This window comes from Bradyrhizobium sp. 23AC (genome assembly GCF_054863025.1).
The window spans coordinates 1-110076 of sequence record NZ_JAVAYN010000024.1; the positions used below are offsets into that span (position 1 = coordinate 1).

Annotated in this window: 112 protein-coding genes; 52 read left to right on the forward strand and 60 right to left on the reverse strand. The window is 65.0% G+C overall.

Features of this window, described 5'->3' with window-relative positions; all coding sequences use genetic code 11:
- Positions 1-643 precede the first annotated feature (643 nt).
- On the forward strand, positions 644-1873 hold the full coding sequence (locus RAD10_RS35755) for a hypothetical protein (protein WP_461621114.1): 1230 nt from the start codon (positions 644-646) through the stop codon (positions 1871-1873).
- Here RAD10_RS35755 and gmk read toward each other — a convergent pair.
- From gmk to RAD10_RS35800, 9 genes are all read right to left on the reverse strand, one after another.
- The gene (gene gmk, locus RAD10_RS35760) at positions 1806-2465 is read right to left on the reverse strand and encodes a guanylate kinase (protein WP_091954920.1); all 660 of its coding nucleotides are present in this window, start codon (positions 2463-2465) and stop codon (positions 1806-1808) included. The genes RAD10_RS35755 and gmk overlap by 68 nt on opposite strands.
- 3 nt (positions 2466-2468) lie before the next feature.
- On the reverse strand, positions 2469-3356 hold the full coding sequence (locus RAD10_RS35765) for a YicC/YloC family endoribonuclease (protein ID WP_461621115.1): 888 nt from the start codon (positions 3354-3356) through the stop codon (positions 2469-2471).
- A 114-nt stretch (positions 3357-3470) separates the two neighbouring features.
- A complete protein-coding gene (gene mltG / locus RAD10_RS35770) occupies positions 3471-4745 on the reverse strand; it encodes an endolytic transglycosylase MltG (protein WP_461621116.1) in 1275 nt (424 codons plus the stop codon).
- Between the two features lie 125 nt (positions 4746-4870).
- Complete coding sequence (fabF, locus tag RAD10_RS35775) at positions 4871-6136, reverse strand: beta-ketoacyl-ACP synthase II (RefSeq protein WP_461621117.1); 1266 nt, start codon at positions 6134-6136, stop codon at positions 4871-4873.
- 108 nt (positions 6137-6244) lie between these two features.
- Positions 6245-6484, reverse strand: coding sequence for an acyl carrier protein (locus RAD10_RS35780; protein WP_008130699.1), 240 nt, complete (start codon positions 6482-6484; stop codon positions 6245-6247).
- 313 nt (positions 6485-6797) lie between these two features.
- Positions 6798-7535 (reverse strand): 3-oxoacyl-[acyl-carrier-protein] reductase, encoded by a 738-nt coding sequence (gene fabG, locus RAD10_RS35785; RefSeq protein WP_461621118.1) that lies wholly within the window; start codon positions 7533-7535, stop codon positions 6798-6800.
- Between the two features lie 101 nt (positions 7536-7636).
- Positions 7637-8596, reverse strand: a complete 960-nt coding sequence (gene fabD / locus RAD10_RS35790) for an ACP S-malonyltransferase (protein ID WP_461621119.1) — start codon at positions 8594-8596, stop codon at positions 7637-7639.
- Between the two features lie 173 nt (positions 8597-8769).
- Entirely contained in the window at positions 8770-9795 is a 1026-nt protein-coding gene (locus tag RAD10_RS35795; RefSeq protein ID WP_461621120.1) for a fatty acid desaturase family protein, read from the reverse strand.
- 3 nt (positions 9796-9798) lie between these two features.
- Positions 9799-10503 carry a TetR/AcrR family transcriptional regulator C-terminal domain-containing protein gene (locus RAD10_RS35800; RefSeq protein WP_461621121.1) on the reverse strand — a complete coding sequence of 235 codons (705 nt, stop codon included), beginning with the start codon at positions 10501-10503 and terminating at the stop codon, positions 9799-9801.
- A 337-nt stretch (positions 10504-10840) separates the two neighbouring features.
- Here RAD10_RS35800 and rpsF point away from each other — a divergent pair, with 337 nt between their 5' ends.
- From rpsF to rplI, 4 genes are all read left to right on the forward strand, one after another.
- Positions 10841-11350 (forward strand): 30S ribosomal protein S6, encoded by a 510-nt coding sequence (gene rpsF, locus RAD10_RS35805; RefSeq protein ID WP_461621122.1) that lies wholly within the window; start codon positions 10841-10843, stop codon positions 11348-11350.
- Positions 11351-11355: 5 nt separating this feature from the next.
- Positions 11356-11595 carry a 30S ribosomal protein S18 gene (gene rpsR / locus RAD10_RS35810; RefSeq protein WP_007592020.1) on the forward strand — a complete coding sequence of 80 codons (240 nt, stop codon included), beginning with the start codon at positions 11356-11358 and terminating at the stop codon, positions 11593-11595.
- 127 nt (positions 11596-11722) lie between these two features.
- A complete protein-coding gene (locus RAD10_RS35815) occupies positions 11723-12709 on the forward strand; it encodes a hypothetical protein (protein ID WP_461621123.1) in 987 nt (328 codons plus the stop codon).
- Positions 12710-12759: 50 nt separating this feature from the next.
- Positions 12760-13359 carry a 50S ribosomal protein L9 gene (gene rplI, locus RAD10_RS35820; RefSeq protein WP_461621124.1) on the forward strand — a complete coding sequence of 200 codons (600 nt, stop codon included), beginning with the start codon at positions 12760-12762 and terminating at the stop codon, positions 13357-13359.
- Between the two features lie 36 nt (positions 13360-13395).
- Here rplI and RAD10_RS35825 read toward each other — a convergent pair whose 3' ends face one another.
- From RAD10_RS35825 to RAD10_RS35835, 3 genes are all read right to left on the reverse strand, one after another.
- Positions 13396-13863: a PaaI family thioesterase gene (locus tag RAD10_RS35825; RefSeq protein WP_461621125.1), complete on the reverse strand. Its 468-nt coding sequence runs from the start codon at positions 13861-13863 to the stop codon at positions 13396-13398.
- Positions 13864-13873: 10 nt separating this feature from the next.
- Entirely contained in the window at positions 13874-14470 is a 597-nt protein-coding gene (locus tag RAD10_RS35830; protein WP_461621126.1) for a TetR/AcrR family transcriptional regulator, read from the reverse strand.
- A 108-nt stretch (positions 14471-14578) separates the two neighbouring features.
- Entirely contained in the window at positions 14579-15550 is a 972-nt protein-coding gene (locus RAD10_RS35835; protein ID WP_461621127.1) for a hypothetical protein, read from the reverse strand.
- A 279-nt stretch (positions 15551-15829) separates the two neighbouring features.
- On the opposite strand from RAD10_RS35835, the gene RAD10_RS35840 reads away from it, so the two are divergent.
- The 3 genes from RAD10_RS35840 (at position 15830) to alr (ending at position 20709) form a co-directional block, all read left to right on the forward strand.
- Positions 15830-17080, forward strand: coding sequence for a class I SAM-dependent methyltransferase (locus RAD10_RS35840; RefSeq protein ID WP_461621128.1), 1251 nt, complete (start codon positions 15830-15832; stop codon positions 17078-17080).
- Between the two features lie 796 nt (positions 17081-17876).
- On the forward strand, positions 17877-19385 hold the full coding sequence (locus RAD10_RS35845) for a replicative DNA helicase (RefSeq protein WP_091954885.1): 1509 nt from the start codon (positions 17877-17879) through the stop codon (positions 19383-19385).
- Between the two features lie 46 nt (positions 19386-19431).
- Positions 19432-20709: an alanine racemase gene (gene alr, locus RAD10_RS35850; protein ID WP_461621202.1), complete on the forward strand. Its 1278-nt coding sequence runs from the start codon at positions 19432-19434 to the stop codon at positions 20707-20709.
- Between the two features lie 139 nt (positions 20710-20848).
- Here alr and RAD10_RS35855 read toward each other — a convergent pair whose 3' ends face one another.
- On the reverse strand, positions 20849-21070 hold the full coding sequence (locus tag RAD10_RS35855) for a cysteine rich repeat-containing protein (RefSeq protein ID WP_461621129.1): 222 nt from the start codon (positions 21068-21070) through the stop codon (positions 20849-20851).
- 40 nt (positions 21071-21110) lie between these two features.
- Here RAD10_RS35855 and RAD10_RS35860 point away from each other — a divergent pair, with 40 nt between their 5' ends.
- A complete protein-coding gene (locus RAD10_RS35860; RefSeq protein WP_461621130.1) occupies positions 21111-21887 on the forward strand; it encodes an exodeoxyribonuclease III in 777 nt (258 codons plus the stop codon).
- 120 nt (positions 21888-22007) lie between these two features.
- On the opposite strand, the gene RAD10_RS35865 is transcribed toward RAD10_RS35860, so the two are convergent.
- The 3 genes from RAD10_RS35865 to RAD10_RS35875 all read right to left on the reverse strand — a co-directional run bounded on the left by RAD10_RS35865 (position 22008) and on the right by RAD10_RS35875 (position 24301).
- Positions 22008-22823: a DUF4886 domain-containing protein gene (locus tag RAD10_RS35865; protein WP_461621131.1), complete on the reverse strand. Its 816-nt coding sequence runs from the start codon at positions 22821-22823 to the stop codon at positions 22008-22010.
- A 97-nt stretch (positions 22824-22920) separates the two neighbouring features.
- Positions 22921-23289, reverse strand: a complete 369-nt coding sequence (locus tag RAD10_RS35870; protein WP_461621132.1) for a GFA family protein — start codon at positions 23287-23289, stop codon at positions 22921-22923.
- A gap of 235 nt (positions 23290-23524) precedes the next feature.
- Positions 23525-24301 (reverse strand): potassium channel family protein, encoded by a 777-nt coding sequence (locus RAD10_RS35875; RefSeq protein WP_461621133.1) that lies wholly within the window; start codon positions 24299-24301, stop codon positions 23525-23527.
- Positions 24302-24982: 681 nt separating this feature from the next.
- On the opposite strand from RAD10_RS35875, the gene RAD10_RS35880 reads away from it, so the two are divergent.
- From RAD10_RS35880 to RAD10_RS35950, 15 genes are all read left to right on the forward strand, one after another.
- Positions 24983-25723, forward strand: a complete 741-nt coding sequence (locus RAD10_RS35880; RefSeq protein ID WP_018317590.1) for a FadR/GntR family transcriptional regulator — start codon at positions 24983-24985, stop codon at positions 25721-25723.
- Positions 25724-25774: 51 nt separating this feature from the next.
- Positions 25775-26674 (forward strand): NAD(P)-dependent oxidoreductase, encoded by a 900-nt coding sequence (locus RAD10_RS35885; protein WP_461621134.1) that lies wholly within the window; start codon positions 25775-25777, stop codon positions 26672-26674.
- A gap of 10 nt (positions 26675-26684) precedes the next feature.
- A complete protein-coding gene (locus RAD10_RS35890; RefSeq protein WP_461621135.1) occupies positions 26685-27368 on the forward strand; it encodes an amino acid ABC transporter permease in 684 nt (227 codons plus the stop codon).
- 7 nt (positions 27369-27375) lie between these two features.
- Positions 27376-28044 (forward strand): amino acid ABC transporter permease, encoded by a 669-nt coding sequence (locus RAD10_RS35895; RefSeq protein WP_026201880.1) that lies wholly within the window; start codon positions 27376-27378, stop codon positions 28042-28044.
- 1 nt (position 28045) lies between these two features.
- Entirely contained in the window at positions 28046-28801 is a 756-nt protein-coding gene (locus RAD10_RS35900; RefSeq protein WP_461621203.1) for an amino acid ABC transporter ATP-binding protein, read from the forward strand.
- Between the two features lie 20 nt (positions 28802-28821).
- Positions 28822-29616, forward strand: coding sequence for a transporter substrate-binding domain-containing protein (locus RAD10_RS35905; RefSeq protein ID WP_461621136.1), 795 nt, complete (start codon positions 28822-28824; stop codon positions 29614-29616).
- A 68-nt stretch (positions 29617-29684) separates the two neighbouring features.
- Complete coding sequence (rpiB, locus tag RAD10_RS35910; protein ID WP_018317596.1) at positions 29685-30131, forward strand: ribose 5-phosphate isomerase B; 447 nt, start codon at positions 29685-29687, stop codon at positions 30129-30131.
- Positions 30132-30144: 13 nt separating this feature from the next.
- Positions 30145-31062 (forward strand): ribokinase, encoded by a 918-nt coding sequence (locus RAD10_RS35915; RefSeq protein ID WP_461621137.1) that lies wholly within the window; start codon positions 30145-30147, stop codon positions 31060-31062.
- A 58-nt stretch (positions 31063-31120) separates the two neighbouring features.
- Positions 31121-31849 carry a sulfite exporter TauE/SafE family protein gene (locus RAD10_RS35920; RefSeq protein WP_461621138.1) on the forward strand — a complete coding sequence of 243 codons (729 nt, stop codon included), beginning with the start codon at positions 31121-31123 and terminating at the stop codon, positions 31847-31849.
- Between the two features lie 16 nt (positions 31850-31865).
- The gene (gene radA, locus RAD10_RS35925) at positions 31866-33314 is read left to right on the forward strand and encodes a DNA repair protein RadA (RefSeq protein ID WP_461621139.1); all 1449 of its coding nucleotides are present in this window, start codon (positions 31866-31868) and stop codon (positions 33312-33314) included.
- 166 nt (positions 33315-33480) lie between these two features.
- The gene (locus RAD10_RS35930; protein WP_254148836.1) at positions 33481-34110 is read left to right on the forward strand and encodes a CvpA family protein; all 630 of its coding nucleotides are present in this window, start codon (positions 33481-33483) and stop codon (positions 34108-34110) included.
- 27 nt (positions 34111-34137) lie between these two features.
- Positions 34138-35661, forward strand: a complete 1524-nt coding sequence (gene purF / locus RAD10_RS35935; protein ID WP_461621140.1) for an amidophosphoribosyltransferase — start codon at positions 34138-34140, stop codon at positions 35659-35661.
- Between the two features lie 175 nt (positions 35662-35836).
- The gene (locus RAD10_RS35940; RefSeq protein WP_461621141.1) at positions 35837-36577 is read left to right on the forward strand and encodes an SDR family NAD(P)-dependent oxidoreductase; all 741 of its coding nucleotides are present in this window, start codon (positions 35837-35839) and stop codon (positions 36575-36577) included.
- Positions 36578-36655: 78 nt separating this feature from the next.
- A complete protein-coding gene (locus tag RAD10_RS35945; RefSeq protein ID WP_461621142.1) occupies positions 36656-37798 on the forward strand; it encodes an NHL repeat-containing protein in 1143 nt (380 codons plus the stop codon).
- A gap of 169 nt (positions 37799-37967) precedes the next feature.
- Positions 37968-39194: an ABC transporter substrate-binding protein gene (locus tag RAD10_RS35950; RefSeq protein ID WP_028145053.1), complete on the forward strand. Its 1227-nt coding sequence runs from the start codon at positions 37968-37970 to the stop codon at positions 39192-39194.
- A gap of 245 nt (positions 39195-39439) precedes the next feature.
- Here RAD10_RS35950 and RAD10_RS35955 read toward each other — a convergent pair whose 3' ends face one another.
- The 8 genes from RAD10_RS35955 to RAD10_RS35990 all read right to left on the reverse strand — a co-directional run bounded on the left by RAD10_RS35955 (position 39440) and on the right by RAD10_RS35990 (position 48327).
- Positions 39440-40696: a TCR/Tet family MFS transporter gene (locus RAD10_RS35955; RefSeq protein ID WP_461621143.1), complete on the reverse strand. Its 1257-nt coding sequence runs from the start codon at positions 40694-40696 to the stop codon at positions 39440-39442.
- A complete protein-coding gene (gene der, locus RAD10_RS35960; RefSeq protein ID WP_091954843.1) occupies positions 40693-42075 on the reverse strand; it encodes a ribosome biogenesis GTPase Der in 1383 nt (460 codons plus the stop codon). The genes RAD10_RS35955 and der overlap by 4 nt, the downstream gene beginning before the upstream one ends.
- A 49-nt stretch (positions 42076-42124) precedes the next feature.
- Positions 42125-42673, reverse strand: a complete 549-nt coding sequence (locus tag RAD10_RS35965; RefSeq protein WP_091954840.1) for a hypothetical protein — start codon at positions 42671-42673, stop codon at positions 42125-42127.
- Positions 42674-42732: 59 nt separating this feature from the next.
- On the reverse strand, positions 42733-43386 hold the full coding sequence (locus tag RAD10_RS35970) for a tetratricopeptide repeat protein (protein WP_461621144.1): 654 nt from the start codon (positions 43384-43386) through the stop codon (positions 42733-42735).
- Between the two features lie 168 nt (positions 43387-43554).
- Positions 43555-45147 carry a class I adenylate-forming enzyme family protein gene (locus tag RAD10_RS35975; RefSeq protein ID WP_461621145.1) on the reverse strand — a complete coding sequence of 531 codons (1593 nt, stop codon included), beginning with the start codon at positions 45145-45147 and terminating at the stop codon, positions 43555-43557.
- Between the two features lie 73 nt (positions 45148-45220).
- Positions 45221-45805 carry an NnrU family protein gene (locus tag RAD10_RS35980; protein ID WP_461621146.1) on the reverse strand — a complete coding sequence of 195 codons (585 nt, stop codon included), beginning with the start codon at positions 45803-45805 and terminating at the stop codon, positions 45221-45223.
- Positions 45806-45874: 69 nt separating this feature from the next.
- A complete protein-coding gene (locus tag RAD10_RS35985) occupies positions 45875-46453 on the reverse strand; it encodes a hypothetical protein (RefSeq protein ID WP_461621147.1) in 579 nt (192 codons plus the stop codon).
- A 251-nt stretch (positions 46454-46704) separates the two neighbouring features.
- A complete protein-coding gene (locus RAD10_RS35990) occupies positions 46705-48327 on the reverse strand; it encodes a peptide chain release factor 3 (RefSeq protein ID WP_461621148.1) in 1623 nt (540 codons plus the stop codon).
- A gap of 175 nt (positions 48328-48502) precedes the next feature.
- Here RAD10_RS35990 and sugE point away from each other — a divergent pair, with 175 nt between their 5' ends.
- Entirely contained in the window at positions 48503-48817 is a 315-nt protein-coding gene (sugE, locus tag RAD10_RS35995) for a quaternary ammonium compound efflux SMR transporter SugE (RefSeq protein WP_104466007.1), read from the forward strand.
- Here sugE and RAD10_RS36000 read toward each other — a convergent pair.
- From RAD10_RS36000 to RAD10_RS36030, 7 genes are all read right to left on the reverse strand, one after another.
- A complete protein-coding gene (locus RAD10_RS36000) occupies positions 48810-49817 on the reverse strand; it encodes an inorganic phosphate transporter (RefSeq protein WP_028145063.1) in 1008 nt (335 codons plus the stop codon). The two genes, sugE and RAD10_RS36000, sit on opposite strands and share 8 nt — an antisense overlap.
- A gap of 11 nt (positions 49818-49828) precedes the next feature.
- Positions 49829-50473 carry a DUF47 domain-containing protein gene (locus RAD10_RS36005; RefSeq protein WP_018317614.1) on the reverse strand — a complete coding sequence of 215 codons (645 nt, stop codon included), beginning with the start codon at positions 50471-50473 and terminating at the stop codon, positions 49829-49831.
- Positions 50474-50629: 156 nt separating this feature from the next.
- Complete coding sequence (locus RAD10_RS36010) at positions 50630-51598, reverse strand: branched-chain amino acid ABC transporter permease (protein ID WP_091954810.1); 969 nt, start codon at positions 51596-51598, stop codon at positions 50630-50632.
- Position 51599: 1 nt separating this feature from the next.
- Positions 51600-52463 carry a branched-chain amino acid ABC transporter permease gene (locus tag RAD10_RS36015; RefSeq protein WP_018317616.1) on the reverse strand — a complete coding sequence of 288 codons (864 nt, stop codon included), beginning with the start codon at positions 52461-52463 and terminating at the stop codon, positions 51600-51602.
- Positions 52464-52530: 67 nt separating this feature from the next.
- Positions 52531-53748, reverse strand: a complete 1218-nt coding sequence (locus RAD10_RS36020; protein WP_461621149.1) for an ABC transporter substrate-binding protein — start codon at positions 53746-53748, stop codon at positions 52531-52533.
- A 39-nt stretch (positions 53749-53787) separates the two neighbouring features.
- Positions 53788-54534, reverse strand: a complete 747-nt coding sequence (locus RAD10_RS36025) for an ABC transporter ATP-binding protein (protein ID WP_104466008.1) — start codon at positions 54532-54534, stop codon at positions 53788-53790.
- Positions 54527-55282: an ABC transporter ATP-binding protein gene (locus RAD10_RS36030; RefSeq protein ID WP_018317619.1), complete on the reverse strand. Its 756-nt coding sequence runs from the start codon at positions 55280-55282 to the stop codon at positions 54527-54529. Before RAD10_RS36030 ends, RAD10_RS36025 begins: the two co-directional genes overlap by 8 nt.
- 355 nt (positions 55283-55637) lie before the next feature.
- Here RAD10_RS36030 and RAD10_RS36035 point away from each other — a divergent pair, with 355 nt between their 5' ends.
- Positions 55638-56285: a hypothetical protein gene (locus tag RAD10_RS36035; RefSeq protein ID WP_461621150.1), complete on the forward strand. Its 648-nt coding sequence runs from the start codon at positions 55638-55640 to the stop codon at positions 56283-56285.
- A gap of 93 nt (positions 56286-56378) precedes the next feature.
- On the opposite strand, the gene RAD10_RS36040 is transcribed toward RAD10_RS36035, so the two are convergent.
- Positions 56379-56738, reverse strand: a complete 360-nt coding sequence (locus RAD10_RS36040) for an ArsC family reductase (RefSeq protein ID WP_461621151.1) — start codon at positions 56736-56738, stop codon at positions 56379-56381.
- A gap of 104 nt (positions 56739-56842) precedes the next feature.
- Between RAD10_RS36040 and RAD10_RS36045 the strand changes: the two genes are divergently transcribed.
- The 3 genes from RAD10_RS36045 to RAD10_RS36055 all read left to right on the forward strand — a co-directional run bounded on the left by RAD10_RS36045 (position 56843) and on the right by RAD10_RS36055 (position 58850).
- Entirely contained in the window at positions 56843-57214 is a 372-nt protein-coding gene (locus tag RAD10_RS36045) for a tRNA-binding protein (protein WP_461621152.1), read from the forward strand.
- A gap of 217 nt (positions 57215-57431) precedes the next feature.
- Positions 57432-58064: a TetR/AcrR family transcriptional regulator gene (locus RAD10_RS36050; RefSeq protein ID WP_461621153.1), complete on the forward strand. Its 633-nt coding sequence runs from the start codon at positions 57432-57434 to the stop codon at positions 58062-58064.
- Positions 58065-58067: 3 nt separating this feature from the next.
- Complete coding sequence (locus RAD10_RS36055; RefSeq protein ID WP_461621154.1) at positions 58068-58850, forward strand: sulfite exporter TauE/SafE family protein; 783 nt, start codon at positions 58068-58070, stop codon at positions 58848-58850.
- Between the two features lie 2 nt (positions 58851-58852).
- Here RAD10_RS36055 and RAD10_RS36060 read toward each other — a convergent pair whose 3' ends face one another.
- From RAD10_RS36060 to RAD10_RS36105, 10 genes are all read right to left on the reverse strand, one after another.
- On the reverse strand, positions 58853-59557 hold the full coding sequence (locus RAD10_RS36060) for a glutathione S-transferase family protein (protein WP_461621155.1): 705 nt from the start codon (positions 59555-59557) through the stop codon (positions 58853-58855).
- 102 nt (positions 59558-59659) lie between these two features.
- Positions 59660-59803: a hypothetical protein gene (locus RAD10_RS36065; RefSeq protein ID WP_461621156.1), complete on the reverse strand. Its 144-nt coding sequence runs from the start codon at positions 59801-59803 to the stop codon at positions 59660-59662.
- Positions 59804-59917: 114 nt separating this feature from the next.
- A complete protein-coding gene (locus RAD10_RS36070) occupies positions 59918-60583 on the reverse strand; it encodes a DUF429 domain-containing protein (RefSeq protein WP_461621204.1) in 666 nt (221 codons plus the stop codon).
- A gap of 76 nt (positions 60584-60659) precedes the next feature.
- The gene (locus RAD10_RS36075; RefSeq protein WP_461621157.1) at positions 60660-61181 is read right to left on the reverse strand and encodes an RNA polymerase sigma factor; all 522 of its coding nucleotides are present in this window, start codon (positions 61179-61181) and stop codon (positions 60660-60662) included.
- On the reverse strand, positions 61178-61387 hold the full coding sequence (locus tag RAD10_RS36080; protein WP_461621158.1) for a YgaP family membrane protein: 210 nt from the start codon (positions 61385-61387) through the stop codon (positions 61178-61180). Before RAD10_RS36080 ends, RAD10_RS36075 begins: the two co-directional genes overlap by 4 nt.
- A 95-nt stretch (positions 61388-61482) precedes the next feature.
- Complete coding sequence (locus RAD10_RS36085; protein ID WP_461621159.1) at positions 61483-62667, reverse strand: serine hydrolase domain-containing protein; 1185 nt, start codon at positions 62665-62667, stop codon at positions 61483-61485.
- A 66-nt stretch (positions 62668-62733) separates the two neighbouring features.
- A complete protein-coding gene (locus tag RAD10_RS36090; protein ID WP_461621160.1) occupies positions 62734-63426 on the reverse strand; it encodes a GNAT family N-acetyltransferase in 693 nt (230 codons plus the stop codon).
- A 4-nt stretch (positions 63427-63430) separates the two neighbouring features.
- Positions 63431-63778, reverse strand: coding sequence for a Lin0512 family protein (locus RAD10_RS36095; RefSeq protein ID WP_026201886.1), 348 nt, complete (start codon positions 63776-63778; stop codon positions 63431-63433).
- Positions 63779-63826: 48 nt separating this feature from the next.
- A complete protein-coding gene (locus tag RAD10_RS36100; RefSeq protein WP_461621161.1) occupies positions 63827-65629 on the reverse strand; it encodes a chloride channel protein in 1803 nt (600 codons plus the stop codon).
- Between the two features lie 118 nt (positions 65630-65747).
- Positions 65748-67403, reverse strand: coding sequence for an acetolactate synthase large subunit (locus tag RAD10_RS36105; protein ID WP_461621162.1), 1656 nt, complete (start codon positions 67401-67403; stop codon positions 65748-65750).
- A 204-nt stretch (positions 67404-67607) separates the two neighbouring features.
- Here RAD10_RS36105 and RAD10_RS36110 point away from each other — a divergent pair, with 204 nt between their 5' ends.
- The 7 genes from RAD10_RS36110 to RAD10_RS36140 all read left to right on the forward strand — a co-directional run bounded on the left by RAD10_RS36110 (position 67608) and on the right by RAD10_RS36140 (position 76305).
- The gene (locus tag RAD10_RS36110) at positions 67608-67976 is read left to right on the forward strand and encodes an MmcQ/YjbR family DNA-binding protein (protein ID WP_461621163.1); all 369 of its coding nucleotides are present in this window, start codon (positions 67608-67610) and stop codon (positions 67974-67976) included.
- Positions 67977-68074: 98 nt separating this feature from the next.
- Positions 68075-69463 carry an SWIM zinc finger family protein gene (locus RAD10_RS36115; RefSeq protein WP_461621164.1) on the forward strand — a complete coding sequence of 463 codons (1389 nt, stop codon included), beginning with the start codon at positions 68075-68077 and terminating at the stop codon, positions 69461-69463.
- Between the two features lie 130 nt (positions 69464-69593).
- The gene (locus tag RAD10_RS36120) at positions 69594-70886 is read left to right on the forward strand and encodes a DUF5691 domain-containing protein (protein WP_461621165.1); all 1293 of its coding nucleotides are present in this window, start codon (positions 69594-69596) and stop codon (positions 70884-70886) included.
- Entirely contained in the window at positions 70883-71959 is a 1077-nt protein-coding gene (locus tag RAD10_RS36125; protein WP_461621166.1) for an ATP-binding protein, read from the forward strand. The genes RAD10_RS36120 and RAD10_RS36125 overlap by 4 nt, the downstream gene beginning before the upstream one ends.
- A 16-nt stretch (positions 71960-71975) precedes the next feature.
- Positions 71976-74201: a DUF5682 family protein gene (locus RAD10_RS36130; RefSeq protein ID WP_461621167.1), complete on the forward strand. Its 2226-nt coding sequence runs from the start codon at positions 71976-71978 to the stop codon at positions 74199-74201.
- Positions 74198-75379, forward strand: a complete 1182-nt coding sequence (locus RAD10_RS36135) for a VWA domain-containing protein (RefSeq protein WP_461621168.1) — start codon at positions 74198-74200, stop codon at positions 75377-75379. The genes RAD10_RS36130 and RAD10_RS36135 overlap by 4 nt, the downstream gene beginning before the upstream one ends.
- Positions 75380-75432: 53 nt before the next feature.
- Positions 75433-76305 carry a GNAT family N-acetyltransferase gene (locus RAD10_RS36140; protein ID WP_461621169.1) on the forward strand — a complete coding sequence of 291 codons (873 nt, stop codon included), beginning with the start codon at positions 75433-75435 and terminating at the stop codon, positions 76303-76305.
- Positions 76306-76320: 15 nt separating this feature from the next.
- Here the strand turns inward: RAD10_RS36140 and RAD10_RS36145 are convergent, their stop codons facing one another.
- Positions 76321-77046 (reverse strand): SDR family oxidoreductase, encoded by a 726-nt coding sequence (locus RAD10_RS36145; RefSeq protein ID WP_461621170.1) that lies wholly within the window; start codon positions 77044-77046, stop codon positions 76321-76323.
- Between the two features lie 105 nt (positions 77047-77151).
- Between RAD10_RS36145 and RAD10_RS36150 the strand changes: the two genes are divergently transcribed.
- Complete coding sequence (locus RAD10_RS36150; protein ID WP_461621171.1) at positions 77152-78042, forward strand: LysR family transcriptional regulator; 891 nt, start codon at positions 77152-77154, stop codon at positions 78040-78042.
- A 16-nt stretch (positions 78043-78058) separates the two neighbouring features.
- Positions 78059-78445, forward strand: a complete 387-nt coding sequence (locus RAD10_RS36155) for an ester cyclase (RefSeq protein ID WP_461621172.1) — start codon at positions 78059-78061, stop codon at positions 78443-78445.
- A 21-nt stretch (positions 78446-78466) separates the two neighbouring features.
- On the opposite strand, the gene RAD10_RS36160 is transcribed toward RAD10_RS36155, so the two are convergent.
- Positions 78467-79687 (reverse strand): MFS transporter, encoded by a 1221-nt coding sequence (locus tag RAD10_RS36160; protein WP_461621173.1) that lies wholly within the window; start codon positions 79685-79687, stop codon positions 78467-78469.
- A gap of 380 nt (positions 79688-80067) precedes the next feature.
- On the opposite strand from RAD10_RS36160, the gene RAD10_RS36165 reads away from it, so the two are divergent.
- Positions 80068-80526 carry a cupin domain-containing protein gene (locus RAD10_RS36165; RefSeq protein WP_461621174.1) on the forward strand — a complete coding sequence of 153 codons (459 nt, stop codon included), beginning with the start codon at positions 80068-80070 and terminating at the stop codon, positions 80524-80526.
- Positions 80527-80530: 4 nt separating this feature from the next.
- Here the strand turns inward: RAD10_RS36165 and RAD10_RS36170 are convergent, their stop codons facing one another.
- Positions 80531-81109, reverse strand: a complete 579-nt coding sequence (locus tag RAD10_RS36170; protein ID WP_461621175.1) for a DUF308 domain-containing protein — start codon at positions 81107-81109, stop codon at positions 80531-80533.
- Between the two features lie 86 nt (positions 81110-81195).
- Positions 81196-81780: a TetR/AcrR family transcriptional regulator gene (locus tag RAD10_RS36175; RefSeq protein WP_461621176.1), complete on the reverse strand. Its 585-nt coding sequence runs from the start codon at positions 81778-81780 to the stop codon at positions 81196-81198.
- 78 nt (positions 81781-81858) lie between these two features.
- Between RAD10_RS36175 and RAD10_RS36180 the strand changes: the two genes are divergently transcribed.
- Entirely contained in the window at positions 81859-82359 is a 501-nt protein-coding gene (locus RAD10_RS36180) for a peptide deformylase (protein WP_461621177.1), read from the forward strand.
- 129 nt (positions 82360-82488) lie between these two features.
- Here the strand turns inward: RAD10_RS36180 and RAD10_RS36185 are convergent, their stop codons facing one another.
- The gene (locus RAD10_RS36185; protein WP_018317650.1) at positions 82489-83142 is read right to left on the reverse strand and encodes a hydrolase; all 654 of its coding nucleotides are present in this window, start codon (positions 83140-83142) and stop codon (positions 82489-82491) included.
- 151 nt (positions 83143-83293) lie between these two features.
- On the opposite strand from RAD10_RS36185, the gene RAD10_RS36190 reads away from it, so the two are divergent.
- Positions 83294-84175, forward strand: coding sequence for a LysR family transcriptional regulator (locus RAD10_RS36190; protein WP_461621178.1), 882 nt, complete (start codon positions 83294-83296; stop codon positions 84173-84175).
- A 103-nt stretch (positions 84176-84278) separates the two neighbouring features.
- On the opposite strand, the gene RAD10_RS36195 is transcribed toward RAD10_RS36190, so the two are convergent.
- From RAD10_RS36195 to RAD10_RS36205, 3 genes are all read right to left on the reverse strand, one after another.
- Positions 84279-85157: an AraC family transcriptional regulator gene (locus RAD10_RS36195; protein WP_461621179.1), complete on the reverse strand. Its 879-nt coding sequence runs from the start codon at positions 85155-85157 to the stop codon at positions 84279-84281.
- A 200-nt stretch (positions 85158-85357) separates the two neighbouring features.
- Positions 85358-86617 carry a serine hydrolase domain-containing protein gene (locus tag RAD10_RS36200; protein ID WP_461621180.1) on the reverse strand — a complete coding sequence of 420 codons (1260 nt, stop codon included), beginning with the start codon at positions 86615-86617 and terminating at the stop codon, positions 85358-85360.
- Positions 86618-86735: 118 nt separating this feature from the next.
- Entirely contained in the window at positions 86736-88739 is a 2004-nt protein-coding gene (locus tag RAD10_RS36205; RefSeq protein ID WP_461621181.1) for a TonB-dependent siderophore receptor, read from the reverse strand.
- Positions 88740-89263: 524 nt separating this feature from the next.
- Between RAD10_RS36205 and RAD10_RS36210 the strand changes: the two genes are divergently transcribed.
- Positions 89264-89614 carry an AraC family ligand binding domain-containing protein gene (locus RAD10_RS36210; protein WP_461621182.1) on the forward strand — a complete coding sequence of 117 codons (351 nt, stop codon included), beginning with the start codon at positions 89264-89266 and terminating at the stop codon, positions 89612-89614.
- Positions 89615-89637: 23 nt separating this feature from the next.
- On the opposite strand, the gene RAD10_RS36215 is transcribed toward RAD10_RS36210, so the two are convergent.
- The gene (locus tag RAD10_RS36215) at positions 89638-90000 is read right to left on the reverse strand and encodes an ArsR/SmtB family transcription factor (protein ID WP_461621183.1); all 363 of its coding nucleotides are present in this window, start codon (positions 89998-90000) and stop codon (positions 89638-89640) included.
- Positions 90000-90662 (reverse strand): SRPBCC family protein, encoded by a 663-nt coding sequence (locus RAD10_RS36220; RefSeq protein ID WP_461621184.1) that lies wholly within the window; start codon positions 90660-90662, stop codon positions 90000-90002. The genes RAD10_RS36215 and RAD10_RS36220 overlap by 1 nt, the downstream gene beginning before the upstream one ends.
- 303 nt (positions 90663-90965) lie before the next feature.
- Here RAD10_RS36220 and RAD10_RS36225 point away from each other — a divergent pair, with 303 nt between their 5' ends.
- The 3 genes from RAD10_RS36225 to RAD10_RS36235 all read left to right on the forward strand — a co-directional run bounded on the left by RAD10_RS36225 (position 90966) and on the right by RAD10_RS36235 (position 92842).
- Positions 90966-91313, forward strand: a complete 348-nt coding sequence (locus RAD10_RS36225) for a hypothetical protein (protein WP_461621185.1) — start codon at positions 90966-90968, stop codon at positions 91311-91313.
- A 333-nt stretch (positions 91314-91646) separates the two neighbouring features.
- Positions 91647-92240, forward strand: a complete 594-nt coding sequence (locus RAD10_RS36230) for a hypothetical protein (RefSeq protein ID WP_461621186.1) — start codon at positions 91647-91649, stop codon at positions 92238-92240.
- A 71-nt stretch (positions 92241-92311) separates the two neighbouring features.
- A complete protein-coding gene (locus RAD10_RS36235) occupies positions 92312-92842 on the forward strand; it encodes a DUF4303 domain-containing protein (protein ID WP_461621187.1) in 531 nt (176 codons plus the stop codon).
- A gap of 257 nt (positions 92843-93099) precedes the next feature.
- Here RAD10_RS36235 and guaA read toward each other — a convergent pair whose 3' ends face one another.
- Entirely contained in the window at positions 93100-94698 is a 1599-nt protein-coding gene (guaA, locus tag RAD10_RS36240; RefSeq protein ID WP_461621188.1) for a glutamine-hydrolyzing GMP synthase, read from the reverse strand.
- A 150-nt stretch (positions 94699-94848) separates the two neighbouring features.
- On the opposite strand from guaA, the gene RAD10_RS36245 reads away from it, so the two are divergent.
- The 3 genes from RAD10_RS36245 (at position 94849) to RAD10_RS36255 (ending at position 96379) form a co-directional block, all read left to right on the forward strand.
- Positions 94849-95220, forward strand: a complete 372-nt coding sequence (locus RAD10_RS36245) for a nuclear transport factor 2 family protein (RefSeq protein ID WP_461621189.1) — start codon at positions 94849-94851, stop codon at positions 95218-95220.
- Positions 95221-95571: 351 nt separating this feature from the next.
- Positions 95572-95904 carry a DHCW motif cupin fold protein gene (locus RAD10_RS36250; RefSeq protein ID WP_461621190.1) on the forward strand — a complete coding sequence of 111 codons (333 nt, stop codon included), beginning with the start codon at positions 95572-95574 and terminating at the stop codon, positions 95902-95904.
- Positions 95905-96169: 265 nt separating this feature from the next.
- Positions 96170-96379, forward strand: a complete 210-nt coding sequence (locus RAD10_RS36255) for a cold-shock protein (protein ID WP_008141931.1) — start codon at positions 96170-96172, stop codon at positions 96377-96379.
- A 211-nt stretch (positions 96380-96590) separates the two neighbouring features.
- Here the strand turns inward: RAD10_RS36255 and RAD10_RS36260 are convergent, their stop codons facing one another.
- Positions 96591-97892 (reverse strand): RsmB/NOP family class I SAM-dependent RNA methyltransferase, encoded by a 1302-nt coding sequence (locus tag RAD10_RS36260; protein WP_461621191.1) that lies wholly within the window; start codon positions 97890-97892, stop codon positions 96591-96593.
- A gap of 34 nt (positions 97893-97926) precedes the next feature.
- Complete coding sequence (locus RAD10_RS36265) at positions 97927-98349, reverse strand: MAPEG family protein (protein ID WP_461621192.1); 423 nt, start codon at positions 98347-98349, stop codon at positions 97927-97929.
- A gap of 171 nt (positions 98350-98520) precedes the next feature.
- Between RAD10_RS36265 and RAD10_RS36270 the strand changes: the two genes are divergently transcribed.
- Together RAD10_RS36270 and RAD10_RS36275 are read left to right on the forward strand one after the other, a co-directional pair.
- Positions 98521-99135, forward strand: a complete 615-nt coding sequence (locus RAD10_RS36270; protein ID WP_461621193.1) for an acriflavin resistance protein — start codon at positions 98521-98523, stop codon at positions 99133-99135.
- A 69-nt stretch (positions 99136-99204) separates the two neighbouring features.
- Positions 99205-100047, forward strand: coding sequence for a metallophosphoesterase family protein (locus RAD10_RS36275; protein WP_461621194.1), 843 nt, complete (start codon positions 99205-99207; stop codon positions 100045-100047).
- Positions 100048-100062: 15 nt separating this feature from the next.
- On the opposite strand, the gene RAD10_RS36280 is transcribed toward RAD10_RS36275, so the two are convergent.
- From RAD10_RS36280 to guaB, 3 genes are all read right to left on the reverse strand, one after another.
- Positions 100063-100362 carry a hypothetical protein gene (locus RAD10_RS36280; protein WP_461621195.1) on the reverse strand — a complete coding sequence of 100 codons (300 nt, stop codon included), beginning with the start codon at positions 100360-100362 and terminating at the stop codon, positions 100063-100065.
- Positions 100363-100624: 262 nt separating this feature from the next.
- On the reverse strand, positions 100625-101647 hold the full coding sequence (locus tag RAD10_RS36285; RefSeq protein WP_461621196.1) for an NADP-dependent oxidoreductase: 1023 nt from the start codon (positions 101645-101647) through the stop codon (positions 100625-100627).
- A 248-nt stretch (positions 101648-101895) separates the two neighbouring features.
- Positions 101896-103389: an IMP dehydrogenase gene (guaB, locus tag RAD10_RS36290; RefSeq protein ID WP_461621197.1), complete on the reverse strand. Its 1494-nt coding sequence runs from the start codon at positions 103387-103389 to the stop codon at positions 101896-101898.
- A gap of 476 nt (positions 103390-103865) precedes the next feature.
- Between guaB and RAD10_RS36295 the strand changes: the two genes are divergently transcribed.
- Positions 103866-105356, forward strand: coding sequence for an MDR family MFS transporter (locus RAD10_RS36295; protein WP_461621198.1), 1491 nt, complete (start codon positions 103866-103868; stop codon positions 105354-105356).
- 185 nt (positions 105357-105541) lie between these two features.
- Here the strand turns inward: RAD10_RS36295 and RAD10_RS36300 are convergent, their stop codons facing one another.
- Positions 105542-106225 (reverse strand): RlmE family RNA methyltransferase, encoded by a 684-nt coding sequence (locus tag RAD10_RS36300; RefSeq protein ID WP_461621199.1) that lies wholly within the window; start codon positions 106223-106225, stop codon positions 105542-105544.
- A gap of 1 nt (position 106226) precedes the next feature.
- The gene (locus RAD10_RS36305; RefSeq protein ID WP_461621200.1) at positions 106227-107300 is read right to left on the reverse strand and encodes a Ppx/GppA phosphatase family protein; all 1074 of its coding nucleotides are present in this window, start codon (positions 107298-107300) and stop codon (positions 106227-106229) included.
- A gap of 209 nt (positions 107301-107509) precedes the next feature.
- On the opposite strand from RAD10_RS36305, the gene RAD10_RS36310 reads away from it, so the two are divergent.
- Positions 107510-109882 (forward strand): xanthine dehydrogenase family protein molybdopterin-binding subunit, encoded by a 2373-nt coding sequence (locus RAD10_RS36310; protein WP_461621201.1) that lies wholly within the window; start codon positions 107510-107512, stop codon positions 109880-109882.
- The last annotated feature ends 194 nt before the right edge of the window (positions 109883-110076 follow it).

Below are 110076 nucleotides of genomic sequence, written 5' to 3' on the forward strand. Positions count from 1 at the left end.
CTTGCTCCGTCATTGCGAGGAGCTCTTGCGACGAAGCAATCCAGAATCCCGTCGCGGAAAGACTCTGGATTGCTTCCGCCTTCGCCAAGGCTTCGGCGGACAAGTCGCTACGCTCGCAATGACGAGTTTGATGCAGCTGTGCGCCAGATTCCCGCTCTCGTGCCCCGGACGCAGCGCAGCGCTTCTTCAGCGGTGCGCTGCAGAGCCGGGGCCCATGTTGCAGCGGTGCGCGGGGCGGCGCTGGGGCCCGGCTCTGCGCAGCAGCGTAAGAACGCTGCAGCGCGTCCGGGACACGAGTGCCCCCTCCACCGCCCGGTCTGCACCGCCCCCTCTCTCACGCACTTTTCGCCCCGTCACTGGCACCGTCAGCCCGAGCGGCTCGGTCAGCACAGTCGGTCAAGGCGACGGCGTGACCTTCACCGGCTCCGGCCGTCTCGGCGCCCGCAGCGGTTCCGGAACCTGGCGGCGCTCCGATGGTTGCGGCGGAACCTGGAGCTCAGCGAAGCAGTAACGCCCAAGGAAATGCCTGATCTCGCGGCGGAACGAACGCGCCGCAAGCCCAATTCAAGCCACATCCTCTCCGGATTTGCGGCTCATTGCCACCCAAGTCTTTGATGACAAAGGGCTGGTTAAGAGTTGCGTCATGCGTAACCGGGAGACCAGGATGGGCAACCGCACCGCAAAATTCGTATCCGCGCTAGTCGGCAGCATCATTGCCGGCGCGCCACTGGCCGCCGTGTCGCAGAACGCGCCGGCGCCATCGAGCACAGCCAACGCGGCCGCCGACTGCCTCGCCTCGCCGAAGGGCGCCGCGCCGCAGGGGCAGCACTGGTACTATCGTCTCGACCGCACGACCAAGCGGCAATGCTGGTATCTGCGCGCCGCAGGCGGCAAATCCTCCCAGACCGCGCAGGCGACGACCGACGCGCCCGAGGCGGATTCGGCCGCGCCGCAAGCGATGCAGAACGCGCGCGCCGAATACACCGCTCCGCAGACGAGTGCCGCACCAGGCATGCCGAACATGAGCGCGCCCGCGCCCGCCGCAGCTAATGCGCCGCCGGTCGCCCAGCAGCCGCCAAGCGGCGCGCCTGCGACCAACGCGCAGCAGCCGGCTGTGACCGCGCGCTGGCCCGAAGCCTCCCCTGCCTCCGCCGCGCCCGCACCGCCGCCGGCCCCCGTTGCGGCCACCGCGCCGGCGGGCGCGAAGCCGGCAAAGCCTCCCGCGCCGATGGCCCTGGCCGGGGCAGACGGCACCGCCGACAAGCCGGCCGGCTCGGTGCAGATGCTGCTGCTCGTGATCGGCGGCGCGCTGGCGCTCGCCGGCATCCTCGCCAGCGTCATCTACCGCTTCGCCGGCGGACGCCTCCGCGTCCAGGCCGCCGACCGCCGCGGACATTGGGACGATTGGGCGCCGCAGGACCATGACGTAAGCCGCGCGCCCTGGCTCGGTGCGGAGCCGGCCGTCACGCCGCGCGCACAGCAGGGCCCCGTCGACTTCGATGAAGTTCGGCCGCCGCAGACCGCGCAAATCGCCGCCTTCACCAAGGAGATCGGCAGGATCGCGGCGCAATCCGCGTCCATTCGCAACAAGGCCGCCGAGCTCGACAAGGCCGACATCTTCAACGGAAAGTTCGAGATCGAGGCATCGGCGCCCCGGCTCGCGATCAAAGATACGGCCGACGAAGAGCCCGTCGATCGCCATGAAGATGCGCAGGTGGATGCGCAGGCCGGGGATGCCGTCGACGTCGACGTGATCACCGCGATGCTGGAACGGCTGGCGAAGCAGGGGCCGCGGCTGCCGCAGCCTAGCCCTGAAGCTGAGCTTGCAGAGCTCGTACGAAACCAACGAGGCCAATCCGCCGCTCGCGCTTGAGGCGCTCGGCCTTCAGGATCGACTGCACCTCGGCAAAGGCCTCGTCGACGTCGTGATTGATCACGATGTAGTCGTACTCGGCCCAGTGGCTCATCTCGTGGCTGGCCCGGCTCATGCGCTTGCGGATGACCTCGTCAGAATCCTGCGCGCGCGAATGCAGGCGTTTTTCGAGATCGCCGGCCGAGGGCGGCAGGATGAAGACGCTGACGACGTCTTCACGGGCCTTGTGCTTCAATTGCTGCGTGCCCTGCCAGTCGATGTCGAACAACACGTCCTGCCCGGCTGACAGCGCCGCCTCGACGGGGCCACGCGGCGTGCCGTAGCTGTTGTCGAACACCGTCGCCCATTCCAGCAGCTCGTCGGCCTTCACCATCGCCTCGAACGTGGCCTTGTCGACGAACGTATAGTCCTTGCCGTTGACCTCGCCCGGCCGCATCGGCCGCGTGGTCGCGGACACCGACATTTTCAAGCCGGACATGCGGTCGATCAAAAGACGCGACAGCGTCGTCTTGCCCGCGCCCGAGGGCGAGGACAGCACGAACATCAATCCGCGCCGCTCGACACCGTCAGTTCCGTGACCGCCGCTCGTCATCGATCACTCCAGATTCTGGACCTGCTCGCGGAACTGCTCGACCACGTTCTTCATGGCGAGGCCCGTATTGGTCAGCTCGATGTCGTTCGACTTCGAGCAGCAGGTGTTGACCTCGCGGTGAAACTCCTGCGCCAGGAAGTCGAGCTTGCGGCCGATCGGGCCACCCTTGCCGATCAGCTCACGCGCCTGCGCGATGTGGGAAGCGATGCGGTCGAGCTCCTCGCGAATGTCGGCCCGGGTGGCGATCAGGATCGCCTCCTGCATCAGGCGGTCGGAATCGAAGCGGTCGGAGGTGTCGAGCAGGCTCGCGATCTGCTCGGCGAGCCTCGCCTTGATCGCCTCCGGCTTGCGGCCGGGCGCGGCTTCCGCCCTCTTCGCCAGTTGCTCGACCTCGTCGACCCGCTGGGTCAGGATCTGCCCGAGCGAAGTGCCCTCGCGCTTGCGCATCTCGACGAGATCGGCGAGCGCCTTGTCGAAGGCCTCGGCGGCGGCGATACGCGCGGCCTTATCCTCTTCCTCGTCGCCCTCGGGCTCGGCGACCTCGACGACGCCCTTGATGGCGAGCAGGCCGTCGATGCTCGGGGCCACCGCATCGACCTTGCCGGCGATGACGGCGGCGGCCTTGAGCACGGCGTTGAGCACGTCCTCGTTGACGCGAACGGTGGCCGCGGCGTTGGCGCGCTTGACGGTGAGATTGGCGTAGACGGTGCCGCGCGACAAAAGCTCGCCGGCGCGTTTCTTGGCGTGGGCCTCGAGCTCGTCGAACCCTTGCGGCAGCCGCACCCTGAGGTCAAAGCCCTTGGCGTTGACCGACTTCAATTCCCATTCGAATGTGTACGGCCCGCTTGCGCCGTGGCATCTCGCAAAGCCGGTCATCGACGACAGCGCCATCAGGTCAATTTCTCCGGAAACACGGGATTCGCGAGGCATCAAGCCACGCGAATCTTAAGACTATTTTGCAGGAAAGTGGAATCCGCAAAGCCGGCAAGCAGGTCTGCAACGCGCCTAGCGCTGGACCACCGGCGGCGAGGGCTGCACCGCGCCCTGCCGCGCCGGTGCCGGAGCGGCGGGGCGCGCCGCAGGCGGCTTTTTCTGTTGGTTGGGCCGGGCCGGCGTCGTCGCCGTCGGCGTATCGGCAGCCCCGGGCGCGACGGCGGCGGGCGGCGCCGCATCCTCGGCCGGCTCCACCGTGTCGTTCTGGATTTGCTTTTCCATCGCGCGGAGCTTGGCGACGTTCTTCTGATGGGCGTCGTAAGTCTCGGTAAAGGCGTGCCCGCCGGTGCCGTCGGCGACGAAGAAGAGGTCGCGGGTGCGAGCCGGATTGGCGGCGGCCTCCAGCGAGGCGCGGCCGGGGTTGGCGATCGGACCCGGCGGCAGGCCCTCGATCACATAGGTGTTGTAGGGCGAAGGCTGCGTGATCTCGCTGCGCTTGATCGGGCGGCCCAGCGTGCCCTTGCCGCCGACGAGGCCATAGATGATGGTCGGATCGGACTGCAGCTTGATCCGCTGCTTCAGCCGGTTGGTGAACACCGCGGCGACGCGGCTGCGCTCGTCCGGCTTGCCGGTTTCTTTTTCGACGATCGAGGCGAGCGTCACCAGCTGCTCCGGCGACTTGACCGGAATGTCCTGATTGCGGCGCTCCCAGATCTCGGCGAGCACGCGCTTGTGCGCCTGCTGCATGCGCTGGACCACCTGCTCGCGCGGGGTGCCGCGCGGGAATTTGTAGGTCTCCGGCAGCAGCGTGCCCTCGCGCGGCAACTCGCGCACGCTGCCGGTGAAGATGTCGTTGTCGGACAGGCGCGCCACGATCTGCTCGGAGGTCAGGCCCTCCGGAATCGTCACGGCGTGCTGCACCACCTTGCCCTCGACGATGGTGGCGATGACGTCGCGGAGCGATGCGTTCTTCTGGAACGAATATTCACCCGGCTTGAGGTCCGAGCTCGCCTTCAACGCGGCAACGCTGGCGATGAACACCCACGGGTTGATGTCGGTCACGCCTTCCCGGTTCAGCGTCTCGGCAATGTCGCGCTTGCCCGCACGCTGGGGGATGTTGACGATCTTGTCATCCTTGAGCGGCCCGGGCGCCTCGAGCACTTGCCGGCCGTAATAATAGACGCCGCCGGCGCCGAGCATGGCGATCAGCAGAAGGGTGATGATGGCGTTGCCGACGACCACGAAAGGATTGCGCGCACGGTCCGATCGCTTCGGCGGCGGCGGGACCTGCTCGGGCTCGAGCGCTGCCCGCGGACTCCGGGGCGAAATGGGCGGCCTTTCACTCATCGAAACAACCTGAATCCTGCCGGTTCAATCGCGGCCCGACAATCGCTTGCCCTGCCAAATGCACGCGCCCACTTCCATGACTATCGCCGAATACGGCAAAACGGTGGATTCGTCTCAAACTTAAACTAACTGGCCAGGCGCCGGACGATCACCGACGCATTGGTACCGCCAAAACCAAACGAGTTCGACAAGGCGACGTTGACCTCTCGCTTCTTCGCCTTATGCGGCACGAGATCGATCACAGTCTCCACCGACGGATTGTCGAGGTTGATCGTCGGCGGCACGACATTATCGCGAATCGCGAGAATGGCGAAGATCGCCTCGATCGCACCGGCCGCACCGAGGAGATGACCCGTCGACGACTTGGTCGAGGACATCGCAACCTTGGAGGCGGCATTGCCGAGCAGACGCTCGACGGCGCCGAGCTCGATCTCGTCGCCGAGCGGCGTCGAGGTGCCGTGCGCGTTGATGTAATCGAGATCGGAGGCGGTCAGGCCGGCGCGCTTGAGCGCGGCCGACATGCTGCGGAAGCCGCCATCGCCGTCGGGCGACGGCGAGGTAATGTGATAGGCATCACCCGAAAGACCGTAGCCGATCACCTCGGCATAGATCTTGGCGCCACGGCGCCTGGCGTGCTCGAGCTCTTCCAGCACCAGGACGCCGGCGCCCTCGCCCATCACAAAACCGTCGCGGTCCTTGTCATAGGGACGCGAGGCTTTCTCGGGTGTGTCGTTGAAACCGGTCGAGAGCGCGCGCGCGGCGTTGAAACCGGCAATGCCGATCCGGCTGATCGGCGATTCCGCGCCGCCAGCGACCATCACGTCGGCATCGCCCAGCGCGATCAGGCGGGCGGCATCGCCGACGGCGTGTGCGCCGGTCGAGCAGGCCGTGACCACCGAATGGTTCGGTCCCTTCAGTCCGTGCGCGATCGAGACGTAGCCGGAAGCCAGATTGATCAGACGGCCCGGAATGAAGAACGGCGACACCCGGCGCGGTCCGCGCTCCTTGAGCAGGATCGCGGTCTCGGCAATGCCGTTGAGGCCGCCGATGCCCGATCCGATCATGGTGCCGGTCGCGCATTTGTCCTCTTCGGTCTCGGGATGCCAGTTGGCGTCGTCGAGCGCCTGGCCGGCGGCGGCCATGCCGAAGATGATGAAGTCGTCGACCTTGCGCTGGTCCTTCGGCTCCATCCACTTGTCGGGATTGAAGGTGTCGTTGGCGCCGTCGCCGCGCACGACCGTGCAGGCGTATTTGGTCTGAAGATCGGAGACATCGAAGCTCTCGATCTTGCGCGCACCGCTCTCGCCGTTGAGGATGCGCTTCCAGGTCGGCTCGACGCCGCAGCCGAGAGGCGACACCATGCCGAGACCAGTGACGACAACCCGCCTCATATCCGAAAACTCCGCATCGAAAGATTCACGGCCAATAACAAGAAACCGGCTGACCGCTGGGAAGCGGCCCGTCCGGTTTCAATGTTGTCCCCGCGAAAATGAAGAGCCTTAGCTCTTCGCGTTCTTCTCGAGAAACTTCGTGGCGTCGCCGACAGTGAGAATCGTTTCCGCAGCGTCGTCCGGAATCTCGCAACCGAATTCTTCTTCGAACGCCATCACCAGCTCGACGGTGTCCAGACTGTCGGCGCCGAGGTCGTCGATGAAGCTCGCGGCGTCGACAACCTTCTCGGGTTCAACACCAAGGTGTTCGACCACGATCTTCTTAACCCGTTCGCCAATGTCACTCATTGCATAACCTCGTGTTGTTCCCTGTAGACCCGACCCCCCGGGACGATACGAGCCGTCGTGGTCGTGTTACTTGCCTTCGCTTACGAACTTTGATTTGGCCCCATCCTAACCGATACAGGGCCCGGCGAACGACGGCCAAGGCTCCGCATCGCCAATATACAGGGTTTCAAAAACCTGCAATGGCGTTCTTTGCCCATCCGTTGAGCGTCCGGTTATCATACTTCAACTGCCTTGACTATAAGCCTCATTTCCCTCCGGAAACGGCCGTTTGCCGCATCCGCACAGCCCATGTGGGCAGTGCGGAACGAGCGCTTCAGATCATGGCCATGCCGCCGTTGACGTGAATGGTCTGGCCGGTGACGTAGGCTGCTTCGTTCGAACTCAGGTAGACGGCGGCCGCCGCGATATCCTCGGGCGTCCCCAGGCGGGCGGCCGGAACCTTGGTCAGAATCGTTTCGCGCTGCTTGTCGTTGAGCGCATCGGTCATCGGCGTCTTGATGAAGCCCGGTGCGATGCAGTTGGCGGTGACGCCGCGCTTGGCGTATTCGGCCCCCAGCGTCTTGATCATGCCGATCAGGCCCGCTTTCGAGGCCGTGTAATTGCCCTGCCCGGGATTGCCGGTGACGCCGACCACCGACGTGATGGCGATGATGCGGCCGAAGCGCTTGCGCATCATCAGCTTGGTGGCGGCGCGTGCCAGGCGGAAGGTCGCGGTCAGATTGACGTTAATGACCTCCTCCCAATCCTCGTCACGGAGCTGCACGAAGAGATTGTCGCGGGTGATGCCGGCATTGGCGATGAGGATGTCGAGCTGGCCCATTGCCGCTTCCGCAGCGGGCACCAGCGCCTCGACCTCGTCGGCCTTGGAGAGATTGCAGGGCAGCACATGGGTGCGCTCGCCGAGCTTGCCGGCAAGCTCGTCCAGCACCTCCTTGCGCGTTCCTGATATCGCAACGGTCGCGCCCTGCGCGTGCAGCGCCTGCGCGATCGCGCCGCCGATACCGCCGGTCGCGCCGGTGACGAGCGCCTTTTTGCCAGTCAGATCGAACATCGAAAACTCCTCCAAAGCACGATCCGGAAAAGTGCGCAGCGGTTTTCCGAAAGATCGTGCGTAAACTGAAAAACTCAAGCGCGACGAGAAATCATCGCGCTTTAGCCCTGCTTGGCAGCGGCCAATGCATCCTTGGCGGCGGCAATGTCGTTCGGGCCACCGACTGAAACGCCGACGGCGCCGTCCGCGATGCGCTTGACGAGACCGGACAGCACCTTGCCGGCGCCGATCTCGAAGAACCGCGTGACGCCCTGCCCTGCCATATAGGCAACCGACTCGCGCCAGCGCACGGTGCCGGTGACCTGCTCGACCAGGCGGCGACGAATCTCGTCGGGATCGGTGATGGCGCTCGCCAGCACGTTCGACACCAGCGGCGAAGCGGGGGCCTTGATCGTGACCTTCGACAGCGCTTCGGCCATGGCGTCGGCAGCGGGCTGCATCAGCTTGCAATGGAACGGGGCGGACACCGGCAGCAGCATCGCGCGCTTGGCGCCCTTGGTCTTGGCGATCTCGACGGCGCGATCGACCGCGGCCTTGTCGCCCGAGACGACAACCTGCCCGCCGCCATTGTCGTTGGCGGCCTGGCAGACCTGCCCCTGCGCCGCCTCCTTGGCGACCTCCATGGCGGTCTCATAGTCGAGGCCGAGCAGCGCGGCCATCGCGCCGGCGCCGACCGGAACGGCTTTTTGCATTGCGAGACCGCGGGTGCGAAGCAGGCGGGCCGTATCCGAGACCGTCAGGCTGCTGGCCGCAGCCAGCGCCGAATATTCACCGAGCGAGTGGCCGGCGACGAAGGCCGCATCTCGTCCCACGGAAAATCCCGCCTCCGCCTCCAGCACGCGCAGGGTGGCGACAGACACCGCCATCAGCGCCGGCTGGGCGTTTTCGGTGAGCTGGAGGGTTTCGGCCGGACCGTCCCAGATGATCGCCGTCAGCTTCTCCCCCAGCGCGGCGTCGACCTCGTCGAACACGGCGCGCGCCACCGGAAAGGCATCGGCCAGGGCCTTGCCCATGCCGACCGCCTGGGAACCCTGCCCAGGAAATGTGAATGCAGCCGTCATCGGCGCTCCCTGCTTGTCGGACACGATCCCCGCGAGAACCGGCAGCCGATTACGCACGGCGTTAGGCCATGGTTCCGGATCGTGCTCCAAAGGGGGCCGTAGACACTGTCCGGGGCCGGACTGTCAAGCCGAGATGGGAACTTCGAGCAGCACTCAACTGGGGATGCGCCCCCTCAAAACCCACCGGCGGTCTGGTTGGCATCGACCTCCGCTCCGGCCTGCGCACGGCGCGCGCTGCTCGCCAACTGCCCCGGCCGATCCTCCCTGTCAGGCTTTGCTGTCGCAAGCCGCAACACCGCCGCGTAGTTCGGCTGCACCTCCATGCGGCCGGCGTGCCGGCTCTCGCTCAGCAGGCGATGGACCTTCGGCAGATTGTAACAGGGCACGTAGAACAGCAGATGATGCTCGAGGTGATAATTGACGTAGTACGGCGCGATGAACAGGCGCTCGAGAACATTGGCATGCGTGGTGCGGGTGTTGCGCAGGGGATCGCTGCTGTCGGGGACGACGGCATGCTCTGCAATGTTACGGATGCGGGTGATGACCATCATCCAGGTCAGAAGCGGCACCAGCCAGAGCAGCGGATAGGCCCACCATACGCCGGCCGCCGCGAGCGCTGCGAACATCGCGGCGTTGAGGAGGCATTGCGGGCCGAGCTTGTCCCAGAAATGCGCCAGACGCTGCCGCCACGGCCAGTCCTTCGGCCCTAGCGCATTGAGCAGCTGCGCCTTGCGCTGCTGGTAGCCGGTCTGTCCGGTGATGTCGCGAATGAACTTGCGACGATAGCTCAGCTTTGTAATCGGAAACGGCGCCGACAGCACGAGATCGGGATCATCCTCCTGCTGCGTGCGCGCATGGTGCTGCAGGTGGTAACGCCGGTAGCTGCGCGTCTCCGCAAACAGCGGATAGGCACAGAGCCACTGGCTCAGGGCCAGATTGGTTTTCTCGTCGGCGGACAGGCAGCCATGCGCGCCATCATGCATCAGGATCGCGAGGCCCAGCTGGCGCGAGCCGATGATTGCGACGGCGAGGACATAAGTGACCGGATTGGGCCACCAGGCGACCAATGCGATCGCGCCAATGATCAGCGCCCAGGCGTGCGCGATCAGCGCAACACCTTTCCAGGTCACACGCTCTCGGACATCGGCGAGCTGGTCATCGGTCAGGAAATCGCGGGCACGCATGCGAAGCGCGGTCATGGCCTAGCCTTCCTCGTTCGAATTGCTTGATGCCTCGCGCCCCTCGACGAGACGCAGGCGCGCCGTGTCATCGGATTTCGCCTGCTCGCCGAGCACGCGCAGCATCTCGGCGCAGAGCGCCTCGGACGAACGGCCCATGGCGTAGCCTTCGAGAATGACGCCGATGGCGACGGCCCAGAACCGCCGCGAGCTTTCGTCCGGCGCGCGCAGCGAGCGCCAGCCGTGCCGCGCCACCTGGCTCGCATAGGCGCGCGCGCCTTCGCCGTGCAGGCGCTCGATCGTGCGCTCGACGAGCGGCGCAAGATCCTGGCGGCGCCGCGTCAATGTCAGCGCCTCGGCGAAGAAAGCCACTGAATCGCTCGCCGTCACGGTCTCCGCCAGCGCATGCGTGTAGTCCCGTGGCGTGCGCGCCTTCAGCGCCGCCTGCTCGGTCGCACGCGCCAGATACAGCAGCTCGCGGCAGGCGCATTCGACGAACAGCGCCTCCTTGGTGCGGAAGTAGTAGGTGATCTGGCTCGGGAATGCGTCCGCTGCGGCGGCGATGTCGGTGATCGCTGTGCCCGACAGCCCCCGCTCCCGGAACAGCGGGCTTGCCGCATCCAGCAGCAGCGAGCGCATCTTGCGCCCCGCCGACCGTGTGGCCCGCGCGGCATGCTTCGGATCGCCCGCGGACGCCTCAAATGGAGCCTGGACCGATTCACCCGTCATCAGCACCTCCCGACCTCATTATTTGTATGATATACAAACAAATAGGTCAAGCTGGTACGGGAGGGTGGTTTGAAGGCCCCCTGTCAGCTCCGTCTGGCCGAAAACGAGGTCTTCAACCTTGCCAAGTCAGCCAAAATCCGTATAAGGCGCGCATCCGCAGACCCCGGCCGGGAGCTGAACGGACGGTCTCAGCAAGTCATTCGTGATTTTGGTGTGGCAGGGCCAGTCGGCCCGTCGTCCCGTGCTTCCGCCTTCTGAGCTTAATCCCAGAGTCCTTTCCGAAGGCCTCTTAAGGGCTTGACGCCGGGCGATGCGCCAACATGAGGAAAGGACCACCATGGCTCTTTATGAGCATGTTTTTCTTGCGCGTCAGGACGCGAGCACGCAGCAGGTCGAAGAACTGACTGCGCAGATGACCGGCATCGTCGAGGGTCTCGGCGGCAAGGTCACCAAGACCGAGAATTGGGGCATACGCTCCCTCACCTACCGCATGAACAAGAACCGCAAGGCGCACTTCGTGCTGCTCAACATCGACGCGCCGTCCGCGGCGATCGCCGAGATCGAGCGCCAGGAGCGCATCAGCGAAGACGTGATCCGCTATCTCAGCGTCCGCGTCGAGGAGCTCGAGGAAGGCCCGTCCGCGATGATGCGCAAGGCCGACCGTGACCGCGAGCGCGACGACCGTGGCGGCGGCTTCCGTGGCGACCGCGAAGGCGGTGGCTTCCGTGGCGACCGCGAGGGTGGTTTCCGTGGTGGCGATCGTGACGGTGGCGGCTTCCGCGGTGACCGCGGCCCACGCCGTCCGCGCGAAGAAGCTGAAACCACCACCACGACGGACGGGGAGTAAGAACAATGGCTGAAGCTGGTGCACGCCGCCCATTTTTCCGTCGTCGCAAGAGCTGCCCGTTCACGGGCGCCAATGCTCCCAAGATCGACTACAAGGACTCCAAGCTGCTGATGCGTTACGTCTCCGAGCGCGGCAAGATCGTGCCGAGCCGCATCACCGCGGTGTCCGCGAAGAAGCAGCGTGAGCTCGCCCGCGCCATCAAGCGCGCGCGGTTCCTGGGCCTGTTGCCCTACGTCATTCGCTGATACGAATTTAGCCGGCGGCGACATCGCCGCCGGCTAAACTCTTTAATTTCATAAGGCTTCCGGGTCGTCCGGTCGCCGATGGTTGGGGCGAGATGCCTCTAACCGCTCGAAGGGAGCGGGACAGCTGATGATGGCCTTTGTGCTGATAGCCTTGATCGCCGGCGCTGCGTCGGCCCTGATGTTCGCTTCGATCATTTCGGGCGCGCTGATCTCGCTCGTCCTGTTCTATCTCGCACCGCTGCCGCTGATGGTCGCCGCGATCGGCTGGGGACCGCTTTGCGCAAGCCTCGGCGGCATCGCTGCTGCGATCGGCCTCGGTGCCCTGTTCGGCCTGCCCTATTGCATCGCATTCGCCGTCACCGTCGCGCTGCCGGCGTGGTGGCTCGGCCATCTCGTCCTGCTCAGCCGTCCTGTGGGAAAGGTTGCCGTGGGACATGTCGCGCCTGACGCCGCCGCGCCCGCCGAACCTGAGCTCGAATGGTATCCGGTCGGCCGCATCCTGCTGTGGCTCGCGGGCTTCGCCACGTTGACCACGATCGCCGCCCTGCTCACGCTCGGGACCGACGCCGAGACCATCATCGGCACGCTGCGGCGCGGCCTGATGCGCCTGCTCCGGGCCACCGACCCGCAAAGCTCCGGCGAAGCCGGTCAGTTCGTCGACGCGATGGTGCGGATCGCACCGGCCGGGGCCACCATCATCGCGATGATGACGCTGACCCTCAACCTTTGGCTCAGCGCCAAGATCACGGCGACGTCGGGCCGGCTGCGCCGCCCGTGGCCGGACATGAAGACGGCGGAGCTCCCGCCGATGACGCTGGTGGCGCTCTGCATCGCGCTCGCCTTCTGCTTCACCGGCGGGCTGCTCGCGATCGCCGCACAGATCGCCGCGGCCGCGCTGATGATGGGCTATGCGGTAACCGGCTTTGCCGTGCTGCATACGCTCACGCTGGCGCTGAAGAGCCGCACGTTCTGGCTCGGCTCGACCTACGCCGTCGTGGTCGTGTTCGGATGGCCTGTGATCGCGATGGTGATCCTCGGCCTTGCGGATGCCGTGTTCGGCTTCCGCGAACGCTTCCTGCGCAGCCGGCAACCGCCGCCGCTGCCGACCCCTTGAGTTCAACCCGAAACCGAAACCTTACAGAGCACTTCAAAAGGAGAACGAATATGGAAGTCATTTTGCTGGAACGCGTCAACAAGCTCGGTCAGATGGGCGAAGTCGTGAAGGTTCGCGACGGCTATGCCCGCAATTTCCTGCTCAAGCGCGGCAAGGCGTTGCGCGCCACGGCCGACAACCGTGCCAAGTATGACGGCATGAAGGCCGAGCTCGAGGCCCGCAACCTCGCCTCGAAGGGCGAAGCTTCCAAGGTCGCCGAGAAGATCGAAGGCAAGAACATCATCGTGATCCGCCAGGCCTCCGAAGCCGGCCAGCTGTTCGGCTCGGTCAACGTGCGTGACATCGTTATCGCGTTCGAAGCCGATGGCGTTTCCCTCGCCCGCCCGCAGATCCAGCTCGACGCGCCGATCAAGACCATCGGCAAGCACGCGATCACCGTCGCCGTCCACCCCGAGGTCGAGGTCGAGATCACCGTGACGGTCGCGCGCAGCCAGGACGAGGCCGAGCGCATCAACCGCGGCGAGGACATCTCGACCCGCAATGAGGACCGCGACGCGGCCGCCGAGGCGATCGCCGCCGCCGGCGAGTTCTTCGATCCGGAAGCCGAGCACGACGAAGCCGAGCCGGCACCGGCCGCGGAAGAGAAGTAAGCCTCGCATTCATACGCGAAGCGAAGCCCGGTCGCCTCAGGCGGCCGGGCTTTTCGTTTTGGCGGCGACGTCCTCGCTCAACATCGCGATCGAGGCCAGCGCCGTCGCCGTGTGCTTCTCGACACCGTCGCTGACGCAGAACACGTCGGCCGCGACCACCGACACCTGGCGGCCCGGCTTGATCACGCGGGCACGGCAGATCAGCTTCTCGCCGACCGCGGGCGACAACAGATTGAGCTTGTATTCCGCCGTCAGGGCCGGCTGGCCGCGCGAGGTCGCGGCTGCGATCGTCGTGGCGTTGTCGACCAGGAAGGCGGTAACCCCGCCGTGGAAGAAGCCGTGCTGCTGCAGCAGCTCCGGCCGGCGATCCACAGCGATCGTGCAAGTGCCGCGCGACAATTCCGAAAGCTCGGCGCCGACCAGGTTCATGAAGCCTTGCCGGCCGACATTGGCGTGGATGCGTTCGGCTACAGTGGCGAATTCGGGATCTGCTGCGGCGCTCATGAGGCCTCTCCTATGTCTTGTTGATGCGTTCGGGCGGCCGCAGCGCACGGCCGGCACAGGCGATCAGCGTGTCGGCCTCGACGCGCGGATCGGCGCGGTCGCGTCCCGACAGGAAAGCGCGGCAGAAGATCTGCGCCGGGCCGATGAGCTGGCTCACGAACATCACCGGCGTCATCGCCAAGAGCTCGCCATTTGCGACCAGCGGCGCGCGCCAGCGCTCGATGCCGTCGGCGAGCCGCGCATTCTGCGCGCGCTGGGCGTCGCGAACCTCCTCACCCCACTCGCTTCGCGATATCTCGAACAGGTAGCGCGCCTCGCGCCGGCTGGTCACGACCCAGTCGAGATGGGCCCGGATCAGCCGGTCGATGCCCTGCTCCGCATCGGGCACGGGGTCGAGCGCCGCCAGCACCGCGGCGTGATAGTGCCGCAAGACCTCCAGGAACAGCGCACCGGCGAGCTCCTTCTTCGAGCCGAAGGCGTGAAAGAAGCTGCCATTGGAGGCGCGGGCCCGGGTGCGGATCGCGGCCACCGTCGCGGCTTCGAAGCCGACGCGGTCGAACACGATCAGCCCGGCTGCCAACAGGTCGTTCCGCACGCTCGCCGTCATGGACGCCTCCTAGAGTATTACTCTAGAGCAATACTCTAGGCGCGGTCAATGCAATGCAGAGGCCGCGATGAACGCGACCTCCGCATGTCGATCAAAAACGTCGCTGGCTTAGCGCGAGATGGGCGGCGTTGGCGGACCGGAGGACTCGGCCGGCGCAGCAGGCGGCGCTGCAGCGGTCGCGGGCGGTGCCGGCTGCGGCCTGGCCGCCGGTTCGGAGCTGGCCGCAGGCGCGGCCGGCTTGGGAGCAGCCTCTTCCGCCGGCTTGGGCGCGGCTGGCTCGGCAGGCTTCGCGGCAGCCGGAGCAGCCGGCGTTACCGCCGGGACCGGATCGGGCCGCAGCGCCGGAGCTTCACTGCCGCGGGGCTCGGCCTTGGCACTGTCAGGCTTGGTCTCAACAGGCTTCTCGGACGCCTTGCCGCTGTCGGGCTTGGCCTCGTCGCGACCGGGCTCGACCTTGGCCGTGTCGGGCTTGGACTCAGGCTTGGCTTCGGGCTTGGACTCGCTCTTCTTCTCGTCAGTGGCTGGCGCCGCGGCATCGACCTTCGGCACCTCCTCGGTGCCGGGCTTGGCGCGGCGCTTGCTCTTGCGTCCCTCGGGCGCAGCCTGTCCCTCGGGCTTCATGCCCTCTTCGGCCGGCCGTGCGGCACGCTTCTGGCGTGCACCTTCCGCTGCGGGAGCAGCAGCCTCGCCGTCCGGCCTGACCGCGTCCTGGGGGCGCGGACGGCGGCCCTGATGTTCGGGATTGGTGCTCGCGTCCTTTTCCTTGGCGCCGTCCTTCTTGCCGTCCTTGGCCTGGTAGCGGGTATCGGTGGCGCCGTTGGAGACGAGATAGGAGGCGAGGATGCCCGCCATGTCCGAGCTCGTGGTGTAGTGCTGGCGCAGGAAGCCCGGCAGCGAGCCCGGCGCGACGGATTTCAGAAGTCCGCGCGGGCTCTTGTGGCATGCATTGCAGGTCTGCGCGAAAAGCTGGGACGGGGTTTTGCCGGCCTCGAGGTTGGTCACCTGCGCAAAAGCGGTATCGGCCGCGCCGAAGCCGATCAGAAGCAATACCGTCGCGAGGCTGAGCGCTCGGCTCGACATTCCCATCATCTCCATTGAATTCCGAGAGTTGCAGCCGGCGTCCGGCGCGGCAGCGGTCACCTTTTATCCGATTGAGCCACGAATGGAAGCAGGCACCACGCGCAAGGATGTGATTAAGCGGTTTGCGAATATCGGCTGTGAACTCAGCGCATTAGCGCAGCCGATCCTGCCTCCCTAAATTTGGATGCAAGCGCATAGGAACCGCCGCGTCACCTGGGCGTCAGAAGTGAAGGCCGGGTTAGTCGCATCCCTTCGGGTTCGCTCGAGAGGAAGGTGTCGATGGACCTCTTGTTGCGTAGATTTCTGTCTCAATTCATCCGCCGCGGCACGATGACGGTGACCGGCTCGAGCGGATCGAAGTTCACCGTTGGCGACGGCACTGGCGAACCGGTCGCGGTGCGCTTCGTCACCGCGGAGGCGGAGCGGAAGATCCTCGTCAATCCCGAGCTCGGGCTTGGCGAGGCCTATATGGACCGCGAGTTCGTCGTCGAGCGCGGCACCATAGCTGATGCCCTCGCGATCCTGCTCGATCAACCCGACCTATTGCCGCAGTGGGCAAAACCCTGGTGGCGCCTGCGCTATCTGACGCGGCATCTGAAGCAGTTCAATCCGCGCTCGCGCTCCCGCCACAACGTCGCGCATCACTATGATCTCGATGCCCGGCTCTATTCGCTCTTCCTGGACGCCGACAAGCAATATAGCTGCGCCTATTTCGAGACGCAGGACGCGACGCTCGACGACGCGCAACTCGCCAAGAAACGGCACATCGCCGCAAAGCTGTTGGTCAGGCCCGGCCAGCGCGTCCTCGACATCGGCTCGGGCTGGGGCGGGCTCGGGCTCTACCTCGCCGATATCGCCGGCGCCGACGTCACCGGCGTGACGCTGTCGAGCGAGCAGCTGCAGCTCGCCAATGCGCGCGCGGCCGAGAAGCGCCTGACCGGCTCGGCCAGATTCCTGCTCCAGGACTATCGCGACATCGAAGGCCCGTTCGACCGCGTCGTCTCGGTCGGCATGCTCGAGCATGTCGGCGCCCGCTTCTACGACACCTACTTCCAACGCTGCGCCGAGCTGTTGAGCGAAAACGGCATCATGCTGCTGCACGCGATCGGCCGTTCGCAGGGCCCGGACTCGACCAATCCCTGGATCGCCAAATACATCTTCCCCGGCGGCTACATCCCGGCGCTGTCGGAGGTGCTGCCGGCGATCGAGCGCGCCGGCCTCCTGGTCTGCGATATCGAGATCCTGCGCCTGCATTACGCGGAAACTCTGAAGGCCTGGCGGGAACGTTTCATGGCGCGGCGCGAGGAGGCCGTGCAGCTCTACGACGAGCGCTTCGCGCTGATGTGGGAATTCTATCTGGCGGCCTGCGAGATGACGTTCCGCAAGCAGGCCATGATGAACTTCCAGATCCAGCTCACCCGGCGCCAGGGCGTGGTGCCGATCACCCGCGACTACATGCCGCGTGAAGAAGCCCGGCTGCGAGCTCGCGAACGCGCGAGCAAGCCCAGGCTGAAATTGGCTGGTGAATAGGTCCTAGTCTGGTGAATAGATCCTAGTGCCGCAGGGTCGAAATCTGGGAGGAGCGGAAACTGGCCGTTAACGCCAGTTGCGCCCTCAGCGCGACCAGGATTTCCGGGGCAACAGGCTGGCGACGTATTTCCGGCCGTTCCGCGTGCTCCATGGCCGCAATCAGCCCCGAGAGCCAAAGCCGGCTACCTGCCTCGCTCCGCCAAATCTGGTGCTGCCGTTCTGGCCGCATCGCCTGCCTCGTTCCCTGTTGACGGATCGCGGGAGACAATTCCCTCCCCGCCTGCCTGTTCCCGTCTTACCCCCGAAAGATTCCGGGGAGATGTGATCCAATTCACATAAGTCTGGTCGGGCCTGGCCTAGACCGTCGCCATGAGCAAAGAGACCCAAACCTCATTCGACGTGCAGGACGACCTCCGCACCGATTACGCCCTGATCGTTACCGGCGTCGGGGCGGCTCTGGTTGCGCTGGTCTACCTCCTGCTGGTCTGAAGGCGAGCCCAAAGCCGCCAGCGCGCGTCTTTTCGCGCGCATCTGGATTCGTCTGCGCGCCAATCCATAAGGTTCACGCATAAGGCTCATCGTTTCAGGATTTTTCCATGGTGCGGGCGCGGCCGCTTTCCAGGCCGGGGCGAGTTCCGCAAAAATCCGTCAAGCGCGACGCATGCTGCGAGCGCTAATCATCCACCATTTTAACTGAGCGGTTGATAGCGGTCAGCTTTCGCTTCCGCTTTGCACCGAGGCGGCGCTTTATCCCGGCCCCGCATCCGCCCAAGAAAATTGCTAAGCACGTCCGACCATGGCCCTGACTGATTCGAACGTCCTCAAACTCGCACCCGAGCCCGGAACTCCCGCCTATCGGAGCGCGCCGCATAATATCGAAGCGGAACAGAGCCTTCTGGGCGCGATCCTGGTCAACAACGATGCGTTCTACCGTGTCTCCGACTTCCTCGAGCCGAAGCATTATTTCGAGCCGCTGCACCAGACCATCTACGAGACCGCCGCCAGCCTGATCCGGATGGGCAAGATCGCCACGCCCGTGACGCTGAAGACGTTCCTGCCCGCCGACACCGATGTCGGCGGTATGACCATCGGGCAGTATCTGGCGCGCCTCGCGGCCGAAGCGACCACCATCATCAATGCCCAGGACTATGGCCGCACCATCTATGACCTGGCGCTGCGTCGCGACCTCATCGGCATCGGTGAGGACATGGTCAATGTCGCCTATGACGCCCCGGTCGATTTCGCGCCGCGGGCGCAGATCGAAGATGCCGAGCGCCGCCTCTACGAACTCGCCGAGTCCGGCCGCTATGACGGCGGATTTCAGAAATTCTCGCAGGCGCTCGCGGTCGCGGTCGATCTCGCTGCAAAGGCGTTCCAGCGCGACGGCAAGCTGTCCGGCATCTCGACGGGCATGCGCGACCTCGACACCAAGATGGGCGGCCTGCAGCACTCCGACCTCATCATCGTCGCGGGCCGTCCCGGCATGGGCAAGACATCGTTGGCGACCAACATCGCCTACAATGTCGCGCAAGCCTATGTGCCGGAACTCCAGGCCGACGGCACCACGAAGGCCGCCAATGGCGGCGTGATCGGCTTCTTCTCCTGCGAAATGTCGGCCGACCAGCTCGCAACCCGTATCGTGGCCGAGCGCACCGGCGTTCCCTCCTCCCACATCCGCCGCGGCGGCATCTCGGAAGCCGATTTCGAAAAGATCCGGGAGGTCTCGATCGAGCTGCAATCGCTGCCCTTCTACGTGGACGCCACCGGCGGCTTGTCGATCGCGCAGCTGATGGCGCGCGCGCGCCGGCTGAAGCGGCAGAAGGGCCTCGACCTGCTCGTGATCGACTACATTCAGCTGCTCTCGGGCTCGGGCAAGCGCAGCGATAATCGCGTGCAGGAAATCACGGAGATCACGACCAGCCTGAAGGCGCTGGCGAAGGAACTCAATGTTCCCGTGATCGCGCTGTCGCAGCTCTCGCGTCAGGTCGAATCGCGTGACGACAAGCGGCCGCAGCTCTCGGACCTTCGTGAATCCGGCTCGATCGAGCAGGACGCCGACGTCGTGCTGTTCGTGTATCGCGAGGAATATTACCTCGCGATGAAGGAGCCGCGCCCGGGCACGCCTGAACACGAGAAGTGGCAGCTTGACATGAGTCTTGCGCACGGAAAGGCCGAGGTCATCATCGGCAAGCAGCGTCACGGCCCGACAGGCACGGTCGACCTGGCCTTCGAAGCCTCGGTCACGCGGTTTGGCGACCTCGCCCCTGACAGTCAGCTCCCGGTTCGCAGCGGCAACGACTACTGAGTTCCTTGAACAGGACCTGCCTCTTGCGTAAAACGACGCCATGACAATGGCGTCCGACCCGAAAACCATCTCACAATCCGGCCTTCTCTCCGCGGAGGCCAACCGGGCTGCCGCGCTCGCTGCCTATGGCGGCTTGCTGACCGTCGATCTCGACGCCATCATTGCCAATTGGCGCAAGCTCGAGAAGACGGCAGTGCCGGCCGAATGCTCGGCGGTGATCAAGGCCGACGCCTATGGCTGCGGCGCCGCCGAGGTCGCGCGCGCGCTGAGCAAGGCCGGCTGCAAGACCTTTTTCGTCGCCACCATCGAGGAAGCGCGCAAGGTGCGCGCAGCCGTGCCGGAGCCCACGATCTACGTGCTCGGCGGCTATTTCCAGAATACCGGCGAGCACTACGCCAAGATCAATTGCCGTCCTGTCATCGGCGACCTCAACGAGCTCGCCGAATGGGACGTGTTCTGCCGCCGCACCGGCTGGACCGGGGGTACGGCCGTTCACATCGACACCGGCATGAACAGGCTCGGCCTGACGCTATCGGAAGCGCAGGCCATCATCCCCCGCATCAATGCCGGCGATCACGGCATCACGCTGGTGATGAGCCATCTGGTCTCGGCCGAGCAGCTCAACAGCCCGGTGAACGCCAAGCAGCTCGCGTCCTTCCGCGCCATCGCCAGCGAATTCTCCGGCGTGCCGGCGGCGCTCGCCAATTCCTCCGGCATCTTCCTCGGCGCACCGTTCCAGTTCGATATGGTGCGGCCGGGCGCTGCGCTCTACGGCGTCAACCCGACGCCGGAGGCCGACAATCCGATGCAGCCGGTGGTCGACCTCAAGGCGCGCATCGTGCAGATCCGCAACATCGAACGCGGCGAGAGCGTCGGCTATGGCGGCACCTGGACCGCGCGGCGGCCGACCAAGCTCGCGATCATCGCGGTCGGTTATGCCGACGGCTATTTCCGCGCCGCCAGCTCTAATGACGGCACCCGCGGCGCCGAAGTCATCGTCGCCGGCAAGCGCTGCCCGGTCGCTGGCCGCGTCTCCATGGATCTGATCGCGATCGACATCACCGATCTGCCGCCGAACGCGGCGCGGCGCGGCCATATGGTGACGCTGCTCGGCGAGGGCATCACCGTCGACGAGCTCGCGCATCATTTCGGCACCATCGGCTATGAGGTGCTGACCAGCCTCGGCCACCGCTACGCCCGCCTCTACAAGGGCGGCAATGTGGAGGAGCCGCTGGTGAAGCCGGCGGCCGCGCAGACCGCCGAGCAGCCGCCCTCCCCACCGCCGGTCGAGCAGCCTGCGGCCCCGCCGCCGCTGCCGGGTTAGTCCGGATCAACACGCGCGTGCCCCGGACGCGGCGCAGCGCTACTTCAGCGATGCGCTGCAGAGCCGGGGCCCATCTCTCAACAGTGCACCGTGTCGCCTTCCGGGTCCCGACGCGCGTCCGGGACACGGAAGGGATCGCTTATTTCTTCTTCCTGTTGTCCAGCGCCGCCTTGCAGGTCGCGCTGAGCTGGTCGCGCTTGTCGGTGAGGCAGGCGACGACGCGCCCTCCACCCGGCGCGATGCCGGCGCAGAATTTATCATAGTCTGCCTTGCACGCACCGCGCGGGTCGGACGATTGTGCCGACGCGGCCCCGGAGAACGCGAGGACGACGATGATGGCGGCAAAGTTCAGCTTGGACATTGTATCTCCGGGTACGGAAGGCAGGAGCCGGTAGCTCTACATGAAGATCGCGACATTCAACATCAACAACGTCAACCGCCGCCTGCCCAATCTGTTGGCATGGCTGCGCGCAGCAAAGCCCGATGTCGTCGCGCTTCAGGAATTGAAGGCAAGTGATGGCGAATTTCCGGCGGCCGTGATCGAAAAAGCCGGCTATGGCGCGGTGTGGCGCGGACAGAAGACCTGGAACGGTGTCGCCATCCTCGCCCGCAATGCAGAGCCCATTCTGACCCGCGACCGCTTGCCTGGAAAACCCGGCGATCTCGAAGCCCGCTATCTCGAAGCCGCCGTGCGCGGGATCATCGTCACCAGCATCTATCTGCCGAACGGCAATCCGCAGCCGGGTCCGAAATTCGATTACAAGCTGGACTGGTTCGCGCGCCTCAGGCGCCACGCCAAGAGCTTCATCAAGCAGGATCTGCCCGTGGTGCTCGCCGGCGACTACAACGTCGCGCCTACGGAGCTCGACATCTATCCGACGCGCTCATGGGACAAGGATGCGCTGATCCAGCCAAAGAGCCGCGCAGCCTTTGCTTCGCTCGTAGAGCAAGGCTGGTGCGATGCGATCCGCGAGCTGCATGCGGACCAGCGCATCTACACGTTCTGGGACTACAAGCGGAACCGCTGGCGGCGCGATGCGGGGCTGCGGCTCGATCATCTCCTGCTCAGCCCTGCCCTTGCCCCGCGCCTGGCCAAGGTCGGCGTCGACAAGAAAATCCGCGGCGAGGATGGCGCCAGCGATCACGCGCCGGCATGGGTGGTGTTGAAGGAACGTTGATGCCGTAGGGTGGATTAGCCCCGCGGCTGCGCGAAGCGCAGTCCGCTGGCGTAATCCACCGCTTCTGTTTCTGCGGACACGAACAGTGGTGGATTGCGCTTCGCTAATCCACCCTACGCACTATCGCCCATAATAGTCCTGCACCGTGTCCCACGCCGCCTTTTGCAGAAGCCGCGTCGTCTCCGCGTCCAGTCCCATGATGTAGGAATTGTCGACGGGCGAACGGCCTGTCAACGCGGCAAACGTCACGCATGCCGCAAGATAGGTGCCCGCCGGACTCGGATGCCGCTTGTCCAGTGCATACAGATTGAGTTCCGGCTGCAGCTTGCGCACCCGCGCGAAGGCAAGACCTGCGGGAATGACCAGCGCATCGTTGGCATTGCCTGCGATCGTATAGGCCTCGGCCAACGATTCCGTCATCTCCGGCTTGTCGGCATAGGCCCAGGACATGAACAGCACCGGCCGCATGCCGTGGACGCGAACGATCTCGCTGTCCTTCTTCGCGAAACTCGCGAACGCGTCCTTCAATTGCGGATGGACCGGGCACTGGCTGCAATCCATCATCACGACGGCGTCGTACTGCCGTCCCGGCTTGTTGAAGATGACGTTGTTCTGCTCGTCGAAGGAATAAGCGCCGAGGCCGCCCGGCCGCAGCAGATTGTCCATGTCGTGCCAATCGAGGCCGGAGCCGCCGATCGTCACCATGGTGTTGCGGTACACCGCCTTGTTCGCGGGATCCACAGCCCGCTCCATGAAGGTGAGATGCCCGGGCATGCCGTTGTTGTAGTAGAAGAAGCTGTTGCCGACGAACAGCGCTGCCTTGGGGAAGTCCGGTCCGAGCGAAGTCACCTTCGGCTTGGTCTGCGCCTGGACATTGAAGCCGGCTGCAACGGCGAGACACATTGCGAGCATGACTCGCGCAAAAAGACGCATCATGGCTTCCTCCCCTTTTCTCCAGGGCCGGAACCAAATCAGCTTTTCAAAATGGCCTCAAGAGCACGTACATGCAGCGGACATCCGCCCGCATGCATGCTCACCACAAGTTCTTGCCGTCGATCATGTTGACCGGCACCGCCTCCAGATCGAAATCGTCGAACAGGCGCGCGTTCACCGCGACCTTGGGATTGTCGAAATCAGGCTTGCCGGTCGACCAGTCCGGCGACTCCGAATAGGTGCCGCATCCGCAGCTTGCACAAAAATGATGTTTGACGGTGCGACTACCCCACAAATAGGTCGCGACGTTATCGGGCGGAGACAACAGGCGAAACTGCGCCGGCGTGTAATAGGCCCACAGCGCGCCGCGCTTGGCACAGAGCGTGCAGGTACAGCGCGTCACGCCAGTTGGCGCCTCCGTCACCTCGAACACCGTCTCACCGCAATGACAGCTTGCCTCGATCGGCATGGTCCGCTCCCCGTTTTGTCAGGAGATGGTCGTAGCCTGCCCCTGCTGCCAACATGCTGTCAGCAGCGGGGCGGATGGGCAAGAAACGTGAAAACAACCCCATGCACAGTAGCCGCCCTCCGTCGATTCAATGACTTACGGGTACCCCGAATGTCGGATTGCCCTCGCCCCGGCAAAACACCGCGCGATGTCAGCATGAGAGACGTCCACCGGCGTTGCCGGGCGCGAGAGCTGTTCAGGTGGCGCCTTCGTCGGGAATATTGAGAACAACGCCACAGGCCTTGCAATGCACGGCGTCGGCATCGTGCCTCTGGAGCCCGCAAGCCGGGCACGGAAATCGCACCTTGTGGGGACTGAGCAGCGCGCGTGCGAGATTGAAGAACAGCGTTACGCCGAAAATCATGATCACGACGGTGATGAGACGACCGAGCGTGCCCGGCAGGGTGATATCGCCGAAACCGGTCGTTGTCAGCGCCGTGACGGTGAAATACAGCGCATCGGCATAGTTGTGGATCTCATTGTTGCGAAACTTCTGGGTCTCGTAGACGATCCCCGTCATGACGAATATGAAAACGGCGAGGTTCGTCACCGCGAAGATGACCTCTTCGTTGCGACGAAAGAACGGAGAATCGATGCGGAGCCTCGCCAGCATCTGGTAGTCGCGAAGCAGCCCCAGCGTTCGCAGGATCCGGAGAAAGCCGCCCGCCTCGCCGGCAAGCGGTGCCAGGAAAGATACGATCGCTACCATGTCAGCCCAGGTCGCAATCTGACGGAACTTCCGAAGGGGATGCCGGCCGACGAGGAGTCGCGCCGAGAAATCGGCAAGCAGAAGCATGCCGAACAAAACGTCGAGCGTCTCGATGATCTCACTGGGAGGCAGGAACGAGGTTGCAATGATGAACAGCACCGTCACGATATCGAAGGCAAGCAGCGCGTAGCGGAAGCGCACGCCGCTCGGCGTTGCGCCCTCGTAAAGGCCGCGGACGCTGCTTCTGAGAGAATTGAGGGTCACGGCATCATGATCGCGGTTTGCACGGATGATGGCAACTCGGAGAGCGCGCCGCAAGATCGAACCCAATCGCTGCTGTCTTTGGCCGAGAAGGTTTGCGAACCACGTGTTGGGAGATGACCGAAACGAACGTCTGCCATACCGACAGTCGGGGCCAGCCCGCGATGCATCATGCGGCGCGAGCACCTTCGGCAGGACTGCCGCGGAAAGCCTTAAGCCTGTCGGTGCGAGGAAGGCAGTCCGCGGCGTTCCTGAGAGGAACGTCCGCAGTGTTGAAGCCGACGCGATCGACATTGTTGCGGATGTCGGATCGGTAACTCGTCGTGTGGAGAACGAATATCTTCGTCGAAGAGGTGCTGCCAGGTCGATGTGGAGATAGTCGACGTTCGCCGTCCAGTTTGCCGCAAGCGCCGTCTCAATGCCGCCGCCGACGACCCAGTTGCCGCGATCGTAGCGATAGCTGCTCGCGGAGCCGAGCCGGAGGTGCGGACTGGGCGATGTCGTCATCGACGCGGCCAAGCGACGCCGCCGGTGAACTAAGGCCGGACCTGCGGCGCGGCGAAGCGCGCGTTCCGTGGCCAACCAGATACCCGCGATTTCCGACCGGGTTGAGAGCCGAGCCTCTTGACCTCAGCCCCTTGGTCAGCATACTGGTCTGACCAAGATCAGACCAGTGGGACGGGAATGGAGCTCAAGCGGGCCACCGAAGGCGAAAAAGGATTCGAGAAGGTGTTCGCTTTCCTGCGCGAACGCCTGCTCGCTGGCTCGCTCAAGCCTGGCGACCGCCTCATCTCGGAACGCGAGCTGGCAACTCTCCTCGGCGTCAGCCGGCCGATCGTCCGCGAGGCACTGCGGGCCCTCACCGTGCTCGGCATCGTCGAGATCCGCGACCGCATCGGCACCGTGGTGACCCGGCCGGACGTGTCGGTGCTGAACGACTTCTTCACCTTCGCGCTCGCCCAGCAGGCGGACATGCTCGACGACGTCATGCAGGCGCGCGTCGCGATCGAATGCCAGGCGATCCGCCTTGCCTGCGAGCGCGCCAACATCGCCGATTTCGAGCGTCTGCAGCGCGCACTCGCGAAGATCGGCGAGACGATCGACGAAGCCGATGCCGGCGGCATGGCCGATTTCGACTTCCACCGTGCCATCGTCGTCGCCTCGCATTCGGAGACGCTGACGGTCCTGCATGGTTCGTTGGCTGGCCTCTTGACCCATTCGCATCGCAGCCGCCGTGAACTGGTGCAGGCCTTCCCGTCGATGAAGACCTATCTGATCGACGATCACCGCCGCATCTTCGAAGCCGTGATTGCGCGCGACCCGGAGCGGGCGGACGCGACCCTGCGCAAGCATTTTGCCATCGGCGACGAGTACCGGCGGCGCGCCATCGTCGGCGACATCGACAAGACCAGCGCCTCGGGATGATCGCGGCAGCGCGGTCAACCAAGCCAATCAACCAAGAAACGGACTGATCACATGGGACGGAACGACAAGGGCAATGTCGGCTTCATCGGCATCGGCACGATGGGCCGAGAGATGGTGCGCAACTTGCTGATGGCCGGCCACGCAGTTCGCGTGTTCGATCTCGACGAGGCGGCACTGGCCGACAGCGCCAGGGAAGGCGCGACTCGTACCAGGAGTCCCGCCGATGCCGCGCAAGGCGCCGACATCGTCATCACCATGCTGCCTGACACGCCCCATGTCGAGGCGACCATTTACGGCGAGCAGGGCCTGCTGAAGTCGCCGCCACCAGGCAAGCTCATCGTCGACATGAGCACGATCTCGCCGGTCGCCGTCCGCCGCATCCATGCCGACCTGCAAAAGATCGGCGTCGGCTTCATCGACGCGCCGGTCTCGGGCGGGCCGGTTGGCGCCAAGAATGCCGCGCTCTCGATCATGGCCGGCGGCGATGCCGACGCGTTCGCCAAGGCCGAGCCATTCTTTCGTGCGATGGGCACCACCATCACGCATGTCGGCGCATCCGGCGCCGGCCAGACCGTCAAGCTCTGCAACCAGCTGATCTGCGGCATCAACATCCAGGCGATCTGCGAGGCGCTGGCGCTCGGCCGCGCTTCGGGCCTCGATCTCAATCTGCTGCGCCGGGTGCTGCTCGGCGGCTCCGCGGCCTCCTGGATGCTCGACAAGCTCGGCCCCCAGATGATCGCAGGCGACGTCTCCGCCGGCTTCCGGATCGATCTCCAGCTCAAGGACCTTCGCCTGGTCCAGGAGCATGCGCAGGCGCTCAGCGTGCCGCTCCCCGGCACCGCGCTCGTGACCAGCCAGTATGTCGATGCGCGCGCGCATGGCGAAGGAAGCAACGGCAACCAGGCGCTGTTCCGCGTCTACGACCGCATGACCAACCAGACAACCGGCTGAACGAGTGGCGATGAGCCTTCAACTCGACTTTCCCGCAGTGCTGGAGCGTTGGCCGAGCTTTCTCGCCGGCGCCGTCCTCACGCTGGAGCTTGCCGCCTTCGCGACGGTGCTCGGCGCCCTCCTCGGCACGCTCGCGGCGGTCGGGCGCGGAACGCACAACGCGCTGATATCAGGCGTCTGCAAGGTCTATGTCGAGACCATCCGCAACACACCGCTCTTGGTGCAGATCTTCCTGGTCTATTTCGGCCTTGCCAGCCTGGGGCTGAAATTCTCCGCTTTCACGGTGGCCGTGGCCGCGCTGACGATCAACGTCGGCGCCTACACCGCCGAGATCATGCGCGCCGGCTTCGAGGCGATCCCGCGCGGACAGATCGAGGCGGCCGAGGGCCTGGCGCTGTCGCGCCTCCAGATCTACTGGCACATCATCCTGCTGCCGGCGATCGAGAAGGTCTATCCGGCGCTGACCAGCCAGTTCGTGCTGCTGATGCTGGCCTCTTCCGTCTGCTCGCAGATCTCGGCCGAGGAACTCACCGCCGTCGCCAACTACATCCAGTCGGATACGTATCGCGCGTTCGAGACCTACATCATCGTCGCCGTGCTCTACGTCATCCTGTCGCTGGTGATGCGCGCCGGCTTCTGGGGCCTCGGCCTCGTGCTGTTTCCGCGCCGTCGCCGGCTCGGCACGCCATTGTGAGATGATCATGGGCGGACATCTCAACATCAATCATCTGATGTTCCTCGGCCAGGGCGCGCTGTGGACCATTGGCCTGTCGGTGATCGCGCTGATCGGCGGCGGCATCGTCGGTTTCGTGATCGCGCTCGCGCGGATCTCGCCGCTGAAATCGGTACGGATCGCCAGCGCCGTCTATGTCCAGCTCATCCAGGGCACGCCGCTGCTCGTCATCCTTTTCCTCGGCTATTTCGGTCTCGCCGCGATCGGCCTCAAGGTGTCGCCGCTCGCTGCTGCCGGCGCCTCGCTGACACTGTACGTCGCCGCCTATCTCGGCGAGATCTGGCGCGGCTGCATCCAGTCCGTGCCGAAGCCGCAATGGGAGGCCGCCGAAGGCCTGGCGCTGAGCCGGACCCAGCGCATGATGAAAGTTATCCTGCCGCAGGCCATTCGCATCGCCACGCCGCCCACCGTCGGCTTCATGGTGCAGATCGTCAAGAACACCTCGCTCGCCTCCGTCGTCGGCTTCGTCGAGCTGATGCGCTCGGGTCAGATCGTCAACAACTCGCTGTTCGAGCCGTTCGCCATCTACGCCATCATCGCCGTCATCTATTTCGCCATGTGCTATCCGCTGTCGCTGTTCAGCCAGAGGCTGGAACGGCGGATGGGGCGTGGCAGATCCAACCTCGCGCCGGCCTGACATGCAACAGAACCCCTCCTCCAATTCAATCGTGTCGCTCCGCGACGTGCAAAAGAGCTTTGGCTCGCTCCGGGTCCTCGATGGCGTCAGCTTCGCAGTCGAGCGCGGCGAAGTGCTGGCGCTGATCGGCCGCTCAGGCTCCGGCAAGAGCACGGCGCTGCGCTGCATCGACCGTTTCGAGAAGGTCGACGGCGGCGAGATCGTCGTTTGCGGGCATAGGGTCGACCGTCCCGACGTCGATCTGCGCGCGCTGCGCCAGGACGTCGGCATCGTGTTCCAGAGCTATAATCTGTTTCCACACCTGACGATCGAGCAGAACATCACGCTGGCACCCTGCGCCGTGAAGGGCCTGGCGAATTCGCAGGCCAAGGACCTCGCGCGGAAAGTGCTGGCGCAGGTTGGGCTCGAAGAGAAGCTGCACGCCTATCCCGAGCAATTGTCGGGCGGCCAGCAGCAGCGCGCCGCGATCGCGCGCTCGCTCGCCATGCAGCCGAAGGTGATGCTGTTCGACGAGGTCACCTCTGCGCTCGACCCCGAACTCACCGCCGAAGTGCTGAAGGTGATCGAGCAGCTGGCGGCGGACGGCATGACCATGGTGATGGTCACGCACGAGATGGGCTTTGCCAAAGGCATCGCCGACCGGATCGTGTTCATGCATCGCGGCAAGGTTCACGAGACCGGCCCCGCCTCGATCCTGACATCGCCGACGACGCCGGAGCTCACGCAATTCGTGGGCACCGGAAATCTAAAATCATAACAGGGAGAGGAGAACTAGGGATGACCAACAAGACACTGCTTGGGACCGCGGCCGCGCTGCTCGGCCTCGTCATTTTGTCCGCCACGCCGGCAACGGCCGACCTGCTCGACGACGTGATGAAGGCCAAGAAGATTCGCATTTCAACCGATCTTGCGATTCCGCCCTCGGGCATGATGGATTCCAGCATGAAGCCGACCGGCTCCGACGTCGAGGTGGCTCAGCTGCTCGCCAAGGACTGGGGCCTCGAGCTCGAATTCATCCAGACCACCGGCGCGACCCGCATCCCCAACGTCCTGACCGGCAAGGCCGACATCATCATCTCGACCCTGTCGGTGACGCCCGAGCGCGCCAAGGTCATCGACTTCACCAAGCGCTATGCGACGCTGCAGTCCGACGTCGGCTGCCTGAAGTCGATGAACGTCAAGGACTGGCCCGACCTGAAAGGCAAGACCATCGGCGTTTCGCGCGGGACCACGCAGGATACCACCCTGTCCAACATGAAGGACAAGGAGCTGACGATCGCCCGCTATGACGACGACGCCACGGAAGTCACGGCGGCCGTCTCCGGTCAGGTCGATTGCGTCGGCACGTCGGCCACAATCATCAACCAGATCGGCGTCAAGAATCCCGCCCGCATCTTCGAGTCGAAGATTCCGCTCGCGACCTTCGACCTCGCCATCGGCCTGAAGAAGGGCGAGCAGCGCCTGATGGACAAGCTCAACGGCTGGATCACCGAGAACGTCAAGAACGGCAAGCTCAACGCGATCTACAAGAAATTCCACGGTGTCGAGCTGCCGCCCGACATGCGTAGCTGAACGAAAGAGAAGCCGTGACAGCCGCTTTCCGGCTGTCACGGTCAATGCAAAATCAAGAAGGACACCACATGCGTCTCGTCATCGGATCCGACCACGCCGGCTGGCCGCTCAAGCAGACCGTTATCGACCACATCCGCAAGCTCGGCCACGACATCGTCGATGTCGGCTCCCATGACGACAAGCCGGTGGACTTCCCCGACATCGCGCGGGCCGTGGCGCAGAAGGTGACGTCGGGCGAAGCCGCACGCGGCATCATGGTGTGCGGCACCGGCGTCGGCGCCTCGATCGCGGCCAACAAAATGAAGGGCATCCGCGCCGCGGTCTGCCACGACGTTCATTCCGCCCATCAGAGCGTCGAGCACGACGACGTCAACGTCATGTGCATCGGTGCGCAGATCGTCGGCGCCTGGCTGGCCGTGGATCTCGTCTCATCCTACCTCTCCGCGGAGTTCTCGACCGACGAGGATTTCCGCCGCCGGGTCGAGAAACTGCGCGTCATGGACGAGCAAGGCTGAGGGCCTCTCCACCATGATCCTGGTGTTCGGGTCGCTCAACATCGACCTCGTCGCGAAGGTCCCGATCATTCCTGGCCCTGGTAGGACGGTGCTGGCGCCGTCCTACCAGACGCATTTCGGCGGCAAGGGTGCCAACCAGGCCGTTGCCGCCGCGCGGATCGCGGGACCGGGACAAGTCCGGATGGCGGGCCGCGTCGGCCGGGACGGGTTTGGCGACAGTGCGATCGAGAACCTCAGGGCTAACGGTGTCGACGCCGATCTCATCGCCAGGGCCGACGCGCCGACCGGCTGCGCCTTCATCACGGTCGATCAGGCCGGCGAGAATGCGATCACGGTGGCGAGCGGTGCCAACATGACCGCGAGTGCCGGAGATCTTGGTGCCGCACTCTTCACGCCCGACACGGTGCTGGTGCTTCAGATGGAAGTGCCCTTCGCGCAGGCGCTCGAGGCTGCGCGCAGGACCACATTGGCCGCCGGCACCGTCGTCTGGAATCTCGCGCCCGTCCCGGAGAGGATGACCCGCGAGATGGTGACAAAGCTTCTTGCCGTGACCGACCATCTCCTCGTCAACGAGCACGAGGCGCTGGACGCCGCCGCAGCCATCGACCTCGCTACGTCCAGTTACGAGGCCGCTGCCGCGGACCTCGCCAGGGCCGGCGACCTCACCTGCATCGTGACCGCCGGTGCGCAAGGCGCGCTGGCCGTGACGGCCGACGGCTCCCGCTTCCGCGCAGCTGCTCCACGGATCACGCCGGTGGACACGACCGGCGCCGGCGACACCTTTGTCGGCGCGTTTGCGGCCATGCTGAGCGAAGGCGTGTCGCTGCAGATTGCGCTCGATGTGAGCTGCGAAGCCGCCGCATTGAAATGCCTCAAAGCCGGCGCCCAGACCGGCATGCCGATGCGCAGCGCACTAGGTTCCCTCGCCTAGCACGAATCGCCCATATCGCTGCCCGCGGCTAAACTCTCCCGATTCGTGGGAGACCGTTTTGGCCTTTCTCTTCGTCCTCGTCGTCGGCCTCGTCGCCGGCACCATCTCAGGGATCGTCGGCACCGGCTCGTCGATCATGCTGATGCCGGTGCTGGTCTATGCCTATGGGCCGAAGGAAGCGGTGCCCATCATGGCGGTGGCGTCCGTGATGGCGAACTTTTCGCGGATCCTAGCGTGGTGGCGCGAGGTCGACTGGCGGGCTTGTGCGGCCTATTCGGTCACGGGCATTCCGGCGGCCGTGCTCGGCGCACGGACGCTGCTGGCGCTGCCTTCGCATGCGGTGGACCTCGCCATCGGCATCTTCCTGATCGCGATGGTGCCGGTGCGGCACTGGCTGGCGCGGCACGACCTCAAGGCCAATCTCTGGCATCTGGCGATCGGCGGCGCCGTGATCGGCTATCTCACCGGCATCGTGGTCTCGACCGGCCCGCTCAGCGTGCCGCTGTTCCTGTTCTACGGACTCAGCAAGGGCGCTTTCCTCGCCACCGAGGCGGCCTCCTCGCTCGGCCTCTACTTCGCGAAATCCGTGACCTTCGAGCGTTTCGGCGCGCTGACCGGCGATGTCTTCACGAAGGGCCTGATCGCGGGCGCCTCGCTGATGTCGGGCGCCTTCATCGCAAAACGCTTCGTGCTGCACCTGAAGCCGGACGTGTTCCGCCTGCTGATGGACGCGATCATGGTCGCGGCCGGGCTCTCCATGCTATGGAACGCGACGCAATCTCCCTGAGCATTATTGACGCCCCATGGCCAAGAACACGCTTTCCTTCATCTGCCAGAACTGCGGCGCGGCCTATAACCGCTGGCAGGGCAAGTGCGAGTCCTGCGGCGAGTGGAATACGCTCGCCGAGGAGGACACCAGCGGCAGCGTCCCCGTCTCGATCCGCTCCAAGCGCAAGGGACGGACGTTTGCGCTGGAGAGCCTGTCGGGAAAAACCCAGGATGCTCCTCGCCTGTCCTCAGGGATGACCGAGCTCGACCGCGTCACCGGCGGCGGCTTCGTCCGCGGCTCGGTGCTGCTGGTGGGCGGCGACCCCGGCATCGGCAAGTCGACATTGCTGACGCAGGCCACCAGCATGATGGCGCGCGCGGGCCACCGCATCGTCTACATCTCCGGCGAAGAAGCAGTCGCGCAGGTGCGGCTGCGCGCCGAACGGCTCGGGCTGTCGGATGCGCCGGTGCAGCTCGCCGCCGAGACCTCGGTCGAGGACATCGTCTCGACGCTGTCCGAGGGCGCGGTCCCGCGGCTGATCGTGATCGATTCGATCCAGACGATGTGGACCGACACGGTGGAATCCGCGCCGGGCACGGTGACCCAGGTGCGCGCCTCGGCGCAGGCGCTGATCCGCTTTGCGAAGAAAACCGGTGCGGCCATCATCCTGGTCGGCCATGTCACCAAGGACGGCCAGATCGCAGGCCCCCGCGTGGTCGAGCACATGGTCGACGCCGTGCTGTCGTTCGAGGGCGAAGGCTCGCAGCAGTTCCGCATCCTGCGCGCCGTGAAGAACCGTTTCGGCCCGACCGACGAGATCGGCGTATTCGAGATGACCGGCCTTGGCCTGCGCGAGGTCACCAACCCCTCCGAGCTGTTCCTGTCCGAGCGCGATCTGGGCACGCCCGGCACCGCAGTGTTCGCGGGCATCGAGGGCACGCGGCCCGTCCTGGTCGAATTGCAGGCACTGGTGGCGCCGACCTCGCTCGGCACCCCGCGACGGGCCGTGGTGGGCTGGGATCAGAGTCGGCTCTCGATGGTACTGGCGGTGCTGGAGGCCCATTGCGGGGTCAAGCTGTCGGGCCACGACGTCTATCTGAACGTGGCGGGAGGCCTGCGCATCCACGAGCCCGCGGCCGACATGGCCGCCGCGGCCGCGCTGGTGTCCTCCCTGGTTAATGCGCAGTTACCCACCGATGCGGTCTATTTCGGCGAGATTTCACTCTCTGGCGTGATCCGGCCGGTGGCGCAGACCCCGGCCCGGCTCAAGGAGGCGGTCAAGCTGGGCTTCAAGCGCGCCGTGCTGCCCGAATCGGCCCGAGGCGGGGATGCCGGCGGTGACGCCGGACTGTCCCTGAACGCGGTCAACAGCCTGACGACATTGGTCGCAGAGATTGCCGCCAAGGGCTCCCGCCGGGGCGAATCGAACGCGCCGGCAGAGAAAAATGCCACACCGGCAAGATTCCGCCGTGGAGAGGGTTAGGTGGAGGTGACGTCGGAGGCCCCCGCCGCTATACAGCCGTCACAAAAGCAGCATGGGATTGCGTGGTTGCGGCCTTGCCGGGAACGCCGTCTGCCCCTCTTTTAGGGCAGCGGCCAAACACCGATTCGCTGAGCACCTTCGACGTACGAGCGGACCAGACCAGCCGATGCCAGTAACACTCCTCGACCTGATCCTGCTCGGTGTGATGCTGATCTCGGGCCTGCTCGCCATGGTCCGCGGCTTCATGCGCGAAATCCTGTCGATCGCGGCCTGGGGCGCGGCGGCGATCGTGACGCTGTACTCCTTCTCGAAGCTGCTGCCGACCGCCAAGACCTATTTCAACAACGACACCGTCGCGAGCGTGGTCGTGGTCGCCGGCGTGTTCGTCGGCACCCTGGTCGTGGTCTCCGTGATCACGGTCCGGATCTCCGACATGATCCTGGATTCCAGGATCGGCGCGCTGGACCGCACCCTCGGCTTCCTGTTTGGCCTGGCTCGCGGGCTTTTGATCGTCGTGGTCGCCTTCCTGTTCTTCACCTGGCTGGTTCCAGACAAGCAGCGCCCGGACTGGGTGACGGGGGCCAAATCCCGCGTCGTGCTCCAGGGAACCGGGGATTGGCTGATGGCCCTCTTGCCTGACGACCCCGAGAACACCATCTTGAAGAGATTCAAGAAAAACAAACCAGATGATGATCAAGCTGAATCCGAGCAGCAGCCTTCGGGCGGTGGCGACGGTTACAGTAAACCTGCTCGTGACAGTTTGAAGAAACTGATCGAGAAACCTGCGGCGCGTTGATTGCCCTTAAAGAGAGGCGCGGACGAGATGCGACACCCTGACCAGGACGCCCAACTTGATCTCGATCCTAACGCCGGTCCAGGCCCGGCCGCGCTAGAGGTTCAGGACGACCTGGAAGGAGATACGCTGCGCGAGGAATGCGGCGTCTTTGGCATCTATGGCCACCCGGACGCCGCCGCCATCACCGCGCTCGGCCTTCACGCCCTTCAGCACCGCGGCCAGGAAGCCGCCGGCATCGTCTCCTACGACGGCAGCCGCTTCCACAGTGAACGCCGCCTCGGGCTCGTCGGTGACACCTTCTCCCGCCGCGAGGTGATCGACCGCCTGCCCGGCAATATGGCCGTCGGCCATGTCCGCTATTCCACCACCGGCGCCACCATCCTGCGCAACGTGCAGCCCCTGTTCGCCGAGCTCAATGCCGGCGGTCTCGCGGTCGCCCATAACGGCAACCTCACCAACGGCCTGACGCTGCGCCGCGAGCTCGTGAAGCACGGCGCGATGATGCAGTCGACCACCGACACCGAGGTGATCCTGCACCTGGTCGCGCGCTCCAGGCGCGCCCGCTTCATCGAGCGCTACATCGACGCGCTGCGCGAGATCGAGGGCGCCTATGCGCTGGTCTCGCTGACCAACAAGAAGCTGGTCGGTGCGCGCGATCCGCGCGGCATCCGCCCGCTCGTGCTCGGCGAGCTCGACGGCTGCCCGATCCTGACGTCGGAGACCTGCGCGCTCGACATCATCGGCGCGCGCTTCATCCGCGACATCGAGCCGGGCGAAGTCATCGTGTTCGACGAGAACGGCCAGGACATCCACAAGCCGTTCCCGCCCATGGCGCCGCGTCCCTGCATCTTCGAATACATCTATTTCTCCCGTCCGGATTCCATCGTCCACGGCCGCTCGGTCTACGAGGTCCGCAAGGCCTTCGGTGCGCAGCTCGCGCGCGAGAGCCACGTGCCGATCGACGTCGTCGTGCCGGTGCCGGATTCCGGCGTCCCCGCCGCGGTCGGCTACAGCCAGCATTCCGGCGTGCCGTTCGAGCTCGGCATCATCCGTAACCATTATGTCGGCCGCACCTTCATCCAGCCGACGCAGGCGATCCGCGAATCCGGCGTGCGCATGAAGCACTCGGCCAACCGCGCCGCGATCGAAGGCAAGCGCATCATCCTGATCGACGACTCGCTGGTGCGCGGCACCACCTCGAAGAAGATCGTGCGCATGATGCGCGATGCCGGCGCCAAGGAAGTGCACTTCCGTCTCGCCTCGCCGCCGATCCTCTATCCCGATTATTACGGCATCGACCTGCCCGACCGCGGCGGCCTCCTGGCCGCGACGCATTCGCTGGAGGAGATGCGCGAGATCATCGGCGCCGACTCGCTCGCCTTCCTGTCGATCGACGGCATGTACCGCGCCATGGGCGAACCCGGCCGCGACCCCGCCAATCCGAAATTCTCGGATCACTGCTTTACCGGGGCCTATCCGACCCACCTCACCGACCAGACCCAGACCGAGCAGCAGCCGCGGCAGCTGTCTCTGCTGGCGGAGGCGAGCTGACCTTCTGCTGTCATTCCGGGGCGCGTGCAGCGCGAACTATGGTGCGCAATTGCGCACCCGAGAATCTCGACGTAGGCCGGTAAGCTCTGGATTCCGGGTTCGGTCCTGCGGACCGCCCCGGAATGACGGCGTGATGGGGGCTTGTCCCAGCCATCCACGCCTGTAAAACCCCGCAATGACCAAACCCCTCGCTGACCGCATTGCTCTCGTCACCGGCGCCTCGCGCGGCATCGGCTATGCCACCGCGATCGCGCTCGCCAAAGCCGGCGCGCATATCGTGGCGGTGGCGCGCACGCAGGGCGGGCTGGAAGAGCTCGACGACGAGATCCGAAAACTGGGTGGCAGTGCCACGCTGGTACCGCTCAACCTCACCGATTCCGACGGTATCGCGCGTCTCGGCGCCGGCCTGCACGAACGCTACGGCAAGCTCGACATCCTCGTCGGAAATGCCGGCGTGCTCGGCCCCTCCTCGCCGATCGGTCATATCGAGCTGAAGACCTTCACCGACGTGATGGCCCTCAACGTCTCCGCCAACTTCCAGCTGATCCGCTGCATGGAGCCGCTGCTGAAGCAGTCCGATTCCGGCCGCGCTGTGTTCATCACCTCGGGCGCCGCCAACAAGGCGACCGCCTATGTCAGCCCCTACGCGGCGTCCAAGGCCGCACTGGAAACACTGGCTCGCGCCTGGGCGCAGGAGACCGCGAACACGAAGCTGCGCGTCAATCTGTTCAACCCCGGCCCGGTCCGCACCCGCATGCGCGCGACCCTGATGCCGGGCGAAGACCCTGAGACGCTGGATACGCCCGAGCAGGTCGCCGAATTCATCGTGCCGATGTGCGCGCCTGACTGGACCGAGACCGGCAAGTTCTACGACTACAAGACGCGCAGCCTGATGAGCTTCCGCTCCCCGGCCTGATTGACTCGACTGCCTCCCCGCGATTGGCTGCCCGCGCGTAAGCGGCAGCAAGCCGCACGCCAAAAAAGGGAGGTTGCCATGGCGCCATGGCATGATCGCGCGGGCTCTAAGTCTGCGCTCGCACGTCACGCACTCTCCATTCTGATCGCAGCAGTCGCCTTCGCGTTTCCGGTTGCGTCGAACGCCGGCGACGTGCCGACTTTTGCGGTCGATTCCTCCTGGCCAAAGCAGCTGCCGAACAACTGGATCCTCGGCCAGGTCGGCGGCATCACCGTCGACTGGCAGGGCCATATCTGGGTGATCCATCGCCCGCGCTCGCTCACCGACGACGAGAAAGGCGCAAGCCTCACTCCGCCGCGCTCGAAATGCTGCGTGTCGGCGCCGCCCGTGCTCGAATTCGACGTCGACGGCAATCTGCTCCGGTCCTGGGGCGGTTCGGGCCAGGGCTATGAATGGGTCGGCCGCGAGCATGGCATCGAGGTCGACGAGCGCGGCTTCGTCTGGGTCGGCGGCAATGCCGACAACGACAACGCCATCTTGAAGTTCACGCTCGACGGCAAGTTCGTCGCCCAGATCGGCAAGTTCGCCCCGAGCCTCGGCAGCAACGACACGACGCAGCTCGGCAAGCCCGCCGAGACCGCGCTCGACAAGGAGGCCAATGAGATCTACGTCGCCGATGGCTACGGCAACCGCCGCGTCATCGTGTTCGATGCGACGACGCTGGCCTACAAGCGGCACTGGGGGGCCTACGGCAACAAGCCCGACGATGCCAAGCAGGCGCCCTACGATCCCAAGGCGCCGGTGTCGCAGCAATTCGGCAATCCCGTCCACTGCGTGAAACTCGCCAATGACGGCCTCGTCTATGTCTGCGATCGCATCAACAACCGTATCCAGGTGTTCAGGAAGGACGGCAGCTTCGTGAAAGAGTTCTTCTTCGAGAAGAACACGCTCGGCAACGGCGCGGTGTGGGACATCGCGATCTGGCCCGATCCGAAGCAGACCTATCTGCTTAGCGCCGACGGCGAGAACAACGAGATCCGGGTCATCAAGCGCGAGGACGGCAGCGTGGTCGGCAGCTTCGGGCACAACGGCCGCAACGCCGGTCAATTCCACTGGGTGCACGCCATGGCGATCGACGCGAGGGGTAACGTCTATACCGCCGAGGTCGATACCGGAAAGCGCATCCAGAAATTCAAGCTGACATCGGACGCGCTCAAATAGCGTCTCAACGCATTTTTCCCAAAAAGTTAACCGACGGATGACGCTAGGACGCAGCGTCATCCGGCTTTAGGCGCATTGCCGCCGGCCCTGGGACAGGCTAGAGCCAATCAGCCGGAACAAGGCTCCGCAAGAGAGCCGTCCGCATATTTGACAATGGAGGAAACCTTTTATGACGACGACGTTCGCGCGCCGCTCCGCGGCCCTTCTGGCCTGTGCCGCCTTCGGTTTTGCAACATCCGCCTACGCGCAGGACAAGACCGTCAAGATCGGCGTGCTCAACGACATGTCGAGCCTCTATGCCGACATCGGCGGCCCCAACTCCGTGGTTGCGATCAAGATGGCGGTCGAGGATTCCGGCCTGCTCAAGAAGGGCTGGAAGATCGACGTCATCAGCGGCGATCACCAGAACAAGCCCGACGTCGGCGTCAACATCGCCCGGCAGTGGATCGACAACGAGAAGGTCGACGCGATCGCCGATACGCCGAACTCCGGTGTCGCGCTGGCGGTCAGCAACCTCGTCAAGGAAAAGAATGCGGTGCTGCTGAATTCCGGCGCCGCCTCCGCCGACCTCACCGGCAAGGCCTGCACGCCGAACACGATCTCCTACACCTATGACACCTACATGCTGGCCAACGGCACCGGCAAGGCGCTGACCAAGGCCGGCGGCGACAGCTGGTTCTTCCTGACTGCGGATTATGCCTTCGGCCACGCGCTCGAACGCGACACCACGGCGGTCGTGACCGCGAACGGCGGCAAGGTGCTCGGCAGCGTCAAGCATCCGATCAATACCGCGGACTTCTCATCCTTCCTGCTGCAGGCGCAATCCTCCAAGTCCAAGGTGGTGGGCCTTGCCAATGCGGGCGGTGACACCACGAACTCGATCAAGCAGGCGGCCGAATTCGGCATCGTCTCCGCCGGCCAGAAGCTCGCGGCATTGCTGCTGTTCATCAACGACGTGCATTCGCTAGGTCTGAAGACCGCCCAGGGCCTGACCTTTACCGAATCGTTCTACTGGGACCTGAACGACAAGACCCGCGAATGGTCCAAGCGTTTCTCGGCGCTGGCCAGCAAGAACGCGATGCCATCGATGACGCAGGCCGGCAATTACGCGATGGTGCTGCACTATCTCAAGGCGATGGACGCGCTCGGCGGCAATCCGCATGACGGCGCCAAGGTCGTCGCCAAGATGAAGGAGCTGCCGACCGACGATCCGCTGTTCGGCAACGGCCCGCTGCGCCAGGACGGCCGCCGCCTCATCCCCGCCTACCTGTTCGAGGTGAAGAAGCCCGAGGAGTCGAAGGGGCCGTGGGACTATTACAAGCAGATCGCCACGATCTCGGCGGAAGACGCCGCCAAGCCGCTCAAGGACAGCGATTGCCCGCTGGTGAAAAAGTAAGAGACCGTACGGTGGGTTAGCACGCGGCTGCGCGAAGCGCAGTCCGCTGGTGTAACCCACCACTTCTCTCGCCCCGACAAAGGTGGCGGATTACGCTTCGCTAATCCGCCCTACGCTCGTACGGCTTGGCGAGCAGGCCCTAGGGTGGGCAAAGGCGCGTCAGCGCCGTGCCCACCATCTCGCCGCACTAACAGAAGGCGGTGGGCACGCTTCGCTTTGCCCACGCTACGAGACCGTCTTGGTTGCTACGAGACTGTCTTCACCCCACCCAGCGTCCGCACCGCGATCGCTACGCAGACCACCATCAGCGCTGCCGCGAGCAGGAACGGTGCGCCGGGCAGATGTAGCGGCGCGCCGGCGCTGATGAAATAGGAAAAGGTCAGCGTGAACAGGAACGGACCGACGAGCTGCGACACGCTCTGCACGCTCGCGGTCGCGCCCTGGAGCTGGCCCTGCTGATCGGCTGAGACCAGCCGCGTCATCAACGCTTGCGACGCGGCACCCGAGATGCCCCACAGCGCCAAAATGGGAATTCCGATCCAGGACAGCGGCCCGGTCGGCGCAGCGCCCAGGACCACGAAGCCCAGCGCGCCACAACACAGTCCCAGCAACAGCGCGTTCCGCTCGCCGAGCACGCGCACGATCGGGCCGATCGCAAGCCCCTGCACCACCATGGCGCAGATGCCGACCATCGCCAGCGTCAATCCCACGGTCTTGGAATCCCAGCCGTAGCGATAGGTCGCATAGAGCACGAAGGTCGAGGGCAACACGACATGCGCGACTTGCGCGATGAAATTGACGACGGACAACGCAGCGAGCACCGCATTGGAGCGCAAGAGGCGGAGCGCGCCGACCGGACTGGCGCTCCGCCAGCGGAACGGCGCGCGCCTGTCGGGCGCGAGCGATTCCGGCAGGACGAACAGACCGTAAAGCGCATTGGCGAAGCTGAGGGCCGCCGACGCCCAGAACGGCAGGCGCGGATCGATATCGCCGAGCAGGCCGCCGAGCGCTGGCCCCAGGATGAAGCCCGCGCCGAACGCAGCGCCAATCCGGCCGAAGACCGCCGCGCGTCGCTCCGGCGGCGTGATGTCGGCGATATATGCGAAGGCCGTCGAGATGCTGGCCGAGGTGATGCCGGAGATGACGCGGCCGACGAACAACCACACCAGGGACGGCGCCAGCGCCATCAGCACGTAGTCGGCTGCAAGGCCGAAATTCGACAGCAGCACCACCGGCCGCCGTCCGAAGCGATCCGACAGCGCGCCGAGCAGCGGCGAGAACACGAACTGCATCAGCGCCCAGGCGGTGCCGAACAGGCCGAAGATGCGAGCGGCGTGGGCGGTATCGTTGTCGACGAAGCTCTCGATCAGCTTCGGCAGGATCGGCATGATCACGCCGAGCGCGAGCATGTCCAAGAGGATGGTGACGAAGATGAAGGCGACCGCGCCGCGCCTCGCGGGCACGGCGCCTTGCGCCGCCGCCTCGCCGGCGCCGTCACTCACGACGGGCGCTTGCGCTTGTGCGCGAAGGGATTGGCCTTCTCGCGCAAGGTGATGCGCACCGGCGTGCCCGGCAGCTCGAAGGTCTCGCGCATGGAATTGATGAGGTAGCGCAAATAGGACTGCGGCACCGCGTCAGCGCGCGAGCAGAACAGCACGAAGCTCGGCGGGCGCGCCTTGGTCTGCGTGATGTAATTGAGCTTGAGCCTTCGGCCGGACACGGCCGGCGGCGGATTGGCCTGAACCGCCTGCTCGAACCAGCGGTTCAATGCCGAAGTCGACACGCGCCGGTTCCAAAGCGCGTAGGCGTCCTGGATCGCCTGCATCAGCCGATCGATGCCCTCGCCCATCAGGCCCGAGACCGCGACGATTGGCACGCCCTTGATCTGCGGCAGCAAATGGTCGGCATCGCGACGCAGACCCGAGATCGCACCGCCCCCCTTGCTCTCCATCAGGTCCCATTTGTTGACGGCGAGCACCACCGCGCGGCCCTCGCGCTCGATCAGATCGGCGATACGCAAATCCTGCTCCTCGAAGCGGTTCTGCGAATCCATCATCATCACGACGACTTCGGCAAAACGGACCGCGCGCAGGGCGTCGGCGACCGAGAGCTTTTCCAGCTTCTCCTCGATGCGAGAGCGCCGGCGGAGACCTGCTGTGTCGAACACGCGAAACTCGCGGCCCTTCCAGTTGATCTCGACCGCGATGGAATCGCGCGTGGTGCCCGCCTCCGGGCTCGTCAGCAGGCGTTCCTCGCCTAGCAGATGGTTGATCAGCGTCGACTTGCCGGCATTGGGCCGGCCGACGATGGCGACCCGGATCGGGCGCGTCGCGGCCTCTTCCTCGGTGAGCGGCTCGTCGTCCTCGGTCTCGTCGTCGTCGACGGGCTCCGGCATCAGCTTGGCGAGCTCATCGTAGAGCTCGCCCATGCCCTCGCCATGCTCGGCCGAGATCTGGATGGGATCGCCGAGACCGAGCGCAAAGGATTCCATCGCGCCGGCATCGCCATGCTTGCCCTCGCTCTTGTTGGCGACCAGCAGCACGGGCTTGTTGGCCTTGCGGGCGAAATCGGCGAAGGCGCGGTCGGTGGGCGTGAGGCCGACGCGGGCATCGATGACGAAGAACAGCGCGTCCGCCTGCGCGATCGCAGTCTCGGTCTGCTCCTGCATGCGCGCGGTCAGCGAGCCCTTGGCGCCTTCGTCGAGGCCTGCGGTATCGATGATGGTGAATTCGAGATCGCCGAGCCGCGCCTCACCCTCGCGGCGGTCGCGGGTGACGCCCGGCAGGTCGTCGACGAGCGCAAGCTTCTGTCCGACCAGGCGGTTGAACAGCGTCGATTTGCCGACATTGGGCCGGCCGATGATGGCGATCGTGAAGGACATCGGTCATTCGTGCGCTGCCGGGGCTGCGCCTGTCAATCAAAGGAAAAAATTAGCGCGAGAAGCTGCCGCTCGGCAGCGGCGCCGGGAAGCCGCCCTGCGTCTGCTGCTGCGTGGTCTGGGTCGGTTGCGCCTGCTGGACCGGCTGATCCGGCGGCGGCGCAGTGGTGCGCTTGCGGACGATCTTGTGCTTGGGCGGCGGAGCGGCCGTGGCCGGCGCCGCCTCCGGCTGGGCCTCGCCGTCGACTTCGCCGGCGGGCGCTTCAGTCGGCGCTGCGGCTGCGGCGGCCGGCTGTCTCGTGTGCTTCGCCTTGGCTCCCTTCGCCGGCTTGGCCTCGGGCGGCGGCTCGGCGGGCAAGGCCGCGACGGCAGGCGCGTTCGGATCGGGCTGCTGCTGCGCGCCCTTGTACATGTCCTTCGGGACGCCCTGCTCGAGGCCCGGCACGCCCTCCGGGAAGACCGGCTTGCGGTCGCCCGGCAGCTTCTTCTTGGTGTCGAGGAAGTCGAGCATGTCGCTTGGATCGAAGCTGGAGCAGCCGCCCAGGACGCCCGTGAAGGCGATCAGGACGGCGGCTGCGATCAAGCGTGGCGTGCGGCGCATATCGTGTCTCGTCTAGGTCAGGGAGCCGTCGTCAGCTCTTCTTGCTCAGCTCTTTTTGCTCAGCTCTTGGCGACGGGCGGCAGCAGGGCCTGGAGCGCCTCGGCGCGCGAGCGCAGGCCAGGCGGCGTTTCGCCGTCTTCACCGATCGCGTCGAGCCACTTGCGCGCCGCTGTCATGTCGTTGTTGCGCCAGGCCGACAGCGCCAGCATCTCGCGGGCGCTGTGGCGGAAGGTCGATTTGGGGGCGGCGGAAGACTCCAGCCGCTGCTGCATGTCGGCATAGCTGGCGCTGTCGAGCAGCAGACCGGCGGCGCGGATCTTGGCCAGGTCCTGCCACTCACCACCCGCGCTGCGGTCGGCAGCGATGTCGTCGTACATCTTGGCAGCAGCCTTGGCGTCACGGGGCGCCGCCTCGGCTGCGGCGCGCAGCCGCGCCAGGGTGCGATAGCCCGAGGGTGCCTTGGCGGCGAGCTCAGTGAAGGCGGCCTCGGCCTCGGCATGCTTGTCCTGGTCGGACAGCTCGGCGGCCTTCTCGAAGGCGGCGCCGGCCTCGGCGGCCTTCTTGGCCTCCAGATATTGATAACCGCGCCAGCCGCCGACGCCGGCAACGACCAGCACCATCAGGGCGATGAAGTAAATCGAATATCTATCCCACAGCTTCTTGAGCTGTTCGCGACGTACTTCCTCGTCGACTTCGTTAAATAATTCAGACACTTATGCTAATCCCATGCCCGTCCGGGTACGCGCGCCGAAGCGTTCGCGTCAGGAATCCCGTCCCCCACGTGGCGGCGAGGTACCCTAACGATATGGCGGTGGCAAGGCAAAGCGAGCCCAATCAAGGCGTTAACCACCCGGGACAGCCCGGATTGGCGCCTGTCCGGCTCAAGCACCCAGGAGCTCCCGGAGCTGCCGCTTCAGCACCTTGCCGTTGGCATTGCGCGGCAGCGGGTCTGGTGTGATCGCCAGGGTCTCGGGAACCTTGTAGTCGGACAGACGCTCCGCACACCAGGCGCGCAGGGCCTCGCCGGCGACCGGCGCGCGCGTCACCACCACGGCGTGGACGCGCTCGCCCAGCACCGGGCACGCCTTGGCGATGATCGCGCTCTCGATCACCGCGGGATGGCCGGCGAGCACGGATTCGACCTCCGCCGAATAGATCTTCAGGCCGCCGCGATTGATCATGTCCTTCTGCCGGTCGAACACGCGGACGAACCCGTCCGCATCGACCGAGCCGAGATCGCCGGAGTGCCAGAATCCGCTGGTGAAGCTTTCGGCGGTGGCCTTCGGGTTATTCCAATACCCCTTGATGACGGAGGCGCTCTGGATCCAGAGCTCGCCGATCTCGCCATGGGGCAGCTCGCGCCCGTCCGGATCCATCGCGACGATGCGCGCGCCCGGACACGGCAGGCCGACGCTGTCGATATGGCTCTCGGTCAGCTCGCCCGGCATGATCGTCGAGGGCGACGTCGTCTCGGTCGCGCCGTAGCAGTTCATCAGCTTCAGGCCGGGAATTGTCGCCTTGAGCTTCTCGATGGTCGCGACCGGCATCGGCGCGCCGCCAAAGCCGCCGATGCGCCAGCTCGACAGGTCGTAGCTGTCGAAATCAGGTTGGAGGAGGCAGAGATTGTACATCGCCGGCACCATCACCGTGTAGGTGACGCGCTCGCGGGCGGCGAGCTTGAGGTAATCGGCCGCCTTGAACTCAGGCATGATGATCAGCGCGCCACTGCTGCGGATCATCGTCGTGATGTTGGCGACGATTCCGGTGACATGGCCGAGCGGCACTGCCGCGATCGATCGATCCGCTTCCGTCAATTGCAGGCAGGACACGAACACCATCGAGGAATGGACGATGTTGCAATGGGCCAGCATCGCGCCCTTCGGCTTGCCTGTCGTGCCCGAGGTGTAGAGGATCATCGCGGTATCCTCTTCGCTCACCTCGATCGGCGCAGGCGCTGGCGGGTTCTCGGCGAGCGCGGCGAAGCGCGAGCGAGCCGGATCGTCGTCGACGGCGATGCGGTGGATCACATCGGGCACATCCTGCGCATCGGGCAGCCGCTCTGCGAGGCCTGCTTCGTGGATCAGGACCTTGGCGCCGCAATCGGCGAGGACATAGGCGATCTCCGGCTTCTGCTGGCGCGTGCTGAGCAGCACGGTGACCAGCCCCTCATGCGCGGCGGCAAACAGCAGCAGCGGGAATTCGATGCGGTTGCCGAGCAGGATCGCGACGCGGTCGCCGCGCTGCAGGCCAAGCTTGCGGAAGCCCGCGGCGATCCGCGCGGCCTGCTCCACGGCCTGCCGCCAGCTCAGCCGGACATTGCCTGCGATCAGCGCCTCGCCATCGGCATTGCGGGCGCGGGCTTGCGCGATCATCTCCCACACGCTCGCCGGCCGATCCGAAAATGCCGGCACCACGCGGTCGCCGAAGCGCGCCTCGAACCGCATCGCCGGGATCTGAGATTGCGACCAATCCATCGAAGGGCCCTCGGCTTGTTGCTCTTGTCAGCTTCCGCGCATGGACATCCGGGTTTCGTCTTGTGCTGACCGGCTAGACCCCGATCACGGGAACACCGATCACGACCGGATGGAACGCGAAGGCCAGCGCGAGATAGGCGACGACGCCGACGACCACCGCAATCAGATCATTGCTGACGCCGCCCACCGGGATCGGCGGGCCGCCGGCGTCGGTGCGATGCTTGAGCGAAATGCGGTCATACACCGCCCAGCCCAGGAACGAGCCGAACAGGATGATGGAGCCGAGATCGCCATTGGCCAAAAGATGCGCCGCCGCCCACAGCTTGATGCCGGCCAGCATCGGATGCTTCAGCGTCGCGTAGATGCGGCCGCGCAGATAAGAGGCGACCACCAGGATGACCGCGGGCAGCATCAGCGCGAGCGTGATGTGCTTCATCGCCTTCGGCGGATACCAGACGTCGATCCAGCCGGAGCTGCGGTAATGGGCAAAGCCCCAGATGATCAGCGCCAGCCCCGCGAGCGAGACCACGGTATAGAGGATCTTGTAGGTCCCCTCGCCCAGCCTCGCGATCGCCTGCGCGCGCGCCTCACGTTTGGTGGTGAACACATGGGTCGCAAAAAACAGCGCAAGCCCCAGGATCATGACCAGCAGACCCACGACATCCTCCCCGCAAAGCAGCCCCGCCTCTGAGGTATCATCGATTGGGCCGTGGTCGCAACTGATGCGCTATTTGCCCAGCTCGCGATTGTCGACATAGCGGATCGCGATCGGCCGCCCGGCCAGCGCGCCGCCGAGTCCGCCGGTGAATTTCAGCGGCAGGCAAGCCTTCAGCGATGAATTGATCGCATCCAGATAGGTCGTCCGGGTATCGGCGGGGACGCCAGGGGTTGCGAAGGTCAAGCGCGGCGGGCCGACCAGGCCACCGTCCCTGTTGAAGCTGAAACGCACCGACATCTGCATGCCCGCGCGCGGATTGTCCGATGGCGGCGACCAGCAGCTGCGCAGCTCGGCGAAGAGGTCGCCGATCGTGTCGAGATCGTGATCGGGCTTCTGGTATTTGGCGCGGTCGGCCTCGGACGGCACAGTCTCGATCGTGAGCTGGAGGTTCTGGCCGTAAGGATAGTCGATCTCGGGAATGCAGGGACCGGGCTCGAGCGGGCTGCAATAGGACGGCGTGCAGGGCCGGCCGTCGAGCACGCTGCACGGCTCGTGCGCGAATGGGATCGGATTGATCTGGCGGCGCTGCGCGTCGGCGGCGATCGTCGAGATCGCCAATAGGATGAAAACGAGGATGCCGCGCCACATGGAGTGCACTCGCAAAGCCATGCGATAAAAGTGGCGTTGCCCATCAACGCGTCAAGTCCGAGCGCATTCACATGCGCGCGTTCAACACCGGTGTCGTCGCCCGGCCAGTGCGCAATTGCGCACTAGGACCGGGCGACCCAGTACTCCGTGACGGCGGTGATGGAATCGAGAGGCTGCGGCGTACTGGATTCCCCGCCTTCGCGGGGAATGACAGCGGAGGGTGTGACTGAAAAGCGGGCGGAGCGCCCACCCTACCCCTTCTTCTTGACGTCCTTGACGTTGGTGAATTCGATGCCCTCGGCGCGTTCTTTTGTGTAGCCGAGATAGAACTCGTTCCTTGCCAGATACACGGGATCGCCGTCGACGTCGTCGGCGATGCTGGAGGTGTTGGCGGCGATGAAGGTGTCGAGCTTCTTGCGGTCCTCCGAGGAGACCCAGCGCGCGAGCTGGAATTCGCTGACCTCGAACTCGACCGGCAATGAATACTCGGCCTCCAGCCGCGCCTTCAGCACGTCGAGCTGGAGCGCGCCGACGACGCCGACCAGCGCCGGCGCACCGTCGCGCGGCCGGAACACCTGCACCACGCCCTCTTCCGACATCTGCTGCAGCGCTTCCTTCAGCTTCTTCGCCTTCATCGCGTCGGTGAGACGGACGCGGCGGACGATTTCCGGCGCAAAGCTCGGCACGCCGACGAAGTTGAAATCCTCGCCCTCGGTCAGCGTGTCGCCGATGCGCAGCGTGCCGTGATTGGGAATGCCGACGACGTCGCCGGCGAAGGCTTCGTCTGCGACCGAACGGTCCTGCGCGAAGAAGAATTGCGGGCTCGACAGCGGCATGCTCTTGCCGGTGCGAACGAGCTTGGCCTTCATGCCGCGGCTGAGCTTGCCCGAGCAGAGCCGCGCGAAGGCGATACGGTCGCGGTGGTTCGGATCCATATTGGCCTGGATCTTGAACACGAAGGCGCTCATGCGCGGATCGGTGGCCTCGACCTTGCGCTGGTCGCTGTCCTGCGCGCGCGGCTCGGGCGCGAACTTGCCGAGGCCTTCCAGCAGGTCGCCGACGCCGAAATTGCGCAGCGCGCTGCCGAAATAGACCGGCGTCAAATGGCCCTCGCGGAACGCGTCGAGCTCGAACGGCTTTGACGCTTCGGTGACGAGCTCGAGCTCGTCCTTGACCGCGGAGACATCGAGATTGGCATTGAGCTTGGCGAGCTCGGCCATCTCGATCTGCTGCGCCGCGCCGGTCTTGGCGCCGCCGCCTTCGAGCAGGCGCACGCCGCCATTGGCGACGTCGTAGGTGCCGAGGAAGTCGCGGCCGCGTCCGACCGGCCAGGTCATCGGCGTAGTGTCGAGCGCCAGAGTCTTCTCAATCTCGTCGAGCAGCTCGAACACGTCGCGGCTCTCGCGGTCCATCTTGTTGATGAAGGTGATGATCGGGATATCCCGAAGACGACACACCTCGAACAGTTTTCGAGTGCGCGCCTCGATGCCCTTGGCGGCGTCGATCACCATCACGGCGGAATCGACCGCCGTCAGCGTGCGATAGGTATCTTCCGAAAAGTCCTCGTGGCCCGGCGTGTCCAGCAGGTTGAAGACAAGGCCCTCGAACTCGAAGGTCATCACCGAGGTCACGACCGAGATGCCGCGCTCGCGCTCGATCTTCATCCAGTCCGATCGCGTGTTGCGCCGCTCGCCCTTGGCCTTGACCTGGCCGGCGAGGTTGATGGCGCCGCCGAACAGCAGCAGCTTTTCGGTCAGCGTGGTCTTGCCGGCGTCGGGATGGGAGATGATCGCAAACGTGCGCCGCCGCGCCACTTCGGCGGCAAGCGGGGAACGGGCCGGCGATTCGGCTGTGGTGGTGGCGATGTCGGACATGGCGGGAGCGTGTGGCAGGGAAAACGGGCCTGATCAAGCCTCATTTGGTGATTGCGGAGCCTTCCGGCCAGCCCCATATCGGCCTTGGCCATACTGGCCTTGGGGGGAGGACGACCTCCCCGGCCCATCAGCACATCAGCCGCGGGGACGACCCTGCCTTGAATGGAGGGTCGTCATGGCCTGGAGCATCCTGTTCGTCGCGGGCCTTCTCGAGATCACCTGGGCGATCGGCCTGAAATACACCGAGGGCTTTAGCAGGCTTGTTCCGTCCGTCGTCACGCTCGCGGCCATGGCCGGCAGTGTCGTCCTGCTCGGATTCGCCCTCAAATCCCTGCCCGTTGGAACCGCCTATGCGGTCTGGACCGGCATCGGCGCGGTCGGCACCGCAACGCTGGGCATCATCCTGTTCGGCGAGCCGGCCACGGCCCTCCGCCTTGCCAGCATCGGGCTGATCGTTGCCGGGATCGTCGGGCTGAAGCTGGTTACTTGACGAAGATCTTGACCGCCCACCAGGTCAGCGCCGCCACGATGGCCGAGGCCGGAATCGTGATGACCCAGGCATAGACGATCGAGCTGGCAACGTTCCAGCGCACCGCCGAGACGCGGCGGGCGGCGCCGACGCCGACGATGGCGCCGGTGATGGTGTGCGTGGTGGAGACGGGAACCCCGAGATAGGTCGCCATGAACAAAGTCGCGGCCCCTCCGGTCTCGGCGCAAAAGCCCTGCATCGGGGTCAATTTGGTGATGCGCAGGCCCATGGTGCGGACAATGCGCCAGCCGCCCATCAGGGTGCCCAGCGCCATCGCCGCCTGGCAGGACAGCACCACCCAGAACGGCACCGAGAAGTCGCTGCCCAGATGGCCCTGCGAATAGAGCAGCACCGCGATGATGCCCATGGTCTTCTGCGCGTCGTTGCCGCCATGGCCGAGCGAATAGAGCGAGGCGGAGGCGAATTGCAGGATACGGAAGGCGCGATCGACCGCGAACGGCGTCGAGCGCACCGAGGCCCAGGACACGATCGCCACCAGCATCATCGCCAGCAGGAAGCCGATCAGCGGCGACAGTACGATCGCCAGCACCGTCTTGGTCAATCCACTCCACACCGCAGCCGAGATCCCGGCCTTGGCCATGCCGCCGCCGACGAGCCCGCCGATCAGCGCATGCGAGGACGAGGACGGGATGCCGAGCGCCCAGGTCACGAGGTTCCAGACGATGGCGCCGACCAGGGCCGCGAAGATCACCTGGGCGTCGACGATCGAGGGATCGATGATGCCGGTGCCGATGGTCTGGGCGACGTGCAGGCCGAACACCATGAAGGCGACGAAATTGAAGAACGCGGCCCAGAACACCGCGAATTGCGGCCGCAACACGCGGGTCGAGACGATGGTCGCGATCGAATTGGCGGCGTCGTGCAGGCCGTTCAGGAAATCGAACAGCAGCGCGACGGCGATCAAGCCGACCAGGACGGGAAGACCCAACGCGGCATCCACAGCGGCCTGCCCTAAACTTGCTCGATGACGATGCTGTTGATCTCGTTCGCGACGTCGTCGAAGCGATCCGCCACCTTCTCGAGGTGGTCGTAGATCTCGACGCCGACGATGAAGTCCATCGCATTGCCGTCGCGATGCTTGAGGAACAGCTCCTTCAGGCCGATGTCGTGGAGATCGTCGACGCGGCCCTCGAGCTTACCGAGCTCCTCCGTGATCGCGGTCAGCATGGCGACGTTCGGGCCGATCGATTGCATGAGCGGCAGCGCGCGGCCGACCAGATTGGCGCACTCGATCAGAAGCCCGCCGATCTCGCGCATCGGCGGCTCGAAGGTGCGGACCTCGAACAGCATCACCGCCTTGGCCGTCTGCTGCATCTGGTCGATGGCGTCGTCCATCGACGTGATCAGGTTCTTGATGTCGCCGCGGTCGAACGGGGTAATGAAGGTGCGGCGCACCGCCGTCAGCACCTCTCGGGTGATGTTGTCGGCGTCGTTCTCGAACTGGTTGACGCGCTGGCAATAGACCGGCGTCTCCTCGCCCCCGTTCAGCATGCCCTGGAGCGCGATGGAGCCCTGGATCACCGTCTGGGCATGCCGGTCGAACAGGTCAAAGAACCGTTCTTCCTTGGGCAGGAAAGCACGAAACCATCGCATCATGGGGGTAGGCTACCGGTTGGAAATGGCCCGGCCCTGTCGGACCGTCATGAAACTGTCATAGACCATTTTCGATCCGCGCGCGTGTCATCTCACGCCCGCGGAGCCGGATCATCCACCGCTTTCAGACGGCCGGTAAACCGTTTTTGAATCAGCTACTTAGAGCGATCGCCGGAAGTAATGCGCGATTTCGCCGATGACGCCGCGGCGGAAGGTGAGCACGCAGACCACGAAGATCGAGCCTTGGATCACCGTCACCCACTGGCCGAAGCCGGCGAGATATTGCTGCATGGCGATGATCGCGAAGGCACCGACCACGGGACCGAAGATGGTTCCGAGGCCGCCAACCAGCGTCATCAGCACGACCTCGCCCGACATCGACCAATGGACGTCGGTGAGCGAGGCGTTCTGCGCCACGAACACCTTCAGCGCACCGGCAAAACCGGCCAGCGTTCCCGACAGCACGAAGGCGAGGAACTTGTACTGGTCGGTGCGGTAGCCCAGCGAAATCGCGCGCTGCTCGTTCTCCCGGATCGACTTCAGCACCTCGCCGAACGGCGAGTTGATGATGCGGTAGATCAACAGGAAGCCGGCGAGAAACCCGACCAGCACGACGTAATAGAGCACCGTCGGCTTGGAGAGATCGAAGACGCCGAACATGCGTCCCTGCGGGATGCCCTGGATGCCGTCCTCACCGTGGGTGAACGGGGCCTGGAGGTAGATGAAGTACAGCAGCTGCGACAGCGCCAGCGTGATCATCGAGAAATAGATGCCCTGGCGGCGGATCGAGATGTAGCCGGTGATCAGCGAGAGCACGAAAGCCGCGGCGATGCCGACGAGGATGCCGAGTTCGGGCGGCAACGCCCACACTTTTAGCGCATGCGCGCAGCAATAGCCGGCGGTCCCCAGGAACATGGCGTGGCCGAACGACAACAGGCCGCCATAGCCGATCAGCAGATTGAAGGCGCAGGCGAGCAGCGCAAAGCACAGCGCCTGCATCACGAAGAATGGGTAGACGCCCGTGAATGGCACCGACGCCAGCAGCAGCGCCATCAGTACGAAAGCGATCATCTCGTCGCGCATCGCGCGAGGGGTCACCGGCAGCGTGTCGTCCGTCAGGGTTGTCATATCAGGCCGCCCTTCCCGTCAATCCCGTTGGCTTCACCAAGAGCACCAGCACCATCAGCACGAACACGACGGTGTTGGAGGCCTCGGGATAGAAATACTTGGTCAGACCCTCGATCACACCGAGCGCGAAGCCGGTGATGATGGAGCCCATGATCGAACCCATGCCGCCGATCACGACCACCGCGAACACCACGATGATGAGGTCGGCGCCCATCAGCGGCCGCACCTGGTTGATCGGCGCCGAGAGCACGCCCGCGAGCGCGGCAAGGCCGACGCCGAGACCATAGGTCAGCGTGATCATGCGCGGCACGTTGATGCCGAAGGCGCGCACCAGCGTCGGATTTTCGGTGGCGGCGCGCAGGTAAGCACCGAGCTGGGTCTTCTCGATCAGGAACCAGGTCGCCAGACACACGACCAACGAGAACACGACCACCCAGCCGCGATAGATCGGCAAGAACATGAAGCCCAGATTCATGCCGCCCTTGAGCTGGTCCGGAATGGCGTAAGGCAGGCCGGAGGAGCCGAAATAGTTCTGGAACACGCCCTGCACGATCAGCGCGATGCCGAAGGTCAGGAGCAGGCCGTAGAGATGGTCGAGCCCGGTCAGCCATTGCAGCATGGTCCTTTCCAGGATCATGCCGAAGATGCCGACGATCACGGGTGCGATCAGCAGCGCCCACCAGTAGTTGATGCCGCCGAGGCTCAGCAGGAAATAGGCAACGAAGGCGCCCATCATGTAGAGCGCGCCATGGGCGAAATTGATGATGTTGAGCATGCCGAAAATCACGGCAAGCCCGAGACTGAGCAGCGCGTAGAACGAGCCGTTGATCAGTCCCACCAGTAGCTGAGCGTAGAGAGCCTGCATCGGGATTAGTTTCCGCCAACAAAATGAAAGCCCGCCAGCGGCACGACCGCCCCGGCGGGCAAGAGAGTTACTTCTTCACCAGCGGACAAGCGCTCTCGGAGAGCGGCCGGAACGCCTGGTCCGCGGGGACGGTGCCCACCAGCTTGTAGTAGTCCCACGGCCCCTTCGATTCCGAGGGCTTCTTGACCTCGAACAGGTAGGCCGGGTGAATCTTGCGGCCGTCGACCCGGATACTGCCCTGACCGAACAGCGGATCGTCGGTCGGCATCGACTTCATCTTCTCGACCGCCTTGGCGCCATCATGCGGATTGCCGCCCATCGCCTCCAATGCCTTGAAGTAATGGATCAGTCCCGAATAGACACCGGCCTGCACCATCGAAGGCATCGCCTTGTTCTTCATACGCTCCGAAAAGCGCTTGGAGAAGGCGCGCGTTCCGTCGTTGAGATCCCAATAGAAGGTCTCGGTGAAATTGAGCCCTTGCGCCACGTTCAGGCCGAGCGAGTGAACGTCGGTGATGAACAACAGCAGCCCGGCAAGCTTCTGCCCGCCGGCAACGATGCCGAACTCGGCCGCCTGCTTGATCGAATTGGTGGTGTCGCCGCCGGCATTCGCAAGACCGACGATCTTCGCCTTCGATGCCTGCGCCTGCAAAAGGAACGAGGAGAAGTCCGAGGAGTTGAGCGGGTGCTTGACGCTGCCGAGCACCTTGCCGCCCGCCTTTTGCACCACCGCCGTGGTGTCGCGCTCCAGCGCCGCACCGAACGCGTAGTCGGCCGTCAGGAAAAACCAGGAATCGCCGCCCGCCTTCACCAGCGCCTGACCGGTGCTGTTGGCCAGCATGAAGGTGTCATAGACCCAATGGATGGTGTTCGGCGAACATTGGGCGTTCGTCAGATCCGAGGTCGCCGCACCCGTGTCGATCAGGATCGAATTCTTCTCCTTGACGACATTGTTGACCGCGAGCGCGACGCCGGAGTTCAGCACATCCATGAAGATGTCGACCTTCTCGACGTCGACCCATTGGCGCGCGATGGTGGTGGCGATATCGGGCTTGTTCTGATGATCGGCGGAGATCACGTCGATCTTCCAACCCTTGGCGGCAAGCCCGGAATCCTCGACCGCCATCTGGGCGGCCAGCGTGGAGCCCGCCCCACCGAGGTCGGAATAGAGACCGGAATTATCGGTCAGCACGCCGATCTTGACCGTCTTGTCCTGTGCCGAGGCGCCACTTGCGACGAATCCCAAAGCCACGCCGAGAAGAAGTGCAGAAAAACGCTGTTTCATATTCCCTCCGGGAAATCCACTATTGAACGCCTTGGGGCGTCAGACGCCCAAATAGGTGTGGAGCTTGTCCATGTTGGCGGCAAGATCCGCATTGGCAAATCCGTCAATGATCTTGCCGTGCTCGACCACGTAGTAGCGGTCGGCGACGGTGGATGCGAAGCGGAAATTCTGCTCGACCAGGAGGATCGTGAAACCCTCCTTCTTGAGCCGCGCAATGGTGTGTCCGATCTGCTGGATGATGACCGGCGCCAGGCCCTCGGTCGGCTCGTCCAGCATCAGGAAGCTCGCGCCGGTGCGCAGGATGCGCGCGATCGCGAGCATCTGCTGCTCGCCACCGGACAGTTTGGTGCCCTGGCTGTTGAGCCGCTCCTTCAGGTTCGGGAACAGATCGAAGATCTGATCGAGCGGCAGCCCGCCTTCACGGACCACCGGCGGCAGCATCAAATTCTCCCGCACGTCGAGACTGGAGAATATGCCCCGCTCTTCCGGGCAGAATGCGATGCCCATGCGCGCGATCTTGTCGGAGGTCGCGCGGATGATCTCCTGGTTGTTGAACTTCACCGAGCCGGTACGCTTGCCGATGATGCCCATGATCGACTTCAGCGTGGTCGTCTTGCCGGCGCCGTTACGCCCGAGCAGGGTGACGACCTCGCCCGCGTTCACGTCGAAATTGATCCCGTGCAGGATGTGGGACTCGCCGTACCAGGCTTCCAGGTTGCGGATTTGAAGGATGTTTCCGCCGGTCGCAGCCTTGGCCGGAGCCTCGGCGATCGCAGTGTCAGGCATGACCGGCTCCCAGATAGGCTTCCTTGACGCGCTCGTCCTTGGTGAGCTCCGAGTAATGGCCCTGCGCGAGCACCTGGCCGCGCGTCAGCACGGTGATGATGTCGGACAGGTTGGCCACGACGCTCAAGTTATGCTCGACCATCAGGATGGTGTATTTCGCCGAGATGCGCTTGATCAGCGCCGCGATCTTGTCGATGTCCTCGTGGCCCATGCCGGCCATCGGCTCGTCCAGCAGCATCATCTCCGGGTCGAGCGCGAGCGTGGTTGCGATCTCCAGTGCACGCTTGCGTCCATAGGGCATCTCGACCGCGGGCGTGTTGGCAAACTCGTTGAGGCCGACATCGTTCAACAATTCGCGCGCGCGATCGTTGAAGCGGTTGAGCACCGACTTGGAGCGCCAGAAATCGAACGAAGAGCCGTGCTGGCGCTGAAGCGCGACACGGACGTTTTCCAGCGCCGTGAGATGCGGAAACACCGCCGAAATCTGGAACGAACGGACCAGCCCCATGCGGGCCACGTCGGCCGGCGCCATCGCGGTGATGTCCTGCCCCTTGTAGAGGATCTTTCCGGCGGACGGTTTCAGGAACTTGGTCAGAAGATTGAAGCAGGTCGTCTTGCCGGCTCCGTTCGGGCCGATCAACGCATGAATGCTCCCACGGCGAACCTTGAGCGCAACGTCGCGGACGGCGAAGAAGCCCGCGAACTCCTTGGTCAAGCCTTCCGTTTCGAGAATAAACTCATCGGCCAAACAGATTTCCCCCTGCCCGCGCGAGCCGCGTGGCTATCCTTGTTGCTTCGGCTTTCCGGGGGCCTTGGAGCCTATCCTTGGAGCCCATCCGGAACGCCGCCTCCGGGCGCGGAATATGCCGGAGGTGACGGGGGTTAGGCAAGGCGGAAAGCTGAGCAGATCAGGTCTCCGGCTGGGATACAAATGCTCCCTTAGTCGGAGATGTTTTGATGTCGTGCCTGCCCGGCCTCCCGGTTCGCAAGGCACCGGTCATCAAGCCGTCGTTAACGGTCTTTCGTCCGGTGCGCCAGCCTTCATAGAAAATTTTCCCGCGGGCGGCATCATGTGCTGGTTTTGACGTTCCGGGATTATTGTTTTGGATTTCGCAAGCGCCGCTCCGTCCGTTGTCAAGTCGATCAGGCAGCGTGATCTCCTGAACACGTGGCTGCGACTTTATGCGATCCAGCAGATCGCGCCGGCGGTCTGGGAATATCAGCCCGCGCGGCTCGAGGAAGAGCTATCCGATCTCATCTATTATACGGTGGACGCTTCGACGCCGGCGCCACGCCTCACCATCCAGAGCGAAGGCACGCGCATCTCCCGCGCTTATGGACATACCGGCAAGGGCGTTCTGCTCGACGATTATCTCGGGCCGCGGCTCGCCCCCTTCGTGATGCCAGTCTACTATGAATGCGTGGCCCGCGGGCTGCCCGTCTACAGCGTTGCCGACGTCGACGACATCTACGGGCGCATCGTCGCGTATGAACGGCTGCTGCTGCCCTTCCAGACCGGCGGCCAAGTCTGCCACGTCATCGCCTCGGTCAAGACCTTCTGCGAGGACGGCGGCTTCGAGATCAAGAATCTGATGCGCGGAAATGACGCGCTGCCGCGCCCGAAGCTACGTGCCGTGATCGATCGCGATCTCTTCCATCGCGCGCCTGGCCGCATCGCGACGGCCGACGTCGTCGAGTTCGCGGACCAGTCGGCCCCCGGCGTCACCAACGAGATCATCGAGCTGAACTAAAGCATGATCCGGAAAAGTGCGCCGCGGTTTTCCGAAAGATCATGCTCAAACAACAACCTGAAGCGCGACGACAATCTCGTCGCGCTTTAGTCTCTAACGCGTTTTGGCGCCGACTTCCTTGGCATAGATGTCCGGCTTGAAGCCGACCAGCAGCTTGCTGCCGATTTCCAGCACCGGCCGCTTGATCATCGATGGTTGCGCTAGCATCAACGCCAGCGCCTTCTTCTCGCTCAAGCCTTCCTTGTCGGCATCGGGCAACTTCTTGAAGGTCGTGCCGGCGCGATTGAGCAGCGTCTCCCAGCCGACCTTGTCGCTCCACTGCTTGAGCTTGTCCTTCTCGACGCCCACCGCCTTGTAGTCGTGGAATTCATACGCGACGCCATGGGTATCGAGCCAGCCGCGCGCCTTCTTCATGGTGTCGCAGTTCTTGATGCCGTAGATGGTGTTGGGCAAGATGTTCTCCGCGCATGGCGTATCGTGATGTTCGCAGCGTTGTACGAAACTCCGCTTCGCGCGACAACATTGCGAACGACGCCAACTCTCCGAACGGACACATTATGCACGTCACTCACGATCCCGCCGCGACCGCCACGCCGACCATCGACTTCAACAGCTTCCTCGCGGTCGATATCCGTGTCGGGACCATCGTCGACGCAAAACCGTTTCCGGAGGCGCGCAAGCCGGCCTTTCGGCTGTGGATCGACTTCGGCCCGGTGATCGGCGTGCGCAAGAGCTCGGCCCAGATCACCGAAAACCATCCGCTCGAGACTTTGGTGGGACAACAGGTCGCGGCCGTCGTCAATTTCCCGCCGCGCCAGATCGGACCCGTCATCTCGGAGGTGCTGACGCTCGGCTTCCCCGATGCCGACGGCAAGGTCGTGCTGGTGCAGCCGAGCAAACCGGTGCCGAACGGCGGACGGCTATTCTAGCCGCGCGCAATCGAGTGCCGCGTCGCCTCTGTCGACGCATTCACAACGACATCATCCTTCTCCTGCCAGGCCCCCCAGGCCAGCCAGACTTGACCAAAATCATCTTCCGCATTAAAAATGACTGACTGATCGTTTTTTATTACGATCAACTTTATTCTCGGCCCAACCGGGATCAACGGTAAAACGATCGACCTGTCAGTTATTTAAGGACGGCGAGATGCCCAAGATCAGCGACAAGCAGCGCGAAAGTCGGCGGCAGCAAATTCTCGAAGCTGCCCTCGCCTGCTTCTCCGAAGACGGTTTTCACCAGACCGGCATGGCCGACATCGTGAAAAGGTCCGGACTGAGCCACGGCGCGGTCTATCTCTACTTCCAGAGCAAGGACGATCTGATCGAGGCGCTCGCCGACGACCGGCATCGGCGCGAAGCCGTGCTTAATTCGGTCGCGCAAGGATCCGGCGATCCGATCGAAGGGCTTCACGCGCTGATCCGCGTTTACGCGCAATGGCTGACCGACCCCGCCGGCGAAGCGCGCCGCCGTGTCGGCATTCACGGCTGGGCCGAAGCCCTGCGCAACCGCCGCGTCCGCACCAGCGTCGTCGAAGGCATCGACATGCCGCGCGCGCTGATCGTGGCGCTGGTCGAGCGCGGCCAGCATGACGGCCTGATCAGACGCGACCTCGGTGCCGAAGCGATCGCACGCGTGCTGATCGCGATCTTCCAGGGTTTTGTGCTGCAAGAATGCTGGGGCGAGGATTTCGACGTCGAGGCCTGCATGGCGGCCGTGGCCGGGGTGATCGACGGCTTTCGCACGACCAGACCCGACATCAAGCGGCGAAGCAGGACGTAAGCGATGTCAGGGATCCACGACCTTCTAGCTGGCGCCGGCGTCGGCCTGGTCAGCGGATTGACATCGGGCTTGATGGGAACGAGCCCGGGTGGCGGGCTCGTGATCTTCAGCGTGCTACTGCTCGGGGCCGAACAACACGTCGCGCAGGGCACCTCGCTAATCACACAGATCCCGCCGACGGGCCTCGCCGGCGCCCGCCGCTATTGGCGGAGCGGCAATCGCAGCCCCTTGCCGTGGATCGTCTGGATCGGCATCGGATTTCTCGTCGGCGGTGCCGGTGGAGGCTACGCCGCGGCGGCGGTTTCCGACCAGGTCTTGCAATGGACTTATGTCGTCTATCTCGTCGCGCTGATCGCCCTGCTGATCCTGCGTCGCGATCGCAAAGACGGTGGCCGTGAGGCCGGCGACCAGGCCCAACTGCCCCGGCTACCCCTGCTGCTCATCGGCCTGCTCGCCGGGTTTTCCTCCGGCTTCATGGGCATCGGCGGCGGCCTGGCGATCACGGTCGGCCTTGCTGCGGGCCTGCGCGTGCCGCAGCATCAGGCGCAGCTCGTCAGCCTCGTATTCTCGGTCATCCCGACCAATCTTCCGGCAGCCTGGATCTACTGGAGCAAGGGCCTGATGGTCGGTTGGCCGGCCATCACAGGCATTCTGGCCGGCCTCTGGATCGGCACCGATCTCGGCGCACGCCTGGCCAATGGCGTCAGCAAATCGGTGCTGCGTCGGGTCATGATCGCCTTCGTCTCGCTGATGGCGCTCTACATGACGTACAAGGCGCTGACCTGATCTTACGGCCGAGGCGGAATGTTCAGCCCGCGCTGCACCGCCGGACGCGCGAGGCCCCGTTCGAGCCAGGCACCGACCGATTTGAACTGGGTGAATTCGACGAGATCGCCGGCACCATAGAAGCCGATCAGATTGCGCACCCAGCCGAGCATGGAGATGTCGGCGATGGTGTAATCGTCATCCATGAACCATTGCCGTCCCGAAAGATGCGTCTCCATCACGCCGAGCAGACGCTTGGCTTCGGCGACGTAGCGGTCGCGCGGACGCTTGTCCTCAAAATCCTTGCCGGCGAATTTGTGGAAGAAGCCGACCTGACCAAACATCGGCCCGATGCCGCCCATCTGGAAGTGCACCCACTGGATGGTCTGATAGCGACGGGCGGCATCCTGGGACAACAGCTTGCCGGTCTTCTCCGCGAGGTATTGCAGGATCGCCCCGGACTCGAACAGCGGCAGCGGCCTGCCGCCGGGACCGTTGGGATCGAGGATCGCCGGGATCTTGCCGTTCGGATTGAGCGAGAGGAATTCAGCCGTCTTCTGGTCGTCCTTGCCGAAGTCAACGAGATGGACCTCGTAGGGAAGCCCGATCTCCTCCAGCATGATCGAGACCTTGACACCGTTCGGCGTGGGCAGCGAATAGAGCTGGAGCAGTTCGGGATGTTTGGCCGGCCAGCGTTTGGTGATGGGAAAGGCGGACAGATCAGACATCGGCACTCCGGCTGCGTTCGTAAGATGCCGCCTAATCTAGGCGAGCCGGCGAACGATGCAAGGCCGAGCAGCCGTCAGCTTAACGCCTGCGTCGCCAGCCAGTCACAACGGCCGCAACACGTGGCTGGTGGCGTAGGCGACGTCGCGCTGTACGCGCTGCTCGATGAAGAGCTGGCCGGTGACGAGCAACGCACCGGTGAAGACGAGCGCAAGCATCGCGGTCGCGAATTGACTGGCATCATTCATCGCAAGAGCTTCTCCGTCATCTGCTCAAACGGGAACGCGGATCAACTGTCGCCAGTTCCTACATGCTTCAAATATATTGCCGCTTTTTCCCGATAAGACTCCAGGCCGCCGCTCTCAATAATTGATCTCCATTCGCAGTCCGCGCGGATCGATCTCCTCGCCCTCGACACGCTGCGTGCTGTCGCGCGCCGCCACCGCGCAGGCACAGGCGTCGATCAGATCGTCGCGGCCGATGCCGGTGCCGTGGCGAAGCGTCAGCCATCTTTCGACCTTGGTGAAACCCCGAGCTCTCAGCAGCGCGACGCGCTGCTCGCGGCCTTGCGCCGACGTCTTGTTCGCGAGCCGTGCTCCTCCCGCCAGATTCCAGAAAATCAATTCCGGATGCGCTTCGCCGATCGTCGCCTGCCGCGCCGGCGTCATGACATCGTCGACCTCCCTGATCTTGTCCCTGATATTCCACAGCTGCGCCGACACACCCCTGCCCTTGCCCTCATGCGTCCAGTAGTAACGGTTGGCCTCAGCCATGTCGGCGAACGTCCAGAGATCCCGGCGCGCACCAAGAAAAACGGCGGGGCCAATCAGCTCGCGCGCACGCAGGTCGCACAGGCGATAGCCGGCCGGATTCAATCCGATCGGCATGTCGATCATCGCGCGCGCATGCGGCAACGCGAGCAAACGCGTCAGGCCCGGCGAATAGTCAAAACCATGATCGCCGCGTTCGTCGATCCAGGCCGCGACCCAGCCGAAACGAAATCCGTCGAGGCCGAGATAACTATTCACGCGCACGACCCCGCCGCTGCCGACGTTCGTTCATCCCAAGCTGTCACCTCGATGTTGCTCGAACAGCGGTCATGTCTCATCTCGTCAGATATTCGCGCATCAGCGCGCGGGCGCGGTGCAGCCGGGCCTTTACGGTCTGCCTGGATGCACCGAGCGCGACGGCGATTTCCTCGATGGTCATTTCCTTGACGTCGCGCATCAACGCAACGTCGCGATAGTGCGGCGGCAGCGCCTCGAAAGCTGCGGCGACGTCGAGCCGCAGATCGTTTTCAGGACGCGTCAGCAGCAGCGCTTCGGCCTCATCGTCATCGATCGCCGGCGCGAGGCCTGCCTTGCGCGCCAGCCGAAGGCATTCGCGGCGGACCACGCTGAACAGCCAGGCCGAAAACGCCAGCAGCGAACGGATGGTGCCGACGTGACGGAACAGGATCCACAGCGCTTCCTGCGTCGCATCCTCGGCATCCGCCGAGCTGCGGCAGGTCGCCCGAGCATAGCGGCGGATGTCCGGCTGCGCCGTCTCGAGCAGCGAGGAGATCGCATGGGGATCACCGAGCCGAGCGGCCTCGAACAGCTTTGGTGAGATCGCAGCCGCACTCACGACACGCCCCCTCGCCCGATCCCCGCCATCGCACACATCGGGCAATAGCCGACGAAGCCGGTCAGCGCGAAGCCGGCGCCGCCCAGCGCGACCAGCCACGCCGTCGCACCGGCCAGATAGACGAATGCCGCGACCACCACCGCCACGCCCGCGGCGATCCGCACCGCCTGGTGCAGGCCGCCGATGTTCTTCCTGTAAAATGCCATCGCATCCTCCGAGATGAGCCGAGGCAAAGTGCCTCGACCATCAAGAGAGCGCGCCGGCCGGAAAGGATTCGCGGGGCGCGTGATTTTTTTCGCGGTCAGCCTCCGACGGCCTGATAGGCCAGGCGCTTGAACTCGAAGAAGAACGGATTCCAGAAGCCCATGTAACGCTGGGCCATCAGGACGCCCGCGGTATTGGCCTCAGGGCAGATCCACCAATGCGTGCCGGCGAGCCCGCCCCACTGGAATTCCCCGGTGGAGTTCGGCGGATCGAACGGCGTCGGCGCGAACGTGACGGCGCCGCCGAGGCCAAAGCCCTTGCCCGGGATCGGGCCGAGATTGGCGAAGCGGATGGTCTGCCCTGCCGGGAGCTGGTTCGTCATCATCTGCCGCAGCGTCTCCGGCTTCAGGAGCGCATCCGAACCGGGCAGCAGCGCGCGGACCAGCGCGAGCATGTCCGGCAGGGTCGAGACCAGACCACCACCGCCCGAGAGCCGCGGGAATGGCCGCCGATAGGCTTGCGGAAACGGCAGATTGTCGGCCCGCGTGAGGCCGGGTTTCATGGGATCGAGCACATCAGCGCCATTGTAAAGCGCAACCAGCCTGCCCTGCTGCGCTTCCGGAACATGGAAGCCGGTGTCGGTCATGCCGAGCGGGTCGAAGATGCACGCCTTCAGAAAAGCGTCGAGCGGCTTGCCGGAGACGACCTCCACGATACGGCCGAGCACGTCGGTGGCCACCGAATATTCCCAGGACGTCCCAGGGTGATAGGACAGCGGCAGGCTGGCGAGTTGTTCGATCATGTCGGCGAGTGGCGTCAGCGGATTGAGTACGCGCGCCTCGTTGTAGGCTTTGAACAGCACCGTGCCGGGATCGAAGATGCCGTAGCTGAGGCCGGAGGTGTGGGTCAGGAGCTGCCGGATCGTGATCGGGTTCTTCGCCGGCTCGACATCGGCAAGGCTCGAAGCGCCCGGCTTCAGCACCTTCCGATTAGCGAGCTGCGGCAGGAATTTCTCGATCGGGTCATCGAGGCCGATGCGGCCTTCCTCGACCAGCAGCATGATCGCGCAGGTGACGAAGATCTTGGTGTTGGAGAACGCGCGGAAGATATGGTCGGGACGAAGCGCGGTCTTTGCTTCGCGGTCGGCAAAGCCGACGCATTGCTGGTCGACCACCTCGCTCCCGCGCAGCACGGCCCAGGATGCGCCCGGAATGATCTCCTGATCAACGTAGCGCTGCATCGCCGTCCGTGCGGCGGAAAATTCCGTAACCTTGGCGTCCATGAGTTTCCCCCAATTGCGGTTTGGACGGATATAGCGCGCTTTCGCAGGAAATGAAGGCCGCAGCGCCTATTGCTGCTTCATGAAGGCTGTGACGTGCAGGCAGCGGCGGATGCGCATGCCCTGCCGCTGGTACAGCGCGATCGCCGACACGTTGCTGGAAAACACGTGCAGGAACGGAATTTCCCCGCGCGCCTCGATCCCGCGGGCGACGGCCGCAAGCAGCGCCTGCGCATAGCCGCGGCCACGATAGTCAGGATGCACGCACACGGCCGTCATCTCCACGAACTTGCCCGGCTTCATGCGCTCGCCCGTCATCGCGACCAATTCGCCGCCGGCGCGAATGCCGAGGAACGTGCCGAGCTCATGGGTCCGCCGTGCGAACGGACCGGGCTTCGTCAGCTCCGTCAGCGCCATCATCGCGGGAACGTCGTCGGCCCCCAGAGTGACGATCTCGGCATCGCGGAGCGGACTGTCGGCGGGCGAGCCGATCATCTGCTCGCAAGGCCCGGCGATCACGACCTTGAAGCCGGCGGGTACCTCGACCGGATCCGGCGTGAATAATGCGGCGACCTGCGAGCCCGACAGGAGTTCACCGAGCGCGGCAAAGCTTGCCGCGGACATGTCGACCATGTCGGCAAACGGCGTCATGTCGACGGGATAGCGCAGCGCCCGCGGGCCGCCTTCGGCCAGATGCTTGTGGCTGGTCGTCAGCGCGCTCCAGATCGGACGATCCAGCAGCGCCTCATCGCTGTCGGACACCGGCCTAGTCCTTGTCGAAGCTGACGATCACCGCAGCATTGGCGATGAGGATGGGATCGTTGGCCACTTCGGTCGCCGAGGGAATCTCCAACCCGCCCTTGACCGCGGTGACGGTCACGGTGCCGTAAGGAAGCTCCTTGGCCACCGCCTCCTTGTCGACGGCTTCCGGATTGGGCACCGCGATCGTGACGTCGACGAACATGTCGTTCGCGGTCTTGCCAATCATCCGGAAGAAGCCGAGGCTCGAATGCCTGATGGCATCCGACACCGCGCGCTTGGCCGCCTTGGTGGCGTCCCTGCCGTGGACATCGACGCCCATACCCATCTCGGTGACGCAGCGAACACGAGTCATGCTCATTCCCATTAGTGCTGGAGTTCAGAAGGGCCGACCTTCCGCGATCTACGCCTCCGGCACAAGCGCCTTTTCGCGCAGGAAATATGCGTTGCGGTCCTCCTCCTGCGCGTTCACGACCGCGCGAATTCGCAACAAATCCTTGCGCGCAACCAGGCCCACCACACGATGACTGGTGCGTTCGACCACCGGCAGGCGCCCGAGATCGGAGGCGACCATGAGATCGGCGATCCGCCCCAGCACGTCGTCGGGATGCGCTATCACGGCCGATGAGTCCGAGACGACGTCGTCCAGCGTTGCCGCCTGGTGATCGCCCTCGGTGCGCCAGCGCAGCACATCGGCGCGCGTGACCATGCCGGCCAGCCGTCCATCGGCAGTGACGACGGGATAGGATTTGTGACGGCGCTGGTCCGAGGTGAAGAACGCGACCGCTTCGTCGATGGGCATGCCGACCGGCAGCGTGTCGACATCAGTGACCATGACATCGGCGGCGCGGAGCAGCTCGAACGGATCGATCGCGTATTCGCGCGTGATATGCTGGCCGCGGCGCGCGATCTTCTCGGTCAGGATCGAGCGCTTCAGGAGCAGCACCGTGACGGCATGCGCTGCGCCGGTCGCCGCCAGCAGCGGCAGCAGCATATCGATATTGCCTGTCAGCTCGATGGCGAACATCACGCCTGTCAGCGGCGAGCGCATCGTGCCGCCCATCATCGCGGCCATGCCGACCAGTGCCCAGAATGACGCGCCACCGGGCAGCACCAGCCCCTCCATCCATCCGGCGGTGCCGCCGAGAATGAGCAGCGGCGCCAGCACGCCGCCCGACGTGCCTGAGCCGAGCGCGATCACCCAGACCGCGGACTTCACCAGCAGCAGCCGGATCGCCTCATCGCGCGCCATGTGGCCCGACAAGAGATCGGCGATGACGTCGTAGCCGACGCCAAGCGCGCGCGGATCGACGAGACCGCCGAGGCCGACGATCACGCCGCCAAGCATCGGCCACCACATCCAGTGCACCGGCAGGCGGTCGAACAGGTCTTCGATCGCGTAGAGCAGCCGCGTCATCAGCCCGGATTGCAGGCCGGCGACGATGCCGACGCCGATCGCTGCCGCCAGCCCCCACCACGGCAGATCCGGCCGCTCGGCAAACGGAAACAAGGGTCCGGTCCCGAACAGCAGCGGGCGCCAGGCCGCCGAGATCACCGCCCCCGTCACCACGGGCAGGAAGCTGCGCGGTTTCCATTCGAACAGCAGCAGTTCGACCGCGAGCAGGACGGCCGCGATCGGCGTGCCGAAGATCGCGGTCATGCCGGCGGCAGCACCCGCAACCAGCAGCGTCTTGCGCTCGGCGGCGGTGAGATGAAAGCACTGGGCGAAGATCGACCCGATCGCGCCGCCGGTCATGATGATCGGCCCCTCGGCGCCGAACGGTCCGCCGCTGCCGATCGACACAGCCGAGGACAGCGGCTTCAGGACCGCGACCTTCGGCTGCATCCGGCTGCTGCCGATCAGGATCGCCTCGATCGCTTCGGGGATGCCGTGTCCCCGAATCTTCTCCGAGCCGTAGCGCGCCATCAGCCCGATCACGAGACCACCGAGCGCCGGCGCCAGCACCATCCAGATCCCGGGACGGGCATTCGCCAGCGAGACGTTCTCGGTGCTGAAATGACCGAACCAGACCAGATTGGTGACGAGCGCGATGAGCTTCAGCAGCACCCATGCGGCGCCCGCCCCGAGGCTGCCGACCAGCAGGGCCATGCCGATCAGGATCAATACACGGCGGTCGGCGGTGAAGTCTCCGGGCTTGCCGCGAGGACGCGGGAGGCCGCCGGCGATGTCCAGGGTCTGGCGCATGGATAGCTCTTGTCGGGAGATTTTGGCGGGAGGGTTCTTGGCGCTGCCAATATATCGTGTCACGATATATATCAAGGAATGGCTGGTATGATCCTCCGGGCAAATGTCGGCCGGAGCGCTACCTCTCCCGCGCCCGCAGCTCGTCCACGAGCACCCGCACGTTCTCCGAATAGTCAATCGGGATCACGACCAGATGCACGCCGCCCTCTTTGAAGGCGGCATCCAGCGTCGGGCCAAAGCTGTCGATGCTCTCGATCCGATGCCCCTTCGCTCCATAGGCCTTCGCGTAGAGGACAAAATCGGGATTGCCAAAGGTCATGCCGTAGTCGGCGAAATGATCGACGGCCTGCTTCCAGCGGATCATGCCGTAGGCCCTGTCCTCCAGCACCAGCACGACCAGATTGAGCTTGAGGCGGACGGCGGTCTCCATCTCCTGGCTGTTCATCATGAAGCCGCCGTCGCCGGCGACCGCGAGCACACGGCGATCGGGATAGAGCATCGCGGCCATCATCGCCGACGGCAGGCCTGCGCCCATGGTCGCCAGTGCGTTGTCGAGTAGCAGCGTGTTGGCGACGCGGGTGCGATAGTTGCGCGCGAACCAGATCTTGTACATGCCGTTGTCGAGCGCGACGATGCCGTTCTCCGGGATCACCTGCCGGATGTCGTGCACGATCCGCTGCGGCGTCGGCGGCCAGCGCGGCTCGGTGGCGCGGTCGGCGATGTGACCGAGAATCTGCTCGCGCAACGGCAGCAGCGCCGCAGCCTGCGGCAGCTTGCCTTCGAGCCGATCGGCGAGCAGCTCCAGACTCGGGCCGACGTCGCCAATGACCTCCGCGTCGGGAAAATAGACCAGCTCGACACTGGCCGACGTGTAGCTGACGTGAATGACCTTCGGGCCCGCCGGCCCCATGATGAAGGGCGGCTTCTCGATCGGGTCGTGACCGATCGCGATGATCAGGTCGGCGGCATCGATCGCGTCATGAACGTAGTCGCGTTCGGACAGTGCGGCGGTGCCCATGTAGAGATTGGTGCCGCCGGGCACGGTACCCTTGCCCATCTGCGTGGTGAAGAACGGAATGCCGGTTCGCCGCACGAAGCTGGCGATACCGTGGGTCGCGCGCGGCCGGCTGGTCGCGGCGCCCATCATGACCAGGGGATGTCTCGCCGACAGAATCATCTCGGCGGCGCGGTCGAGCGCGACGCGATGGGCGACAGGGATTTCGATCGGATGGACCGGGACCACGGGGACATCAGGCACTTCGTCACCCGCGATGTCCTCGGGCAATTCCAGATGCACCGGCCCCGGCCGCTCCTCCATCGCGACGCGAAAGGCATCGCGCACCACGGTCGGAATGCTGGAGGCGCTGACGATCTGCCGCGACAGTTTCGTCAGCGGCTTCATGGTCGCGACCACGTCCACGATCTGGAAGCGCGCCTGACGGCTGCTCATGATCGGCTTCTGGCCGGTGATCAGGATCATCGGCATCGCGCCGAGATGCGCATAGGCCGCGCCCGTTGACAGATTGAGCGCGCCGGGCCCGAGCGTCGAGAGGCAAACGCCGGGCTTGCCGGTCAACCGCCCATGCGTGGCGGCCATGAAGGCGGCAGCCTGCTCGTGACGGGTCAGGACCAGCTCGATCCTGGAGGTGCGCAGCGATTCCACGAGATCGAGATTCTCTTCGCCGGGAACGCCGAAGATGCGGTCGACACCTTCGTTCTCAAGCGCCGCGACAAACAGGTCCGATCCCTTCACCTTGCGCTCCTGTCCGCTCATGTCGCCTCCGCTTGTGCTCGCTCCCGTGTTCCACGGCAGTTGGCACATGTTAGCGGCCTGCGGCGCCGGCACAACTCACAAAGGGCGACACACGGCATCAACTTCGCCATTGCCGTGCGAACCAGGCGAAACAATCGAGGGTCTCTCCGCGAGGCCGCCAGCATGCACGTTGCAAGCGGCGCGCAACCTGCTATCGCTCCGGCAATGACACCCAGATCCTTCGAAACCCGCTGCCTGCGCCTGCCTGCCGTCACCAAGGTGGTGCAGTGGGAGGGCACCTCCGTCTTCAAGGTCGGCGGCAAGATGTTCGCACTCGGCGGCGGTTTTGCCGCGCGCTCCGGCGGCTACATGTTCAAGACCGCGAACATGGCCTACGCCATGCTGATCGAGCAGGGCCTCGCCCGGCCGGCACCGTATTTGGCGCGCGCTAAATGGGTGCAGCTCGTCAGCAACAACGCCTTACCCGATGCAGAGCTCATCCTGTATCTGGCGCAGGCGCACGCGCTGATCGCAGCAAAGCTGACGCGGAAGACACGCAAGGAACTCGGCCTCGCCTCACCGGAGCGACCATGACCATTCCCGCGTGCAGCACAGGGATCGCTCGCGGCGACATTGAGCTTTCATTGTTCCCCGTTATACTGCCGCTTCTGGATTCGATTTAGGGCATCGGCGTGGCGATTGATCTGAAGGCGGTCGAGCAACTCGCTACCGATCAATCCTCACTCAAGGCCGCCGCCGGCCTCGCCAAGCCCGCCAAATGGTCCGGTGTCGGCATGAGCCGTGATGCCGCGCTGATCTGGGGCGAATGCGCGGGCTCCGGCGCCAATCCGTACCGCGTGATGGCCGATCTGCGCGACCTCGGCAACAAGTGCACCTGCCCCTCACGCAAATTCCCCTGCAAGCACGTGCTCGGCCTGTTGTGGCTGAATGCGGAAGCGGTGGTGCCATTCACGCCCGCCGACACGCCGGCCTGGGTCAGCGATTGGCTCGGCCGCCGGCGCGGCCCGTCCACGGCAAAGCCTGCGACCAATGCGCCGCCCGGCGGCGACAAGGATCTGGGTGCCGCACGCACCGCCGAGCCTGAGGTCGCAGACGACCCGAAGGACGTGGCGCGGCGCGAGGCGCAGGCAGCCAAACGCAACGAGGAGACCGAGCGCGCCATTCTCGATGCGCTGGATGCACTCGAGCAATGGATCGGCGACCAGCTTCGCATGGGATTGTCGGGCTTCATCGACGATGCCACGGCGCGATGCCGGCGGATCGCAGCGCGGCTGGTCGATGGCAAGGCCGCGGTGCTCGCCGGCCGGATCGACGAGCTGCCGTCCCGCCTCCTCGCGCTTTCTGCAGGTGATCGGCCGCGCGGCGCCGTGGTCGAGCTCGGCAAGCTGGTACTGCTCGCGCGCGCCTTCCGCGCCACCCCGCGCAACACCGAGATCCGGCGCGCGGTCGCCGCCTCGGAGACCCGCGAGACGGTGCTGGCCGATCCAGATGCGCTACGGGTCGATGCGGATTGGGAGGTTCTTGCGGAGCAGGTGCAGACGCGCCGTGACGGGTTGGTGTCGCAGACGACATGGCTGCTCAACCTCGCCGCGGCCGGTCCACGCTTCGCAATGCTGCTCGATTTTTTCCCGGCAAGCGCGGGAAGGCGCGGTTCAGTCTTCACGCCCGGCGAGCGCTTTCACGGCGAGCTCGTCTTCTATCCGTCGGCGCAGCCGCTTCGCGCTTTGCTCGTCCGGCGCGACCCCGCGCAGGAGATGCCGGCGCCAGTATGGCCCGCACCGGACGACACACTCTCCGAGGCGTTGACGCGACCGTTGCTGGCAGAGCCCTGGGTGATCGACATTCCGCTGCTGCTGCCGCAGGGGCGCATCGCGCGCGACGCTGCCGGACACACATGGTGGCGATCGGCCGATGGCCTCGCGACGCTGCCGGTCGCCTCCGAGGTCAACAGCATTCTGTGCGGCACCGATCTCACGCGCACGGCTGCGATCTGGTCTGGCAATCGGCTCGCGATCCTCGCCGCGCAGACCCCTTGGGGGCGGATCGGCGGCCATGACTGAGGCGACAAGGGCCGAAGCAATCTTTGAAGCCATGAGCGCAGTCCTCTCGCGCTGGACGATGGGATCTGCGGCCGCGCCTGCCGCCACGCTCTGGCGTGCCGAACTCGGCGACGATCCTGCCGAAGCGGAATTGCGGCTGCTTGCGCTTTCAGGCCAGTTTCTCGGCACGTTGGTAACGATGGAGCCGGCTTCAGTGCTCCGCGTCCTGCCTGATATCCCGACGCTTGCACCGCCGACAGTGCCCGAGGACCTGCGTCCGCTCGTGCGCCGGATGCTCGCGGCGAAGAAGCAGGCGCACGCCGGAACCGAACTCGTCCACTTCCTCGCAGCGCGCGGCTGGACAACGCATCCGGCCGACTGGATGCCCGCAGGCGATGATGACGACGCGCCGGACGTCTATGCCGTCTGGCGCGACTGGGCGACGATTGCCGAATCCGACGGCGCCGCGCGGCATCAGACCCGCGACGATCTCACCGCCGAGAACTGGGACGATTTCTGGCCCGCCGCGCGCAAGGCGGCACTGGCCGCACTCAGGCGACGTGATCCGTCCGCTGCGCGCGCGGTGCTCGAGGCCAAGCTCGCGAGCGAGACGGCCGACGCACGTTTGCGCCTGCTGTTGCTGCTGTCGGAGCGGCTATCCGATGACGACATCGCCTTCCTCGAACGCATCGCGGCCGACGATCGCGCTCCCAAGGTCAAGGCGCTTGCGGCCTCGCTGCTCGCGCGTCTTGGCCGAGGCCCTGCGGCCGGCGAGGACGTCGCCGAGCTCGCCGGCTTCTTTTCGGTCAAGACCAAGGGGATTCTGCGCCGCTCGCGCGTGATCCAGGCCGAACCACTCAAGACACCAGCGCAAGTGCAACGCCGCAAGGCGCTGTTCGACGGCGCCGACCTCGCCTCGTTTTCCGCAGCGCTGGGGCTTGCGCCGCAGGAGCTGATCGCCGCCTGGGACTGGAACGTGGACCACGCCGCCGACATGTCATTGATCAACCTGATCGTCGCGACCGGGGCGGATGCGCTGGTCACGCAAGCGGCGGACGCCATCGGCGAACGCGATGCCACCGGCCTCGTTGCCGCGCTCGCGCCGCGCCTTGCGCCCGCCGAACGCACAGGGCATGCCGAGGCGGCGCTGCGCACCCACGGCATCAGCTTCGAACTGGCCCAACAACTCGCAGGCGCAGCGGCACGGCTGGACGATCCGCTCTCTGCACCCGCCGGCAAGACCCTGCTCGCCGCGCTTCAGCGCGATGACGCAAGGCCTGGCGATCAGGCCTTGGAGCTTCACGCGCTGGGCCTCATCGCCTCGCGCGACGGCGCGCAACGATCACTGCATCGACTGACGGCTGCGGGCCTGCTGCAGGGCGACCCGCGCCTCGACATGCTGCGGCTCAACGCCGCGTTGGACGACAACGGAGCGAAACCATGAGCGAGAAACTGCGCTTGCCCGCCGAGGACAGCTATGCCGCGGAGCTGAAGGCACTGGCCGCGGGCGACGGACATAGACCACCGGGCTGGGCGCTGTCGCCGCGGCAGGTCGTGACCTACCTCATGGGCGGCAAGGCAACCGACGGGACGGTGATCACGCCGAAATATGTCGGAGACAAGCGGCTGATCGAGACCGCCGTTGCGACACTTGCGACCGATCGCGCCTTGTTGCTGCTGGGCGTGCCCGGCACTGCCAAATCGTGGGTCTCCGAGCATCTCGCTGCGGGCATCACCGGCGACTCCACACTCGTGATCCAGTGCACGGCCGGGACCGACGAGAACCAGATCCGCTACGGCTGGAACTATGCCCAGTTGCTCGCGCACGGGCCGAGCCGCGAAGCGCTGGTCCCGACGCCGCTGATGCGTGCCATGGAGACCGGCAAGCTCTGCCGTTTCGAGGAACTGACGCGGATGGGCAGCGACGTGCAGGACACGCTGATCACGGTGCTGTCGGAAAAGATGATGCCGGTTCCTGAGCTCAACACTGCCGTCTATGCCCAGCGCGGCTTCAACATCATCGCCACCGCCAACAACCGCGACAAGGGCGTCAACGAATTGTCTTCCGCGCTCAAGCGCCGCTTCAACGTCGTCGTGCTGCCCCTGCCCGACAGCGCCGAGGAGGAAGTGGCGATCATCGTCAAGCGGGTCGGCGAGATGGCGCAGAATCTCGACCTGCCGGCACCGAAGAACGTCGCCGACGAGGTCGCGCGCGTGGTCTCGATCTTCCGTGAGCTGCGTTCGGGTTCGACCGAAGACGGCAAGATCGCGCTGAAGTCGCCCTCGGGCGGGCTGTCGACAGCCGAAGCGATCGCGGTGATGGTCGGCGGCATCAGCCAGGCGACCTTCTTCAACGACGGCAAGCTGACACCGGAAACGCTCGCCAGCAACATGATCGGCGCGGTCGTGAAGGATCCGGTGCAGGATACAGCCGTGCTCGGCGAATATCTCGAAACCGTGCTGAAGAAGCGGCGCGGTTTTGAAGGCTACTACGCTTCGTTAACCGATCTGATCTGACGGCACGGCACGTCCGATGGCAGGCCAGGTCTCTCTGTTCGGCATCCGGCACCACGGCCCCGGATCGGCGCGGCGGCTGGTGGAAGCGCTCGATGCGCTGAAGCCCGCGGCAGTGCTGATCGAGGGCCCGGCAGATGCATCCGAGTTGCTGCCGATGCTCGCCGACCCTGACATGGTGACGCCGGTGGCCTTGCTCACCTACGCCGAGGACAATCCGGCGAACGCCAGCTTCTTTCCCTTTGCCGACTATTCGCCGGAATACCAGGCCGCACGCTGGGCGGTGCGCCACGGCGCGACCCTGCGCTTCATCGACCTGCCGGCATCGGACCGGCTGGGTGCCACCGACGGCGACATTGCGGAGGAAATTGCGGCAAGGGCCGAGGCCGATCCAATCAGCCACGACCCGATCGGGGCGCTCGCCACTGCCGCAGGCTATGACGACGGCGAGTCCTGGTGGTCCGACGTCATCGAGGAAAATCCTGCAACGGGGCCGATCTTCGCGGCCGTTGCCGATGCGATGACGGCGCTGCGCGCGGACGAAAAATCGCTGTCGGCCCGCGAGGCCGCGCGCGAAGCGCATATGCGGATCGAGATCGCGAAGGCGGCGAAGGAATGCGATGGCGCCATCGCGGTCGTCTGCGGCGCCTGGCACGTGCCGGCGCTCGCCGAGCGTCGCAGCCTTGCTGCGGATCGCGAACTGCTCAAGGGCCGGCCGAAGACGAAGATCAAGGCGACCTGGGCGCCCTGGACCGCGCCGCGCCTGGCGCGCGCGAGCGGCTATGGCGCGGGCGTGGTGGCGCCGGGATGGTGCGCCCATGTCTGGGACACGCGCGAGCGCGATCGTGCCGCGGAGTGGCTTGCCAAGGCGACGCGCGTGCTGCGCGATCGCGGCCATTTCGTATCGACCGCCTCGGTGATCGAAGCCCAGCGTCTGGGCACGGCGCTCGCGGCGCTGCGCGGCCGTCCTGCGCCGGGTTTCGCGGAGCTGCGCGAGGCGGCCATCGCGTGCCTGTGCAACGGCGAGCGCGCCATGTGGGAGGATATTTCGGCCGAGCTGCTGATCGGCGCAGGGGTCGGCGCGATCCCGGCCGCGACACCGCTCGCGCCGCTGCTCGAAGATCTCCAGCGGCAGCAGAAGGCGACGCGGCTCAAGCCGGAGGCGCTCGATCGGCCGCTAACGCTCGATCTGCGCAGCGAAAGCGGGCTGATGCGATCCACGCTGCTGCACCGGCTGAACGCGCTCGACGTGCCCTGGGGACGGCTGACCGATGCGGGCCGCAGCCGCGGTACCTTTCGCGAGAACTGGCAGCTGCGCTGGGAGCCGGAATTCGCAGTCAGGCTCGTGGAGAATCTGCTCTTCGGTTCGACCATCGCCGAAGCTGCCGGCGGACGCCTGATCGAAGCGATGGGCAAGGAAGCCGAGCTTGCTCCGCTCGCGACGCTGGTGCGCAATGCCATGATCGCCGACCTTTCCCGCGCCACCGCGTTCGGCATCGCGGTCCTGGAGACCAAGGCGGCGCTGACCAGCGACGGACAGTCTCTGCTTGCTGCGCTGCCGCCGATGGCCGACATCCTGCGCTATGGCGAGGCGCGCGCCGGCACGGTGGAGCATCTGGCGGCGCTGATGCCGCGCATCGTGGTGCAGGCCGCACTCGCTTTGCCCTATGCCGCGCGCAATCTCGACGGGCCCGCGGCGGCAAAGCTGCGCGGCGCGCTGCTCGCAGCCGACACCGCGATCCAGCTTGCCCAGATCGAGCCCGAAATCGTAGCCAGCTGGCGCGATGCGCTGAGCGCACTGCTGGACGATGATCAGGCGACGCGGTTGATCGCCGGCACCGCGGCCCGGCTGCTCTACGAGGCCGAGCTCTTGACCGCGGATCACGCGGCCGACCTGCTGACGCGGATGCTCTCGCCCGGCACGCCCGTCGCGGAAGCGGCCGGCTTCTTCGAAGGCTTCTTCGAGGGTGCTGGCCAGCGGCTGATCCACGATGCCACGCTGCGCGGCGCCGTTGACGCCTGGTTGATGACGCTGGACGAGGACGCCTTCACCGCCAGCCTGCCGCTGTTCCGCCGCGTCTTCTCGGCGCTGGACCGGACCGAGCGCAGGCGGTTGATGGACGCGCTGTTCGCGCGCCGCACCGATGCCGCCAAGGGATATCGGCTGCTCGCCGGCGCAGGCGAGATCTGGCCCGCGCATCAGGCCCGCGTGCTCGAACTTCTCACCTCGGGAGCTGCGCGATGAGCGAAGCCGATGAACGCAGCCGCCGCTGGACGCTCGCCCTCGGCGTTGACGCCGAGGGCGCCGAGAACGGCCCCGCCCTGTCCGCCAGCGACCGCCGCATGTCGGAGGCGCTGACAGCGCTCTATGGCGACGGCGACGAGGCGCCGAAGAAGGGCCGCGGCGGGCTCGGAGGCTCGGCGCCGCGCGTCGCAAAATGGCTCGGCGACATCAGGGAGTTCTTCCCCGCGCCGGTGGTGCAGGTGATCCAGAAAGATGCCTTCGAGCGCAAGGGCCTGCGCCAGATGCTGCTCGAGCCCGAATTCCTTGCGACCGTCGAGGCGGATGTGAGCCTGATCGCCGATCTCGTCGCGCTGCGCGGCGTGATGCCGGAGAAGACCAAGGACACCGCCCGCATCGTGATCGCCAAGGTGGTGGCCGAGCTGATGGAACGGCTCGAGCGACGCACCGCGGACGCGGTCCGCGGCGCCCTAAATCGCTCGCTGCGCACCCATCGCCCGCGCTTTGCCGACATCGACTGGCCGCGCACCATCAAGGCCAATCTGCGTCATTACCAGGCCGAGCACCGCACCGTGGTGCCCGAACGGTTGATCGGCTTCCTGCGCCAGCAGCGCCGCATCGTCGATCTCGAAGAGGTCACCCTGTGCGTCGACCAGTCGGGGTCGATGGCAACCTCCGTCGTCTATGCCTCGATCTTCGCGGCAGTGATGGCCTCGCTGCCGGTGGTCGCGACCAAGCTCGTCTGTTTCGACACCGCGATCGTCGACCTCACCGAAGAGCTCGCCGATCCCGTCGAGGTGCTGTTCGGCGTCCAGCTCGGCGGCGGTACCGACATCAACCGCGCGGTCGCCTATTGCGAGGAGCGCATCGAATGGCCGGCGAAAGCGCATCTGATCCTGATCACCGACCTCTATGAGGGCGGCGATGCGGACGCCCTGGTCGACCGGCTGGCGCGGCTCGCAACGCGCGGCATCAACGTGATCGTGCTGCTGGCGCTGACCGACACCGGTCACCCCTCATACAATCCCGCGCTGTCTGCGAAGGTCGCAAGTCTCGGCATTCCCGTGTTCGCATGTACGCCGGATCAGTTTCCGGATCTGATGGCAACCGCCCTGAAGCGCGAGGACGTTGCCGGGTGGGCCGCCGACCAGGACATCAAGCTGATCCGGCCGGAAACCTAGCATCAGCTCCCGCTCGATTGACAGACCGCGATATCTGACTAAAGTCAGACATCATGCTCGACCCCGTTTCTCGCGTTCGCCGCTTCAACCGTGCCGTAACCTCCGCCGTCGGTGCGCTCGATACCTCGTTTCTTGGGCGCGGCCGCCCGCTCGGCGCGGCGCGTGTGCTCAATGCGATTGGGCACGGGCGTTCGGACGTGGCCGATATCCGCGACTATCTCGGCCTGGATTCCGGTCTGATGAGCCGGCTGCTGCGCAGCCTGGAAGAGGACGGTCTGGTCGAGACCGCCGCGCATGAGGACGATGCCCGCCGCCGGGTCGTGACATTGACGCGTGCGGGCCGGCGCGAGTTCGCGGCCTACGAGGCGCTGTCGAACACGCAGGCCGAGGGCTTGCTCGCGCGGCATTCGCAAGCTGACGCCCTGCTGGCGGCGATGGACCTGATCGCGTCCGCATTGACGCGCGAGCGTGTTGCGCTGGAGGAGATGGATCCGCAAAGCGAGCAAGCGCGCTACTGCCTCGGCGAGTATTACGCCGAGCTCGGCCGCCGCTTCAGCCAAGGCTTCGACGTCTCGCTGTCGCGCGACCCTGACGCCAAGGACATGCGCCGCCCGCGCGGCAGCTTCATCGTCGCGATGTCGGACACGCTGCCGATCGGCTGCGTCGGCCTGAAGGGCACCGATCACGGCTATGCCGAGATCAAGCGGCTGTGGGTGGCGCCCGCCGCGCGCGGATTGCGGCTCGGCCGGCGCCTGATGGACGCGACCGAGAGCGCCGCGCGCGAGCTCGGCAACACGCTGCTGCGGCTCGACACCAACAGCGCGCTGCCCGAGGCCGGCCAGCTCTACCGCAGCACGGGCTGGCGCGAGATCCCGCGCTACAATGACGATCCCTACCCGGACCTGTTTTTCGAGAAGCGCATCTGATGCGGATGGGTATCGTCACCTCGTCCGCGTCGGGCGCACGACGATCTCGTTGACGTCGACGTCATCGGGCTGCTCGATCGCGAAGCGCACCGCGCGGGCGATTGCGTCTGGCTGAAGCGCAATGGCCCGATAAGTCTTCATCGCCTCCGCGGCCACGGGATCGGTGATGGTGCCCGCAAGCTCGCTTTCGACCACGCCGGGATGGATGCAGGTGACGCGGATATTGTCGTGCTCCTGGCGCAGGCCATCCGAGATCGCCCGCACCGCATATTTCGTGGCGCAGTAGACGGCTGCCGTCGGCGACACGCTCAGCGCACCGATCGAGGCGATGTTGATGATCTGGCCGGAGCCGCGCGCCACCATCTCCGGCAGTACGGCGGCGATGCCGTAGAGCACGCCCTTGATGTTGACGTCGACCATCCGGTCCCACTCCTCGACCTTGAGCGAGGCCATCAGCGACAGCGGCATCACGCCGGCATTGTTGACGATGACGTCGACGCGGCCCCAGACTCCGCGCGCTGCGTCGGCAAAGGCGGCAAAGCTGGCGCGGTCGGTGACGTCGAGCGGATGCGCGAGCGTCGTTCCGCCCCGCCCGTTCAACTCAGCCGCAAGCGCGTTCAGACGGTCGGTGCGCCGCGCGCCGAGCAGAACCTTCGCGCCGGCCGCGGCCAGCTCGCGCGCAATGCCTGCGCCGATACCGCTGGAGGCGCCGGTGATGAGAATGACTTTGTCGATTGGCATGAGGGTTCTTCCCGTTGCTTTCGGAGTGATCGCGGGAAGATGGACCGGCGCCATCGCTGTGATAAGACGACGATACCTAACCACACTGACAAGCTACGCTAACCGATGGAACCAGACCTCAACGCCCTCGCCGTCTTTGCGCTGGTCGCCGAAGAGCGGAATTTTCGCGCCGCCGCCGACCGTCTCGGCGTAACCCGCTCGGCGGTGAGCCAGACGATCCGGCGGCTGGAGGAAACGCTCGGCATCGCGCTGGTCCAGCGCACCACGCGCAGCGTCAGCCTGACCGAGGCCGGCGAGCGGCTGCATGCGGAGGTCGGGCCTGCGATCGCGGACATGCGCGCCGCGCTCGACGGCACCGAGGCGCTGCGCGGGCGGCCGCGCGGATTGCTACGCCTCGCCGTCTCCTCGATCGCCGAGCATTTTCTCTCGGGGCCCTTCCTTGCGGCCTTCACCGAGGCGAACCCGGAGGTGCAGCTCGACATCACCGTGACGGATGCGGAATTCGACATCGTCGCCGCCGGCTATGACGCCGGCGTCCGCCTTGGCGAGGTCATCGAGCAGGACATGATTGCGGTGCCGATCGCCGGGGAGGAACGCCAGCTCGCCGTCTGCGCGCCGGATTTCCGCGACCGCTTCGGCGTGCCCTCGCATCCGTCCGAGCTTGCGTCCTTTCGCTGTATCGGCTGGCGTCCGGCGCCGAATGTTGTCCCCTATCGCTGGGAGTTTGCCGACGGCGGCAAGGAGTTCAGCGTCGCGGTCGCGCCCGAGATCACGACCAACGACATGGCGCTGATGATCAAGCTGGCGGTGGCCGGCGCCGGCATCACCTTCGGCATGGAGGCGAGCTTTCGCCCCGCGATCACGCGCGGCGAGCTGGTGCCGATCCTGGAGGACTATTGCCCCCGCTTCGCCGGATTCTATCTCTACTACCCGAGCCGCCGCAACGTCGCACCGAAGCTGCGCGCGCTGATCGAGCATCTGCGGCGGCGCGCGTGAACCGGAAGGAGCCAGTATGGAGAAAGAAGAGCTCGCCGGCATCTATCGTGCCTACATCGCCTGCCTGAACCGGCAGGATTGGCCGGCGCTCGGCCAGTTCGTGCATGAGGAGGTCGCCCACAATTCGCGGCCGCTCGGGCTCTCCGGCTATCGCGCGATGCTCGAGCAGGATTTTCGGGAGATACCCGACCTGCAATTCCACATCGAGATGCTCATCATCGATCCACCCCGCATCGCGGCACGACTGAAGTTCGATTGCACGCCGGTCGGGACGTTCCTTGGGCTTGCCGTCAACGGAAGGCGCGTGTCGTTTTGCGAGAACGTGTTCTACGAATTCGGCAACGACAAGATCCGGCAGGTCTGGTCGGTGATCGACAAGTTCGCGATCGAGGCGCAGCTCTGACCTTGCGCCTCGATGTCGAACCTACGCCGCCGCCGGCGCCACCTCGCCTTGCGGCTTCGCGAACGGCCTGAAATTCATCGCCATCAGGAAGGCACCCAGGCCCATCGCCCAGGAAGCGATGTAGAGCCAGGCGTAGCTGGAGAAGGCGTCGTAGATCAGGCCGCCGGCGAGCGGGCCCGTCGCCATGCCGAGGCTGCCGGCCATCGCGGTGCCGCCGATCACCGTGCCCATCATCCGCAGCGGAAAGTTCTCGCGGATCAGCACGGCGTAGAGCGGCATGGTGCCGGCATAGATGAAGCCGAACACGGCGCCGACGGCGTAGAAGGTCGCGAGCTGATGGGCGAAGACGTAGGCGAGCGCGCCGAACGCCTGGAGCAGCAGCCCCGAGACCAGCACGCGCTTGGCCCCGAAGCGGTCGCCCATCAGGCCGAAGGCGATGCGCCCGCCGAGACCGGCAAAACCCTCGATGCTGTAGATCGTCACCGCCGCGACCAGCGGGATGCCGCAGCTCACGGCATAGCTGACGGTGTGGATGATCGGACCGGAATGGGTGGCGCAGCAGAAGAAGTTGGTCGCGAGCAGGATGAGGAATTGCGGCGAGCGCAGCGCCTCACCCATCGACATCTCGCTCTGCGCGGCCCGCTCGCCCGTTGGTGCGACCACGGCCTGCGCTAGCGCTGGCGGGCGGCGCACCAGGAACGAGACCGGAATCATGATGGCGCCGACGACGAGCGCGATGATCTGCATCGAGGTGCGCCAGTCATGGTTCGAGACGAGCCAGGCGGCGAGCGGCGCCATCGTCATCGGCGCCACGCCCATGCCGGCCGACACCAGCGACACGGCAAGACTGCGATGGGTATCGAACCAGCCGGTCACGGTCGCCATCATCGGCGCGAAGATCGCCGCACAGGAGGCGCCGACCAGAAGGCCGAACACGAACTGGAACACGATCAGGGAGGTCGCATGGCTCGCCGCGAACAGGCTGAGCGCCAGCACCGTCGATCCCGTCAGCACGACCGGCAGCGGCCCGAACCTGTCGGACAGCGTGCCCCAGCCCATGCTGGTGAAGGCCATCGCCAAAAAGCCGATCGTCATCGCGCTGGAGATGCCGGTCACCGACCAGCCGGTGTCCTTGGCGATCGGCTGCAGGAACACCGGCAGCGAAAACATGCCGCCGATCGCCACGCAGCCGAGCAGGCCGCCCGCGGCGACGATCACCCAGCGATAGTTGGAAGAAGTCATTTCGGTCTCCCGTCAGGTCTGTCTCACGTGGAAGACGAATGGGAACAGTGCTGGCCGACAATGGAACGTCATTTTTGCCGCACGCTTTTGTGAGCTGCCAGCACAAAGTCGAAAAACAACCCCATGCACAGTAGCCGGGCGCTGTCGGATCAATGACTTACGAGGCAGACGATTTGCAACACCCATGACGCCATTTGACTCGTCGGGCAAAACACCGGCACCCTGCCATCATCCCGCTCTTCCAGATCCCGCCTACCCCCGCGATCGTGACGTCGCGATCCAGGGTTCGCCGCGCAATTGCGGCGAGGTCCGTGGCCGTATTCGCTCTCCATCGCGGCACGCTCTCCCCATCCCATATCGCCAACTCCAGGGACGCATCCATGCCAAAGATCGACATCGCTGCCGTGCCAACGCGCAAGGGCTCCGGTTATCCGGCGCCCTTCAATGCGCCTTGCTCTGATCGCATCCGCCAGCGGCTCGGCGATGCCGGGGGCCTGAGGGATTTCGGGGTCAATCTGATGCGCCTGCCGCCGGGCAACTGGTCGAGCCAGCGGCACTGGCATTCGCACGAGGACGAGCTCGTCTATGTGCTCGAAGGCGAGCTGACCCTGATCGAGGACGGTGGCGAAACCGTGCTTCGAGCGGGCGACTGCGCCGCCTTCCCGAAGGCTAGCGGCAACGGCCATCACATGGTCAACCGGTCGGATGCAACGGCCGTCTATCTCGAAATCGGCTCGCGCTCACCCGACGACCTCATCACCTGCTCCGACGTCGACATGATGAGCCCGGCATCCGACGGCCGATTCCTGCACAAGGACGGCACGCCCTATCCGGCGTGACGTCTCACAGCGCCGCACCACGGCGCCACGTGCCGACGGTGAGCCAGACCGCCGAGACAAGGAAGTACAGCGCGCCGACCGCAGCGTAGCCCGCGACGTTCGCGATCGACGGGATTGCGGGCATCGCGGCCTGAACGATGAAGAAGCCGCCTGCCAGCGCCGACTGGCCTCCGCTGAGCACCATCGCCCATTGCGCGCCGTAGCTCCTCCAGCGCCGGACCGCCGTGCCGAGCTGAAGCAATCCGGCAAGGATCGCCCACGCGCCGAAGATCCCGAGCACCCAGTTCATGCTCACCCGCAAGGCGAGGATGACCGCGATGGTGGTCGCCAGGCTGACCAGCACGTTCAGGGCCTGGATGCGGTTTTGGTTCAATCCGCCGCTGCAGAACGCATCGAGATAATTGGCCGCGGCGTCCCATGCCGGATAGGCGACGAGCAACGTTCCCGCGATCGCCGCAGACGACGGCGCGGCGGCAAAGGCGGCAATGACCCAGGCAACCGAAAACGCGGCACGAAGGAAATAGTATTGCTTCAGCCATTGCGCACGGTCGGACGTATCCGACGCCCTCTCAAGATTTCTCATTTTCTTTCCTTACCTACTAGTTGGTAGATTTCTTGCGAAACGAAATCGTCTCGCCATTCAGATCGATTGCAGCGGTGCCGGTTGCGTCAGTGCCTTGGGGAAAGCCGATCCAGCAGCGGCCGGGCGATGACCCCAAACATCTTTGGATCGCCATAGGCCCGCGCCGACAGCATCGCGCCGTGAACGGTCGCCATGAAGCCTTCAGCCTCGATCCGAGCCGTGCCGGAGAGCTGAAGCCGCCCTTGCCGCTTGCCGCGCTCCATCACCGATGTCAGCCACGACGCCACGGAGCGGAAGTGAGCCCGGACCTCGAGCGCGACTTCCTCGGGCAGGATCGGAAGCTCGCTGGCGAGCAGCGCGCAAACACAGAAGGGAGCGGTCGCGTCCTTGATGCACGCTTCCCAATACGCGACATAGCTCTTGAGCTGCTCGCCGGGGTCCGGGACGTTGCGCTCCATGGCTGCCAGCCCCGCCTGGGCCTCCTCGCGATATCGCGACACGAGGGTGCGGACCAGATCGACCTTGCTGGCGAAATGGTGGTGAATGCTCGGTTTGCGGATGCCGACGATCTCGGCCACATCGGCGTAACTGAAGCCGTTGTAGCCGCCTGCAATGATCAGCGTACGGGCGCAGTCCAGAATGTCGTCGGCGGTCGAGGAAATCTTGGTCATGGCAGGTTAACTACCTTCCAGTTGGTAGGTCGTCAAGAACGGCGTGCTTCAACCCTCCGTGAGTGGTAGGAGCCCTGCATGACCATCCGCCCCATCGTCCGTTACCCCGATCGCCGGCTCGCGATGCCGGCACGCCCGGTCACCACATTCGACGACGGCTTGCGCGAGCTTGCAGCCGACCTGCTCGACACCACGCGCGCCGCCCCCGGCATCGGCATCACCGCGCCGCATATCGGCGTGCCCTTGCGCGTCGTCGTGCTCGAGCTCGACGCCAAAAGTGGCGCCCTCACCTACGTCAATCCGGTCATTGAATGGACGTCACCCGAGATGATCCTGCACCGCGAGGGCAGCGTCTCGATGCCCGGCGTCAATGACGAGGTGCAGCGCCACGCCCGGGTGCGGATCAGCTACCACGATATCGACGGCAAATTGCAGAGCGAGGAGTCGGACGGCCTGCGTGCCGTGTGCCACCAGCACGAGATCGACCAGCTCGACGGGATGTTCTGGATCCAGCGGCTGTCGCGGCTGAAGCGCGAGCGGCTGGTGAAGAAGTACGAGAAGATGTCGCGGGGCTCGTAGGGGACTAGCGGACACGCAATCCACCCGCCCCACCGCGCTCCCCAGCGCGACGGGCAAGAGTTGCTTGATGACGCCAGCGGCCTTTGCTTTCGCGCAGCCGCTGGCGAGACCTTCGCACCCTCGCTCAGATCATCCTGCGTTGCCGGGAACAGGCGTGTTGAGCAGCTGCTGCTCCCACAGGAATGCGATGCCGCTACCGCCGGCATGCTGCGTAATCACCTCCGTCAGCGCGGCAGCCTGATCGGTCCGAGCCCAATCGCGCTGCCATTCGGCCGCCAGCGCCAGCCAGGTCATCATATTCGCCCCCGCCGCAATCATCCGCTGAATTGCGACCTCGTGGGCCTCCACTGACACGGCGCCAGAGGCATCGGTGATCACCGTTACATCCCAGCCTTCGCCGAGGGCCTGAATCGCCGGCATCGCAACGCAAATTTCGGTCCACAGGCCCGCGATGATGAGCTGCTTGCGGCCCGTGGCCTTGACTGCGTCCACCACCTTTCGGTCCTGCCAGGTGTTGATGAACGTCCGGTCGATCACGTCCTGGCCAGGAAAGACATCCGTGATCTGAGGGAACAGGAGACCACCCCGCTCAGCGATCACCGTGGTCAGGATCGTGGGGACACCGAAGGCCTTCGCGGCCTTGGCCAGACCTGTCGTATTGTTGATCACCATCTGCGGTTCGTGGCTGTTCACGTTCGCGAGCTGGTAAGGCTGGTGGTCGATCAGAACGAGTACCGAGTCTTCGGGACGAAGAAGCGAAGCAAGGCCGTTACGAAAGTTCATCGTTGCATCCTCTATTGCCGTTGTGAGCGGCACTGGTTTTTTAAAGACGTACGCCAGCAGCGACGTAGCCAACGCCGAGATTGGTGTTCCCGAGTGCGATGCGGTAGTGTCGCATTGCGGCACGCTGTGTCGCGGAATGAGGAACGCTGAATTGGATATCGAAGAGATACAGACGTTCGTCGAAGTCGCTGATACCGGGGGAATCTCATCCGCCGCGCTTCGGCTGGGCGTCGCCAAATCGATCGTCAGTCGTCGGCTCCTCCGGCTTGAAGAGGAACTTGGCGTCCAACTCCTTGCACGAACGACCCGCGGGGCTGCGCTCACGGAAGCCGGCGTTACCTTCCGCGATTATGCAGCCAGAGTCAGCGCCGAGATCGATGCAGCGAGGGAGGCGATCCTACCCGCTGGAGAGCTGCGCGGCCGCTTGCGGGTTGCAGTGCCGTTTTCCTTCGGCCCGACTCACTTCGCTCCCATCCTGTCGGAAATGGCCCGACGTCATCCCCAGCTCCAGATCCACACCTGCTACAGCGATCGCTTCGTCGATCTCGTCACGGAGGGTTATGATTGTGCGATACGGGTTGGTTATCTTCAGGACTCCAATTTGATCGCAAGACGCGTCGGCGCCGTCTATGGAAAGCTTGTCGCGAGCCCGGACTACATCAAGGCCCATGGGGAGCCTGAATCGCCGGAGGAACTCCTCGCCCACGAGGCCCTCATGCAGAGTACCGAAGCGTGGCAGCTCATGGATGGCGACAAGATCGTCACGGTTCGTCCGCAGGGGCGCTTCAAGGCCGACAACGGCACAGCTCTGGTCTCGGCCGCAACGGCAGGACTCGGAATCGCCTATCTTCCCGACAGCCTCACCCGCGAATATGTCGCCTCCGGAGCGCTTGTGCCGGTCATGACACGATATCCCCCGCCTCCGGCGGGTGCATATGTGATCCGCCCACCGGGTCAGCATCCCGCGCGGAAGATACGGGTCCTCACGGAATTGCTGATCGAGTATTGTGAGCCCGCTCGGCCCCCTGCGTGAACTCCCCCGCCGGCGTGGTCTCCAGATCTGGATCACGAAGGCGACGACTGACGGTCGTTGCCGGATCCAGCGGCCGTCGCGGCACGATAGGGTCCTAGCAGTGCTATTTCAGCGGCAAAAACAGATCCGCGACGGTCTCATGCTCGGGCACTTCCGGGAAGAAGCTCAGCCGCTGGCAATAGATCGGGAAGTCGCGGGCTTCCTCGCCGCTGGCCGGAAGCCAGTCGCGATAGAGGTAAAGCGCGGCGGACTCCAGATTGTCGGTGTAGCCGACGATTCGCAGCACGGCGCAGCGTCCGCCGGGGATCTCGCCGGCCTTGATCTCTTCGCCATTCGCCTCGATCGGCTGCTCGGTGCCGACACAAAGGTCCACGCTGTAATGGGCGGGCGATGCAGGACGCCGCTCGGAACGCCAGACGTTGAAGGTCGGGCTTGTCCTGGGGTGCAGGCCGGCGGCCCTGCGCCAGGCGATGAACCGCTGGATGGTGGCGCCGAGCGTCGCCGGGTCGCCTCGATGCTCCATGATCGCCACCCGCGTGGCGGGCACCTCGCGTATCGTCACATCGTCACTGCTAAAGGTCTTCATGAGCTTGTTCCTCGCATTGTCTAGAGGCCCGAAGGCCGCAAGCCACGGCTCCCAGTCGGGAGACTTCCGGAACGACGACGGCGATTGCCCGAACCGTTGCCGAAAGGCGCGGGCGAAGGAGTCCGGCGTATCGTAACCGGCATCCATCGCAATATCAGTGACGCTTTGGGCTTTACCGTAGGCCAGCCGATGCGAAGCGCGCTTCATGCGGGCCAACTGGACATAGCGATGCACTGACAACCCGAAGGTCGCGGTGAATTGCCGGTGGAAATGAAACTTCGAGAACGCGGCAACAGCGCTTAACCCGTCCAGGTCCAGATCATCGTCGAGATGCCGGTCGATATGATCCAGCACCCGTCGCATCCGGTCCTGATAGTTTTGCAGCGCCGCCTTCATCGTCCCTCCTCCGTGGCGGCTCCATCTAGTCGCAGACGGCCGTGACGCGCTCGACCGATCTTGCGGTTTGCGCGCACTGTCGTCGCCCGGCTCGACCGGGCGACCGAGTACGCCGCGGCCTCTCGGTTCAGCCACGATCGTCTCTGGAATACTGGATCGCCCGATTGAATCGGGCGATGACAGCGAGTGTGTGGCGCAGCCTACCCGCCCGCCATCAGCGCCTTCGCCAACGCCATATAAGCCGGCAGCGTCACGGGATCGTTGGCGGCGTTGCCCGCGACGGGGTGCGATGCGTAGCGCGCGATCACCATCTCGGCCTTGGGATCGACATAGATGCCCTGGCCGTAAACGCCGCGCGCCATGTAGGCACCGTGGGCGTTGTGGCTGACCCACCATTGGTTGCGGTAGGAGGCGCCGGGCAAGGTGGTGTAGCCCGCGGGCTTGAACTTTTCGGGGTCGCCGCCGCGCGCGATGTCCTCGACCACGGATGAAGGCACGATCTGGCGACCGTTGAAGCGGCCATGGTTGCGCATGGTCTCGCCGAAGCGGGCGAGGTCGCGCAAGCTGGTGGAGAGGCCGCCGCCGCCACTTTCGGTGCCGATGCGGTCGACGTGATAATATGCATCCTCCTCCGCACCCATGTGGATCCAGATGCGCTCGGACAGAAAATCGGACAGCGTCATGCCGCTGGCTCGCCTGATAATCCAGGCCAGCACGTCGGTGTTGACGGTCTTGTACGCAAAGACCTTGCCGTGCTCGCCCTGCTTCTTCTGCGCCACGAGGAAATCGAAAATGGTGGTCGGGCCGTCATAATCAGGTTCGATCGGCGCCATGCCGTTAGCGCGCCGCAAGCCCCACACGGCGGAATTCTTGTCGGTGTAGACTTCGGTGTATGCGAGCCCCGTGGTCATATCCATGACCTCGTGCACGCGCGCGTCGCCGAACGCGCTGGCCTTCAGCTCCGGCACGTACTCCGTGACGGGTGCCTGCGGATCGATCCTGCCCTCGGCGACCAGGATGCCGGCGAGCACGCCGGTGAAGGACTTCGTCACCGACATTCCGATGTGCGGCTTGTGCGGCTTCAGCGCGCCGAAATAGCGCTCATAGATCAGCTTGCCCCGATGCAGCACCGCGATGCCGTCCGCATAAGTCTCCTCCAGCATCTTTGCGAACGTCATGGGGCGACCGTCCATCGTGGTCGATGCGACCGCGCCGATGTCGTGGTCCTCGCGCGGCAACGGCGAGGCCGGCCCTGCCCCGCGCCAGACGTTCACCGTCGGCACCAGCTGCCGGACATTGCTCCAGGCCCAGCGCAGCTCGGGAAAGCTGCGGAACGAGCCGTTCTGGAAGGTGATGGTGCGGTCCGGCGCCGGCGGAAAGCCCTTCATCCAGCCGACGGTCTCGGGGTCGGTCTCGGCGGCGGTTGCGGGCTGTTGGCTGGGGGCGATCGCGGTGGACATGCAGGCTGGCTCCGGAGAGGACGATGCGGATGTCGTATCACGGCCGAACGTGGCGGAGATCCGACGTTTGCGCCGGGTCCCTGCGCGCCGATCAGATCGGCGGCAGCGCCAGCCCGGCTCACCACCGCGCCGTTGCGCTCCCCAGCACCGTCCGTCCCTGTGTGAACGCGCAGGTCCCGCCATTGCAAATTGGAACACGCTCATCCGACAGATTGCGCGCATTCAGAGCCAAGCGCATGCCGCGATAGTCGTAATGCACGCCCGCATCAAACGCCGTGATCGCGGGATTCCTGATCGTATTGACCTCGTCCGCCCAGGTCTGCCCGATCCATCGCGCACCGGCACCGACGCCAAAGCCTGCAAGCAGGCCATTCTGCCAAGTGTAATCGAGGAAGATCGCCGCCTGCTGCAACGGCACGCCGATCGGCACCTTGCCGAGATCAAGGCCATTGCTGCGCGTCACGGTGGCATCGGTATAGCTGTAGGACGCGACACCTTTGAGACCCTCGGCCAGGGACAGCACGGCCTCGAGCTCGGCGCCGCGCGAACGAACCTGACCGGTCTGCACCGAAAAAGTCGGAAAGGCCGGATCGATGGTCAACACGTTGTCCTTGGTCAGGTTGAACCAGGTCGCGGTGAAGTAACTGTTCCAGCCTAGCGGCTGATACTTGATACCGGCTTCGAACGATTCACCCGTCGTTGCCGCGAATGGTGTGCCGCCGCGCTGGGGTGCCGTCGTGCCGGTCAGCGGCAGAAACGATGTCGCATAGTTCACATAGGGAGCAAGCCCCGACTCGAACAGATACAACAATCCGGCGCGGCCGGTGAACTTGCTGGGCTCGCTGTTGCTCGTCACACCCGTCAGGTCGTTGCGGTTCGAGAGCTCGGCAAAGTCCTGCCGGCCGCCGATGGTCAGCCGCCAGCCGCCCCACGCCATCTGGTCTTGTGCGTAAAGCCCGACCTGGCCCAGCGTCTGGCTGTTGGTGCTCATGAGCCCCAGGGGCATCGTCGGCGCCGAACTGCCGTAAACCGGATTGGTCAGATCGAGCGACGGCGCCAGGCCGGCATAATAGTCCAGCGTCGTGCTTTGCCGGAAATAATCAACACCCCCGAGGACCGTATGCTTGATCGGACCGGTGGCCAGCTTGGCCTCGATCTGGTTGTCGACGTTGAACGTGTTGAGCCGCTCCCGGAAGGTCGCCGCGTAGCGGTTGAGCGTGCGGCCGTCAGGCGAGAGACTGAGCGCATCGACCATGTTGCCCTCGAACGACACATGTCCGAGCCGGACATGCTGCCGGAACGCCAGCGCCTCGTTGAAGCGATGCTCGAGCCTGTAACCGACCGAGGCCTGCCACTGCGTGAGCGCGTCGAATGCGGGGTCGCCGAGACGAATATTGGTGACCACGCCGGTCACCGGGTTGCGAAGGTAATACGGCCACATCGACGTCTTGCTGCGCTCGTACTCGGCCAGCACGGTCAGCGTCGTATCCTCGCTCAGCTTGGCGGTCACGCTCGGGGCGAAAAACACGCGGTCGTCCCACGTCCCGGGAATCTGCGTACCGCTGTCGCGCACCAGCCCGGTGAAGCGATAGAGCAGCTTGTCGTTATCAAGGCTCGGTCCGCTGAAGTCGAAACGTCCCTGATAGCGATCGAAATTGCCGATATCGAGGCCAACCTCGTTGAGCCGCTTGTCGAGCGGCATCTTGCTCACATAGTTCACCAGGCCACCGGCTTCATTGGCGCCGTACAGCACCGACGACGGACCGCGCATCACCTCGATACGCTCGGCGCCATAGGGCTCGTTGCGGAAATAGGCGAACGAGCCGTTGCCCTGCCGCAAGCCGTCCCGATAGTTGCCGTACTGGTTGGCCGCAAATCCCCGGATCAGAAACTGATCATAACGCGGGTCGAAGCCGTATGGCTGCGTCTGTACGCCGGCAGTGTAGGCCAGCGCCTCGCCGACGGTTCGTGCGCTGGTGTCGCGGATCTGGTCCTGCGTCACGACCGAGACGGACTGCGGCGTCTCGATCAGCGGCGTATTCGTCTTGGTGCCGGTGGCGCTGCGCGTTGCGACGAAGCCCTGGACCGGACCGATCGCACTCTGGAGAGTCGTGGCCGACACCGGAGCTGCTGCAGCAATCTGCGCCTCCCTGCGCGGATTCGGGCGCCGCACCGATCGTCGCATGTCGCTTGCGGCACCGGGCCGCGCGGACTGCGCGCGGCGGGCTTGCTGCGGCTTTGGAGCATCGACTGTCACTGGCGGTAGCTGAGATTGAGCGTAACACTTGCCGTCAAGGCCTGCATCCAACACAAACAAACTGCAGGTCGCGAGAAAACCATGCCTCACGGCATTCAAACTCAGCATTCCAATCCCCGGTGAGCAAAAAATCAGATGCGGGCTTATGGGCACACCGAGACGAGGAAACGAAATTGAATGGGTCTAAAGAATGTCGTCTTGTCACGACTGTGTCATTGCTGAGACTCCGATCCTGTACGCGCAGCTGCGACAATCTGCACATCGCGCCGCTGATGGACGGCGCTGCGAGCGCTGCGTCAAACCGCCCCGCGGCGACGTTGAACAAACACCGGCCTCAGGCGTCTACCGTTCCAACCCCGTCAACTCGGGCGCAGAACGGAAGGATTCCCATGAAGGTTCGCAAGTTTGCCGTGGCGGACGCGCCGTTCGAGCGCTCGCCCGGGCAGAACGGAGACATCTTTGCTGGCAATGTGATCGACCAGCGCCACGGCGGCCCGATCACCATCGGATACGGCCGCTATGCGCCGAACCAGAGCCTCGATGAAAAGCTCACCGTGGACGATGTCATGCTCGTGCTCGAGGGCAAGCTGTCAGTATCGAGTGCAGCCGGCACCGTCACCGCCGGACCCGGCGAGATCGTCTACATGCCCAAGGGCGAGAAGGTCACCATCCGCTCGCACGAGCAAGGCGCCGTCACCGCCTATGTCACCTACCCACATTGGCAGGAGGCGCGCGAGTGAGGCGCTTGGGTTCGGCACAGCTCTCAGGCCCTCTTGCCGCTCCGCTTGGTCAGCGGTGCATTGCGCCGCTCCCGCTTGCCGCGCGCGATCTCCGTCGCCAGCGCGTCCAGCTTCGGCTCCCAGAAAGTCCTGAACCGCCCGACCCACGCATCCACCGCCTGAAGTCCGGCGACGTCGACCGAGTAGAGGCGTCTTTGCGCTTCGGCCCGAACGGTCGCAAAGCCGCTCTCGCGCAGCACCTTCAGATGCTGCGACACGGCGGCTTGCGTGATGCCGAATTCGGCGCCGATCGCCGCCACGACTTCCCCGGAGGCCATCTCTCCCGGGGCGAGCAGTTCGAGGATGCGTCGGCGCACGGGATCGGCGAGGACTTCGAAGACGTGCATCAGCTTCCTGTGCCGGGGTGCGCGATGTCAGGCGGCATCTCGCCGCGATAGAAGGCAATGGTCCGGTCCGAGCGCTGCTTCGCCGAGGCCGCATCCACCCCGCTCGCGACATGCGCTGCGCGCCAATACTCACCGCTCCCGGTCATGAATTCCTTGCCCTCGGGCGAGCCCATCCACGCCTCGGCCGTCTCGTGGTCGACCGATGCCCCCGTCGCAACGTATCGCTCGAGCCCGGCAATGGCGAGGTCCCAACCGATGCCGACCGCACCCGGACCGAACTGATTCCAATGATCCTCGATGATCGCGCTGTGCTCAAGCGTCAAGCGCGCCTGGCTCCGTTCTGCCGCCAGCGTGACGTCGATCCAGCTGACCGCGCCCGCAAATTCCCACGTCGCCGCGAAATGGGTAGGCGGCTCACAGGACGTGATGGTGCCGCCCGCGTTGCCCTTGAGCTGATACCGTCCGCCGAGCTGGAGATCTCCCTCCACCGGCAGAAACCAGCGCGGGATGCGTTCGCTGCTCGTCAGCGCGTCCCAGAGATCGTCGACGCTGGTGTCGTAGAGCCGCGTCAAGGTGACCGCACTGGCGGCCCTCCCATCCTTCTCGAAATTGCGCACCGAACGCGTGACAAGTCCCAACACCCTGGCAACGTCGATCTCCATCCCGGTCCTCCCTTTTGATTTCGGGAGGAATATCGGCATAGGCTTATATAAGTCAAGCCTTATATTAAGATCGCGTCGCCGTGGCACGATGGGTTCCGCTGCACACTTTGAGCGCGCGAGCGCGCGCCGAACTTCGAGCGCTACATCCTCGACCTCGCGGACTTCAACCGGGGTTGCTGCGCCCGCCGCCGGCAGAGCCCGCTTGCGCTGGCGTTACCTGGATACCGATGCTACGAGGCTGCACGCACAGGATGAATCACGGGTGACTTCTCGAGGAAGTCCATTCTCAAACGGAATCCAGGAATGAATGTAACTGTCTCGATCGTCGTCCTCGCCGCCGAGCTTCTCGTCAGCGCGCTGAGTGCCTTCATTTCAATTGCCGCGCTTGGCTTCGCAGGAGAGGCCACCCGATCCAAGGACCTGACGGCCTTCGGCTGGATCCTCGGGGCGCTCTACATCATCGTCGCCCTGACGCCCCTCGTCGCAACCGGTTGGGTAGCTTACAGGCGGTTTGTTTCGGACAAGGCATTTCCGGCGCTCGAAGTCATCTCGTCGCCGTATCTGGTGCCGGTGGTGCTGGTGGTCGGCGCAGCGATCTTCTGCGTCGGGCTGCTGGCGCTTCAAAACGGCGCGGGGTTGGCGCCGCGATAAATTCGCGAGCGCGATGGGTTTCGCTGTGGTCACCCATCCTACGGGCTAGTTCAATACCTTGAACGAAGAGATGAACTTCTTGGCGACATCGTCCAAGCTGGTGGCAGGTTTCCTGACTACCGGGGGCCAGGCGCGCCGGCCCCAATAGGCTCGGCATCGCTCCACCCGGCGATGATCGGTCGCGGCCGGGGATGTAGGATCGAGGATGGGCAAGTATTTGCAAGTTGTGGAGTCGCATTATTCGGGAAGCCGACGCTCGCTGGTGAATTCGGGGGAGATCACGCATAAGCAGCACGCAGACCTCGATCTTCACCGACATCCAAGAAATGGCAAATGGCCCCTGCAGAAAAGATCATCGAGTACCTGGAGGGGCGCGTACCCCTGTCCGACTTCTACGCGCAGCTCCTGCACGACAAGGCGTTGCAGGAGCTTCTGGAGCAGGATGCGTCCATTCCGCCCTACACCAACGAGAGCAACCTGTTCCTGTACATCATGGATCAGAACGTCTCGGATCCTGCGACCGACCTCAACCTGCGGGACGCACTGTCGAAGCTGCTGACATCGCTCGGCATCGAACACGAGATCGATACGTCCAGTCTCAAGAACTACGAACTGGTTCTGGATGCTTCACCGGCCTGGCTTTCGCCGCCGGAATCTTACGTCAAGGCGCTTATCGCGGGTTTCGAGACGTTAGGCGGAAAACGAGAGAAGCTCGCCTTCGCGAAGGACAAGATCGCCAAAGACTTCCGATATCTTAAAAAGCCACCAAAGTGGCTCCAGTCGCCGTCCTGGCCGTTCCACGGCGACGCGCCGCTGCTGTTTGTCGGACAGCTCGACGCCTCAGGTCTCGCCCACGATAAGGCGCAGATCTACGTCTTCTTCAACGAGCGGGATCGCGGCATCCAAACATTGATGCAAGTGGCCTGACGCTCCGCCCTCATTGGGTTGGGCTTTGAAAACCAGCCGCGCGGTGGGGCCATGATCGAAAGGAAGCGCACGTGGACTGGAACGCAAAAGTAGAGAAGCTTCGCGCAGCGACAATCGCAACGGTTGACGCGTTGACTTCGTTACTCAAAGGGCAGCGCCTCTACGCGATCTGTCTTCAGACGGCAGATGATGGCATGAGCGTTGGGCTCTGCGCCAATACCGAGGAGGGGTATGCCGAGAAACGCGCCTCCGAGACCGAGATTGAAGACATGACCCCGGAATACTCGGCCTATGTACGCTGGGCCCCCGCCGAGTGGCGGTACGAGATTTTTGGCGACGATCATTTTGCGGACATCAATCGCGACCTCACCGCAGCGAGCGCCAATTCGAACAAAGATTTCAACGTCTATTACGACCACCTCATTGACGCGATGGTCGATGCGCTCGCCCATCTGCGGGCCGAGCGGGCGCAGGCGCTCGAAGGCGTTACGTTATTCGTGACGATCTCCGACAGCGAAGAGGCTGAAGCGGTCGAGCGGCGGTCAGCCAATCGCCTGAATCCGCCAACCCTCGCCGGTGAATTCGGCCGGCCCTTGGACTAGGCGGCGTTTGCAGTGCGCCTGCCTGGAAGGGCGAGCATCCCTGGCCTTGAGGGAGGAGCAATCGGCGAATTGGAAAACGAGGTGTCCAACAAGAACGTGACGCCCTGATCGCCCAATCCGCAGACGGAATGCGCCAGGTCTTCGCGATCGGCGATGGCAAGCCGACGGTCAGATTTGGCCGCTCTGCTTAAGACACTTAGCCGCCATTTGAGGCGGGTACGGTCAATAGATCGCGAACGTCGCCGGCGTGGACTGAATCACTCCCACTCAATCGTCCCAGGCGGCTTGCTGGTCACGTCGTACACCACCCGGTTCACGCCCTTCACCTCGTTGATGATGCGCGTGGCGGTCTCCCCTAAGAACTTCATGTCGAACTGGTAGAAGTCCGCGGTCATGCCGTCGGTGGAGGTGACGGCGCGCAGGCCAACCACATAATCGTATGTGCGGCCGTCGCCCATGACGCCGACCGTCTTCACCGGGAGCAGCACGGCAAAGGCCTGCCAGATCTCGTCGTAGAGGCCGTGCTTGCGGATCTGGTCGATGTAGACGGCATCGGCCTTGCGCAGGATGTCGAGCTTGTCGCGGGTGATGTCGCCGGGGCAGCGGATGGCGAGGCCCGGGCCCGGGAACGGGTGGCGGCCGACGAAGATTTCGGGGAGCCCCAGCTCGCGGCCGAGCTTGCGCACCTCGTCCTTGAACAGCTCGCGCAGGGGCTCGACGAGCTTCATGTTCATGCGCTCGGGCAGACCGCCGACATTGTGGTGCGACTTGATGGTGACTGAAGGTCCGCCGGTGAAGGAGACGCTCTCGATCACGTCAGGATAGAGCGTGCCCTGCGCCAGGAAGTCGGCGCCGCCGATCTTCTTGGCTTCCTGCTCGAACACCTCGATGAAGAGGCGGCCAATGGTCTTGCGCTTGGTTTCGGGATCGGTGACGCCTTCGAGCTCGCCCAAGAATTGCTTCGAGGCATCCACGTGCACGAGCGGGATGTTGTAGTGGTGGCGGAACAGGTCGACCACGGTCTTGGCTTCGTCGAGCCGCAACAGGCCATGGTCGACGAACACGCACGTCAGCTGCTCGCCGATGGCTTCGTGGATCAGCACGGCGGCAACGGCTGAATCGACGCCGCCGGAGAGGCCGCAGATCACCTTGCCCTTGCCGACTTGGCTGCGGATCTTGGCGATCTCCTCCTCGCGGAAGGCGCGCATGGTCCAGTCGCCGGTGAGCCCTGCGATCTTGCGCACGAAGTTGCGGATGAGTTTTGCGCCGTCGGGCGTGTGCACCACTTCAGGGTGGAACATCAGGCCGTAATATTTGCGCTTCTCGTCCTGGATGATCGCGAACGGCGCGTTGGGCGAGGTGCCGGCGACGGAGAAGCCCGGCGGCATCTTGGTGATGCGGTCGCCATGGCTCATCCAGACCTGGTTCTTGCCGCCTGATGACCAGACGTCCTCGAACAGCTTGCTCGGCGCCTTGACCTCGACATCGGCGCGGCCGAATTCGCGGTGATGGCCGCCCTCGACCTCGCCCCCTAACTGGGCCGCCATGGTCATCTGGCCGTAGCAGATGCCCATCACCGGCACGCCGGAATCGAAGATCGCTTGCGGGGCGCGAGGCGAGCCGGCCTCGTGGACCGACTCGGGGCCGCCCGAGAGGATCACCGCCTTCGGCTTCATCTCATTGAAGGCGGCTTCGGCCTTGTTGAACGGGACGATCTCGCAATAGACGCCGTCCTCGCGCACGCGACGCGCGATCAGCTGCGTCACCTGGCTGCCGAAGTCGACGATGAGAATCTTGTCGTGCGCCGAGGCCACCGAGGGCGTCGACGCGGAGCGGTCGTTCTGTGCTGCTGTCATGGCCAGCAGATACGCGACGGGGGCTTTTCCCGCAACCACGCGGGCCGCGCGCCCACATTCTTCTTTGGGCATGGACAAGGCAGATTTAGGTAAGTATCATTGACCTAATTTGATCCGCTCTACAAACAGCGGCCGATCAGGGAGAACGCCATGTCACAGCACCACCAGCCATCATCGCTTGCCGCGCTCGGCCGGACCTGGGTCGAGGCCTGGAACGCGCGCGATCTCGAACGCGTGCTCGCGCTCTATGACGAGGCCGCCGTGATGACCTCGGACCGCATTCCGGCGCTGGGGTTCGATGCCAGCGGCACCGTGCGGGGCAAGGACGCTTTGCGCGCCTATTGGGGCAAGGCGCTTGGGCTGCTGCCGGAGCTGCATTTTTCGCTGATCGAATTGTTCGTCAGCCCGGATAGCGTCGTGGTGTTCTACGCCAACGAGCGCGGGAAGAAGATCTGCGAATATCTGCGGGTGAACGAGGCGGGCCTGATCGTGCAGGGCTCGGCGAACCATTTGGTGGGGTGACGGCTGCGCGCGTAGCTGTCGGGGCAGCGAGTTTGTTGGGTGCGGACGCTGCGCGCCTCACTCACCGCTGTCATTCCCCGCGAAAGCGGGGAATCCAGTACGCCGCGGCTCCTCCACATCACCGCGCTGCCTCTGGAATACTGGATCGCCCGATCAAGTCGGGCGACGACACCGGAGGTGAGGCGCGGACGTGCCTCAAACGCGTCATTGCGAGGAGTTCTTGCGACGAAGCAATCCAGGCTGTTTCCGCGGAAATATTCCTAGATTGCTTCGCTTCGCTCGCAAGGACGGAGACCGGGGCGACAGCGTGCGCTAACAGAGGCGCTGCCGGCTCTGAGATAGGATTCCCCCATGAAACTCCCCGCCTCCCCCTTCACCGTCACCGACTGGAGCAAGGTCGAGGCCACCACGCATCCCGGTGAGACCGGCCAAGCCAGGTGGCGCACGCTCAACATCAGCGATCTCCGGGTGCGGATGGTCGAGTATTCGCCGGGCTATTTGGCCGACCATTGGTGCGATCGCGGCCACGTGCTCTACGTGCTCAAGGGCGAGCTCGACAGCGAGCTGCGCGACGGGCGCAAATTCAAGCTCACGGCAGGGATGAGTTACCAGGTCTCGGACTACGGCGACGCCGCGCACCGGTCCTCGACCGAGACCGGGGCGACCCTTTTCATCGTGGACTGAGATCCGCCGGGCGGTTAATTTGCACCGCAAAATAGCAAAGTCGTGCGACGTGCCGGCTCGCGGGTGGTGCCTTGAACTGGCCCCAAATTCTCGCTATATTGTGATCATCGATACTTGGCCGAACGACTGGGCCGCTTCGCTTCGTTGCTGACGGGCGCGCACGCTTCAGATGACTTCTCCAAACATCGACTGAACAGGGCCATGGGCGCAATGCTGCGTACCGGTCCACGTGCGTACCCTCTCTAACTAACTAAAGGAAATTCCCATGGCTATGGGCACCGTGAAGTGGTTCAACACCCAAAAGGGTTATGGTTTCATCCAGCCGGACGACGGCCAGAAGGACGTGTTCGTGCACATCAGCGCCGTCGAGCGTGCCGGCCTCTCCTCCCTCAACGAGGGTCAGAAGGTCTCGTTCGACATCGTCGCCGATCGTCGCAGCGGCAAGTCCTCGGCTGACAATCTCCGCGTCGGCTAACGCCCGCGCACCGTTCTGACCACGGACGTACCGGCAGAACGTCAAGTTAGAAAACCCCGCGACCGGGATCCGGTCTGCGGGGTTTTTGTTTTGGGGGAACTGTGGCGCGTCAGCTGCGGTGCCGTAGGGTGGGCAAAGCGAAGCGTGCCCACCATTTCAATCGCAACCACGGAGAGGTCGTGGGCACGGCGCTTTCGCGCCTTTGCCCACCCTACGAGACCTTTTTCAGGATTGAGACGAAGAACCCGTCCGTCCCAGTCCGCCGCGGCGTCATCAGCCAGCCCTCGGGCGATTGCAGCGCGGCCTCGCCAAACGCCTCCGCCTTGTCCCACAGCACGCTCGCGGCCTGCTCGGGCGGCACGGCCGCGAACTCGCCATGGCGCGCGACGAACGCCCTCACCTGTTCGCCGTTCTCTTCCGACAGCACCGAGCAGGTGATGTAGGCGATGCGGCCGCCCGGCTTCACCAGCGGCACCGCGCGCTCCAGCACCTCGGCCTGGTCACGCAGGCGAATCTCCAGCGCGCCGGGGCGCATCCGCCATTTGGCGTCGGGGTTGCGGCGCCAGGTTCCGGTTCCCGTGCAGGGCGCATCGATCACGACGAGGTCGGCGGTGCTGCGGATGTCGACCAGCGGATCGGCCTCGCCCTTGGGCGTGCGAACATCGGCATTATGGACGCCGGCGCGCGACAGCCGTTCGTGGATTGGCGCGAGCTGGCGCTTGTCGCTGTCGGTCGCGATCAGCCGGCCCTTGCCCTGCATCAGGGCGGCGAGCGCCAGCGTCTTGCCGCCGGCGCCGGCGCAGAGGTCGATCACCTGCTCGCCGGGCTTTGCCGCGGTGAACTGGGCCGCCAGCTGCGATCCCTCATCCTGCACTTCGATGGCGCCCTTGATGAAATCCTCTTCGGCCTGGATCCCGGGGTTGCGCGCATCGGCCGAAAGCGCGATGCGCAGGCCCGTTGCCGACCAAGGCGTCGGTTTCGCATGAAGATGAGCAAGCGACTGCAGCGCCTTGTCGCGATTGAATTTTAGCGTGTTGACCCGCAGGTCGAGCGGCGCCCGGCTCGCCATCGCGGCCGCCTCCGCGGCGCGGTCCTCGCCGAACACTTTTGCCAGGTGCGGATCCAGCCATTCGGGATAGTCGCCGGCGATGGCAGCCGGCGCGTCCTTCAGGGACCGCGAGGCGAGCGCGGCCTGCTCAGCCTCGGTCAGCGGCGCCGGCGCAAATCGGCTGCCGTCGAACAAGGCGCCCATGGTGGCCGTGTCCATGTCGCGCTCGAGCCGGAGCATGCCGATCAACCTGGCACGCGCGGTGTCGGACTCCATCAGGAACGCGCTCGAGGCGTAGCGGCGCAGCACGTCCCAGACGAGGCCGGCGATCGCGGCGCGGTCGCCCGAGCCGGCAAAGCGGTGCGCGGTGCCCCACTCCTTCAGCGCCTTGGCCGCGGGCACGCGGTCCTTCTCGATGGTGTCGATCAGTTCGATGGCTGCGGAGAGCCGGGCAGCGGGGGTCATTTGAATCTTTCAGATGAAATCGGACTCGCAAGAGTCAGATCAACAAGAGCATTTTCAGCGCGAAGTAGATCCACATCGCCAGCAGCACGAGGACGCCGGCGAGCCAGACCGTGGAGCGCCGGCCGAGATCGTTCGAGGAGACGAACACGCCGGCATGGACAAAGCGCGTTACCACAAACACCCAGGACATCAGCACGATGAAGAGATCGGCATGGCGCAAGGGCAGCGCCAGCGCGATCAGGACGTAGAGCAGGATCGGCAGCTCGAACTGGTTGCGGTAGCAATTGGCGATCTGCGTGGCGCCCTTCGGCCAGTTCGGCTCGCCGAGCGCAATGTCGCGGATGCTGGTCTCGCCGGAGACCAGCGTCTTGCGGCGCACGAAAACCATGCCGATCAACAGCGCGAAGGTGAGGCCGATCTGGACGAAGACCGGCAGCAAGACCATTTGAACGGACATCGGAACTTTCCCATCCGGCGGACGGCGCCGGACCGTCCATTAGCCGCCGCTCCTCGTCCTGACAATCAACCAGTTGAACCGGCGTTCCCGCTCTTGCGACCAACCACCGATAGTTAAAGCGATTTCGGCCCCTTTTCGGGGCCCGAGGCGAGATAGAGGCGAGATGGCGCCATGACCACCCTGTCCAGCCTTTGGAGCGAATCCGCCGACGGCCGGCTCGGTATCCTGATGTCGGCCCTGTCAGGTATCGCGATGGCGCTCGCGGTCGCGCTGGCGATGACGGTCTATTTCCGCATGAGCTACCGAACCTGGCGCGACGTCATCCGGCATGGCCTCACTGCTCTGGCCGCGACTGCCCTATTCGCCTTTGCCGCCTACGACATGCGCCATGCCGCGGCGGCCTATCTCGGCCTCAACCCGTCCAAGCCAGCGGTCGAGTTCGAGATCCGCATGCCCCGGGAAACGTTGACCACGGCGACCGACGGCCAGATCGAGTTGCATACCGACCGCAACCAGACGCTGGCGCTGGTCGACGGCGTGCGTGACCTCTCGGATGGCCGCGCGCTGCTGCGCGGCGCGGTCGCGCTCAACCATCGGACCGCGGACCGCGTGCTGGTCGTGAACCTGCCGGGCAAGGGCATTTTCGAATTCCGCCTCCGTCTGCCCGCCGAGCCGCATCGCTCCGAGCAGTTCGGCCCCTGGCACCTCGCCGACCGCATCGCCTCGCCGCTCGCCGACACCGTCGCGCCGCAGGACGCCTACACGATCCGGTACCGCGTGCTTTAAACTTTGTTCGTTGCGATCCATGCCCGCGCCGTCATCGTTCCGACGCCCGAGCACAGGTACGATGATCGCATGTCCGAATTTCGCCTGACGCAGATTTCCGACACCCATCTCGGCCGGCGCTTCCCCGGCCTGATCGCCAACTTCCAGGCGATCAGCGAGCATATCGACGGCAACCGGCCCGATCTCGTGATCAACACCGGCGATGTCGCCTTCGACGGGCCGACCGGCCGGGACGATGTCGTCTTCGCAAAAGACCTGCACGACGCCCTGCCCGTCGACTGCCGCTACCTCCCCGGCAATCACGACATCGGCGATAATCCGACCGCGGTCGGCCCGGTGCCGAAGCCGCCGGTCACGGAAGCGCATCGCCGGCAATTCTGCGACCTCATCGGCGAAGACCATTGGTCATTCGAGGCCGCCGGCTGGCGCTTCATTGGCCTCAACTCGCTAGTGATGAACTCGGGGCTCGCCTTCGAGGCCGAGCAGTTCGACTGGCTGTCGCAGGAGATCGCGCGCACGAATGGCCGGCCGGTCGCGCTGTTCCTGCACAAGCCGGTGTTTCTCAATCTGCCCGACGATCCCGAGACACCAGAAACCTCGATCCGCTACGTGCCGCAGCCGGCGCGGGCACGGCTGATCGAGATGCTCGCAACGATCGACCTGCGCCTCATCGCCAGCGGCCACGTGCACCAGCGGCGCGACTTCACCTGGCGCCACACCCGCCATGTCTGGGCGCCGTCGGCCGGCTTCGTCATCAACGATCAGCGCCAGGACCGGATCGCGATCAAGGAAGTCGGGCTGGTCGAGTATCGCTTCCGACCCGACAGTTTCGAGGTCCGCCACGTCAGGGCTGCGGGCCAGGTCGATGTCGACATCGAGGAGTTGCTCGTCCAGATGGGCGGCGAGCATTAGGGCGCGCCGATCGGCTCAAGCGACGCTCTTGAGGTCCTGCTGGATCGCGGCGAGCAGGGATTGCAGCGCTTCGCTGTTCACCGGCTTGGCCGCGAGATCATTGGCGGGCGGTTGCCTGACAGGCTGCGCGGCCTTGACCGGGCGCTTCGGGAATGGCGGGGGCGGTGCCGGCATCGAGGGGCGAGCAAAATCGCCCTCCTCGTCGACATGGACGAACTTGCCATGAATGACGTCGTCGTGGCGGCCCATGACGAACATGGCCAGCCAATAGCCGGCGGCAAGCAGGATAACGCAGAAAACACTGATCTCTAACATCGCAGCACCTAAAATATGCCCGATGATTCAATGCCTTCGCCGTCCCGTCAATGAACAGCCGGTCACACCTGCGGCTTTTGCGGGCAGGTGTGACCATTTGGTGACTCTTTCTTAACTATCCCCAGGAGGGCTGTGGCTCTGTAGCCACGTGAGTCCCAGCCCTGTCGCCTAAAGCGCGATGAATGAGATCGTCATCGCGCTTTAGGTTGTTGTTTGGGCATGATCTTTCCGGAAAACCGCTTCGCACTTTTCCGGATCATGCCTAGGCCTTGTCCGGCCCGACCCGGACCAGCTGCTTGCCGAAATTGGCGCCCTTCAAGAGGCCCATGAAGGCACCGGGCGCGCTGTCCAAGCCCTCGGTGACGAACTCCTTGTATTTGACCTTGCCCTCGCGGACCCATCCCGACATGTCGCGCAGGAAGTCGCCATGGCGGGAGGCGAAGTCAGAGACGATGAAGCCGCGGAAGGTCAGCCGCTTGGTCAGCGTCGCGCGCATCATGCTCGCGGCCCATTTCGGCGGCTTGGCTTCGGTGTCGTTGTAGTGTGCGATCAGGCCGCAGACCGGCACGCGCGCGAACGGATTGAGCAACGGGAACACCGCCTCGAACACGGCGCCGCCGACATTCTCGAAATAGACGTCGATACCCCCAGGGCAAGCGTCCTTCAGTTTTGCGCCGAGATCGGGATCGCGGTGATCGATGCAGGCATCGAAGCCCAGCTCCTTCACCACGTAGTCGCACTTGTCCTTGCCACCGGCGATGCCGACCGCGCGTGCGCCCTTGATCTTGGCGATCTGACCGACGGCCGAGCCGACTGCGCCGGAGGCCCCCGCGACCACGACGGTCTCGCCTGCTTGCGGATTGCCGATGTCGAGCAGGCCCGTGTAGGCGGTCATGCCGGGCATGCCGAGCACGCCGATCGAGGTCGAGATCGGACCGAGCTTGGGATCGACCTTGATCAGGCCCTTGCCATTCGAGGTCGCGTGAGACTGCCAACCGGTTCGTGCACGGACGATGTCGCCCTTGGCGAAATCAGGATTGTTGGAGGCCGCAACCTCGCTGACCGCCTCGCCCTCCATCACGCCGCCAACCGGCACCGGCGCGGCATAGGACGGACCATCACTCATGCGCCCGCGCATATAGGGATCGAGCGACAGCCAGATCGTGCGCAGCAGGACTTCACCCGCCGCAGGCGTCGGGACTGCGAATTCCTCGATGCGGAAATCAGATGATTTGGGCTCGCCGACGGGACGCGCGGCGAGAACGATACGTTTTGCTTGGGACATGGCTTCCTCCGATTATCTTTCGACGTGAACGGAAGCGGAGGGAGCTAGCTGCGTCAATACAAAAGCGGCGGAGCCACACACTCGCTGTCATCGCCCGACTTGATCGGGCGATCCAGTATCCCAGAGACAGTCGTAATTGAACCGAGAAGCCGCGGCGTACTGGATGCCCCGGTCAAGCCTGGGCATGACACCGTCCTTGAGGCAAGCGCGTCGAAACCCACGCGCTCGCGCGGTGCCGAGACCGGCGACTAGCCCCCGCCCGGATAGTTCGGGCTCTCGCGCGTAATCGTGACGTCGTGGACGTGGCTTTCGCGCAGGCCGGCGCCGGTGATGCGGACGAACTGGGCCTTGTCGTGCAGGTCCTTCATGTCCTTTGCGCCGACATAGCCCATCGCGGCGCGAAGGCCGCCGGCGAGCTGGTGCATGACGTTGCCGACCGGGCCCTTGTAAGGCACCTGGCCCTCGATGCCTTCAGGCACGAGCTTGAGCGTGTCCTTGATGTCCTGCTGGAAGTAGCGATCGGCCGAGCCGCGCGCCATCGCGCCGACCGAGCCCATGCCGCGATAGGCCTTGTAGGAACGGCCCTGCCACAAAAACACTTCGCCCGGCGTCTCGTCGGTACCGGCGAGCAGCGAGCCGACCATCGCGATGTCGGCGCCGGCGGCGAGCGCCTTGGCGAGGTCGCCGGAGAACTTGATGCCGCCGTCGGCGATGACGGGAATGTCGGCCTTCTTCGCCGCTTCCACCGCATCCATGATCGCGGTGAGCTGGGGAACGCCGACGCCGGCGACGATGCGCGTGGTGCAGATCGAGCCCGGACCGATGCCGACCTTGATGCAGTCCGCGCCCGCATCGATCAGCGCCTGCGTGCCCTCGGTGGTAGCAACGTTGCCGGCGACGACCTGCACCGAATTGGACAGACGCTTGATGCGATTCACGGCATGCAGCACGTGGCGGGAATGGCCGTGCGCGGTGTCGACGACGACGAGGTCGACGCCGGCATCGATCAGCCGCTCGGTGCGCTCGAAGCCGGTATCGCCGACGGTGGTGGCGGCGGCGACGCGCAGGCGCCCCTGCGCGTCCTTGCAGGCGAGCGGATGGGCGACCGCCTTCTCCATGTCCTTGACGGTGATGAGGCCGACGCAGCGATATTGCTCGTCGACCACGAGCAGCTTCTCGATGCGATGCTGGTGCAGCATCCGCCGCGCTTCGTCCTGGCTGACATTCTCGCGCACCGTGACGAGGCCCTCATGCGTCATCAGTTCGGAGACTTTTTGCCGGCGGTCGGTGGCAAAGCGCACGTCGCGGTTGGTGAGGATTCCGACCAGCTTGCCCGGCGTGGACTTGCCGGCGCCGGTGACGACGGGAATGCCGGAGATGCCGTGGTCGCTCATCAGCTTGAGCGCGTCCTCGAGCGAGGCCTCGGGGCTGATGGTGAGCGGGTTCACCACCATGCCGGACTCGTAGCGCTTGACCTGGCGCACCTGCGCGGCCTGCCCTTCGGGATCGAAATTGCGGTGGATGACGCCGAGGCCGCCGGCCTGCGCCATGGCGATCGCCATGCGGGCCTCGGTGACGGTGTCCATGGCCGAGGCCATGATCGGGATGTTGAGCGGAATGGCGCGGGTGACACGCGAGCGGATGTCGACCTCGCCCGGCATGACGTCCGACAGGCCCGGCTTCAGCAGCACGTCGTCGAACGTAAAGGCTTCGCGGATGCCCTGAAGTTGCACCGTGGCCATTTGCCAACTCCTTCCTGCGGCCTTGCCGCAAATGCTAATGGATGAGCGCCGCCCTCGGCGTACCTTGCGGCATCGCCTTGAGAATCGGAGCCCATCGGTGGGGTTGACGCGGGTCGATAGCACGGCCGCGTGACGAATCAAAGCAATTCGGACGGCTGGCCAGCCATGCACAGGCTTTTTTGGCCAGTTCAGCCGAGCGGCGGCCCCACCCACCCACTGTCATTCCGGGGCGCGACGAAGTCGCGAACCCGGAATCCATCGCGCAGCAGGCCCTCCGGCCCAATGGGTTCGCGCCAAGGCGCGCGCCCCGGAATGACGAGGGAGCGAGAAGTCGCGAACCCCGTTTGATGCAGCGGGAGGGTCACACCGTTGTTACACGGGACTTAGGTGCTATGCGTCGATCCGCAATAGTCGCAGGCGAGTGGCGGTGATAAGCCGCAAGTCCACCCTTTTCCGATTTTCATTACCAATCCGTCATGGTCGACAAGCAACGCATCATTCCGCTGATCGTCGCCACTGCTCTCTTCATGGAGAACATGGACTCGACGGTGATCGCCACTTCGCTGCCTGCGATCGCGGCCGACATCGGCACCAGCCCGCTGACGCTGAAGCTCGCGATCACGTCCTACCTGCTGTCGCTCGCTGTGTTCATCCCGGCGAGCGGCTGGACCGCCGACCGGTTCGGCGCACGGATGGTGTTTGCGATCGCGGTCGGCGTGTTCATGGTCGGATCGGTCGGCTGCGCGCTATCGAGTTCGGTCACCGATTTCGTGTTCGCGCGCATCCTGCAAGGCATGGGCGGGGCGATGATGACACCGGTCGGCCGCCTCGTGCTGCTGCGCTCGGTCGACAAGAGCGCGCTGGTCAACGCCATGGCCTGGGTGACGGTCCCTGCCCTGATCGGTCCCGTGATCGGCCCGCCGCTCGGCGGCTTCATCACGACCTACGCGTCCTGGCACTGGATCTTCCTGATCAACATCCCGATCGGGCTGCTCGGCATCTTCATGGCGCTCCGCTTCATCGACCCGATCAAGAGCGAGGAGCGCGAGCCGTTCGATCTGTACGGCATGGTGCTGGCGGGCATTGGCCTTGCCGGCATCGCCTTCGGCCTGTCGGTTGCCGGTCTCAACCTGCTGCCGTGGAGCACGGTGGCCGCACTGATTGCGGGCGGCGCGATCGCGATGACGCTCTACGTCATTCACGCCCGGCGCACGGGCTCGCCGGTGCTCGATTTCTCGCTCCTGAAGCTGCCGACGCTGCGCGCGGCCGTGTTCGGCGGTTTCATGTTCCGGCTCGGCATCGGCGCGCTGCCGTTCCTGCTGCCGCTCTTGATGCAGATCGGCTTCGGCCTGTCGCCGTTCCATTCGGGCCTCGTCACCTTCGCCTCCTCGCTCGGCGCCATGGGCATGAAGACGCTGGCGGCGCGCATCATCCGCACCTTCGGCTTCCGCAACCTGATGACGGTGAACGCGATCGTCAGCGCGTTCTTCCTCGCCGTCTGCGCGCTGTTCACGGTGACGACGCCGCTGCTCATCATCATGGTCATCCTGGTGGTCGGCGGCTTCTTCCGCTCGCTCGAATTCACCGCGATCAACACGGTCGCCTATGCCGACGTCGAGACTGCGCAGATGAGCCGCGCCACCACCCTCGTCAGCGTCAACCAGCAGCTCGCCGTCTCCGCCGGCGTCGCGGTCGGCGCGGCCTGCGTGGAAACGACGATGTGGTTCAATCATGTCAGCGAGATCGACGCCACCGTGTTCGCCCCCGCCTTCCTCGTGGTCGCGCTGACCTCGGCGGCATCGAGCTGGTTCTTCTGGCAGATGCCCGTCGACGCCGGCCACGAGATCTCCGGCCGCAAGGCCGTGGAGATCGCCAGCCGCAAGGGCGCCGGCAAGGGTGCGGAGAAGGCGGCGGTCAAGACCGCGACGGAGGACACCCAGGACGTGCGCGATCAAAGGTTGGGGTGAGCTGGGGGAGCGGGCGCCTCACACACGGTGTCGTCCCTGCGAACGCAGGGACCCATAACCACAGGGCGCAGTTGTCGCGCGCGAGAGTAACTCCGAATCCCCGTAACCACATCAGCCTGTGGCTATGGGTCCCGGATCCGCGCGCGCTTAGGGCGCGCTTGTCCCGGACGACAGCGGAGATTGGCTCAGACAGCTCCGCCCCGAAACCCCGTCGCCAGCACGTAGCGCTCCGACGAATCCTGCCGGCTCGCCGCGGGCTTCACGTGACGCACCGTCGCGAAATCGCGCTTGAGCTGGGCGAGCAGATCGGCATCGGCGCCGCTCTGGAACGTCTTGGCCAGAAACGCGCCGCCGGGCTTGAGCACGTCGCAGGCAAAGGCAGCGGCGGTCTCGACCAGGCCGACGATACGGAGCTGGTCAGTCTTGCGGTGGCCGGTGGTGTTGGCGGCCATGTCGGACATCACGAAATCGGCGCCGCCCCCCAGCATCGCGGTGAGCTTGTCCGGCGCATCATTCGCCATGAAGTCGAGCTGCGCGAAATCGACGCCGGGAATCTCGGGCATTTCCAGCAGGTCGATGGCGACGACCTTGCCCTTGCCTTCCACCGAGCCGACGCGCTTGGCCGCGATCTGGCTCCAGCCGCCGGGCGCCGCGCCGAGGTCGACCACGGCCATGCCGGGCTTCAACAGCCGGAATTTGTCGTCGATCTCGAGCAGCTTGAACGCGGCGCGCGAGCGATAGCCCGCCGCCTTGGCCTTCACGACATAGGGATCGTTGAGCTGCCGCTCCAGCCACAGCTTCGACGACAATTTGCGCTTGCCGCCGGTTTTGACCTGGACGTGCAAGCGGCCGGTGGTGTCCTTGGCCATCTCACCAGCTCCTGAGCGCGCCGTCCTCGCGCATCATCTCGACCAGCATGCCTTCGCGCAGGCCACGGTCGGCGACGCGCAGGCGCGGCAGCGGGAAGGCGCGGCGGATCGCGTCGAGGATGGCGCAGCCGGCGAGCACGAGATCGGCGCGCTCGACGCTGATGCAGCTGTTGCCGGCGCGCTCCTCGTAGCTCATGCCGAGCAGCTTTCTGATGGTCGCGGTGATGTCGGAATCGTTCATCCAGATGCTGTCGATGCGGCGGCGGTCATAGCGCGCGAGGTTGAGATGGATGCCGGCGAGCGTCGTCACCGTGCCTGAGGTGCCGAGCAGGTGCATGTCGGCGAGATCGCCGCCGTGGACTTCGGCGAACGGCGCGACGTGGTTCGCCACCTCCTGCTCCATCGCGGCGTAGATCTCCGGCGTCACGTCGCGGCCGCCGAACTGCTCGGCGAGCGTGACCACACCGTAGGGGATCGACATCCAGGCCTTGATCCGCGGCTCCGGATTTTGCGGATCGCGCTCGATCCGCACCAGCTCGGTCGAGCCGCCGCCGATGTCGAACAGGATCGCGCCGCGTCCCCTGGGGTCGACCAGCGGCGAGCAGCCGAGCACGGCGAGCGCGGCCTCGGTCTCGCGATCGATCACCTCGAGCTCGATGCCGGTCTCGGCCGCGACGCGGCTGCGGAACCCCTCCGCATTCGAAGCCGCGCGGCAGGCTTCGGTCGCGATCAGCCGCAACCGCCGCGCTTTGCGCAAATTGATCTTGTCACGGCAGATGCTGAGCGCGGCGATGGCCCGCTCGATCGCGGCCTCGCTGATGCATCCCGTCGCCGAAACCCCCTCCCCGAGCCGGATGATCCGCGAGAAGGAATCGACGACGCGAAAGCCGTCTTGGGTCGGACAGGCGATCAGCAGCCTGCAATTGTTGGTGCCGAGGTCCAGCGCCGCATAGACGCCGGTTCCCGACGCCTGCGCGCCGACAGCCGGTTCGGTGGCCAACGCCACCGCCGCCATCGACCCCTCCAGCTCACCGTGCGGCGCATGGCCGTCGCGGAGCCGCGTGTGGTCATTCATACAAACTGTCTTTCCGCGGCCGGTCGGGCCGGTCTGGAATTGATTTTTCGCCTGAAACATTAGCAGCGCAGCCGGCCTGCGCAACAACGCATCACATGGGACCATGCCCATTCGTGCGTTGTCGTGAACGGGGTGGTGGGTTATCTCAATGGAGTCCGGTGCCCCGCTGCCGCGAAAATGCGCAAATGCCGGCTTTTCAGGTCAATTCCATGCAAGAACACACCAAATCGTCCACGCTCGAAAACGCTATTGCACTGCAAAAATATGGCGTCGGGCAGCCCGTCCGCCGCAAGGAGGACGACACGCTGGTGCGCGGCAAGGGCCGCTACACCGACGATTTCAACCTGCCCAGCCAGGCCTATGCCGTGGTCATCCGTTCCACCCACGCCCATGGGATCATCCGCGGCATCGGCATCGACGCCGCCAAGGCGATGCCGGGCGTGCTCGGCGTGTGGACCGGCAGGGATCTCGATGCCGCCGGCTATGGCCCCTTCACCTGCGGCCTGCCGTTGAAGAGCCGCGACGGCTCGCCTTTGCTCCAGACCAATCGCCAGCCGCTGGCGACCGACAAGGTCCGCTTCGTCGGCGATCCCGTCGCCTTCGTCGTGGCAGAGACGCTGGCGCAGGCGCGCGATGCGGCCGAGGCGGTCGAGCTCGACATCGAGCCTCTGCCCGCGGTGACCGATCCTGAAGAAGCGGCCAAGCCCGGCGCGCCGCAGCTCTATGAGCACATTCCTGATAACGTGGCGCTCGACTACCATTATGGCGACATGGAAAAGGTCAACGCGGCCTTTGCCGGCGCCGCCCATGTCACCAGGATGGACATCGAGAACACCCGTGTCGCCGTGGTCTCGATGGAGCCGCGCGTCGGCCTTGCCTCCTACGACAAGACAACCGAGCGCTACACGCTTCAGGTCCCGACCCAGGGCGTTGCGGGTAACCGCGCCAACCTCGCCAAGAACCTGAAGGTGCCGAACGAGAAGGTGCGCATCCTCACCGCCAATGTCGGCGGCTCCTTCGGCATGAAGAATATCAACTATCCCGAGTACATGTGCATCCTGTACGCGGCAAAAGCGCTGGGCCGCCCGGTGAAATGGCTCGACGAGCGCTCGACCGCCTTCCTTTCCGACAGCCACGGCCGTGCGCAGAAGATCCACGCCGAGCTCGCGCTCGACGCCGAGGGGCATTTCCTGGCGGCCAGGCTGTCCGGCTACGGCAATCTCGGCGCCTACATCACCGGCGTCGCGCCGGGGCCGCTCTCGCTCAACACCGGCAAGAATTTTTCCAGCGTCTACCGCACGCCGTTGATGGCCGTCGACATCAAGGTGGTGCTGACCAACACCACGCTGATGGGCGCCTATCGCGGCGCCGGCCGGCCCGAGGCGAACTACTACATGGAGCGGCTGATCGACCGCGCCGCCGACGAGATGGGCATCAACCGGCTGACCCTGCGCAAGCGCAACTTCATCAAGCCGAGCCAGATTCCGTTCGCGGCCTCCTCCGGCGTGACCTATGACAGCGGCGACTTCCAGGCCGTGTTCAACAAGGCGCTCGAAATCTCCGACCACGAGAATTTCGCCAAGCGCAAGAAGGAGAGCAGGAAGGCCGGCAAGCTGCGCGGCATCGCGGTCGGCTCCTATCTCGAGGTCACGGCGCCGCCGAGCCCAGAGCTCGGCAAGATCGTGTTCGACGCTGACGGCACTGTGCAGCTCATCACCGGCACGCTCGACTACGGCCAGGGCCATGCCACCCCATTCGCGCAGGTGCTGAGCGAGCAGCTCGGTGTTCCCTTCGAGAGTGTCAAGCTGGTGCAGGGCGACAGCGACATCGTCCACACCGGCAACGGCACCGGCGGCTCGCGCTCGATCACGGCAACCGGCCAGGCCATCGTGGGGGCTGCAAAGCTCGTCATCGAGAAAGGCAAGCGCGCAGCAGCGCATATGCTGGAGGCGTCCGAAGCCGACATCGAATTCGAAGGCGGCAGCTTCACCATCGCCGGCACCGATCGCAGTATCGACATCATGGAGCTCGCCAAGAAGCTGCACGACGGCAAGACGCCGGAGGGCGTGCCCGATAGCCTCGACGTCGATCACACCAGCGAACCGGTCGCCTCGGCGTTCCCGAACGGCTGCCACGTCGCCGAGGTCGAGATCGATCCGGAGACCGGCGTGGTGCAGATCGTGCGCTACAGCGCGGTCAACGATTTCGGCACGGTGATCAACCCGCTGCTGGTCGCAGGCCAGCTCCATGGCGGCGTCGTCCAGGGCATCGGCCAGGCGCTGATGGAGCATATCCGCTACGACGAGAGCGGCCAGCCGATCACGGGCTCGCTGATGGACTACGCCCTGCCCCGCGCCGAGGACGTTCCCAACATGACAGTCGGCGATCACCCGGTGCCCGCCACGACCAATCCGCTCGGCAGCAAGGGCTGCGGCGAAGCCGGTTGCGCCGGCAGCCTGTCGACGGTGGTGAACGCCGTGCTCGATGCGCTCTCCGACCACGGCATCAAGCAGATCGACATGCCGCTGACGCCGGAGCGTGTGTGGCGGGCGATCCAGGACGCGAAGAGCAAGGCGGCGTAAGGGGCACACGCTGCTTCTCCACACACAACTGTCATCACCCGCGAAAGCGGGTGATCCAGTACTCCGAGACAGTAGTTGTCGACCGAGAGGCCGCGGCGTACTGGATGCCCCGCCTTTTGTTTAGCCCGGACAGATCACTGACGGGTGTTCGGAGACATAGCTGACACATCAACATTGGCTGGATTGGTCCGATT

What these genes read in the sequence shown, in the direction of transcription:
- RAD10_RS35755 (WP_461621114.1), top strand. Translation starts at nt 644, where the DNA reads ATGCGTAACCGGGAGACCAGGATGGGCAACCGCACCGCAAAATTCGTA.
- gmk (WP_091954920.1), bottom strand. Translation starts at nt 2,465, where the DNA reads ATGACGAGCGGCGGTCACGGAACTGACGGTGTCGAGCGGCGCGGATTG.
- RAD10_RS35765 (WP_461621115.1), bottom strand. Translation starts at nt 3,356, where the DNA reads ATGGCGCTGTCGTCGATGACCGGCTTTGCGAGATGCCACGGCGCAAGC.
- mltG (WP_461621116.1), bottom strand. Translation starts at nt 4,745, where the DNA reads ATGAGTGAAAGGCCGCCCATTTCGCCCCGGAGTCCGCGGGCAGCGCTC.
- fabF (WP_461621117.1), bottom strand. Translation starts at nt 6,136, where the DNA reads ATGAGGCGGGTTGTCGTCACTGGTCTCGGCATGGTGTCGCCTCTCGGC.
- RAD10_RS35780 (WP_008130699.1), bottom strand. Translation starts at nt 6,484, where the DNA reads ATGAGTGACATTGGCGAACGGGTTAAGAAGATCGTGGTCGAACACCTT.
- fabG (WP_461621118.1), bottom strand. Translation starts at nt 7,535, where the DNA reads ATGTTCGATCTGACTGGCAAAAAGGCGCTCGTCACCGGCGCGACCGGC.
- fabD (WP_461621119.1), bottom strand. Translation starts at nt 8,596, where the DNA reads ATGACGGCTGCATTCACATTTCCTGGGCAGGGTTCCCAGGCGGTCGGC.
- RAD10_RS35795 (WP_461621120.1), bottom strand. Translation starts at nt 9,795, where the DNA reads ATGACCGCGCTTCGCATGCGTGCCCGCGATTTCCTGACCGATGACCAG.
- RAD10_RS35800 (WP_461621121.1), bottom strand. Translation starts at nt 10,503, where the DNA reads ATGACGGGTGAATCGGTCCAGGCTCCATTTGAGGCGTCCGCGGGCGAT.
- rpsF (WP_461621122.1), top strand. Translation starts at nt 10,841, where the DNA reads ATGGCTCTTTATGAGCATGTTTTTCTTGCGCGTCAGGACGCGAGCACG.
- rpsR (WP_007592020.1), top strand. Translation starts at nt 11,356, where the DNA reads ATGGCTGAAGCTGGTGCACGCCGCCCATTTTTCCGTCGTCGCAAGAGC.
- RAD10_RS35815 (WP_461621123.1), top strand. Translation starts at nt 11,723, where the DNA reads ATGATGGCCTTTGTGCTGATAGCCTTGATCGCCGGCGCTGCGTCGGCC.
- rplI (WP_461621124.1), top strand. Translation starts at nt 12,760, where the DNA reads ATGGAAGTCATTTTGCTGGAACGCGTCAACAAGCTCGGTCAGATGGGC.
- RAD10_RS35825 (WP_461621125.1), bottom strand. Translation starts at nt 13,863, where the DNA reads ATGAGCGCCGCAGCAGATCCCGAATTCGCCACTGTAGCCGAACGCATC.
- RAD10_RS35830 (WP_461621126.1), bottom strand. Translation starts at nt 14,470, where the DNA reads ATGACGGCGAGCGTGCGGAACGACCTGTTGGCAGCCGGGCTGATCGTG.
- RAD10_RS35835 (WP_461621127.1), bottom strand. Translation starts at nt 15,550, where the DNA reads ATGTCGAGCCGAGCGCTCAGCCTCGCGACGGTATTGCTTCTGATCGGC.
- RAD10_RS35840 (WP_461621128.1), top strand. Translation starts at nt 15,830, where the DNA reads ATGGACCTCTTGTTGCGTAGATTTCTGTCTCAATTCATCCGCCGCGGC.
- RAD10_RS35845 (WP_091954885.1), top strand. Translation starts at nt 17,877, where the DNA reads ATGGCCCTGACTGATTCGAACGTCCTCAAACTCGCACCCGAGCCCGGA.
- alr (WP_461621202.1), top strand. Translation starts at nt 19,432, where the DNA reads ATGGCGTCCGACCCGAAAACCATCTCACAATCCGGCCTTCTCTCCGCG.
- RAD10_RS35855 (WP_461621129.1), bottom strand. Translation starts at nt 21,070, where the DNA reads ATGTCCAAGCTGAACTTTGCCGCCATCATCGTCGTCCTCGCGTTCTCC.
- RAD10_RS35860 (WP_461621130.1), top strand. Translation starts at nt 21,111, where the DNA reads ATGAAGATCGCGACATTCAACATCAACAACGTCAACCGCCGCCTGCCC.
- RAD10_RS35865 (WP_461621131.1), bottom strand. Translation starts at nt 22,823, where the DNA reads ATGATGCGTCTTTTTGCGCGAGTCATGCTCGCAATGTGTCTCGCCGTT.
- RAD10_RS35870 (WP_461621132.1), bottom strand. Translation starts at nt 23,289, where the DNA reads ATGCCGATCGAGGCAAGCTGTCATTGCGGTGAGACGGTGTTCGAGGTG.
- RAD10_RS35880 (WP_018317590.1), top strand. Translation starts at nt 24,983, where the DNA reads ATGGAGCTCAAGCGGGCCACCGAAGGCGAAAAAGGATTCGAGAAGGTG.
- RAD10_RS35885 (WP_461621134.1), top strand. Translation starts at nt 25,775, where the DNA reads ATGGGACGGAACGACAAGGGCAATGTCGGCTTCATCGGCATCGGCACG.
- RAD10_RS35890 (WP_461621135.1), top strand. Translation starts at nt 26,685, where the DNA reads ATGAGCCTTCAACTCGACTTTCCCGCAGTGCTGGAGCGTTGGCCGAGC.
- RAD10_RS35895 (WP_026201880.1), top strand. Translation starts at nt 27,376, where the DNA reads ATGGGCGGACATCTCAACATCAATCATCTGATGTTCCTCGGCCAGGGC.
- RAD10_RS35900 (WP_461621203.1), top strand. Translation starts at nt 28,046, where the DNA reads ATGCAACAGAACCCCTCCTCCAATTCAATCGTGTCGCTCCGCGACGTG.
- RAD10_RS35905 (WP_461621136.1), top strand. Translation starts at nt 28,822, where the DNA reads ATGACCAACAAGACACTGCTTGGGACCGCGGCCGCGCTGCTCGGCCTC.
- rpiB (WP_018317596.1), top strand. Translation starts at nt 29,685, where the DNA reads ATGCGTCTCGTCATCGGATCCGACCACGCCGGCTGGCCGCTCAAGCAG.
- RAD10_RS35915 (WP_461621137.1), top strand. Translation starts at nt 30,145, where the DNA reads ATGATCCTGGTGTTCGGGTCGCTCAACATCGACCTCGTCGCGAAGGTC.
- radA (WP_461621139.1), top strand. Translation starts at nt 31,866, where the DNA reads ATGGCCAAGAACACGCTTTCCTTCATCTGCCAGAACTGCGGCGCGGCC.
- RAD10_RS35930 (WP_254148836.1), top strand. Translation starts at nt 33,481, where the DNA reads ATGCCAGTAACACTCCTCGACCTGATCCTGCTCGGTGTGATGCTGATC.
- purF (WP_461621140.1), top strand. Translation starts at nt 34,138, where the DNA reads ATGCGACACCCTGACCAGGACGCCCAACTTGATCTCGATCCTAACGCC.
- RAD10_RS35940 (WP_461621141.1), top strand. Translation starts at nt 35,837, where the DNA reads ATGACCAAACCCCTCGCTGACCGCATTGCTCTCGTCACCGGCGCCTCG.
- RAD10_RS35945 (WP_461621142.1), top strand. Translation starts at nt 36,656, where the DNA reads ATGGCGCCATGGCATGATCGCGCGGGCTCTAAGTCTGCGCTCGCACGT.
- RAD10_RS35950 (WP_028145053.1), top strand. Translation starts at nt 37,968, where the DNA reads ATGACGACGACGTTCGCGCGCCGCTCCGCGGCCCTTCTGGCCTGTGCC.
- der (WP_091954843.1), bottom strand. Translation starts at nt 42,075, where the DNA reads ATGTCCTTCACGATCGCCATCATCGGCCGGCCCAATGTCGGCAAATCG.
- RAD10_RS35965 (WP_091954840.1), bottom strand. Translation starts at nt 42,673, where the DNA reads ATGCGCCGCACGCCACGCTTGATCGCAGCCGCCGTCCTGATCGCCTTC.
- RAD10_RS35975 (WP_461621145.1), bottom strand. Translation starts at nt 45,147, where the DNA reads ATGGATTGGTCGCAATCTCAGATCCCGGCGATGCGGTTCGAGGCGCGC.
- RAD10_RS35985 (WP_461621147.1), bottom strand. Translation starts at nt 46,453, where the DNA reads ATGTGGCGCGGCATCCTCGTTTTCATCCTATTGGCGATCTCGACGATC.
- RAD10_RS35990 (WP_461621148.1), bottom strand. Translation starts at nt 48,327, where the DNA reads ATGTCCGACATCGCCACCACCACAGCCGAATCGCCGGCCCGTTCCCCG.
- sugE (WP_104466007.1), top strand. Translation starts at nt 48,503, where the DNA reads ATGGCCTGGAGCATCCTGTTCGTCGCGGGCCTTCTCGAGATCACCTGG.
- RAD10_RS36005 (WP_018317614.1), bottom strand. Translation starts at nt 50,473, where the DNA reads ATGATGCGATGGTTTCGTGCTTTCCTGCCCAAGGAAGAACGGTTCTTT.
- RAD10_RS36010 (WP_091954810.1), bottom strand. Translation starts at nt 51,598, where the DNA reads ATGACAACCCTGACGGACGACACGCTGCCGGTGACCCCTCGCGCGATG.
- RAD10_RS36015 (WP_018317616.1), bottom strand. Translation starts at nt 52,463, where the DNA reads ATGCAGGCTCTCTACGCTCAGCTACTGGTGGGACTGATCAACGGCTCG.
- RAD10_RS36020 (WP_461621149.1), bottom strand. Translation starts at nt 53,748, where the DNA reads ATGAAACAGCGTTTTTCTGCACTTCTTCTCGGCGTGGCTTTGGGATTC.
- RAD10_RS36025 (WP_104466008.1), bottom strand. Translation starts at nt 54,534, where the DNA reads ATGCCTGACACTGCGATCGCCGAGGCTCCGGCCAAGGCTGCGACCGGC.
- RAD10_RS36045 (WP_461621152.1), top strand. Translation starts at nt 56,843, where the DNA reads ATGCACGTCACTCACGATCCCGCCGCGACCGCCACGCCGACCATCGAC.
- RAD10_RS36050 (WP_461621153.1), top strand. Translation starts at nt 57,432, where the DNA reads ATGCCCAAGATCAGCGACAAGCAGCGCGAAAGTCGGCGGCAGCAAATT.
- RAD10_RS36055 (WP_461621154.1), top strand. Translation starts at nt 58,068, where the DNA reads ATGTCAGGGATCCACGACCTTCTAGCTGGCGCCGGCGTCGGCCTGGTC.
- RAD10_RS36060 (WP_461621155.1), bottom strand. Translation starts at nt 59,557, where the DNA reads ATGTCTGATCTGTCCGCCTTTCCCATCACCAAACGCTGGCCGGCCAAA.
- RAD10_RS36065 (WP_461621156.1), bottom strand. Translation starts at nt 59,803, where the DNA reads ATGAATGATGCCAGTCAATTCGCGACCGCGATGCTTGCGCTCGTCTTC.
- RAD10_RS36080 (WP_461621158.1), bottom strand. Translation starts at nt 61,387, where the DNA reads ATGGCATTTTACAGGAAGAACATCGGCGGCCTGCACCAGGCGGTGCGG.
- RAD10_RS36085 (WP_461621159.1), bottom strand. Translation starts at nt 62,667, where the DNA reads ATGGACGCCAAGGTTACGGAATTTTCCGCCGCACGGACGGCGATGCAG.
- RAD10_RS36095 (WP_026201886.1), bottom strand. Translation starts at nt 63,778, where the DNA reads ATGACTCGTGTTCGCTGCGTCACCGAGATGGGTATGGGCGTCGATGTC.
- RAD10_RS36100 (WP_461621161.1), bottom strand. Translation starts at nt 65,629, where the DNA reads ATGCGCCAGACCCTGGACATCGCCGGCGGCCTCCCGCGTCCTCGCGGC.
- RAD10_RS36105 (WP_461621162.1), bottom strand. Translation starts at nt 67,403, where the DNA reads ATGAGCGGACAGGAGCGCAAGGTGAAGGGATCGGACCTGTTTGTCGCG.
- RAD10_RS36110 (WP_461621163.1), top strand. Translation starts at nt 67,608, where the DNA reads ATGACACCCAGATCCTTCGAAACCCGCTGCCTGCGCCTGCCTGCCGTC.
- RAD10_RS36125 (WP_461621166.1), top strand. Translation starts at nt 70,883, where the DNA reads ATGAGCGAGAAACTGCGCTTGCCCGCCGAGGACAGCTATGCCGCGGAG.
- RAD10_RS36130 (WP_461621167.1), top strand. Translation starts at nt 71,976, where the DNA reads ATGGCAGGCCAGGTCTCTCTGTTCGGCATCCGGCACCACGGCCCCGGA.
- RAD10_RS36135 (WP_461621168.1), top strand. Translation starts at nt 74,198, where the DNA reads ATGAGCGAAGCCGATGAACGCAGCCGCCGCTGGACGCTCGCCCTCGGC.
- RAD10_RS36140 (WP_461621169.1), top strand. Translation starts at nt 75,433, where the DNA reads ATGCTCGACCCCGTTTCTCGCGTTCGCCGCTTCAACCGTGCCGTAACC.
- RAD10_RS36145 (WP_461621170.1), bottom strand. Translation starts at nt 77,046, where the DNA reads ATGCCAATCGACAAAGTCATTCTCATCACCGGCGCCTCCAGCGGTATC.
- RAD10_RS36150 (WP_461621171.1), top strand. Translation starts at nt 77,152, where the DNA reads ATGGAACCAGACCTCAACGCCCTCGCCGTCTTTGCGCTGGTCGCCGAA.
- RAD10_RS36155 (WP_461621172.1), top strand. Translation starts at nt 78,059, where the DNA reads ATGGAGAAAGAAGAGCTCGCCGGCATCTATCGTGCCTACATCGCCTGC.
- RAD10_RS36160 (WP_461621173.1), bottom strand. Translation starts at nt 79,687, where the DNA reads ATGACTTCTTCCAACTATCGCTGGGTGATCGTCGCCGCGGGCGGCCTG.
- RAD10_RS36165 (WP_461621174.1), top strand. Translation starts at nt 80,068, where the DNA reads ATGCCAAAGATCGACATCGCTGCCGTGCCAACGCGCAAGGGCTCCGGT.
- RAD10_RS36170 (WP_461621175.1), bottom strand. Translation starts at nt 81,109, where the DNA reads ATGAGAAATCTTGAGAGGGCGTCGGATACGTCCGACCGTGCGCAATGG.
- RAD10_RS36175 (WP_461621176.1), bottom strand. Translation starts at nt 81,780, where the DNA reads ATGACCAAGATTTCCTCGACCGCCGACGACATTCTGGACTGCGCCCGT.
- RAD10_RS36180 (WP_461621177.1), top strand. Translation starts at nt 81,859, where the DNA reads ATGACCATCCGCCCCATCGTCCGTTACCCCGATCGCCGGCTCGCGATG.
- RAD10_RS36185 (WP_018317650.1), bottom strand. Translation starts at nt 83,142, where the DNA reads ATGAACTTTCGTAACGGCCTTGCTTCGCTTCTTCGTCCCGAAGACTCG.
- RAD10_RS36195 (WP_461621179.1), bottom strand. Translation starts at nt 85,157, where the DNA reads ATGAAGGCGGCGCTGCAAAACTATCAGGACCGGATGCGACGGGTGCTG.
- RAD10_RS36200 (WP_461621180.1), bottom strand. Translation starts at nt 86,617, where the DNA reads ATGTCCACCGCGATCGCCCCCAGCCAACAGCCCGCAACCGCCGCCGAG.
- RAD10_RS36210 (WP_461621182.1), top strand. Translation starts at nt 89,264, where the DNA reads ATGAAGGTTCGCAAGTTTGCCGTGGCGGACGCGCCGTTCGAGCGCTCG.
- RAD10_RS36215 (WP_461621183.1), bottom strand. Translation starts at nt 90,000, where the DNA reads ATGCACGTCTTCGAAGTCCTCGCCGATCCCGTGCGCCGACGCATCCTC.
- RAD10_RS36220 (WP_461621184.1), bottom strand. Translation starts at nt 90,662, where the DNA reads ATGGAGATCGACGTTGCCAGGGTGTTGGGACTTGTCACGCGTTCGGTG.
- RAD10_RS36225 (WP_461621185.1), top strand. Translation starts at nt 90,966, where the DNA reads ATGAATGTAACTGTCTCGATCGTCGTCCTCGCCGCCGAGCTTCTCGTC.
- RAD10_RS36230 (WP_461621186.1), top strand. Translation starts at nt 91,647, where the DNA reads ATGGCCCCTGCAGAAAAGATCATCGAGTACCTGGAGGGGCGCGTACCC.
- guaA (WP_461621188.1), bottom strand. Translation starts at nt 94,698, where the DNA reads ATGACAGCAGCACAGAACGACCGCTCCGCGTCGACGCCCTCGGTGGCC.
- RAD10_RS36245 (WP_461621189.1), top strand. Translation starts at nt 94,849, where the DNA reads ATGTCACAGCACCACCAGCCATCATCGCTTGCCGCGCTCGGCCGGACC.
- RAD10_RS36250 (WP_461621190.1), top strand. Translation starts at nt 95,572, where the DNA reads ATGAAACTCCCCGCCTCCCCCTTCACCGTCACCGACTGGAGCAAGGTC.
- RAD10_RS36255 (WP_008141931.1), top strand. Translation starts at nt 96,170, where the DNA reads ATGGCTATGGGCACCGTGAAGTGGTTCAACACCCAAAAGGGTTATGGT.
- RAD10_RS36260 (WP_461621191.1), bottom strand. Translation starts at nt 97,892, where the DNA reads ATGACCCCCGCTGCCCGGCTCTCCGCAGCCATCGAACTGATCGACACC.
- RAD10_RS36265 (WP_461621192.1), bottom strand. Translation starts at nt 98,349, where the DNA reads ATGTCCGTTCAAATGGTCTTGCTGCCGGTCTTCGTCCAGATCGGCCTC.
- RAD10_RS36270 (WP_461621193.1), top strand. Translation starts at nt 98,521, where the DNA reads ATGACCACCCTGTCCAGCCTTTGGAGCGAATCCGCCGACGGCCGGCTC.
- RAD10_RS36275 (WP_461621194.1), top strand. Translation starts at nt 99,205, where the DNA reads ATGTCCGAATTTCGCCTGACGCAGATTTCCGACACCCATCTCGGCCGG.
- RAD10_RS36280 (WP_461621195.1), bottom strand. Translation starts at nt 100,362, where the DNA reads ATGTTAGAGATCAGTGTTTTCTGCGTTATCCTGCTTGCCGCCGGCTAT.
- RAD10_RS36285 (WP_461621196.1), bottom strand. Translation starts at nt 101,647, where the DNA reads ATGTCCCAAGCAAAACGTATCGTTCTCGCCGCGCGTCCCGTCGGCGAG.
- guaB (WP_461621197.1), bottom strand. Translation starts at nt 103,389, where the DNA reads ATGGCCACGGTGCAACTTCAGGGCATCCGCGAAGCCTTTACGTTCGAC.
- RAD10_RS36295 (WP_461621198.1), top strand. Translation starts at nt 103,866, where the DNA reads ATGGTCGACAAGCAACGCATCATTCCGCTGATCGTCGCCACTGCTCTC.
- RAD10_RS36300 (WP_461621199.1), bottom strand. Translation starts at nt 106,225, where the DNA reads ATGGCCAAGGACACCACCGGCCGCTTGCACGTCCAGGTCAAAACCGGC.
- RAD10_RS36305 (WP_461621200.1), bottom strand. Translation starts at nt 107,300, where the DNA reads ATGAATGACCACACGCGGCTCCGCGACGGCCATGCGCCGCACGGTGAG.
- RAD10_RS36310 (WP_461621201.1), top strand. Translation starts at nt 107,510, where the DNA reads ATGCAAGAACACACCAAATCGTCCACGCTCGAAAACGCTATTGCACTG.